This window comes from Streptomyces sp. NPDC053493, assembly GCF_044544825.1.
In the GTDB taxonomy this organism is placed as follows: Bacteria; Actinomycetota; Actinomycetes; order Streptomycetales; family Streptomycetaceae; genus Streptomyces.
Genome location: NZ_JBITXS010000007.1, coordinates 36,467 through 148,963 on the forward strand (window position 1 = coordinate 36,467; position 112,497 = coordinate 148,963).

The following is a 112,497-nucleotide window of genomic DNA, read 5'->3' on the forward strand; positions in this document are numbered from 1 at the left end:
GCCTTTCTTGCGGCGGGGCCCGCGTTTTGGGCGGGAGAAGGGGGGGGGGGTGGCCGCCCCGCCCGCCGGGCGGCGCGGACATCAGGAGCTCGGGTCAGCCCTTCATGACCTTCGCCAGCGCCGCGTTGAACGCGTCCACCGTCAGCGGCGGGTTGTCGCTGCCCTCGGCGGTCAGCGTCTTGCCGTCCATCTTCAGGGTCGGCGTGCCGCGCACACCGCTGTCGTCGAAGGCCTTCGACATCTTCATCGCCCAGGCGTCGAAGGTGCCGTTCTCGACGTTCTTGCGGAACTCCGCGTTGCCCTTCAGGGCCGGCACCGAGTCCGCCACCTCCAGGAGGTAGGAGTCCTTGGCGAACTTGTCGTCGCGCTCCTCCGGGTGGAACTTCGTGGAGTACAGCGCGGACTTGTACTTCAGGAAGGCCTCGGGGCTCACGTCGAGCGCCGCGCCCAGGGCCGAGAGGGCGTTCTTCGAGCCGGTGCCCTGGTCGGAGTTGTCGATGAAGGTGGCGCCCACGTACTTGATCTTGTACTTGCCGTCGGCCACGTCCTTCTCGACCGTGGCGCCCACGCTCTGCTCGAAGGTCGCGCACACCGGGCAGCGCGAGTCCTCGTACAGCTCCAGGGTCTTCTTCGCCTCCGGCTTGCCGACGACGACGGTGGTGCCGTTCTCGCCCTCGGTGTTCTTCGGGGCCGCGACGCTCTTCGCGTCCGCCGCGGCCTCCCACTCGGAGGGCTTGCTCGCCTGGACGACGGCGTAACCGACGCCGCCGGCGACCGCCAGGACGCCGACGACCGAGGCGGCGACGATCACCTGGCGGCGCGCCTTCTCCTTCTTGGCCTGCCGCTCCCGCTCGATCCGCAGCCGCTCGCGGGCGGCTGCCTTGTTGGCCTGGCTGTTGCGCTTGCTCATGGTCGTGATCTCCGTGACTGAAAAGACGAAAAACGGTGGGGACTGCGTTCGCTCAGGCGAGAGCGCACGGCGGTCCCCGCCGGCCCACGGAGTGCACGAGCAGCCGGGCGTGCGACCGGCGCGGCCCGGAAGCGCGCGGCCCGGAGCGCCGCGGAGCGCTCCCGGCGGCGCGGCGGAAGGCCGCCACGAGCAGCAGCGGCCGGAAGGCGACGGCGACGGCCGCCCGCAGCAGGCGGGCCAGCGCCCGCTCGCCACCGCGCAGCCAGGTGGCCGCCGACAGCCCGACCGCCACATGGGCGGCGAGCAGCAGCCAGGGCACGGCCGGGTCGGGCGAGCTCAGCAGGGCGGCGGCGGTGCCGCTCCCGGGAGCCGCGACGCCCGGCAGCGGGCCGCCGACGGCGCCGCCGCACAGCGCGTCCACGTCGAGCCCGACCGCCCGCAGCGAGCCGGCGACCGGGCCGCCGGCGGGGCCGTAACAGGCCGCCTGCCCGCTGGTGAACAGGGTGTCGGCGGCCAGCTCCAGCGGCACGAGCAGTCCGGCGATGGGGCCGAAGCCGCGCTCGCGGCCGGCCAGGGCGTACGCCACGGCGAAGACGGCCACCGCGACCGGGACGACCGTCCCGAGCGGCAGCGGAACGCCGGACAGCAGGACGTGCGAGGCCACCGACAGCGCCACGGCCACCGCCGTGAAGAACGCCGCCCGGAGGGCTCTCAGCTGGATTCCTGCCATGTTCATCGCCGTGGAAGTGTGCCATGCCCGGCTGTAAGGCGTCCCTAAGGCCCTCCTGTGAGCGGCCCCCGGCGCCCCGCCCGTCCCGCGGGCCCCGCTACAGACCCGGGATCCGGCCGTTGCGGAACAGGTCCACGAAGATCTGGTGGTCGGCACGCGCCCGTGCGCCGTACGCGTGGGCGAAGTCCACCAGGAGCTCGCCGAAGCCCTCCTCGTCGGCGGCGATCGCCGCGTCGATGGCCCGCTCCGTGGAGAACGGCACCAGCGAGTGGCCGCTGGAGTCGTCCGCCGCCGCGTGCATGGCCGCCGTCGCCCGCCCCAGGTCGGCGACCGTGGCCGCTATCTCCTCCGGGTCGTCGATGTCCGACCAGTCCAGGTCCACCGCGTACGGCGAGACCTCCGCCACCAGCTGGCCGGCGCCGTCCAGCTCGGTCCAGCCCAGCCACGGGTCGGCGTGCGCCTGCAGCGCCCGCTGCGAGATCACGGTGCGGTGGCCCTCGTGCCGGAAGTAGCCCCGTACCGCCGCGTCGGTCACATGGCGCGAGACCGCCGGGGTCTGCGCCTGCTTCATGTAGATCACGACGTCGTTCTCCAGGGCGTCGCTGTTGCCCTCCAGGAGGATGTTGTACGAGGGCAGGCCGGCCGAGCCGATGCCGATCCCGCGCCGGCCGACGACGTCCTTGACCCGGTACGAGTCGGGGCGCGCCAGGCTCGACTCCGGCAGCGTCTCCAGATAGCCGTCGAAGGCGGCGAGCACCTTGTAGCGGGTGGCCGCGTCCAGCTCGATCGAGCCGCCGCCCGCGGAGAAGCGGCGCTCGAACTCGCGGATCTCGGTCATCGAGTCGAGCAGCCCGAAGCGGGTCAGGGAGCGGGCCTCGCGCAGCGCGTCGAGCAGCGGGCCCTCGGCCGTGTCCAGCGTGAAGGGCGGGATCTCGTCGTTCTTGGCGCCGGTCGCGAGCGCGTGGATCCGCTCCCGGTAGGCGGCGGCGTAGATCCGCACCAGCTCGGTGATCTGCGCGTCGCTGAGCGCCTTCGCGTAGCCGATCAGGGCGAGCGAGGCGGCGAGCCGCTTCACGTCCCAGGTGAAGGGGCCCACATAGGCCTCGTCGAAGTCGTTGACGTTGAAGATCAGCCGGCCGTTGGCGTCCATGTAGGTGCCGAAGTTCTCGGCGTGCAGATCGCCGTGGATCCACACCCGGCCGGTCCGCTCGTCCAGGAACGGGCCGCCGTGCGCCTCCCGTTCCAGGTCCTTGTAGAACAGACACGCCGTGCCCCGGTAGAAGGCGAAGGCGGAGCCGGCCATCTTCCGGAACTTGACCTTGAAGGCGGCCGGATCGGCGGCGAGCAGCTCGCCGAAGGCGGTGTCGAAGACGGTGAGGATCTGCTCACCGCGCTCGGCGGCGGTGGGCTGCGGGACCGACATCGAAGGTGCCTCCTGGTGCGGGGTGCGCCGCGCGGGCGACGCTGGGTATGGCCGAGAATCGTGCATGACAAATGGGACGGGTGTTCCCTGTCACCCAACGCGCGACGGTACCGCCGAGTGCCCGTCGGGTGTCAGTGGAGCGACGTAGACTTCCACGCTGTCCCCCCAGGAATTCATTGGAGGCTCCCCACCGTGACCCGGCCGCCCTTCACGCACCTCCACGTCCACACCCAGTACTCCCTGCTGGACGGTGCCGCGCGGCTGAAGGACATGTTCAACGCGTGCAACGAGATGGGCATGACCCATATCGCCATGTCCGACCACGGCAACCTCCACGGGGCCTACGACTTCTTCCACTCGGCCAAGAAGGCCGGCGTCACGCCGATCATCGGCATCGAGGCCTACGTCGCTCCCGAGTCCCGCCGCAACAAGCGGAAGATCCTCTGGGGCCAGCCGCACCAGAAGCGGGACGACGTCTCCGGCTCCGGCGGCTACACCCACAAGACGATCTGGGCGGCGAACGCCACTGGACTGCACAACCTCTTCCGGCTGTCCTCCGACGCCTACGCCGAGGGCTGGCTGCAGAAGTGGCCCCGGATGGACAAGGAGACCATCTCCCAGTGGTCCGAGGGCCTGATCGCGTCCACCGGCTGCCCCTCCGGCGAGCTCCAGACCCGGCTGCGCCTCGGCCAGTTCGACGAGGCCCTGAAGTCCGCCTCCGAGTACCAGGACATCTTCGGCAAGGACCGCTACTTCCTGGAGCTGATGGACCACGGCATCGAGATCGAGCGCCGCGTCCGTGACGGGCTCCTGGAGATCGGCAAGAAGCTCGGCATCCCGCCGCTGGTCACCAACGACTCGCACTACACCTACGCGCACGAGGCCGCCGCCCACGACGCCCTGCTGTGCATCCAGACCGGCAAGAACCTCTCCGACCCGGACCGCTTCAAGTTCGACGGCACCGGCTACTACCTGAAGTCCACGGACGAGATGTACGCCATCGACTCCTCGGACGCCTGGCAGCAGGGCTGCGCCAACACGCTCCTGGTCGCCGAGCAGGTCGACACGGCCGGCATGTTCGAGGCCAAGAACCTCATGCCGAAGTTCGACATCCCGGAGGGCTACACCGAGGTCACCTGGTTCCGCGAGGAGACCATGCGGGGTATGCACCGCCGTTTCCCGAACGGCATCCCCGAGGACCGCATGAAGCAGGTCGAGTACGAGATGGACACCATCATCTCGATGGGGTTCCCGGGCTACTTCCTCGTCGTCGCCGACTTCATCATGTGGGCCAAGAAGCAGGGCATCGCGGTCGGCCCCGGCCGAGGCTCCGCGGCCGGCTCGATCGTCGCGTACGCCATGGGCATCACCGACCTCGACCCCATCCCGCACGGCCTGATCTTCGAGCGCTTCCTCAACCCCGAGCGCATCTCGATGCCCGATGTCGACATCGACTTCGACGAGCGCCGGCGCGTCGAGGTGATCCGGTACGTGACCGAGAAGTACGGCGCCGACAAGGTCGCCATGATCGGCACGTACGGCAAGATCAAGGCCAAGAACGCGATCAAGGACTCCGCCCGCGTCCTCGGCTACCCGTACGCGATGGGCGACCGGCTCACCAAGGCCATGCCCGCCGACGTCCTCGGCAAGGGCATCGACCTCGACGGCATCACCAACCCCTCCCACCCGCGCTACAGCGAGGCGGGCGAGATCCGGGCGATGTACGAGAACGAGCCGGACGTGAAGAAGGTGATCGACACCGCCAAGGGCGTCGAGGGCCTGGTCCGGCAGATGGGCGTGCACGCCGCCGGCGTCATCATGTCCAGCGAGCCCATCGTCGACCACGCCCCGATCTGGGTGCGGCACACCGACGGCGTGACCATCACGCAGTGGGACTATCCGCAGTGCGAGTCGCTCGGCCTGCTGAAGATGGACTTCCTGGGCCTGCGGAACCTGACCATCATGGACGACGCCGTCAAGATGGTGAAGGCCAACAAGGGCATCGACCTCGACCTCCTCGCCCTGCCGCTGGACGACCCGAAGACCTTCGAACTGCTCCAGCGCGGCGACACCCTCGGCGTCTTCCAGTTCGACGGCGGCCCCATGCGGTCCCTGCTGCGGCTGATGAAGCCCGACAACTTCGAAGACATCTCCGCCGTGTCCGCGCTCTACCGCCCGGGCCCGATGGGCATGAACTCGCACACGAACTACGCGCTCCGCAAGAACGGGCAGCAGGAGATCACCCCGATCCACCCGGAGCTCGAGGAGCCCCTCAAGGAGGTCCTCGACGTCACCTACGGCCTGATCGTCTACCAGGAGCAGGTGCAGAAGGCCGCCCAGATCATCGCCGGCTACTCGCTCGGCGAGGCCGACATCCTCCGCCGCGTCATGGGCAAGAAGAAGCCCGACGAGCTGGCGAAGAACTTCACCATCTTCCAGGCCGGCGCCAAGAAGAACGGCTACAGCGACGAAGCCATCCAGGCCCTGTGGGACGTCCTGGTCCCGTTCGCCGGCTACGCCTTCAACAAGGCCCACTCCGCCGCGTACGGCCTGGTGTCCTACTGGACCGCCTACCTCAAGGCGAACTACCCGGCCGAGTACATGGCGGGACTGCTCACCTCGGTCAAGGACGACAAGGACAAGTCGGCCGTCTATCTGAACGAGTGCCGCCGCATGGGCATCAAGGTGCTCCCGCCGAACGTCAACGAGTCGGAGTCGAACTTCGCCGCCCAGGGCGACGACGTGATCCTCTTCGGCCTCACCGCCGTCCGCAACGTCGGCTCCAACGTCGTCGAGTCGATCATCAAGACCCGCAAGAGCAAGGGGAAGTACAGCTCCTTCCCCGACTTCCTCGACAAGGTCGAGGCGGTCGTCTGCAACAAGCGGACCATCGAGTCGCTGATCAAGGCCGGCGCCTTCGACACCATGGGCCACACCCGCAAGGGTCTGGTCGCCCAGCACGAGCCCATGATCGACACCGTGGTGGCGGTCAAGCGCAAGGAGGCCGAGGGACAGTTCGACCTCTTCGGCGGCATGGGCGACGAGGACAGCAGCGAGCCGGGCTTCGGCCTCGACGTGGAGTTCTCCGACGTCGAGTGGGAGAAGTCCTACCTGCTCGCCCAGGAGCGCGAGATGCTCGGCCTCTACGTCTCCGACCACCCGCTCTTCGGCCTCGAGCACGTCCTGTCCGACAAGACCGACGCCGGCATCTCCCAGCTCACCGGCGGGGAGCACGCGGACGGCGCGGTCGTCACCATCGGCGGCATCATCTCCGGCCTCCAGCGGAAGATGACCAAGCAGGGCAACGCCTGGGCCATCGCCACCGTCGAGGACCTGGCCGGCTCCATCGAGTGCATGTTCTTCCCGGCCACCTACCAGCTGGTCTCCACCCAGCTCGTCGAGGACGCGGTCGTCTTCGTCAAGGGCCGGCTCGACAAGCGCGAGGACGTCCCGCGCCTGGTCGCCATGGAGCTGATGGTCCCCGACCTGTCCAACGCCGGCACCAACGCGCCCGTCGTCCTGACCATCCCCACGGTCAAGGTGACCCCGCCGATGATCAGCCGGCTCGGCGAGATCCTCCAGCACCACAAGGGCAACACCGAGGTCCGCATCAAGCTCCAGGGGCCCCGCTCGACGACCGTGCTGCGGCTCGACCGGCACCGGGTCCAGCCCGACCCGGCGCTCTTCGGCGACCTGAAGGTGCTGCTCGGCCCGTCCTGCCTGGCCGGCTGACGGTCGGCGGCCGGGCGGCGGCCGGGACCGGCCCGAGCCGGCCGGGACCGACCGAAGCTGGCCGGGACCGGCCCGAGCCGGCCGGGGCCCGGCGGGACCGGGCCGGAAGCCGGCCGCACACGCAAGGGGCGCGCCCGTCGTCACGGGCGCGCCCCTGAGCCGTCGCTCTGTCGCTCTGTCGCTTCGCTGGTCCTCGCGTCGGCGCGTCAGTTGTGGCCGAAACGCTTCTGCCGACCCTTGCGCGCCATGTCGCCCGGCGTGACCTGGGTGGCGCGCTGCTCGGCCTGGGACTCCATGGACGACTGGTGCGCCTGCTGCGCACCGCGCTCGGCCTGCGAGCCGCGCTGCTGACTACGGTCCTGCTTCCGGTTCTTGGCCATGGTGATGATGCCTCCTCAAGGGGGTCTGGGGGCCAGGGCCGCTGTCAGACTCACACACGCCAAGAAGCGTCGCATTTTGGATCATTACGGACAGTAAGCGCCGTCCTCGCGTGAGATCCGCCACGCCGATGATCCAGTTCCGGACGTCAACCCCAGCCGGGTCGGGCAGACTCGGAGCAACCCGGAGCACTTCCGATCCCGAGGTTCCCGAAGCGGTTCGGCGAAAGAGGGTGGAACACGTGGACCGATGCGTCGTCCTGGTGGACGCCGGCTACCTGCTGGGCGCCGCCGCCAGCCTCCTCGCCGGGGAACCGGCCCGGTCACGGATCACCGTCGACCATGCCGCGCTGATCCAGCAACTGCGCGAACGCGCCGAGGCCGACACCCAGCAGCCGCTGCTGCGGATCTACTGGTTCGACGGCGCTCCCGACCGGGTGCCCCAGCCCGAGCACCGCCGGCTGCGCGTGATGCCCCGGGTCACCGTGCGGCTCGGCGCCCTGACCCGTACCGACGGACGCTGGGCGCAGAAGGGCGTCGACGCGGCCATGCACGCCGAGCTCACCGAACTCGCCCGCAACCGCGCCTGCTCCGACATCGTCCTCGTCACCGGCGACGGCGACCTGCTGCCCGGCCTGATGTCCGCCAAGGAGCACGGCGTCGCCGTCCACCTGTGGGCCGTGCAGGCCGCCGACGGCGACTACAACCAGTCCGAGGACCTGGTCGCCGAGGCCGACGAGCGCCGCGTCCTCGACCGGGCCTGGATCACCCGGGCCGTCCGCGCCAAGGACCTCACCGGCCTGTGCGCGCCGCCGCCCGCGCCCCGCCCCGAGATCGCCGCCATCCTCTCCGCGCCGCTGCCCGAGTCCGCGCTCGCCGCCTCCGCCGAACGGGCCGCCGCGACGGCCGGCGCCCCGGCGCACAACGGCACGGCCGCTCCCGTACGCCCGGACGACGACGCGCCCGAGCGCCGGCGCCCCGACGGCGAGCCGGTGAACGGCGCCGGCGTCCCCGCACCCGCCACCGGCCGCAGCGTGCCCACGCCCAAGGACCTCGCCGGACTGCGCGGCCCCACGCCGGCCCCGGCCCACCACCACACCGGCGCCACCCTGCGCTGGTCCTCCGACAAGGGCTGGATCGACCGGCCCGCCGCCCCGCTCGGCGAACCCGCCGAGACCGCGTCCCTGCCCACCCTCGCCCAGCTGACCAGCGCCGAGCAGCGCTGGGCCGACCGCGAGGAGGACATCACCACCGTCGGCGGCGACCCCTACGAGGTCGGCCAGGTCTTCGCCCGCCGCTGGCTCGACCGGCTCCCCGAACCGGGCCACGTCACCAAGCTCGCCACCATGTACCCGCGCATCCCGCACCGCATCGACGGCGAACTCCTCCGCTACGCGGCCCGCTTCGGCCTGCTCGCCCACAAGGACGACCAGATCGACGAGCACGACCGCTATGCGATCCGGGCGGGATTCTGGCGCGAGATCGACGTCCACGCCGCCGCCCAACCCGCCCCCGCGCCCGAGGAGGGCCGACCGACCCCGTAGGCTCATCCCTCGTGAGTACGGTGTGCGTGGTGCGGGATCTGGTCAAGACGTACCCCGCCACACGCGGCAGACGCGGAGCGCCCGCGACGCCCGAGGTGCGGGCCACCGACGGCATCAGCCTCGATGTGCGCGGCGGCGAGATCTTCGGCCTGCTCGGCCCCAACGGCGCCGGCAAGTCCACCCTGGTCCGCCAGCTCACCGGCCTCATGCGCCCCGACTCCGGCTCCGTCCGGATGCTCGGCCACGACCTGGTGCGCCACCCCGAGCGCGCCGCCCGGCTCCTCGCTCACCTCGGCCAGGAGTCCACCGCCCTCGACGAGCTGACCGTCGCCCTCGCCGCCGAGACCACCGGCCGGCTGCGCGGGCTCGGCGCCCGCGAGGCCCGCGCCGCCCGCGACGCCGTCCTCGACGAGCTCGGCCTCGGCGAGATCGCCGGCCGGCCCCTGAAGAAGCTCTCCGGCGGCCAGCGCCGGCTCGCCTGCTTCGCCGCCGCCCTCGTCGGCGAGCGGCCCGTCCTCGTCCTCGACGAACCCACCACCGGCATGGACCCGGTCGCCCGCCGGGCCGTGTGGGCGGCCGTCGACCGGCGGCGCGCCGAACACGGCGCCACGGTGCTGCTCGTCACCCACAACGTCATCGAGGCCGAGACCGTCCTCGACCGGGTCGCCGTCCTCGACCGCGGCCGGGTCATCGCCTGCGACACTCCCGCCGGACTGAAGGAACGGGTCGCCGGAGAGGTCAGGGTCGAGCTGGTCTGGCGCGAGCGGGCCCCGCTGGAGGTGCCCGAGGTGGCCGCGCTGCGCGCCTCGGCCCAGGAGTCCGGCCGCCGCTGGGCGCTGCGGCTCGCCCCGGACGAGGCCCGGGCCGCGGTGGCCGCGGTCACCGGCGGGGCGGCCTTCGCCGCCCTGGACGACTTCACCCTGGCGACGCCGAGCCTGGAGGACGTCTATCTGGCGCTCGGCGGCGAGACCCGGGGACTGGTGAAGGCATGACGTACGGCGTGACCCACGGCATGGCGTACGAGTCGAACGTCTGGAGCTGGACGAGTTGAGCACCCTGCCCGCCGAGGCCCTGACGGCCGGCGCCCTCGGCGAACCGGTCGCCGGCGAGGAGCCGGACGCCGCGCCGCTGGCCCCGCGCGCCCGGCTGCTGCCCGCGCTCGGCGCGGTCTACAAGGCGCAGCTCAGCCGCGCCCGGGTCGCCCGGATCCCGCTGCTGTTCGTGGCGACCTTCCAGTCCGTCGGGATCATGGTCCTCATGCGGGGCGTCGTGGACGGCGGCTCGGAGGCCCGGGCCGTGGTGGCCGGCTCCACGGTGCTCGTCGTCGCGTTCGTCGCGCTCAACCTGCTCGCCCAGTACTTCGGGCAGCTGCGGGCGGGCGGCGGACTCGACCACTACGCGACGCTGCCGGTGCCGCCCGCGGCCGTGGTGCTCGGCGCGGCCGGCGCGTACGCCTCCTTCACCGCGCCCGGGACGGTGGTGACCGCGGTCGCCGGCTCCGTGCTCTTCGGACTGCCGCTCGGCCATCTGTGGATCCTGGCGGCGGTCGTACCGCTGTCGGGCGCGGCCCTCGCCGGGCTCGGCGCGGCGCTCGGCCTGCTGGCCCCGCGTCAGGAGCTCGCCACCCTCCTCGGCCAGCTCGGCATGTCGGCGGCGCTGCTGCTCGGCGTGCTGCCCGCCGACCGGCTGCCCGGCCCGATCGGCTGGGCGCGGGACCTGCTGCCGTCCACGTACGGAGTGGAGGCCCTGGCCCGTACCTTCGACCCGCGCCCCGACTGGGCGATGGTCTGCCTCGACCTCGCGGTGTGCGCGGCGGTGGGCGTGGTGTCGCTCGCGGTGGCGACGTGGGCCTACCGGAGGGCGGCGGTCCGCTGACCGGTCCGGCCGGGCCCGGTCCGCTGAGGCAGGCCACAGCCGCACCTGGCACGATGGCGTCGTGACCGCACCTCTGACTCCGCCGCACCAGCCGCCCCACGAGCCCGCCCGGCCCGCTCCCCGTCCCGAGCTGCCCGAGCCGGACGGCGTCCCCAGCACGGCCACCGAACTGCGGCAGGCCGCCGTGGTGACGGCCGTCTCCGGGGCGGCCGGAGCGCTGCTCGGGCTGCTGTGGCTGTGGCTGGCGCCGCGGGTCACCCTGGTGTCCGACGGCAAGGCGGTCTTCCTCAAGGACAGCGAGGGAGAGGCGGCGATCGGGATGGACGGAACGTTCGTCCTGCTCGCCCTCGGCTTCGGCGCCCTCGCCGCGGCCCTGGTCTTCCTCGTCCACCGGCACGGCGGCATCGCCCTGGTGCTCGGCCTCGCCCTCGGCGGAGTGCTCGGCTCGCTGCTCGCCTGGGGCGTGGGCGTCTGGCTCGGCCCGGAGCGCGACGTGGTCGCGCACGCCAAGCGGGTCGGCCCCGAGGTCTTCTTCGATGCACCACTCGAACTCGACATGGCCGCCGCGGCGATGCTGGCCTGGCCGATCGCCGCGATGATCGTGCACCTCGCCCTGACCGCCCTCTTCGGGCCCCGCGACCCGGAGCCGGAGGACGGCCCCTGGCCGCCGATGGCCGCGCCCCAGAAGCCCCACGAGCCTCAGGCACCTCAGACGCCCCAGACCCCGCAGACACCTCAGACGCCCCACACCCCCCAGGCCCCGCAGGGCTGACCGGCGCGCGGCGGCCGAGGCGACGCGAGGAGGACCGAGGCGGCGCCCGACGCGGCCTCGGCCCGCCGGCGGGCCGAGGCCGGCCCGCTCAGCCGCGCCCGATGGGCGCCAGGACCGCGTCCGTGAGGGCCGCCAGGTCCGCGGGAGCGAGCTCGACCTCCAGGCCGCGGCGGCCCGCCGAGATGCAGATGGTCTCGTGCGAGGCGGCCGAGGAGTCCAGGACCGTCCGCAGCCGCTTGCGCTGGCCCAGCGGCGAGATCCCGCCACGGACGTAGCCGGTGGTGCGCTCGGCCGCCGCCGGGTCGGCCATCGCCGCCCGCTTGCCGCCGACCGCCGAGGCCAGCGCCTTCAGGTCCAGCTGTCCGGCGACCGGGACCACCGCGACCGTCAGCTCGCCGTCCACGTCCGCGACCAGCGTCTTGAACACCCGGTCCGGCGTCACGCCGAGCGCCTCGGCCGCCTCCTCGCCGTACGACGGGGTGGCCGGGTCGTGCTCGTAGGCGTGCAGCGTGTACGCCGTGCCGGCCGCCGTCAGCGCCACCGTCGCCGGGGTGCCGCCGCCGCTGCCGCCGTTCTTCTTCTGCTTCTTCGCCACGCGGGGGCTCTCCTCGAAAGCGGGTCAGTTCGGGCTGGTGGGCGCGCGGGTCAGCTCCACCGCCGGCAGCGAGGGCAGATGACGGAGCACCGCCGTCTCCGAGCGCAGCAGCTTCAGCTCCTCCCGCAGCCGCGTCGCCGTGTCCGGCGCCTGCAGCAGCCGCTGCTTGGCCGGGATGTCCAGGACGGCCGCGGCGGCCACCAGATACGACACCACCGACGGGTCGTCCGGCAGCTCGCTCGTCGTCAGCGAGCGCTCCCGGGCGCCCGCGAGCCGCTTCTGGTACGAGCGGAAGGCCCGCAGCACGCCCTCGGCGAGGGTGTCCGCCTCGTCGCCCTGCTCCTCCGGGATCTCCTCGATCTCGGCGGTCAGGAACGGGCCGGAGGCGTCGACCGACAGCAGCTTCACCCGCACGGTGCCGGTCACCATCACCTCGAAGCCGCCGTCCGCCCGCTGCCGGATGGAGGCGGCGTCCGCCACGCAGCCCACCCGGTGGAAGGCCTGGATCGGGTCGGGGCCGAAACCGGCCGCCGGGCCCTTCTCCGGCAGGGCCGTCTGGTCCGGCAGGCCCGGAGCCGTCGGCGCGACCTCCCGGCCGTCGCGGATCGCCACGACGACGAAGCGCCGCGGCCCGGACTCGTCCGTCGCGAGCAACGCGCGCATCATGGCGCGATAACGCTCCTCGAAGACGTTCAGGGGCAGCACAAGGCCCGGGAACAGCACCGTGTTGAGCGGGAACAGAGGCAGACGGGCGGTGGTCACAGCGGCCAAGCCTAATGGCCGCCGCGCCCGCCTCTACCGGCCCGTCCCGCCACCGGCCCGCGCGCGCAGCGGAGTACGCCGCGCCGCCTCGCGTACGGCAAGGGCGCGTGCCTCCAGGAAGCCGCTCAGCGGATCCGCCGCGACCAGCGTCCACGGGAACGTGGTGGCCTGCCCGCCGATCCGCCCGAACTCCGCGAAGGCGTCGTGCCAGCGGCCCCGCTCCACCAGCAGGTGGACCAGGAGATTGCGCACATCGGCCGGCCACAGGTCGCCCACCGGATACTCCGCCGACAGCGCCAGCGCCCGGTCGGCCGCCGCGTCGATCCGGTCGCCGCGCACCGCGTGCCCGGGCGTCGCTCCGGCGAGCAGCTGCGCGAACGCCGCCCGGGCGGGCAGCGCCTGCACGAGCGAGCCGGGCGCCGCGTCCTCGGCGGCCTGCTCGGCGAAGTCGAAGCACTCGCGGTGCGAGCCGTACCACTGCGCCGACAGGTACTTGAGCGCGGCGACATGGCTGCCGTAGTGGTGCGGGGCCCGGCGCACCGCCTGCTCCCACAGCGCCTCGAAGGCGGTGTGCCCGGCATGCGTGCCGCGCGCGTGGTCCAGGGCGAGGCGCCACGGCACCGGGTCGCGCGGGGCGGCCTCGGCGGCGGCCTCGATCAGCGGCCCGAGCTCGCGCAGCCGCTCGGCCCGGGCCGGCGAACCCCACGCCCTGCGCACCGCCAGCTGCGCCTTGACGAGCAGGGCGTCCGGGTCGCGCGGCGCCACCGAGAGCCAGTGCTCCAGCCAGCCGTCCCGGCGGTAGGCGAAGGCGCTCAGCCGGGTGACATAGCGGTCCCGGTCCTCCCACTCGGCGGCGTCCCGGGTGGTGGCCAGCAGCTTGGCGGCCGGCTCCGGGTCGGTGAGGGCGGCGGCGACCAGGGCCGGCCCGAGCCGGTCGCCGGGCGCGTCGAGCAGCACGTCGTCGTCCGGCGGCAGCCCGGCGGCGAGCCGCGGGGCGTGCCGGACCAGGCGGACGGTGCCGGTCAGGGCACGGAGCAGTGACATCGTGCGAAACATTGAAAACCGCAGGTGAGGGCCGCGCCAGTGGGCGACTGTGAAGCTTTGGTGGCGGCAGGAAGGTTGTTCTGTCCGAGGTCAAGACAGCGTAAAGAAAGGGGCGGGCCGGTGCTCGTCCGGCCCTCCCGACACCTCCCTGCCCGCCCGTCACCCTCGTCTCAGGAGTCGCGAGGCACCGGCCGCGACCGAGGTCGCCAGCACCCACCCGAGCAGGATCAGCGCCGTCGAGGCCCACTGCCAGAAGCCCTCCAGGCGCCAGTACCCCACCTGGCCCAGATCGATCACCGGAAGCAGCAGGTCGAGCGCGTACAGCGTCGCGTTCCAGTGCGGCGCCTCGTCCGGCTTCAGCGGCACCGCGTCGTAGCGCGAGAACGCCACCGTGCCCGCCGCCCACAGCACCGCCATCCACAGCGCCGCCCGGCCCGGCCGGTAACCGTAGGCCACGGTCCAGTCCTGGACGTAGCCCCACAGCTTCCCGGCCAGCGGCAGCGTCTCCCGGCGCCGCCGCTGCTTGGCGAGCAGCACCTCCCGCGCGTCCGCGTCCTCGCCGCTGCTGCGCAGCACGGCCGCCAGGCGCTCGTACGGCTCCGGCGCGTACTCCGGCGTGGCCGCGGCGACCCACTCCAGGCGGCGGGCCAGCGGGAAGTGCCCGTACGGCACCAGCGTCTCGTAGACGAAACCGCCCATCGCCAGCCCGCCCGGGCCCGGCCAGCTGCTGGACAGGTCGATCAGCGTCACCACCTTCGCCCCGTTGAGCACCACCCGGCCCTCCTCCGGCCGCTCGCCGTTGAACCGCAGCTCCGGCGTCACGATCCGGCGCAGCGACACCTCCTCCCGGCGCGAGCCGTCGAGCAGGAACCGGGCGTAGTGCAGGTCCACCGAGTCGCCGAACCGGCCGTCGTCCAGGCGCACTCCGCCGTGACACTCGACCGGCTTGCGCCGGGCGCCCTGGGCCGGCGTCACCCCGTACGGCGGCGTGGCCGTCCCGCCGCCCGAACTCTCCGCGCTCTCGTACACCCAGGCAGCGTTGAGATAGAGCGTGCGCTCCACCGTCAGCTGCGGCGCGTTCAGCGCGCGGCGCTGCTGGGCGCCGCGCAGCACGCTGCCCCGCAGGCTGAGCGACACGCCGACCTTCGCCCCCCGCAGGCTCACCTCGCCGTACGTCTCGATCAGCTCGGCCTGCAGGTCCTGCGCCACCACCAGGCCGTCCGCGGTGATCGCCCGGCCGCGCCGGTCCGGCCACACCCGGATCTGGTTGATCAGCAGATCCGTGCCGATCTGCGCGTCCGTCAGCCGGATGCCCCGCTCCACCCGGCAGCGCGGCAGATGCAGATCGCCCTCCGTGTGCAGCCGCGCCGCCTCCAGGCGCGGTATCGCGCACTCCACCAGCCGCAGCGTCCCGAAATGCGCCTCCGGCAGCACCACCTCGCCGTCGAAACGGCAGCCGGTCAGCTCCACGTACGGCCCTATCGTGCCGCCCGCCAGATTGAGCACCCCCGAGATCCGCGCACCGCGCAGCTTGAGCGCCGCGACGCGCCCGGCCCGCGCCGGCGGCCCGTCGAGCAGCAGCAGCGCCACGACCTCCGCCCGCACACTGCGCTCGGCGCCCCACACCGTCCCCACCGCGAACGGATCGTCCCGCTCCGCGACCCCCTCCCGCAGATCACAGGCCCTGCCGATCCGAAAGGCCTTCCACATCTCCCGCTCGGGCCTGGTCAGGCCCTCCGGCATCCCGTCGTCCTCGCGCGGCTCGGTCAATGCCGCCCCCTCGCTTTCCACGATTCCGTTTCCCGGATTCGTACAGCCGTTCTTCCCGCTGTGTGACGGACTGAACGCTAACGGTCAGGAGTGGCGACAAGACGCCAGAGTGGCCCGTATCAGCCAGTGATACGGGCGTCCGACGCTCTGGGCCGTCTGAGAGAATTGACCCGTGATCTCTCGAATCGATCTGCGCGGCGAGGCCCTCCCCGAGGGTTCCGCCCTGCGTGACCTGCTGCCCCGTGCCGAGTTCGACGTGGAAGCCGCCCTGGAGAAGGTGCGGCCGATCTGCGAGGACGTACGGCATCATGGCGCCGCAGCGGTGATCGACTACGGGGAGAAATTCGACGGCGTCCGCGTCCCGGGCCTGCGCGTCCCCGCCGAGGCGATCAGCCGCGCCCTCGACGAGCTCGACCCGGCCGTCCGCGCCGCCCTCGAGGAGTCCATCCGGCGTGCCCGGCTCGTCCACCGCGAGCAGCGCCGCACCACCCACACCACCCAGGTCGTGCCCGGCGGCACGGTCACCGAGAAGTGGATCCCGGTCGAGCGCGTCGGCCTGTACGTGCCGGGCGGCCGCTCGGTCTACCCGTCCTCCGTCGTGATGAACGTCGTCCCGGCCCAGGAGGCCGGCGTCGAGGGCATCGCCGTGTCCTCCCCGCCGCAGCGGGAGTTCGGCGGCCTGCCGCACCCGACGATCCTGGCCGCCTGCGCCCTCCTCGGCGTCGACGAGGTCTACGCGGCCGGCGGCGCCCAGGCCGTCGCCATGTTCGCGTACGGCACCGAGGGCACCGCCGACGAGCCCGGCTGCGCCCCGGTCAACCTGGTCACCGGCCCCGGCAACATCTACGTGGCCGCCGCCAAGCGCCTCCTCAAGGGCCGCATCGGCATCGACGCCGAGGCCGGCCCCACCGAGATCGCGATCCTCGCGGACTCCACCGCCGACCCCGTGCACGTCGCCGCCGACCTCATCAGCCAGGCCGAGCACGACCCGATGGCCGCCTCCGTCCTCGTCACCGACTCCGAGGAGCTGGCCGAGGCCGTCGAGGCCGAGCTGAAGACCCAGGTCGCCGCCTCCAAGCACGTCGACGACCGGATCGTGCCCGCCCTGGCCGGCAAGCAGTCCGCGATCGTCCTCGTCAGCGGCCTGGACGACGGTCTGAAGGTCGTCGACGCCTACGGCGCCGAGCACCTGGAGATCCAGACCGCCGACGCCTCCGCCCTCGCCGACCGGGTCCGCAACGCGGGCGCGATCTTCGTCGGCCCCTGGGCGCCGGTCTCCCTCGGCGACTACTGCGCGGGCTCCAACCACGTGCTGCCCACCGGCGGCTGCGCCTGCCACTCCTCCGGCCTGTCCGTGCAGTCTTTCCTGCGCGGTGTCCACATCGTGGACTACACGCGCGACGCGCTCGCCGAGGTCGCCCACCACGTGGTGACGCTCGCCGAGGCGGAGGACCTGCCCGCGCACGGCGCTGCGATCAAGGCCCGGTTCGGGTGGAAGGTGCCCGAGAGCAAGTGACCGACACGAACGACCTCGGCAAGAACGACACGACCCGCCGGGACGGCCTCCGCGGTGACGGCATCCGCGGTGACGGCACCCGTCACGACGGGATCGGGATCGACGACCTGCCGATCCGCGACGAGCTGCGCGGCAAGTCCCCGTACGGCGCGCCGCAGCTCGACGTCCCCGTCCAGCTGAACACCAACGAGAACCCCTACCCGCTGCCCGAGCCGCTCGTGGCCCGGATCGCGGAGCGGGTCGCCGAAGCCGCCCGCGGCCTCAACCGCTATCCCGACCGGGACGCGGTCGAGCTGCGCACCGAGCTGGCCCGCTATCTGACCCGTACGGGCAAGCACCCGGTCGGCCGGGAGAACGTGTGGGCCGCCAACGGCTCCAACGAGGTCCTCCAGCAGCTGCTGCAGACCTTCGGCGGGCCCGGCCGCACCGCGATCGGCTTCGAGCCCTCGTACTCGATGCACGCCCTGATCGCCCGCGGCACCGGCACCGGCTGGATCTCCGGCCCGCGCCACGAGGACTTCACCATCGACCTCGCGGCGGCCGAGCAGGCCGTCGCCGAGAACGCGCCGGACGTCGTCTTCGTCACCTCGCCCAACAACCCCACCGGCACGGCCGTCGAGGCCGAGACCGTTCTGGCGCTCTACGAGGCCGCCCAGGCCGCCAAGCCCTCCCTGGTCGTCGTCGACGAGGCGTACGTGGAGTTCAGCCACCGCGACTCGCTGCTGCCGCTCATCGAGGGCCGCCCGAACCTGGTGGTCTCCCGGACCATGTCCAAGGCCTTCGGCGCCGCCGGACTGCGCCTGGGCTATCTCGCCGCGCACCCGGCCGTCGTCGACGCCGTCCAGCTCGTCCGCCTGCCGTACCACCTGTCCGCCGTCACCCAGGCCACCGCCCTGGCCGCCCTGGAGCACACCGACACCCTCCTCGGGTACGTCGAGCAGCTCAAGGCCGAGCGCGACCGCCTGGTCACCGAGCTGCGGGCGATCGGCTACGAGGTCACCGAGTCCGACGCCAACTTCGTCCAGTTCGGCCGCTTCGACGGAGCCGAGGGCTCCCACGCGGCCTGGCGGAAGATCCTCGACCGGGGCGTCCTGGTCCGGGACAACGGCGTACCGGGCTGGCTGCGGGTCACCGCCGGCACCCCTGAAGAGAACGACGCGTTCCTCGACGCGGTTCGTGAGCTGAAGAAGGAGCAGAACGCATGAGCCGCGTAGGCCGCGTTGAGCGCACCACCAAGGAGACGTCCGTCGTCGTCGAGATCGACCTCGACGGCACCGGAAAGGTCGACGTGTCGACCGGGGTCGGCTTCTACGACCACATGCTCGACCAGCTCGGTCGGCACGGTCTGTTCGACCTGACCGTGAAGACCGACGGCGACCTCCACATCGACTCGCACCACACCATCGAGGACACCGCCCTCGCCCTCGGCGCCGCCTTCAAGCAGGCCCTCGGCGACAAGGTCGGCATCTACCGCTTCGGCAACTGCACCGTCCCGCTGGACGAGTCGCTCGCCCAGGTGACCGTCGACCTCTCCGGCCGTCCCTACCTGGTGCACACCGAGCCCGAGAACATGGCGCCGATGATCGGCTCCTACGACACCACGATGACCCGGCACATCCTGGAGTCCTTCGTCGCCCAGGCGCAGATCGCGCTGCACGTCCACGTGCCGTACGGGCGCAACGCGCACCACATCGTCGAGTGCCAGTTCAAGGCCCTCGCCCGCGCCCTGCGCTACGCCTCCGAGCGCGACCCGCGCGCGGCCGGCATCCTCCCCTCGACGAAGGGCGCGCTGTAACCGTGAACGGCCTTTCCACCGTCCTGATCGTCGTCGGGCTCTTCCTCCTCGGCGGCATCTACTCCTTCGCCAAGCAGAAGATGCCCAAGAGCCTGATCGTGCTGCTCTCCATCGGTGCCGCGATGTGCCTGTCGGCCGGCGTCCTGCGACTGGACGTGTGGTCATGACGGCAGCCGCTCCCAAGAAGGTCGTCGTCTTCGACTACGGCTTCGGCAACGTCCGCTCCGCCGAGCGGGCCCTCGCCCGGGTCGGCGCGGACGTCGAGATCACCCGCGACTACGACCGGGCGATGAACGCCGACGGGCTCCTCGTCCCCGGCGTCGGCGCCTTCTCCGCCTGCATGGAGGGCCTCAAGGAGGCCCGCGGCGACTGGATCGTCGGACGCCGGCTGTCCGGCGGCCGGCCCGTCATGGGCATCTGCGTCGGCATGCAGGTCCTCTTCGCCCGCGGCATCGAGCACGGCGTGGAGAGCGAGGGCCTCGACGAGTGGCCCGGCACGGTCGAGCCGCTCCGGGCGCCCGTCGTGCCCCACATGGGCTGGAACACGGTCGACGCGCCCGCCGGCAGCGAGCTCTTCGCCGGCCTGGACGCCGACGCCCGCTTCTACTTCGTGCACTCCTACGCGGTGCGCGAGTGGGGCCTGGAGGTCGGCAACCCCAACATCCGCGCGCCGAAGGTCACCTGGGCCACCCACGGCGAGCCGTTCGTCGCCGCCGTCGAGAACGGCGCCCTGTGGGCGACCCAGTTCCACCCCGAGAAGTCCGGCGACGCCGGCGCCCAGCTCCTCACCAACTGGATCGGAACGCTGTGAGCACCCTCGAACTCCTCCCCGCCGTCGACGTCCGCGACGGCCAGGCGGTCCGCCTCGTGCACGGCGAGTCCGGCACCGAGACCTCCTACGGCTCGCCGCTGGAGGCCGCCCTCGCCTGGCAGCGGTCCGGCGCCGAGTGGCTGCACCTGGTCGACCTGGACGCCGCCTTCGGCACCGGCGACAACCGTGAGCTGGTCCGCCAGGTCACCGAGGCCATGGACATCAAGGTCGAGCTCTCCGGCGGCATCCGCGACGACGCCACGCTGGCCGCCGCGCTCGCCACCGGCTGCACCCGGGTCAACCTCGGCACCGCCGCCCTGGAGACCCCGGAGTGGGTCGCCAAGGTCATCGCCGAGCACGGCGACAAGATCGCCGTCGGCCTGGACGTGCGCGGCACGACGCTGCGCGGCCGCGGCTGGACCCGCGACGGCGGCGACCTGTACGAGACGCTGGCCCGCCTCGACTCCGAGGGCTGCGCCCGTTACGTCGTCACCGACATTGCCAAGGACGGCACGCTGCAGGGCCCCAACCTGGAGCTGCTGAAGAACGTGTGCGCGGCCACCGACAAGCCGGTCGTCGCCTCCGGCGGCGTCTCCTCCCTGGACGACCTGCGGGCCCTCGCCGGGCTCGTGCCGCTGGGCGTCGAGGGCGCGATCGTCGGCAAGGCGCTGTACGCGAAGGCGTTCACGCTGGAAGAGGCGCTGGCGGCGGTGGCTTCCGTATGACCGACTCGGTACGCAGGGTGGTGACGGGCGCTCCCTGGGAGGAGCAGTTCGGCTACTCCCGCGCGGTCGAGCTGCCGAACGGCACGGTCCTGGTGTCCGGCTGCACGTCGGTCATCGGCGGCGCGATCGCCGACGGCGGCCCCTACGAGCAGGCGATCAACTCCTTCAACGTCGCCTTCGACGCCCTGAAGCAGCTGGGCCTGGGGCCCGAGCACGTCGTGCGGACCCGGATGTACATCACCCACGCCCGTGACGTGGAGGAGGTCGGCCGGGCCCACAAGGAGCTGTTCGACGCCGTCCGCCCGGCCGCGTCCATGATCATCGTCTCCGGTTTCGTCGACCCGCGGCTGGTCGTCGAGGTCGAGGTGGAAGCTTTCCGAGGTGAGGGCGCATGAGTCTCGCCGTACGCGTGATCCCCTGCCTGGACGTGGACAACGGCCGGGTCGTCAAGGGCGTCAACTTCCAGAACCTGCGGGACGCGGGCGATCCCGTCGAGATGGCCAAGCTGTACGACGCCGAGGGCGCCGACGAGCTGACCTTCCTGGACATCACCGCCTCCTCGGGCAACCGCGAGACCACGTACGACGTGGTGCGCCGCACCGCCGAGCAGGTCTTCATCCCGCTGACCGTGGGCGGCGGCGTGCGTGCGGCGGACGACGTCGACCGGCTGCTGCGGGCCGGGGCCGACAAGGTGGGCGTGAACACGGCCGCCATCGCCCGCCCCGACCTCATCCGGGAGATCGCCGAGCGCTTCGGCCGCCAGGTCCTGGTGCTCTCGGTCGACGCCCGGCGGACGGCGACCGGTTCCTTCGAGGTGACGACGCACGGCGGCCGCAAGGGCACCGGCATCGACGCGGTCGAGTGGGCGCACCGGGCCGCCGAGCTGGGCGCGGGCGAGATCCTGCTCAACTCGATGGACGCGGACGGCACGAAGGACGGCTACGACACCGAGATGATCGCGGCCGTGCGCAAGCACGTCACCGTGCCGGTGATCGCGTCCGGCGGTGCCGGCAAGCTGGCCGACTTCCCGCCGGCCGTCGCGGCCGGCGCGGACGCGGTGCTCGCCGCCTCCGTCTTCCACTTCGGCGATCTGCGGATCGGCGAGGTCAAGCAGACGCTGCGGGAGGCGGGCCACGAGGTCCGCTGAGGCCGATTCCGCTTGATGAAGGGCCCCTTCGGGGGCCCTTCTTCTTTCCGCAGATGCGCAGGATTATTTGTGCAAAATCAATTGCGCAAGTTTTCTTTCGCATCTACGGTCATGCCCATGACCTCGCAGGAGAACCGTCGCATCGACGACCTCGGCACCCTGAAGGCCATCGCGCACCCGCTGCGCATGCGCCTCTACCGCGCCCTGTTCGTGGCCCGCACCGCCACCGCCTCCCAGCTCGCCGACCAGGTCGACGAGGCCGTCTCGCTCGTCAGCTACCACCTGCGCAAACTCGCCGAGCACGGCCTCATCGAGGAGGCCGAGACCCAGTCCACCGACGGCCGCGAGCGCTGGTGGCAGCCCAGCTCGTACGGGCTGAGCATCCGCGACGAGGACGTCCGCGGGAACCCGGAGACGGCCGCCGCGAGCGACGCCGTCGGCCGCACCCTCAACGAACAGCGCATCGAACTCCAGCGCCGCTTCATGGACGAGCGGCTCACCTGGTCCGACGAGTGGCGCTCGGCCGCCATCAGCTCCGAATGGCTGCCGCGCCTGACCGCCGCCGAACTCGCCGCGCTCGGCAAGGAGCTCGACGCGCTCCTGACGAAGTACGACCAGGCCGCCCGCGCCGCCGAGGCCGCCGGCGACACCGAGGGCCGCGAGAACGTCGCCGTCCACCTCAACGGCTTCCCCTACCGGAGCTGACGGCGATGACCACGACCACTGCCACCGCCACCGCCACCGCGCCTTCCGCAGTCGCGGCCGAAGCCCGCCGCCCCGCCCACCGCGATCCCCAGGTGCTGCGTTGGCTCGGCGCGTACACCGCCTCCACGCTCGGCGACAGCGTCTACTACCTCGCCCTCTCCTGGACCGCCGTCAGCAGCGGCACGCCCGCCCAGGCCGGCCTCGTCCTAGCCCTCGGCGCCGTGCCCCGCGCCCTGCTGATGCTCGGCGGGGGAGTGGTCGCCGACCGGCTGGGCCCGCGCCGGCTCGTCATCGGCTCCGACGCCGTCCGCTGCCTCGTCGTCCTCGGCCTCGCCGCGACCCTGTTCCTCGCCGCGCCCGGCCTGTGGGTGCTCGCCGCCGTCGCCCTCGCCTTCGGCGTCGTCGACGCCCTCTTCCTGCCCGCCGTCGGCGCCCTGCCGCCGCGCGTCGCCGACCGCGACCAGCTCAGCCGCGTCCAGGGCATGCGCGGCCTGTCCCACCGCCTCGGCTCCGTCCTCGGCGCCCCGCTCGGCGGCCTCGCCGTCGCCCTCGGCGGCCCGGCCACCGCCTTCGCGGTCGCCGGACTGCTCTTCGCCCTCTCGCTGCCCCTGCTCCGCGCCCTGCGCCTGCGACCGCTGCCCGCCGACGGCGAGAACCGCGACGGCACCGCCCTGCGCGACCTCGCGGACGGACTGCGCTATCTGCGCGGGCACCGCCTCCTCGGCCCGATGATGATCGTCGTGCTCCTCAGCGACCTCGGCTTCGCCGGCCCCTTCAACGTCGGCCTCACCGTCCTCGCCGAGCAGCGCGGCTGGGGCGCCTCCGGCATCGGCTGGATCCTCGCCGGCTTCGGTACGGGCGCGGGCGCCGCCTCCCTGCTCCTGACCGTGTGCCGACGCGTCCCGCACGCGGGAGCCGTCAGCGGCTGGACCATGACCGTCGGCGCCGCCTCCATCGGAGCCCTGGCCTTCACCGCGCACCTGCCGGTCGCGGCCGCGACCGCCCTGGCCGTCGGCCTGCTCGCCGGACTCTCCGGAGCGCTGTGCAACGCCCTCGTCCAGACCGAGTGCGACCCGGCCTACCTCGGCCGCGTCACCGCCGTCTCCAGCCTCTGCTCCCTCGGCCTCGCACCGCTCAGCTTCCCGCTCACCGGCGCGGCCATCGAGCTGTGGGGCGTGGGCCCGGTGTACGCCGTCAGCGCGTCCGTCTGCGCCCTCGCGGGCGTCTACAGCCTCGCCGTCCCCGCCATCAGGCGGGCCGAGCTGCCGCGATAGTCGGGGGGAAGGGGCGGCGCGGCCCGGGGCCCTTCACGCGGTGGCGGCGGCGCCTTCCGCGTACGGCGGCGGCGCCGTCCACGTACATCAGCGCCGTCCGCGTACATCGGCTCCGTCCGCCTACCGCGGCGGTGGTGCGAGCCGCGTCAGATCCCCAGCTGCTTCGTGGTGTGCAGCCGCTCCACCGCCTCCGGCTCGCCGTCCACCTCCACCTTCGCCGCGTCCTGCCGCCCGAAGAGGAACATCGTCAGCTCGCCCGGCTCGCCGGAGACCGTCACCACCGGAGTCCCGCGGCGTGCCACCGCCGTCTGCCCGTTCGGGCGGCGCAGCACCAGACCGACCGGCACCTTCCGGCCGAGCAGCCGCGCCGACTTCTCCAAGCGCGACCACAGTGCGTCGGCGAAGACCGGGTCGAGCTCGCGCGGCGACCAGTCCGACTGGGCCCGGCGCACGTCCTCGGCGTGGACGTAGAACTCCACGACGTTCGCGCCCTCGTCCACCTGCTTGATCGTGAACGGGGACAGCCGCGGCGGGCCCGTACGGATGAGCTGGATCAGCTCCGCGTACGGCTTGTCGGCGAACTCCGCCTGCACCCGCTCGAGCCGCGCCTTCAGCGCCGGCACGGGCACCACGGCGCCCGCCGCCGCGTCCGGACGGCGCTCCCGCACCACCACATGGGCCGCCAGGTCACGGGTGCTCCAGCCCTCGCAGAGCGTCGGCGCGTCCGGGCCGGCCGCCTCCAACAGATCGGCGAGCAGAAGCCGTTCACGCTTGGCATGGGTCGACATGCCCGCCAGCCTACGGCGGCCGCCACCGGTCCGCCCAGTGGACGCTCCGCCGGACAACACCGCCGGTCACGGCACAATGGCGCCATGAGCAGCACGCCCCGGACCCCCAGCGACCTCGACCCGGCCATCGCCGCCCGCCTCAAGCGCAGCCCCGACGGACTGGTCCCCGCCATCGCCCAGCAGTACGACACCGGTGAGGTGCTCATGCTCGGCTGGATGGACGACGAGGCGCTGCACCGCACGCTGACCACCGGCCGCTGCACCTACTGGTCCCGCAGCCGGAACGAGTACTGGGTCAAGGGCGACACCTCCGGCCACGTCCAGCACGTCAGGTCCGTCGCCCTCGACTGCGACGCCGACACCCTGCTCGTCAAGGTCGACCAGGTCGGCGCCGCCTGCCACACCGGGGCCCGCACCTGCTTCGACGCCGACGTGCTCCTCGCGGCCGAGTAGGGTCTGGCGCCATGGATCTCGAGACCTTCCGCAAGCTGGCGGCCGACCGCCGCGTCATCCCCGTCAGCCGCAGGCTCCTCGCGGACGGCGACACCCCGGTCGGGCTCTACCGCAAGCTCGCCGCCGAACGCCCCGGCACCTTCCTCCTCGAATCCGCGGAGAACGGCCGCAGCTGGTCGCGCTACTCCTTCATCGGCGTCCGCAGCGACGCCACCCTCACCGTCGAGGACGGGCAGGCGCACTGGCTCGGCACCCCGCCCGTCGGCGTCCCCGTCGACGGCGACCCGCTGGCCGCCCTGCGCGCCACCGTCGAGACCCTCCACACCCCGCGCGACCTGGCGGCCGGCATGCCGCCGTTCACCGGCGGCATGGTCGGCTACCTCGGCTACGACATCGTCCGCCGCCTGGAGCGCATCGGCGAGCACGGCCGCGACGACCTGCGGCTGCCCGAGCTCACCATGCTGCTCACCAGCGACCTCGCCGTCCTCGACCACTGGGACGGCTCGGTGCTGCTGATCGCCAACGCGATCAACCACAACGACCTGGAGACCGGCGTCGACGAGGCGTACGCGGACGCCGTCGCCCGCCTCGACGCGATGGCGGCCGACCTCGCCCGGCCGGTGGCGACCACGCCCGCCGCCCTGCCCGCCTCCGAGCTGCCCGAGTTCTCCGCGCTGTGGGGCGGCCCGGCCTACCAGGACGCCGTCGAGGACATCAAGGAGCGCATCCGGGCCGGCGAGGCCTTCCAGGTGGTGCCCTCGCAGCGGTTCGAGACGCCCTGCACCGCCTCCGCGCTCGACGTGTACCGGGTGCTGCGGGCCACCAACCCGTCCCCGTACATGTACCTCTTCCGCTTCGAGAACGGCTTCGACGTCGTCGGCTCCTCGCCCGAGGCCCTGGTCAAGGTCGAGGACGGCCACGCGATGCTGCACCCCATCGCCGGCACCCGGCACCGCGGTGCCACCCCGCAGGAGGACCACGACCTCGCCGAGGAGCTGCTCGCCGACCCCAAGGAGCGCGCCGAGCACCTCATGCTGGTCGACCTCGGCCGCAACGACCTCGGCCGGGTGTGCGAGCCGGGCTCGGTGGAGGTCGTCGACTTCATGTCGATCGAGCGCTACTCGCACGTCATGCACATCGTCTCCACCGTGACCGGCAAGGTCGCCGAGGGCAGGACCGCCTTCGACGTGCTCACCGCCTGCTTCCCGGCCGGCACCCTGTCCGGGGCGCCCAAGCCGCGCGCGATGCAGATCATCGAGGAGCTCGAACCCTCCCGGCGCGGTCTGTACGGCGGATGCGTCGGCTATCTCGACTTCGCCGGCGACTCCGACACCGCCATCGCCATCCGCACCGCCCTGCTGCGCGACGGCACCGCGTACGTGCAGGCCGGAGCCGGTGTCGTCGCCGATTCCGACCCGGTCGCCGAGGACAACGAGTGCCGCAACAAGGCCGCCGCCGTGCTCCGCGCCGTCCACACGGCCAACCGGATGCACACGACCGGATGAACGACGAAGGAGCCGGTAGGGGATAGTGGGGTACGTGAGTGCTGTACCCGTACCCCAGCCCCGAGCCGCCCGAACGGGCGGCGCCGCCTCCTCCGGAGCCCGCCGCAGCCTGGCCGCGGCCCTGCTGCTCGGCGCGCTCGGAGCCACCGTCGTACTGCTCTCCGCCGGCCAGATCTGGGCCGAGGGCACCGCGTCCGTCGGCGGCGGCACCGTCCCCGTCGAGGCCAACGGCGGCAGCGTCACCGGCGTGCCGACCGCGCTCGCGATCGTCGGTCTCGCCGCGCTCGTCGCCGTCTTCGCCGTCCGCCGCACCGGCCGCACCATGGTCTCCGTGCTGCTCGCCCTGAGCGGCGCCGGCGCCGCGCTCGCGGCCGTCCTCGGCGCCTCCGACAGCGCGGCCCTGGACGCCGAGGCCGCCAGGATCACCGGCAACACGGCCGCCGCCGTCGACGGCCTCAGCCACACCGCCTGGCCCTACGTGACCGCGGCCGGCGCCGTCCTCATCCTGGTCGCGGGCCTGTTCGCGCTCCGGTTCGGCAAGTCCTGGCCGGCGATGGGCGGGCGTTACGAGCGCACCGGCGCCCCGCGCGCCGCCCGCCGCCCCGCGGCCGTCGACCCCGACCGCCCCGAGGACCTGTGGAAGGCCCTCGACCGCGGCGAGGACCCGACGCACGGCGGCTGACCGAGCCCGCGACCCCGACGCGTGATCGTTCGGGCACCCCGATTCATCGCGGCGCGCCCATGTGCGGAAGAATGAGACGTCACCACCGAGCAACACCAACGAGGAGCAACTCATGGCGGGCAGCGCCCACGGACACACCCCGGCCGCCTGGACCGGTGTCATCATCTCCTTCATCGGCTTCTGCATCGCCGGAGTCTTCATGGTGGCCGCCAACGTGCCCGGTTTCTGGGCGGGTATCGGCGTCATCCTGCTCGGCGGTGTCGTCGGCGGAGCGATGAAGGTCGCGGGCATGGGCATGCCGAAGGAGTCGGCCGCCGTCGTGGCCGCCCGCGAGGCCGCCACCGCGAGCGCGGTCGAGAAGGCCCACGCCTGATCCACGCGCCCTCCGCGTCATCAGCGTCATCAGCGTCACCCCGAAGGCGCAGCCCGGTGAGACCGGGCTGCGCCTTCGCGCGTCACCGGCGACAATTCACGGCGTGGACGCGAAGCCGACGGCGGGAGCCGTGACCGAATCCGCAGCAGCGGGCAGCCAGCGGCCGTCGGACGAGCCGGGCGGCCCGGACAGGGCGGCCGGCCCGGGTGCGCCGGGCACGCCGGGCGGCCCGGGTGCGACGAGCACGGCGCCGGCGGCGGGATCGGCGCCGGGGCCGGGGCCGGGGTCCTGGGAGCCGGCGCCCTCCGCCCCGTACGCCAACGGCTGGGGTCCCGGAAGCCCGCAGCCCGGCACCTACGCCCCGTACGCCAACGGCTGGGGTCCCGGAAGCCCGCGGCCCGGCTCCTACGCCCCGTACGGCCCACCGGCCCCGCGGGCGCTCGCGCGGCGGCTCCTCGCGCCGCTGGGCACGCTCACCGCCGTCGCGGCCGCCTTCGCGTACGTCGGGACCGTCGACCCCAACGAACCCGGCCACTACCCGGTCTGCCCGCTCCTCCGCTTCACCGGTGTCTACTGCCCCGGATGCGGCGGCCTGCGCAGCGCCCACGCCTTCGTCCGCGGCGACCTCGGCGCCGCCCTCGGCTCCAACGCCCTCGCCGTCGTCGGCTACGGAGTCTTCGCCGTCGTCATGGTCCTCTGGCTGATCCGCGCCGTCCGGGGCCTGCCCATGCGCCTCGCGGTCTCCCCGGTCTGGTGGTGGGGAATCGGCGCCGTCCTGGCTCTTTTCACCCTCGTACGAAATCTTCCCTTCGGCGCCGCGCTGGCGCCCTGACCTGCCGAGAAGTCCCAGTACGTGGGACGCGGCTCCCACCGATGCGGGTCCGGGGCCCACCTGCGGATACCATCGACGTGGCTGAACCGTGTTCATCGAATCCCGGAAGGGGGCCTCTCGCGTGAGTGTGCTCGACGAGATCATCGAAGGCGTGCGCGCCGACCTCGCAGAGCGGCAGGCGCGGGTCTCCCTCGACGAGCTCAAGGAGCGCGCCGCCAAGGCTCCGCAGGCCAAGGACGGTGTCGCCGCACTGCGCGGGGACGGCGTCAAGGTGATCTGCGAGGTCAAGCGCTCCAGCCCGTCCAAGGGCGCGCTCGCCGCCATCGCCGACCCGGCCGGCCTCGCCGCCGACTACGAGGCGGGTGGCGCCGCAGTCATCTCCGTCCTCACCGAGCAGCGCCGCTTCGGCGGCTCGCTCGCCGACCTGGAGGCCGTCCGCGCCCGGGTCGACATCCCGGTCCTGCGCAAGGACTTCATCGTCACCGCCTACCAGCTCTGGGAGGCCCGGGCGTACGGCGCGGACCTCGCGCTGCTCATCGTCGCGGCCCTGGAGCAGGAGGCGCTGGTCTCCCTCATCGAGCGGGCCGAGTCCATCGGCCTCACCCCGCTGGTCGAGGTCCACGACGAGGACGAGGTCGAGCGGGCCGTCGACGCGGGCGCCCGCATCATCGGCGTCAACGCGCGCAATCTGAAGACCCTCAAGGTCGACCGTTCCACCTTCGAGCGCGTCGCCCCGGAGATCCCGGCCGGCATCGTCAAGGTCGCCGAGTCCGGCGTCCGCGGCCCGCACGACCTGATCGCCTACGCCAACGCCGGGGCCGACGCGGTCCTGGTCGGCGAGTCGCTGGTCACCGGCGGCAATCCGAAGGCCGCCGTCGCCGACCTGGTCGCCGCGGGCGCCCACCCGGCGCTCCGCCACGGCCGGAGCTGACCCGCGCATGAGTCTCCGCCACGCCACGCCGCCGCACGTCCCGGGCCTCGCCGCCCGGGGCGCGGCCGGTGTGCGCGCGGACGGAGGCGACCGCCGTCACGCGCCGCTCGCCCGCGGCTGCCGCCCGCGCGGCTGCCGGGCACCCGCCCGCCGTGTGCACGGCCGCCGGGTGCGGTACGTGATCGGTGACGAGCCGGGTCAGGTCAACGGCATGCGATGGCGCCCGCGCGACCCGCGCGACCTCACGTCCCCCTCCTGACCCCTGGCCCCTGGTGGGCCTGCGGCCCGGCCTTCGCCGCCACCGCGTTGTGGGCATTCGTTCCGCCGGGGCGGAACGGGTGGGCACAACGGACGGCGCCCCTTGCCGGGCCTAGGCTCCGGCGCCCTGCCCCGCACCACGACTGCGGCGCGCTCCGGATGCGGGTTCAGGCGCAGGTGCGGAACGCGCCCGCAAGGGCGCCGTCCCGTGTGCCCACCCGTCCCGCCCCAGCGGGACGAATGCCCACACGGCGGTGGCGAAGCGCGCCGCATGGGGCGGACGTGAGGAGGTCGCGCATACCGTGACCACCATCAGCACGCGTACCCGGGGCACCCGCCCCGCGAGGAGCAACCGCATGTCCAGCGAGTTCTTCATTCCGGACCCGGACGGCCGGACCCCCAGCCCCGAGGGCTACTTCGGCGCCTACGGCGGCAAGTTCATCCCCGAGGCCCTCGTCGCCGCCGTCGACGAGGTCGCCGTCGAGTACGAGAAGGCCAAGACCGACCCCGAGTTCGCCCGCGAACTGGGCGACCTGATGGTCCACTACACCGGCCGGCCCAGCGCCCTCACCGAGGTCCCGCGGTTCGCCGAGCACGCCGGCGGGGCGCGGGTCTTCCTCAAGCGGGAAGACCTCAACCACACCGGCTCGCACAAGATCAACAACGTGCTGGGCCAGGCGCTGCTCACCAAGCGCATGGGCAAGACCCGCGTCATCGCCGAGACCGGCGCCGGCCAGCACGGTGTCGCCACCGCCACCGCCTGCGCCCTCTTCGGCCTCGACTGCACCATCTACATGGGCGAGATCGACACCCAGCGGCAGGCCCTCAACGTCGCCCGCATGCGCATGCTCGGCGCCGAGGTCATCGCCGTGAAGTCCGGCAGCCGCACCCTCAAGGACGCCATCAACGAGGCGTTCCGCGACTGGGTCGCCAACGTCGACCGCACCCACTACCTCTTCGGCACCGTCGCGGGACCGCACCCCTTCCCCGCCATGGTCCGCGACTTCCACCGGGTCATCGGCGTCGAGGCGCGCCGCCAGATCCTGGAGCGCGCCGGCCGCCTCCCCGACGCGGCGATCGCCTGCGTCGGCGGCGGATCCAACGCCATCGGCCTCTTCCACGCCTTCATCCCGGACTCCTCCGTCCGGCTGATCGGCTGCGAACCGGCCGGCCACGGCGTCGAGACCGGCGAGCACGCCGCCACCCTCACCGCCGGCGAGCCCGGCATCCTGCACGGCTCCCGCTCCTACGTCCTGCAGGACGAGGAGGGCCAGATCACCGAGCCGTACTCGATCTCGGCCGGCCTGGACTACCCCGGCATCGGGCCCGAGCACGCCTTCCTCAAGGACAGCGGCCGCGGCGAGTACCGGGCCGTCACCGACGACGCCGCCATGCAGGCCCTGCGCCTGCTGTCCCGTACGGAGGGCATCATCCCGGCCATCGAGTCGGCGCACGCCCTCGCCGGGGCCCTGGAGGTCGGCAAGGAGCTCGGCAAGGACGGGCTGCTCGTCGTCAACCTCTCCGGGCGCGGCGACAAGGACATGGACACCGCCGCCCGCTACTTCGGCCTGTACGACACCGACGCAGCGGTGGCCGCCGACGCGGCCGACATCGCGGAGATCGAGGGGGACGCCAAGTGACCGGGAACATCCAGCTGCTCAGCGACACCCTCGCCGCGGCCAAGGCCGAGAACCGGGCCGCGCTCATCGCCTACCTCCCGGCCGGCTTCCCGACCGTGGACGGCGGCATCGCCGCGATCAAGGCCGTCTTCGACGGCGGCGCCGACGTCGTCGAGGTCGGCCTGCCGCACAGCGACCCGGTCCTCGACGGCCCGGTCATCCAGACCGCCGACGACATCGCCCTGCGCGGCGGCGTCAAGATCGCCGACGTGATGCGCACGGTGAAGGAGGCCCACGCGGCCACCGGCAAGCCGGTCCTGGTGATGACCTACTGGAACCCGATCGACCGCTACGGCGTCGAGCGCTTCACCGAGGAGCTCGCCGCGGCCGGCGGCGCGGGCTGCATCCTGCCCGACCTGCCCGTCCAGGAGTCCGCCGGCTGGCGCGAGCACGCCGACAAGCACGGTCTCGCCACCGTCTTCGTCGTCGCGCCCAGCAGCAAGGACGAGCGCCTCGCCACCATCACCGCGGCCGGCTCCGGCTTCGTCTACGCCGCCTCCCTGATGGGTGTCACCGGCACCCGCGAGTCGGTCGGCGAGCAGGCCGCCGACCTGGTCCGCCGCACCCGGGCCGCCGGCGAGCTGCCCGTCTGCGTCGGCCTCGGCGTCTCCAACGCCGCCCAGGCCGAGGAGGTCGCCGGCTTCGCCGACGGCGTCATCGTCGGATCCGCCTTCGTCAAGCGGATCCTCGACGCCGACGGCGACGAGCAGGCCGGGCTCGCCGCCGTAAGGGAACTGGCGGCCGAACTCGCCGAGGGCGTCCGCCGCACCCCGTAACCCATACGGGTGGATTCGTCACCGGGGAGGCACGCGCGTGCCTCCCCGGTTCGTTGCTGTGGGCGTGAGCGAGAACAACCGAGACGGTATGCAGAGCGCCCGGGAGCGCCTCAAGCAGCAGCGGGAGCGCGAGAAGGCCCGCGAGAAGCAGCGGCGCGTCCTCGTCGTGTCGGCCGCGGTCGTGGGCGTCCTGGCCCTGGCCGCGGTCGTCGGCGTGATCGCGGCCAACAGCGGGGGCAAGGACAGCTCCGACAAGGCCGGCCCCGTCGTCGAGCCCACCGGCTCCATCGGCGGCGACAAGCCCGCCATTCCCCAGGGCAGGCCGGACGCCCCGTCCACGCTCGCGATCTGGGAGGACTTCCGCTGCCCCGCGTGCGCCCAGTTCGAGGCCGGCTTCCGGGACACCATCCACCAGCTGGAGGCCGCCGGAGCCGTCAAGGCCGAGTATCACCTCGCCACCCTCATCGACGGCAATCTGGGCGGCAGCGGCTCGCTGCGCGCCGCCAACGCCGCGGCCTGCGCCCAGGACGCCGGGAAGTTCACGGCGTACCACGACGTGCTGTACGTCAACCAGCCGCAGGAGACCGACGACGCCTACGCGAAGAACGACAAGCTGATCGAGCTCGCCGCGAAGGTCCCCGGCCTCGACACGCCCGGCTTCCGCTCCTGCGTGGAGGACGGCACGCACGACGGCTGGGTGAAGAAGTCGCACGACGCCTTCCGGAGCAGCGACTTCAACGGCACGCCGTCCGTGCTGCTCAACGGAGAATCGATCTTCCCGCAGAAGGGCGGCGAGCAGATCTCGCCGGACAACCTGAAGAAGTGGGTCGCCGAGGCCAACAAGGGCAAGAAGGCCGGCACCGCCTCGCCGGCGGCGGGCTCCCCGGCCCGGTAGTTACGGAGAAGTTGCCGGGCTGGCTGCCGTCGGGCCCGCCCGGCAGGGTAGCGTCGGTCCTGCCATGGACCTTGCCTACATTCCCAGCCCGTCGACCGGCGTGATCCACCTCGGACCGATCCCGCTGCGCGGCTATGCCTTCTGCATCATCATCGGTGTCTTCGTCGCCGTCTGGCTCGGCAACAAGCGCTGGATCGCCCGGGGCGGCACCGCCGGCACCGTCGCCGACATCGCCGTCTGGGCGGTGCCCTTCGGCCTCGTCGGCGGCCGGCTCTACCACGTGATCACCGACTATCAGCTGTACTTCAGCGAGGGTGAGAACTGGGTCGACGCCTTCAAGATCTGGGAGGGCGGCCTCGGCATCTGGGGCGCCATCGCGCTCGGCGCCGTCGGCGCCTGGATCGGCTGCCGCCGCCGCGGCATCCCGCTCCCGGCGTACGCGGACGCCATCGCGCCCGGCATCGCCCTCGCCCAGGCCGTCGGCCGCTGGGGCAACTGGTTCAACCAGGAGCTGTACGGCAAGCCGACCGACCTGCCGTGGGCGCTGAAGATCTCCGCCGGAGCCAACCGCGAGGCCGGCCTCTACCACCCGACCTTCCTCTACGAGTCGCTGTGGTGCATCGGCGTCGCACTCCTGGTCATCTGGGCCGACCGCCGCTTCAAGCTCGGCCACGGCCGCGCCTTCGCGCTGTACGTCGCCGCCTACTGCGCCGGCCGCGGCTGGATCGAGTACATGCGCGTCGACGAGGCGCACCACATCCTCGGCCTGCGCCTGAACGTGTGGACCGCGATCGTCGTCTTCGCGCTCGCCGTCGTGTACATGGTGGTCTCGGCGAAGGTGCGTCCGGGCCGCGAGGAGATCGTGGAGCCGAAGAAGGACGCCGGTGAGCCCGCGGACACGGCCGGCACCGATGCCACCGACGCCGCCGATGCCTCCGGCGACAAGGCCGCCGAGGACGAGCCGGCGCGGGACGCCGCTCCGCAGGACGAGGTCCCGGCCGAGGACGCCGGGACCGAGGACAGGCACGGCGCCGGCAACGGAGCCGGTGCGGGCGGTCGCTGACCCCGCGCCCGTACGACACACGGCGGAGGGCCGCCGGGACCGACTGGTCCCGGCGGCCCTCCGCCGTTGTCGAGACCTCTAGGTCTCTAGGCCCTGCGTGCCGCGAGGGCGAGGACGCGGCGGGCGCCGTTGACGACCGCCGCGTCCACGAAGCGGCCGTTCGGCAGGGCGAAGGCGCCCTCCTGGGCCTCCGCCGCCTTGACGACCTCCTCGGCGGCGGCGATCTCCTCCGCGGTGGGCAGATAGGCCCGTTCGATCACCGGAAGCTGGCGCGGATGGATCGCGGTGCGGCCGAGGAAACCCATCGCCCGGCCCCGCGCGCAGCCCTCGGCCAGGGCGTCCAGGTCGCGCACGTCCGGGTGGACGGCCTGCACGGGCGGCGGCAGCCCGGCGGCCCGGGCGGCGACCACGACCCGGCTGCGCGCCCAGTCGAGGCCGCTGTCCTCGCGGACGCCCAGGTCGGCGCGGAGGTCGGCCTCGCCGAGTGCGATGCCGTGGACCGAGGGATGGGCGCCGGCGATGGCGTAGGCGTGCTCCACCGCCATGGCGTTCTCCAGGAGCGGGTAGAGCGGCAGGCCCCGGGAGAGCTCGACGATCCGGCCGATGTCAGTGGCGTGTGTCACCTTGGGAACACGGAGAGCGACGAGGCCGGGGAGGGAGGCCAGACGTGGGATGTCGCGGGGTGCGTGGATGCGGACGTGGACCGGCACGGGCTGGGGATCGGAGAGGAGCTCGGCGGTGGCCGCCAGGGCGTAGGCCCTGCGGTCCGGGGCCACCGCGTCCTCCAGATCCACGACGACGACGTCGGCTCCGGAGGCGAGGGCCTTCTGGACCACGGCGGGGCGGTCGCCCGGGGCGTAGAGCCAGGTGAGGGGGACGGGACGGGCGGTCGGCGCGGTCATACGGCTCCTTGGGCGCGCAGGGTGGCGATGTCGTCGGCGGTGAGACCGAGTTCGGTGAGGAGTTCGGCGGTGTCGGCGCCGTGCGGGCGGCCGGCCCAGCGGACGGCGCCGGGCGTCTCGGAGAGCCGGAAGAGCACGTTCTGCATCCGGATCGGGCCGAGTTCGGGGTCCGCGACCTCGGCGACCGTGCCGAGCGCGCGGAACTGCGGGTCCTCGAGGACGTCCCGGACGTCGTAGACGGGAGCGATCGCGGCCTCCGCCTTCTCGAACGCGGTCATGGCCTCGTCGCGGGTGCGGCGGGCGATCCAGGAGCCGACCGCCTCGTCGAGCACGTCCGCGTGCGCGGCCCGGCCGGTGCCGTCGGCGAACCAGGGCTCGTCGATCAGCTCCGGGCGGCCGACCAGCCGCAGCACGCGTTCGGCGATCGACTGGGCGGAGGTGGAGACGGCGACCCAGGAGCCGTCGGCGGTCCGGTAGGTGTTGCGCGGGGCGTTGTTGCGGGAGCGGTTGCCGGTGCGGGGCTGGACGTATCCGAGCTGGTCGTACCAGAGGAGGTGGGGTCCGATGACGGAGAGCATCGGTTCGATGATGGCCATGTCGACGACCTGGCCGCGGCCGGTGGTGTTCCTCGCGGTGAGCGCGGTCATCACGGCGTACGCGGTGGCGAGGGCCGCGACGGAGTCGGCGAGCCCGAAGGGCGGCAGGGTGGGCGGGCCGTTCGGTTCGCCGGTGATGGCGGCGAAACCGCTCATCGCCTCGGCGAGGGTGCCGAAGCCGGGGCGGTGGGCGTACGGGCCGGACTGGCCGAAGCCGGTGACGCGGGCCAGCACCAGGCGCGGGTTGACGCCCGAGAGCTCCGGCCAGCCGAGGCCCCAGCGTTCCAGCGTGCCGGGGCGGAAGTTCTCGACGATCACGTCGGCGTCGGCGGCGAGCCGGAGCAGGGTGTCGCGGCCGCCGGGCGTGGACAGATCGAGGGTCATCGTCCGCTTGTTGCGGCCGAGGACCTTCCACCACAGGCCGACGCCGTCCTTGGCGGGGCCGTGGCCGCGGGACGGGTCGGGCTTGCGGGGATGCTCGACCTTGACGACGTCGGCGCCGAAGTCGCCGAGCAGCGTGGCCGCGAGCGGCCCGGCGAAGAGCGTGGCGACGTCGAGGACACGCAGGCCGCGCAGGGGAGAGGAGGTCGGGGAGCCGGCGTGGGTGGTCATGCGCGGGCCGCCTCGATCTCGGTGCGGTACGGCATCGAGGTGGACGCGCCCTCGCGCTGGACGGACAGCGCGGCCGCGGCCGAGGCCCAGGCGAGGGCCTCCGGTACGGGCCGGCCCTCGGTGACCGCGACGGCCAGGGCGCCCACGAAGGTGTCGCCCGCGGCGGTGGTGTCGACGGCCCGGACCTGCGGGGCCGGCACCGTGACCGGCTCCCGGCCGCGCGCGACGTACAGGCAGCCGGCCGCGCCGAGGGTGACGACCACCTCGGGCACGGCGTCGAGCAGGGCGAGCGCGGCGGCGTGCGGGTCGGTGAGGCCGGTGAGGGCGGCGGCCTCGTGCTCGTTGGGCACCAACAGATCGGTGGTGGAGAGGAGTTCGGGCGGCAGCGGGCGCGCGGGAGCGGGAGTGAGGACGGTGCGGACGCCCCGCTCACGGGCGGCGCGGGAGCCCTCCACGACGACGGAGAGGGGCAGTTCGAGCTGGAGGAGCAGGGCGTCGGCGGTGGCGATCAGCGCCTCGTCGCCGTGGGTGAGGGAGGTGACGGTGCCGTTGGCGCCGGGGACGACGACGATCGCGTTGCCGCCCTGGTCGTCGACGACGATGTGCGCGGTGCCGGAGGGGCCCTCGACGGTGCGCAGCAGATCGGTGTCGACGCCGCTGTGCTCCAGCGCGGCGCGCAGCCGCAGGCCGAAGTCGTCGGCGCCGACCGCGCCGATCATCGACACCTCGGCGCCGGCCCGGGCGGCGGCCACGGCCTGGTTGGCGCCCTTGCCGCCGGGCACGGTGCGGAACTCGCGGCCGGTGACGGTCTCTCCGCGGGCGGGAGCCTCGGCCACATAGGCCACGAGGTCCATGTTCGTGCTGCCGAGCACGACGATGCTGGTCATGGGCGTAGTGCCTCCGAGTGGGTCAGTGCGGCCAGGGTGTCGAAGCCGATGCCGTCGAAGGACGGGACCGAGGTCGAGAGCCGGTTCTTGAGCGGAGAGGTCCAGCGTTCGGGGAGCCGGTCGGGGTGCCCGGCGAGCAGTCCGGCGACCGAGCCGGCGGTGGCGCCGTTGGAGTCGGTGTCCCAGCCGCCGGAGACGGCCGCGCAGATCGAGCGGGTGAAGTCGCCGTCGGCATGGGTGAGCGCGGCGGCGAGGAGGGCGGCGTTGGGGACGGCATGGACCCAGTGATACCCGCCGAGTTCGGCGTGGAGCCGGTCCACGACGGGTTCGAAGTCGTCGTCGCGGTGCGCGCGGGCGGCGGCGATGCCGGAGCGGACGGCCCGGGCGAGCCGGGAGCGGGGCGGTACGACGGACAGGCCCGCGGCCAGGGCCTGGTGGACGTCGGCGGTGCCGGTGGCGGCGGTGGCGAGGGTGGCGGCGACGAACATGGCGCCGTAGACGCCGTTGCCGGTGTGCGAGAGGACGGCGGCCCGGTGCGCCTGCCGGGCGGCGCCGGCCGGGTCTCCGGGCCGGGTCCAGCCGTGCACGTCGGCACGGATCTGGGCGCCGATCCACTCCCGGAACGGGTTGCGGCGGGTGGCGGTGTGCGGGGGTTCGACGCCGTCGAGGAGGTTGCGGTAGGCGACCCGCTCGGCGGTGAAGGTCCGCCCGGCGGGCAGTTCGTCGAGCCAGAGGCGGGCGACGTCGGCGGTGGTGAAGGCGCGGCCGTGGCGGCGCAGGAGGAGCAGGTCGAGGAGCGGGTAGTTGAGGTCGTCGTCCTCGGGCATCTCGTCGATGTTCTCGGCGAGCGAGGTGGCGGCGGAGCGCCGGTTCCACGGGTGTGCGGCGAGGATCTCGCGGGGCACGCCGCGGGCCGTGAACCAGTCGGCGAGCGGCCAGTTGCCGGCGGCGCGGGCGAGGGCGCGGATGCCGTGCAGGGGCAGCTTCTCGACGGGCTTGCCGAGCAGACACCCGGCGGCCCGCCCGACCCAGGCGGCGTGCAGCCGGTCGAGCAGGGCGGTGTCCTCCCTCGCGCCGTTCCTTCCCGAGGCCCTCGGGGCGGTCGGCCAGGCGGGGCAGAGGGCGACGACGGCGTCGAGGTCGGTGGGCTCGTGTGCGGCCAGAGGGGAGGGCAGGCCGGCCAGGGCGTCGAGGATCTCCTCGGCCAGAGGCCGCAGGTCGGGGCGAGGGCCGGGCGAGGCGCCCGCGGTGGGCGGGGCCGGGCGGCCGCCGGCGGCGTACCAGCGGGCGGCGAGCGCACGGGCGTCGCGGCCGTCCTCCGCCGCCTGCCGCAGTTCGTGACCCACCAGGTCCTCCGGCTGGACCCAGGTCAGGCGCAGGGCGCCGGCGAGCGTCATCGGGACGCGCCCGTCAGCGTCGCGTAGGCCGCCTCGTGGGCCCGGCGGCGGGCGGTGTCGCGGGCGAAGACCTCGTGGACGACCGCGGTCAGGGCCGCCGCCGGGGCGTGCAGGTCGAGGCGGCTGGCCTCGGCGACCTGTTTCGCCCAGGCGGGCGGGACGGCGGACTCGCCGTGGAGGGCGCCGACGAGCGCGCCGGCCATGGTGGCGATGGAGTCGCAGTCCCGGCCGTAGTTGACCGCGCCCAGGACCGTACGGCGGTAGTCGCCCTCGCCGACGAGCAGCATGCCGAGGGCGATCGGGAGTTCCTCGATCGCGTGCACCCGGGACGGGCGGCGGGCGTCGAGGGACGGCGCGCGGTAGTCGGGGCCCACCGAGTCGAACGGGGCGACGGCGCGGCGCAGCGGGGCCAGCGCCGACTCGAAGTCACGGTGCCGGGCGGCCACTTCGGCGACCGCCTCGATCGCCGCCCGCGTCCCGTCCTTGGCCAGTGACAGGGCGGTGTCCACGACCGAGCGGGGCGTCGCGTCCGGCGCGCAGGCCGCGGCCACCGCCGCCGCGAAGACGCCGGCGGCCTCGCGGCCGTACGAGGACTGGTGGGCGCCCGCGACGTCGAGGGCCTCGGCGTAGGCGCCGGCCGGGTGGGCCGCGTTGACCAGGCCGACCGGGGCCATGTACATCGCCGCGCCGCAGTTGACGATGTTTCCGGTGCCGGCCTCGCGCGGGTCCGCGTGGCCGTAGTGCAGCCGGGCCACGATCCACTTCTCGGCGAGGAAGACCCGCTGGAGCGGCAGGGCCTCCGCCTCCAGTTCCGGGATCCAGACCGTGCGGCCCATGAGTTCGGGGACCAGGTGGTCGGCCACCGCGTACGCGTCGAGGTGGTCGCGCACCTTCTCGTACACCCTGATCAGGGCGTGCGTCATCAAGGTGTCGTCGGTGACGTGCCCGTCGCCCTTGTGGTACGGCGCGACGGGCCGCGCGGTGCGCCAGGCGTCGCCGTTCCAGGGGCCGACGACGCCGGTGACCCGGCCGCCGTGGCGTTCCAGGATCTGCTCGGGTGTGTAGCCCTCCACGGGGCCGCCGAGGGCGTCGCCCACGGCGGCCCCGACGAGGCTGCCGGTGATCCGGTCATCCAGCGTGGGGAGACTCTGAGGGGTCATGTCGGAATTGTCCACCCGGGACGGCCGGTTCCGTGGCTGCCAGGCGACCGGCGAGTTCGACCAGGTCCGTGCCCGCGAGGCGGGGCAGCGCGCAGCCGGCGAGCGTGCGGCAGGCGTCGCGCCAGGTGGCGGGGATCGCACCGCCGCCGCCCAGCGCGCCGGTGAGCGCACCCACGAGCGCCGGCGCCGAGTCGGCCACCCGGGACAGGCAGGCCGCCGCCGGCACGGCCGCCGCCACCTCGCCGCCGGCGGCCAGCGCCAGGGCGAGGGCGACCGGGACGGTCTCGGCGGCGGCGATGCCGTAGCTGTAGACGTGGTCCACGATCTGGTGCTCGAGCAGCGGTACGAGCTCGAAGGCGGAGCCGGCGGAGCGGGCGAGCCGCACCGCGTACCGGCCGTTGCGGCCGATCTCCGTCGACGGCGGCAGCTGCTCGAGCGCCGCGTCGACGGCCTCGGCCGGCGAGGCGCCGCCGAGAGCTGCGGCGGTGGCCGCCGCGACGGCGCGGGCGCCGTGCACGCCGTCGCCGTCCTGCGTGTAGCGGGCGTCGAACTCGGCGAGTTCGGCCGCCGCGACGGGATCGCCCGGGTGGACGAGCGCGAGCACGGCGGCGCGCACACAGGCCGCGTCGTCGAAGTAGTGCGGGTTGTCGTGGCCGGTGGCGGGCGGGCGCAGGCCGGTGGCGAGGTTGCCGAGCCCGGCCCGTACCGAGATCCGGGCGCGCAGCGGCAGCACGGCCGACTCCACCTCGGGCGCGCGGTCGGCCGCGGCGGCGACCTGGCCGGCGAGGGAGTTCCAGGCGACGTCGACGGCAGCGCGCAGACGGCGCTCGGGCACGAGCGTACGGAAGAGGGGACCGGTGGCGGCGAGGACGGCCTCGGCGGTGAACACCGCCCACTCGGCGTCGTCGGAGGGGCCGAGGCGGAGCGGTTCGGGCGGCTGGTTGAGGGCGATGGGGACCGGGAGGGTGGTGGTGGCGTTGTCCTCGGCGAAGGTGTCGAGTTCGCGGGTGAGACGGCGGGTCCAGTCGGGCATCCGGGCGGCGCGGTGCCGGGCCGCGGGCCAGCCGGCGGCGTCACCCGCGGCGAGGCCGAGGAGGAGGCCCTCGATCCGGTCCCGCCTCGCCCTGCCCCGGCCCTCGGCCCCCCGGCCGGTCCCCGGCACCGCCGCCCGCCGCCCACGGGCCCCGTCCCCGGCACCCCGCACCGGATCCGGCCCCTCATGCGCGCCACCCAGCGACTCGCCACCGCCCGCCACGGGCCGCACCCAGGAGCCCGGCCGAGCGGGTGCGGTGCGGGCGCCGTCCACGGCGGGGGCGGCGGGGCCGCCGGTGGCTGTGGTCATGTCGGCGGGGGTGGCGAGGCCGCCCGTGGCAGTGGTCGGGCCGGCCGGGGCGGTGAGGCCGGCCGTGGCCGGCGTCGTGCCGGCTGTCGCAGGGGCGCCCGGGGTGGGGAGGGCGCCTGGGGTCGTCGTCGTCAGGTCCGCGCTCACGCGGTTTCCTCCTCCGGGGTCAGCAGGTCCGCGATGTCCAGGACGTGGTAGCCGCGCATCGAGGGGAGGCAGCTGCCGGCGACCGGTGGGACGGCGGCCGCCCATTCCTCCGGGATCGCCGGCACACCGCCGAGGGCGCCGGCGAGCGCGCCGGCCACCGCGGCGGTCGTGTCGGCGTCGCGGCCCATGTTGACGGCGGTCAGGACCGAGGTGCGGAAGTCGCCGCGGGCCGCGGCGAAGGCGCCGAAGGCGAGGGCGACGGCCTCGGGCGCGAGATCGGTCCAGGGATAGCCGCCGATGACGACGGCGGAGCGGACCGCCCGTTCGCGTTCCAGCGGGTCCGGCCGGAAGGGCCGGGCGGCGACGACCGCGCGGCGCATGGAGCGGGCGGTCCAGGAGTCCATCGGCACCACCGACAGGGCCGCCGCGATGACCGAGGTGACCGACGCGCCGCCCATCGCCGCCGCCACACCCGCCGCGACGGCCTGGCCGCCGTAGATGCCCTCGCCCTCGTGGCTGACGCTGCCGTCGATGGCGACCAGCCGGGCCGCCTCGGCGGGCCGGCCCGCCGCGAAGACGCCGAAGGGCGCCGCCCGCATGGCCAGGCCGTCGCTCCAGGCGTGCCGGTGCTGGGCCGAGATGGGCGCGGCCAGGCCCCGGCGCAGGTTCTCCAGGGTGCCGCGCTCGGAGAAGCCGGCTCCGCGGAACGGGCCCTCGTCGAGGTCGGCGATCCAGTGGTGCCAGGCCCGTTCGACCTGGGCGACGGTGAGGGCGGAGCCGTGCCGGGCGAGCAGCAGCCCGGAGAAGATGGCGTACTCGGTGTCGTCGGTGCCCGCCGGGCGGTCCGTCACGAAGCCCTCGATCCGGCCCCACCGGCGGCGGATCTCCGAAGGGCGCAGGTTCTCGGCGGGCGCGCCGAGCGCGTCGCCGACCGCGAGGCCGAGCAGCGCGCCCCTGGCGCGTTCCCGTGTCTCGCGTGCGGTGGCGCCCGTCCCGCCGGCCGTGGCGACGCTCGTCGCGCCGACTGCTCCGACGGCCGCACCGCCGAGCCCGTCGCCGGCTGTTCCGCCGGCCGCGGCGCCCGCCCTCTCGCCGGCTGCTCGGACGGCCGCGCGGTCCGTCATGCCATCGGCTGCTCGGACGGCCGCGCGGTCCGTCATGCCACCGACTGCTCCGACGGCCGCACCGCCGAGCCCGTCGCCGGCTGTTCCGCCGGCCGCTTCTCTCCCCATCTCTCCCCTTTCGCGCTCGCGAGATGCCTGCCACGCGAGGGCGCCGAACCCTCACGGAAACGTTTCTGTCACCCAGGTGACGCCACGTCAGACACAGGCCGGAACCACCTCAGGCAGGCCTGGCTTACCGAGGCGAGCCTTACTAAGTACGGCCTACCTTGCTGGCGCGCCCCTTACATCGGGCGTATTTTCGAGGGAGTCGAAGGGGGGCGGGCACGCCGAACCCGCAGGAGAGACAGGGGAGAAGCATGTCCATTATCGAAGCCGTCGCACCGCTCCACGAGGCGCACCGCGACAACCACACCCACCGCGACGTCAACGGCGGCTGGCTGCGCCCCGCGGTCTTCGGCGCGATGGACGGACTCGTCTCCAACCTCGCCCTCATGACCGGTGTCGCCGGTGGCGCGGTCTCCTCGCAGACGATCGTCATCACCGGGCTCGCCGGACTCGCGGCCGGCGCCTTCTCGATGGCCGCCGGCGAGTACACCTCGGTCGCCTCGCAGCGCGAGCTCGTCCAGGCGGAACTCGACGTCGAGCGGCGTCAGTTGTGCAAGCACCCGGTCGACGAGATGGAGGAGCTCGCCGCGCTCTACGTCTCCCGTGGCGTCGAGCCCGCGCTCGCCCGCGAGGTCGCGATGCAGCTGTCCCGCGACCCGGAGCAGGCCCTGGAGATCCACGCCCGCGAGGAGCTGGGCATCGACCCCGACGACCTGCCGTCGCCGACGGTCGCCGCGGTGTCCTCGTTCGCCTCGTTCGCGCTCGGCGCGCTGCTGCCGCTCCTGCCGTACCTGCTGGGTGCGACCGCGCTGTGGCCGGCCGTGCTCTTCGCGCTGGTCGGGCTCTTCGCCTGCGGCGCGCTGGTCGCCCGGGTGACCGCCCGCAGCTGGTGGTTCAGCGGTCTGCGCCAGCTCGTCCTCGGCGGTGCCGCCGCGGCCGTGACGTACGGGCTCGGCATGCTCTTCGGCGCCGCCTTGTAGCCCCGAGTCCAGAGCCCGCAGTCCAGAGCCCGCAGTCCAGAGCCCGCAGTCCGGAGCTCGGAGCCCGCAGTCCGTAGCCCGTACGGAGCAATCGGCCCGCCCCGCGCCGCCCGGCCCCCGCCCCGTCCTCCCCGCATCGAAAGCCCCTGGCCTCCCCAGGGGCTTTCGCACGTTCCGGCCGCCCCTCGGCCACCCTCCCGCCGCGCTGCCGCCCCGCCCCCGCTGTGACGTATATCCCTGGGCGGATCACCCGCCGCGGTGAGACACTATGCGCGTCGCCACATATCTAGCCGGTTACCCGGCGGTTTCGAAACATCGGCCACCGGGCATGAGGCACAAGCGCCGCGGGCAATGACGCCCGCTCTGCGACGGACCGCCACCGATCACCGATCGCCGATCGATCCCTCACCGATCGATCCACCGATCGACCCCCGATTCCTCCGGGCGTGCGCCGGTCCGTCCCCCACGGGAACGGCGTTGTTCCTGTGTCTCAGAGCTGAACCACCCACCACCGCCCGTACCGGCGGTGTCCGCATGCTGGAATGAGCTATCCGCTTCCCGAGAAGCCAGCCATCATGTAACCTGCACGAAATTTCGCGGAGGGCCAACGTCGTCCCTCGGCTGTTGCACATGCCACGACGACGACGGGAGAGCCGATGCGTTCCGACGCCTGGTCGCCCATGGACGGTCGCCCCGCTCCGCAGGGGATGTACGACCCCCGTAACGAACACGACGCCTGTGGTGTCGGGTTCGTGGCCACCCTCACCGGTGTTGCCAGCCACGCGCTGGTCGAGCAGGCGCTGACCGTACTGCGCAATCTCGAGCACCGCGGCGCCACCGGCTCCGAGCCCGACTCCGGTGACGGCGCCGGCATCCTGCTCCAGGTCCCGGACGCCTTCCTCCGCGAGGTCACCGACTTCGAGCTTCCCGCCGCCGGCTCCTACGCCGTGGGCATCGCCTTCCTCCCTGCCGACGGCTCCGCACAGGCCGTCTCGCAGATCGAGACGATCGCCCGCGAAGAGAGCCTGGACGTCCTCGGCTGGCGCGAGGTCCCCGTCGCCCCCGAGCTGCTCGGCGCCTCCGCCCGCGCCACGATGCCGGTCTTCCGCCAGCTCTTCGTCGCCGACGGCGAGAACAGCGGCATCGCGCTCGACCGCAAGGCCTTCGTCCTGCGCAAGCGCGCCGAGCGCGAGGCCGGGACCTACTTCCCGTCGCTCTCCGCCCGCACCATCGTCTACAAGGGCATGCTGACCACCGGCCAGCTCGAGCCCTTCTTCCCGGACCTGTCGGACCGCCGCTGCGCCACCGCCGTGGCCCTGGTCCACTCCCGGTTCTCCACGAACACCTTCCCGAGCTGGCCGCTCGCCCACCCGTACCGCTTCGTCGCCCACAACGGCGAGATCAACACGGTCAAGGGCAACCGCAACTGGATGACCGCCCGCGAGGCCCAGCTTGAGTCCACCGTCTTCGGCGAGGGCTCCCTGGAGCGGATCTTCCCGGTCTGTACGCCGGACGCCTCCGACTCCGCCTCCTTCGACGAGGTCCTGGAGCTGCTCCACCTCGGCGGCCGTTCGCTGCCGCACGCGGTCCTGATGATGGTCCCGGAGGCGTGGGAGAACCACGACTCCATGGACCCGGCCCGCCGCGCCTTCTACCAGTACCACTCCACGATGATGGAGCCCTGGGACGGCCCCGCCTGCGTCACCTTCACCGACGGCGTCCAGGTCGGCGCGGTGCTCGACCGCAACGGTCTGCGCCCCGGCCGCTACTGGGTCACCGACGAGGGCCTCGTCGTCCTCTCCTCCGAGGTCGGCGTCCTCGACATCGACCCCGCCAAGGTCGTCCGCAAGGGCCGCCTGCAGCCCGGCAAGATGTTCCTCGTCGACACCGCCGAGCACCGGATCATCGAGGACGACGAGATCAAGGCCGGCCTCGCCGCCGAGAAGCCGTACGCGGAGTGGCTGGAGACCGGCGAGATCGAGCTCTCCGACCTCCCCGAGCGCGAGCACATCGTGCACACCCACGCCTCGGTCACCCGCCGCCAGCAGACCTTCGGCTACACCGAGGAAGAGCTCCGCGTCATCCTCGCGCCGATGGCCCGCACCGGCGCCGAGCCGATCGGCTCCATGGGCACGGACTCGCCGATCGCGGCCCTCTCCGAGCGCCCGCGGCTGCTCTTCGACTACTTCACCCAGCTGTTCGCGCAGGTCACCAACCCGCCGCTGGACGCCATCCGCGAGGAGCTCGTCACCAGCCTGCGCTCCTCCCTCGGTCCCCAGGGCAACCTGCTCGACCCGACCTCCGCGTCGTGCCGCAGCGTCACCCTGCCCTTCCCGGTGATCGACAACGACGAGCTGGCCAAGCTCATCCACATCAACGCCGACGGCGACATGCCCGGCATGAAGGCCGTGACCCTGTCCGGTCTCTACCGGGTCTCCGGCGGCGGCGACGCGCTCGCCGCCCGGATCGAGGAGATCTGCGCCGAGGCCGACGCGGCGATCGAGGGCGGCGCCCGCCTGATCGTCCTGTCCGACCGGCACTCCGACGCCGAGCACGCTCCCATCCCGTCGCTGCTGCTCACCGCGGCCGTCCACCACCACCTCATCCGCACCAAGCAGCGCACCAAGGTGGGTCTGCTGGTCGAGGCCGGTGACGTCCGCGAGGTCCACCACGTGGCCCTGCTCATCGGCTACGGCGCCGCCGCGGTCAACCCGTACCTCGCCATGGAGACCGTCGAGGACCTGGTCCGCGCCGGCACCTTCACCGAGGGCCTGGAGCCCGAACAGGCCATCCGCAACCTGATCTACGCCCTCGGCAAGGGCGTCCTCAAGGTCATGTCCAAGATGGGCATCTCGACCGTCGCCTCCTACCGCGGCGCCCAGGTCTTCGAGGCCGTCGGCCTCGACACCGCCTTCGTCGAGAAGTACTTCAACGGCACCGCCACCAAGATCGGCGGCGCCGGCCTCGACGTCGTCGCCAAGGAGGTCGCCGCCCGCCACGCCAAGGCGTACCCGGCCACCGGCATCCCCTCGGCGCACCGCGCCCTGGACATCGGCGGCGAGTACCAGTGGCGCCGCGAGGGCGAGCCGCACCTGTTCGACCCGGAGACCGTCTTCCGCCTCCAGCACGCCACGCGCTCGAAGCGGTACGACATCTTCAAGAAGTACACCGAGCGGGTCAACGAGCAGTCCGAGCGCCTGATGACGCTGCGCGGCCTGTTCGGCTTCACCTCCGACCGCCCGTCGATCCCCGTCGACGAGGTCGAGCCGGTCTCCGAGATCGTCAAGCGCTTCTCCACCGGCGCCATGTCGTACGGCTCCATCTCCCGCGAGGCCCACGAGACCCTCGCCATCGCCATGAACCAGCTGGGCGGCAAGTCCAACACCGGTGAGGGCGGCGAGGACCCGGACCGTCTCTACGACCCGGCGCGCCGTTCCGCGATCAAGCAGGTCGCCTCCGGCCGCTTCGGCGTCACCTCCGAGTACCTGGTCAACGCGGACGACATCCAGATCAAGATGGCGCAGGGCGCCAAGCCCGGCGAGGGCGGCCAGCTGCCCGGCCACAAGGTCTACCCGTGGGTCGCCAAGACGCGTCACTCGACGCCGGGCGTGGGCCTGATCTCCCCGCCGCCGCACCACGACATCTACTCCATCGAGGACCTGGCGCAGCTGATCCACGACCTCAAGAACGCCAACCCGGCGGCCCGCATCCACGTGAAGCTGGTGTCCGAGGTCGGCGTCGGCACGGTCGCGGCCGGTGTGTCCAAGGCCCACGCGGACGTCGTGCTGATCTCCGGCCACGACGGCGGTACGGGCGCGAGCCCGCTCACCTCGCTGAAGCACGCGGGCGGCCCCTGGGAGCTCGGTCTCGCCGAGACCCAGCAGACGCTGCTGCTCAACGGCCTGCGCGACCGGATCGTCGTGCAGACCGACGGCCAGCTCAAGACCGGCCGTGACGTCGTCATCGCCGCGCTGCTCGGCGCCGAGGAGTTCGGTTTCGCGACCGCGCCGCTCGTCGTCTCCGGCTGCGTCATGATGCGCGTCTGCCACCTGGACACCTGCCCGGTCGGCATCGCCACCCAGAACCCGGTGCTGCGCGACCGCTTCTCCGGCAAGGCCGAGTACGTCGTCAACTTCTTCGAGTTCATCGCCCAGGAGGTCCGCGAGCTGCTCGCCGAGCTCGGCTTCCGCTCGATCGAGGAGGCCGTCGGCCACGCCGAGCTGCTCGACACCAGCCGCGCCGTCTCGCACTGGAAGGCGCAGGGCCTGGACCTGGAGCCGCTGTTCCACGTGCCGGCGCTGCCCGAGGGCGCGGTCCGCCACGCCCTGGTCGAGCAGGACCACGGCCTGGAGAAGGCCCTCGACAACGAGCTGATCGAGCTCGCCGCCGAGGCGCTGAACGCCGAGTCCGCCGAGGCCGCCCAGCCGGTCCGCGCCCAGGTCCCGATCCGCAACATCAACCGGACCGTCGGCACCATGCTCGGCCACCAGGTGACGAAGAGGTTCGGTGGCGCGGGCCTGCCCGCCGACACCATCGACATCACCTTCACCGGTTCGGCCGGCCAGTCCTTCGGCGCCTTCCTGCCGGCCGGTGTCACCCTCCGCCTGGAGGGCGACGCCAACGACTACGTCGGCAAGGGCCTGTCCGGCGGCCGTGTGATCGTCCGTCCCGACCGGGGCGCCGACCACCTGGCCGAGTACTCCACCATCGCGGGCAACACCATCGCGTACGGTGCGACCGGCGGCGAGCTGTTCCTGCGCGGCCGCACCGGCGAGCGCTTCTGCGTCCGCAACTCCGGCGCGCTGGTCGTCTCGGAGGGCGTGGGCGACCACGGCTGCGAGTACATGACCGGCGGCACGGCGGTCGTCCTCGGCGAGACGGGCCGCAACTTCGCGGCCGGCATGTCCGGCGGCGTCGCCTACGTGATCGACCTCGACCGGGACAACGTCAACTCCGGCAACCTGGAGGCGGTCGAGGCCCTGTCGGACGCCGACAAGGCGTGGCTGCACGACGTCGTGCGCCGCCACCAGGAGGAGACCGGCTCGACGGTCGCCGAGAAGCTGCTGGCCGACTGGGACGCCGCCGCGGCCCGGTTCAGCAAGATCATCCCCACCACGTACAAGGCAGTGCTCGCCGCCAAGGACGCCGCTGAGCTCGCCGGTCTCTCCGAGGCCGAGACCACCGAGAAGATGATGGAGGCGGCGACCCATGGCTGACCCCAAGGGCTTCCTGACCACCGGGCGCGAGGTCGCCAAGACCCGGCCGGTGAGCGAGCGCGTCAAGGACTGGAACGAGGTCTACGTCCCCGGCTCCCTGCTGCCGATCATCAGCAAGCAGGCCGGCCGCTGCATGGACTGCGGCATCCCGTTCTGCCACAACGGCTGTCCGCTGGGGAACCTCATCCCCGAGTGGAACGACTACGCCTACCGCGAGGACTGGTCGGCAGCGTCGGAGCGGCTGCACGCCACGAACAACTTCCCGGAGTTCACCGGCCGCCTGTGCCCGGCTCCGTGCGAGGCGGCGTGCGTGCTCGGCATCAACCAGCCGGCCGTCACCATCAAGAACGTCGAGGTCTCGATCATCGACAAGGCGTGGGACGCCAACGACGTCCGGCCGCAGGCGCCCGAGCGCCTGTCCGGCAAGACCGTCGCCGTGATCGGCTCGGGCCCGGCGGGTCTCGCCGCCGCCCAGCAGCTGACCCGGGCCGGCCACACCGTGGTCGTGTACGAGCGCGCCGACCGCATCGGCGGCCTGCTGCGCTACGGCATCCCCGAGTTCAAGATGGAGAAGCGGCACATCAACCGCCGCATCGAGCAGATGCGCGCGGAGGGCACCAAGTTCCGCACCGGCATCGAGATCGGCCGCGACCTCACCTCGACGGACCTGCGCAAGCGGTTCGACGCGGTGGTCGTCGCCGCCGGCGCCACCACCGCCCGCGACCTGCCCGTGCCGGGCCGCGAGCTCCAGGGCATCCACCAGGCGATGGAGTACCTGCCGCTCGCCAACAAGGTGGTCGAGGGCGACTTCGTGGCCTCGCCGATCTCCGCCGAGGGCAAGCACGTCGTCGTCATCGGCGGCGGCGACACCGGCGCCGACTGCGTCGGCACGGCGCACCGGCAGGGCGCGGCCTCGGTCACGCAGCTGGAGATCATGCCGCGGCCGGGCGAGGAGCGGAACCCGGGCCAGCCCTGGCCGACCTTCCCGATGCTGTACAAGGTCACCTCGGCGCACGAGGAGGGCGGCGAGCGGGTCTACTCCGTCTCCACCACCCACTTCGAGGGCGACGAGGACGGCAACGTCCAGTTCCTGCACCTGGTCGAGGTCGAGTTCGTCGACGGCAAGCTGACCCAGAAGCCGGGCACGGAGCGCAAGATCCCCGCCCAGCTGGTGACGCTCGCGATGGGCTTCACCGGTACGGACGTGGAGAACGGCCTGGTGGCCCAGTTTGGTCTGGACCTGGACGAGCGGGGTAACATCGCGCGTGACGCGGACTTCGCCACCAACGTCGATGGCGTCTTCGTCGCCGGTGACGCCGGCCGCGGTCAGTCGCTGATCGTCTGGGCCATCGCGGAGGGCCGCTCGGCCGCCCGCGGCGTGGACCGCTACCTCACGGGCGCCAGCTCCCTGCCGGCCCCGATCCGCCCGACGGACCGTGCCCTGACGGTCTGACCTCCGGCGGATCACCCCTCATCCGTCCCGTACAACGGCGTGCGGAACTGAGCGCGGCGCTCGCCCCACTGTCCCCGACCGGACGACTGGGCGAGCGCCGCGGCGCGTCCTGACGGCCCTCCTGGCTCACTGCATGCTCATCCGGTGCGGGTGCGCCGGGTCCGCCGGGCAGGCGAAGGCGCGGTACTCGCCGCTACGGCCGACCCTGACCCCGGTGGGCTGCTGCACAGGTTCCGGGTAGGGCCCCCAGCTGGCCTGCGTCTCGTACGAGTCGATCCTCAGCAGCACCCGCATCCCGGTCCCGCAGGCGGGGCAGTGCACCCGGTCCAGGTCCGTCTTGTGCCAGGAGTCCCAGCCGCCGATCTTCCAGCCGGGCGCCAGGGACAGGTCGTACTGGTACCACGGCGCCAAGTCCCCGATCCTCGCCTGGAGTTCGTCCTCCCACGCCTGGATGCGCAGATCGAGCTCCTCCGGCAGGTAGTCCCCGTACGGGTACTCGACCACCTGCTCGGGATGCAGCACGCAGGGCACCGGCACATAGCGTTCCTCGGCCACCGACGGCCGTCGCGGCCGCGCGAGCGGGCCCCGCACCCCGGCCGAGCGGCGCCAGACCAGTTCGGTCAGCGGGCCGTACTCGCTGCGCCGGGCGTCCCGGTGCGCGTACCGCGGGCACCACAGCACCTGCAGCAGATCCGTGCCCGGCGGCGCGAAGGGCGCCAGGTCCGGGACGTCGCGTACGTGGAACTGGGCCAGGGCCAGCAGCGGCTCCCCGTCGTGCTCCGGGCACACCGGCCACTCCTCGGCCGCCGGCCACAGCAGCGGCCCGCCCACCGAGCTGTCGGTGGGCGCCACGGCACCCGGCCGCGGGTGCAGCCGGGTCGCGGTGCGGGCCCAGGCGGTCAGCTCGGGGAAGGGCACGGTGATGTCGAGCGGACGACACGGCGTACGGATGGTCACCCGGGAAGCGTAGACAGCCAGGCCGCGGCCGCGTCCAGCGCTTTGTCGGCCTCCGGCAGCAGGCCCAGGCCTCCCAGGAAGCCGTGGAACACGCCCGTGTGCAGGTGGACCTGGGCCGGGACGCCGGCGGAGGAGAGGCGGCGGGCGTAGGCGAGGCCCTCGTCGCGCAGCGGGTCGCAGTCGGCGAGGACGAGGAGGGCCGGCGGGAGGCCGGAGACGTCGTCCGCGAGGCCGGGGGAGGCCGCGACCGGGTCGCCGTCCGGGCCCAGGTACTGCTCCCAGTACCAGCGCATATGGGCCGTGGTGTGGAAGAAGCCCTCCGCGTACGCCTGCGCCGACACGCCGTCGAGGCGGTGGTCGAGGACCGGGTAGACCAGGAGCTGTCCGGCGAGCGGCGGACCGCCGTGGTCGCGGGCCCCGAGGGCCGCCGCCGCGGCGAGGTTGCCGCCGCTGGAGTCGCCGGCCACGACGAGCGGCCGCCCGGGAAACGCCGCCGCCGCCCACTCCAGGGCCGCGTACACGTCGTCCTGGGCCGCCGGGAAACGGTGTTCGGGCGCCCGGCGGTAGTCCACCGAGACGACCGTGGCACCGGTGCGGCCGGCCAGCGCCCGGCACAGCCGGTCGTGGGTGTCCAGGTCGCACAGCACCCAGCCGCCGCCGTGCGCGAAGACCACGACCGGACCGGCCGCTCCTTCGTACACGCGGACCGGCACGCCGTGCGCCTCCGTGTCCACCGGACCCGGCGGGATCTCGCCCAGGTGCGCCCGCGCCGCCGCCCGCAGTGCCGCGGCGCCGTCCTCGGGGCGGGGGAAGCCGGCCGACATCGCGTCGCACAGGGCGCGCGCGGCCGGGGTCAGGGGATCGGCCGTCGTCATGCGGTGAGACCTCCGTCCACGGTGAACTCCGCGCCCGTCACGTACGAGGACGCGTCCGACAGCAGGAAGGCGACGACCTCGCCGACCTCGCGCGGCCGGCCCATCCGGCCCAGCGGCACGTGCGACCAGTCCCTGTCCGCGACCTCCGCCGTCATCGGCGTGTCGACGGCGCCCGGGTGGACGGTGTTGACGCGGACGCCGTACCGGGCGAGGTCGCGGGCCGCCGAGCGGCTGAGCCCGCGCAGCCCGAACTTGCCCGCACCGTAGGCGGCGTGGCCCGGGATGCCGACGAGGCCGGCGGTCGACGACACGTTCACGACCGATCCGCCGCCCGCCTCGCGCAGCGCCGGCAGCACCGCCCGCATCCCGAGGAAGGGACCCAGCAGATTGACCCTGAGCAGGAGTTCGAAGTTCTCGTACGTCTCCGACTCCACCGGCGCGGTCCGCCACAGCGCCGCGTTGTTGACCAGGCCGTCCAGCCTGCCGTACGCCTTCAGCGCCGTGTCCGCCACGGTGCTCCAGTCCTCGGCCGACGTCACGTCGTGGCGGACGAAGACCGCCGTGCCGGCGCCGAGTTCCGCCGCGACCGCCCGGCCCTCCTCCTCGCGCACGTCGGTGAGGACGACCCGCGCGCCGGCCGCCGCGAGGAGCCGGGCCTCGGCCGCGCCCTGACCGCGGGCCGCGCCCGTGACGACGACGGCCTTGCCCGCGAGGTCGGCGGCGCTCACGCGGCCGCCTCCAGGGCGCGGAAGTGCGGGATGACCTTCTCGCCCCACTGGCGGATGGTCTCCAGGCAGACCTCCTGCGGCACGGTGCCCATCTGGATCAGGCACATCACCTCGTCCACGCCGATCCGCCGCAGCCGCTCCACGTAGGCGACGGCCGTGTCCGCGTCGCCGTAGGCGTGGTCGGTGTTGTACGTGCCGGTGTCGACCGGCCGGGCCGGGATGTTCGCCTCGTGGAGGCGGGCGACCAGCTCGTCGCGCTCGCGGGCGAGGGCGGCGGTGTGGTCCTCGTCCTCGGCGTAGCCGGTGGGCGCGGGCGCGTTGCCGTACCAGTGGGCGATGGACTCGGCGAAGAAGCGCTGGCCGCGGGTGCCGAGCCTGAGGGCGCGGGCCGCGTCGTCCAGGACGATCGTCGGGCAGAGCGCCGAGAAGTGGTCGTTGACCTCGGTGGAGACGAGCCGGGAGCCGTCGCGTACGGCGATGGCCTCGTCGTACACCGTGCGCATGGCGCGCACGTCGTCGGCGCCGGCGAAGCCCATCACGAGGGCGCCGATGCCGAGTTCGGCGGCGAGCTTGAGGGTGTCGTGCTTGGAGCAGGCCATGAAGAGCGGCGGGTGCGGGTCCTGCACGGGGCGGGGCAGGACCGCGCCGGGGCCGATGTCGAGCGAGCCGTGCCACTCGAACTCCGGCTCGCGCCACGCGGAGGCGAAGATCCGCAGGGCCTCCTCCATCTGCGGATAGGTGTCGTCGGGCTGCACCCCGAACATCCGCATCTCCTGCTTGGTCGCTCCGCGTCCGGCGCCGACGTCGACCCGCCCGCCGGAAAGCACGTCGAGCATGGCGGCGCGTTCGGCGACCCGGACCGGGTGCTGGTAGCCGAAGGGCATGGTGACGACGCCGTGGCCGATGCGGATGGTCTTGGTCCGGGCGGCGACCCAGGTCAGGAAGATCTCGGAGGCGCTCATGTGGGCGTACTGGGTGAGGGAGTGGTGCTCGACCGCCCAGATCCGGTCGAAGCCCATCTCCTCGGCGAGGACGGCCTGTTCGACGCAGTCGTGGATGACCTGGCGTTCGCGGGCGGGGGTGGGGTCGACGAGTTGGGCCTCGAAGATCATCGAGAACTTCACGCTGAGCTCCTTCGCTCCGGGTTCTCTCGGTATTTCGAATAGGAATACTTCTAGCAGGCATACATGAGCCCGGGAAGAGGGTCGTAGACTGCGGTCCGTGGCGGACGACAAGCAGGGCAGGCGCGGCAAGGACGACCAGGACGGCACGGGCGGCGGGCACGGCAAGGGCGAGGAGACCCCGGAGCCGGCGGAGCTGCCCGGGCTGCCGGCGACCAGCTGGGCGGTGCTCGGACTGCTCTCCTTCGGACGGGAGTTGTCCGGGTACGACCTGAAGAAGTGGTCGGACTGGTCGCTGCGCTTCTTCTACTGGAGCCCGTCGTTCAGCCAGATCTACGGCGAGCTCAAGCGCCTGGAGAAGGCCGGGTTCGCCACCTCGCGGCTCGTCGCGCCCGAGGTCGGCACCCGCGACAAGCGGGTCTACCGCATCACCGACGAGGGCCTGGCCGCCGTGCGCGCCTGGGCCCGCACCGCCCCGCTGGACCCGCCCGTCCTCAAGCACGGGCCGATGCTGCGACTCTGGCTCGGCCATCTCCTCGAACCCGAGCAGATGCGCGAGATCCTGGCCGGACACCGCGCGTACGCCGAGACCATGCGGCAGCGCGCGGAGGAGGACGTCGAGGGCGCCAAGGCGGACGAGGCCTGGGCGTATCCCACGCTCACCCTCAAGTGGGCCGAGCGCTACTACGCCTCCGAGCGCGACCTCGCCGACGCCATGCTCGCCGACATCGAGGAGCTGGAGCGGCGGCGGGGCGGGCGCACGCGCCCGTAACCGCGCCGGAAGTAGAGCAGCGGGCCGGTCTCGGGCCGGTGCGCGGTCAGCGCGGTCACCCGGCCGAGGGTGATGGCGTGGTCGCCGCCGTCCAGGACGTCGGTCAGCGCGCACTCCACCGTCGCCAGCGCGCCCTCGATCAGCGGCGCGCCGTCGGCGCCGGGCCGCCAGGCCGTGCCCGCGAACTTGTCGCCGCCCGTCACCGCGAACCGGCGGCACAGCTCCTCCTGGTCGGCGGCGAGGACGTTGACCGCGAAGGCGCCGGCCGCGCGGATCCTCGGCCAGGTCGTCGAGGTGTGCGCGGGGCAGAAGCAGACCAGCGGCGGATCGAGCGAGACGGACGAGAAGGACTGCACCGCCATGCCCACGGGCCGGCCGTCCGCCGGGTCGAGCGCGGTGACGACGGCGACTCCCGTGCAGTAGCGGGCCAGGGCTTCCTTGATGCCGGCGGGGTCGACGGCGCCGGCGGCGGTGATGCCGGGGACGACGGTGCCGGGGCCGGTGGTGCCGGGGTCGGTGGTGCTGGGATCCATGGGACCTCCCGAGAATGTTCCTACTAGGTATATGCCTAACCGAAACACCTGTGATTGGATACCCGCCACGCTCGTACGTCAAGTAGGGAGGCTGCTTCCTTGCAAGGCCGTACATCCGATCAACCGCCCACGACCATCGCCGAGTTGGTGGACCGGGCCGCCGGCCTCCACGCCGCCCGCGAAGCCCTCGCCGACGGCGAGGTCCGCTGGACCTTCGCCCGGCTCCGCGACGAGATCCACACCGCCGCACGCGCCGCGATCGCCCACGGCGTCCGGCCCGGCGACCGCGTCGCCCTCTGGGCACCCAACAGCCGCAACTGGATCGCCGCCGCCCTCGGCGCGGTCGGCGTCGGCGCCGTCCTCGTGCCCGTCAACACCCGCTACAAGCCCGCCGAGACCGCCGACATCCTCCGCCGCAGCGGCGCCGGCGTCCTCTTCACCGAACACGACTTCCTCGGCACCGACTACGCCGCCGCCCTGCGCGCATCCGGCGAGGACCTCGGCGCGCTGCGCTCCGTCATCCCCCTGCACGGCCCCGGCTGGGACGCCCACCTCGCCGCCGGAGCCACCGTCCCCGACACCGAACGGGCCGCGCGCGCCGCCGCCGTACGCCCCGACGACCTCGCCGACATCCTCTACACCTCCGGCACCACCGGCCGCTCCAAGGGCGTCATGACCACCCACGCCCAGACCCTGCGCCTCTACGCCGAGTGGTCGGGCTCGTCGGCCTCCGCCCCGGCGACCGCTACCTCCTCGTCAACCCCTTCTTCCACACCTTCGGCTACAAGGCGGGCGTTCTCGCCTGCCTCCTCGGCGGCGTCACCATGCTCCCCGAGGCCGTCTACGACCCCGACCGCGTCCTCGCCCGCATGGCCGCCGAACACGTCACCTGCCTCATGGGCCCGCCCACCGTCTTCCACGGCCTGCTCCACCACCCGCGCCGCGCCGAGCACGACCTGTCCGCCCTCCGGCTCGCCGGGACCGGCGCCGCCGCCGTGCCCACCCGGCTCGTCGAGGAGATCCGCGAACAGCTCGGCGCCCCGCACGTCTTCACCGCCTACGGGCTCACCGAGTCCGGCGGCGTCGTCTCCGTCTGCCCGCCCGACGCCGACGCCGAGACCGTCGCCCACACCGTCGGACCCGCCCTGCCCGGGACGCGGATACGGATCGTCTCCCCGGACGGCCGGCTCCTCGGCCCCGGCGAGGCCGGCGAGATCCAGGTCCGCGGCCCGCACGTCATGCGCGGCTACCTCGACGATCCCGCCGCCACCGCCGAGGCCGTCGTCGACGGCGGCTGGCTGCGCACCGGCGACATCGGCAGCCTCGACGCCCGCGGCTACCTCACCGTCACCGACCGGCTCAAGGACATGTACGTGGTCGGCGGCTTCAACGCCTACCCGGCCGAGATCGAGAACGTGCTGCTGCGCCACGAGGACGTCCTCGACGCCGCCGTCGTCGGCGCGCCCGACGAGCGCCTCGGCGAGGTGGGCGTCGCCTTCCTCGTCACCCGCGGCCCGGTCGACCCGGCCGCGCTCACCGCCTGGACCCGGGAACGGCTGGCCAACTTCAAGGTGCCGCGCCGTTTCGTGACCGTGCCCGAGCTGCCGCGCAACGCCGGCGGGAAGCTCCTCAAGGGCGAACTGCGGCGCAGGGCGCGAGGAGCGGGCACATGACGCAGACCTGGAGCGAGACCGCGGAGCACGCCGAACTGCGCGACACCGTACGGGCGGTCCTCGGCCGCCACGAGGGCGCCGCGGCCTGGGCCCCGCTCACCGGCCGGATCGGCGCCGCCGCCCTCGCCGTACCCGAGGAGTACGGAGGGCTGGGGTGCGGACTGCCCGAAGTGGCCGTGGTGGCGGAGGAGCTGGGCCGCCACCTGAGCCCCGTGCCGTACCTCGGCTCCGCCGTCCTCGCCGTCACGGCCCTCGTCGCCTCCGGCGACACGGCGGCCCGCGCCCGGCTGCTGCCCGCCCTCGCCGACGGCACGGCCGTCGGCGCCCTCGCCTGGGCGGAGCAGCACGCCGGCCCCACCGACCCCTGGGACCCGACGGCGATCCGCACCCTGGCCGCGCCCACGGAAGCGGGGGTTGCCGGGCCCGCCGGGTCTCCCCGCCCCGCCGGCCTCGCCATGCTCAGCGGGTGCAAGGACTACGTCCTCGCCGGGGAGCGGCGGCCGGAGGTGCTGCTGGTGTTCGCTCGCCGGGCGGACGACGGCGGGCGGCTCGGGCTCTACGAAGTGCTCGGCGAAGGCGTCGAGCACACCGTGCTGCCCACGCTCGACCGCACCCGCCCGCTCGCCCGCGTCGTCCTGCGTCACGCGCCCGCCCGGCTGCTGTCGGCCGACGGTGAGGCCGTGCTCGCGCGGGTCCGGGACGCGGGTGCGGTGGCGCTCGCCGCCGAGCAGGCCGGCGGCGCGCGGCGGGCCCTCGCCGACACCGTCGCGTACACCCGTCAGCGCGTCCAGTTCGGCCGGCCCGTCGGCTCCTTCCAGGCGGTCAAGCACCGCCTCGCCGACCTGCACACGGCCGTCGCCTCCGCCCGCTCCCTCACGTTCGCCGCCGCCGAAGCCGACGCCTCCGAGCAGACGCTGCTCGCCGCCGCCGCGCGGTCCGCGGCCGCCGAGGCCTATCAGCAGGCCGCGGCCGAGACCGTCCAGCTCCACGGCGGTATCGGCATCACCTGGGAGCACCCGGCCCACGACCACCTCAAACGGGCCCACGCCACGGCCCGGCTGCTCGGCCCGCCCGCCGCCCACCGGGCCCGCATCGCCGCGGCCCTGTGGCCCGACTTCTAAACGGGTGGTCAGGAACCGCGGGTGGGGGCAATAGTGACGGCATGAGCTCTCTCGTACGCCATGTGACCATCGACTGCGCCGACGCCTACGCCCTCGCGTCCTTCTGGGCCGAAGTCCTCGACTCCAAGCTCTCCGACGACGACAACCCCGGCGACCCGGAGGCCCTGGTCGAGTCCCAGGGCGCGGGCCTGCTCTTCATCCAGGTGCCCGAGAAGAAGTCGGTGAAGAACCGGATCCACCTCGACCTCCAGCCGCAGGACCGCACCCGCGACGAGGAGGTCGAGCGGGTCGTCGGCCTCGGCGCCACGCTCGTCGACGACCGGCGCCGGCCCGACGGCACCGGCTGGGTGGTGCTCGCCGACCCGGAGGGCAACGAGTTCTGCGTCGAGCGCGGCAAGGCGGAGCGCGCCGGCGCGTAGCCGGAGTAATCCGGACAGAGGATGTCGGGTTTCCGGTGTCTCCTGGGACCATGGGAGACACCGGACACACCCCGACCGCCTGGGCCGCCTTCGAGGCCGCCGCACCCGAGCTCGCCGCCACCGTGCGGGAACGCTTCGGGAAGTACACCCACCACGCCCTCGCGACCCTGCGCGCGGACGGCTCGCCGCGACTGAGCGGCATCGAGGCCGACTTCCGGGGCGGCGAACTGTGGCTCGGCATGATGCCGAACTCGCGCAAGGCCCTCGACCTGCGGCGCGATCCCCGCTTCGCGCTGCTCGCCAACCCGGGCGAGGGCACCGGCATGGGCGGCGGTGACGTCCGCGTCTCCGGGCGGGCGGTCGAGGTCACCGACCCCGAGGCGCTGGACCGGTACGCGCAGGAGGCCGGCGCCCCGCAGCCCTTCCACCTCTTCCGGGCGGAGCTGACCGAGGTCGTGCGGACGACCGTCGAGGGCGAGGAGGTCGTCCTGCGCACCTGGCGGCCGGGCCGGCCGGTACGGACGCTCCGGCGCGGCAACGACGCGTCGCCGCCGCGCGAGGACGGCGTCCAGGCGATGTCCTAGGCCGCACCGGGCGTCGGGAGCCCGGCAAGGATCCGAGGGAGCCGGCCTAGCGGCGGTCCGCGAGCACCTGGGCCCGGCACCAGGACGGGGTGCCCCAGGCGTCGCGCAGGGGCCGGGCCTTGCGGAGCCAGAGGGAGAGGTCGAGCTCCTCGGTGTAGCCGACGGCGCCGTGGATCTGCAGGGCGGCGCCGGCCGCCGCGTACGCCGCCTCGCCGGCCGTCACCTTGGCCGCCGCGAGATCGGCGTCCTCGAACGTGAGCGCCGCTCCGAACAGCAGCGGCCGGGCGAACTCCAGGCCGGTCAGCACGTCCGCGAGCCGGTGCTTGACCGCCTGGAACGAGCCGATCGGCACACCGAACTGGCTGCGCTGCCCCGCGTACCGCACCGCCCGGTCGAGCAGCGCCAGGCCCACGCCCAGCGACTGCGCGGCCGTCGCGAGCAGCGCCCACCGCCGGGCCCGGCCGGCCGCGGCGCGCACGGCGGGACCGGCGGCGAGCAGCTCTCCGCCCGGCGCGGGCCGTGCCAGGCGGCGTGCGGGATCGGCGGAGACCCGCACCTCGCCGTGCCCGGGCGCGAGCCACAGCTCGTCCCCGGTGACGGCCAGGACCAGATCGGCGCCGTCGGCGTCGAGCGCGTAGGGCGAGACCGTGTCCATCGCCAGCGTCGCCGCCGTCCCGCCCGCGACCAGGCCCGGCAGGAGGCGCTTGGCCGGCTCCTCCTCGCCCCGCTCGGCCAGCTCCGCCAGCAGCGCCGTCGCCGCGACCGTCTCCACCAGCGGGCCGGGGACGGCGTGGCGCCCCGCCGCCAGGAAGGCGTGGGCGAGTTCGACGGGCAGCGGACCCACGCCCTCGTACGCCTCGGGCGCGGCGAGCGCGAACACGCCGGCCTCGCCGAGCCGGGCCCACACGGCCCGCCCGGGCGCCGGGTCGCCCGCCGCCCAGGCCCGTACCGCCGCGGGAGTGCCGGCGGCGGTCAGCATCGCGTCCAGGGAGCGCGCGAAGTCGCGCTGTTCGTCGGTGGCGAGGAAACGCATCAGCGGCGGCCCTTCGGGAGGCCGAGCAGCCGCTCGGCGATGATGTCGCGCTGGATCTCGTTGGTGCCCGCGTAGATCGGCCCGGCGAGCGAGAAGACATGGCCCTCCGCCCACTCCGTGCCGGCGAGTTCGCCGTCCGCGCCGAGCAGGTCGAGCGCGGTCTCGTGCAGCGCGATGTCGTACGTCGACCAGAACACCTTGTTGAGGCTCGACTCGGCGCCGATGGTCTCTCCCGCCGCGAACCGCGAGGCCCCGGCCGCGGTGAACAGCTGATAGGCCCGGGCCCCGATCACCGCGTCCGCGACCCGGTCGCGCAGCGCCGTGTCGCCCGGATTGCCGTGCTCCCGCCACAGCCGTACGAGACGGCCGGCGGCGGCCAGGAAGCGGCCGGGGGAGCGGAGGGTGAGCCCGCGCTCGTTGCCGGTGGTGGACATGGCGATCCGCCAGCCCTGTCCCGGCTCGCCGATGACGTCCGCGTCCGGCACGAACACCTCGTCAAGGAACAGTTCGGCGAAGGCCGGCTTGCCGTCGAGCCGCCCGACGGGCCGCACGGTCACGCCCGGCGCGCGCAGGTCGAACATCAGATAGGTCAGGCCCCGGTGCGGCCGGCCCTGCGCCGCCGGGCCCGGGTCGGTGCGGAAGATCCCGAAGGCCCGGTCGGCGAAGGCGGCCCGCGAGGACCAGGTCTTCTGCCCGGACAGCAGCCAGCCGCCCTCGGTGCGCACCGCGCGGGAGGTGAGCGAGGCGAGGTCGGAGCCGGCCTCCGGCTCGGACCAGGCCTGCGCCCAGATCGTCTCGCCGGTCGCCATCGGCGGCAGCACCCGGGCCCGCTGCTCCTCGGTGGCGTGGGCGAAGAGGGTGGGCGCGAGGAGGCTGATGCCGTTCTGGGAGACCCGGCCGGGCGCGCCCGCCGCCCAGTACTCCTCCTCGAAGGCCAGCCAGCGGAAGATGTCGGCGTCCCGGCCTCCGTACCGCTCGGGCCAGGAGACCGCCGACCAGCGGCCGGCGGCGAGTTCGGCCTCCCAGGCGCGGTGGGCGGCGAAGCCCTCCTCGGTCTCCAGCGACGGCAGCGGCTCGGCGGGAACGTGGGCGCGCAGCCATGCGCGGGCCTCGGCGCGGAACTCCTCCTCGGCGGCGGAGCGGGTCAGGTCCATCAGCGCACCGCCCGCTTCATCGAGGCGACGTCCATGCCGCCGAGCGAGTCGGCCGCCGTCTCCGCGTTGTGCGCGTGGGCCAGGTGGTGCAGGCCGAAGACCGAGTCGAGTCCGGAGTGCAGGCCCTGGAGGTCCTCGGCCTGGTTCACGGCCCGCTTGGCGAGCGCCAGGCCGAACTGCGGCATCTCGGCGATGCGCAGCGCCAGCTGCCCGGTCCGCGCGCCCAGTTCGTGCCGTGGCACGACCCGGTTGACCATGCCGAGCTCGTAGGCCCGGCGGGCCGTCATCCGGTCGCCGGTGAAGAGGAACTCCTTGGCGATCCGCGGCGGCATCGCCCACGGGTGCGCGAAGTACTCGACGCCCGGGATCCCCATCCGTACCACCGGGTCGGCGAAGAAGGCGTCGTCGCTCGCCACGATCAGGTCGCAGATCCAGGCGAGCATCAGCCCGCCCGCCACGCAGGCGCCCTGGACGGAGGCGACGACCGGCTTCGGCAGTTCGCGCCAGCGCCGGCACATGCCGAGGTAGACCTCGGACTCGCGGGCGAAGCGGGACTCGGCGCCGTGCCGCCGCGAGTGGTCCCACCACAGTCCGGCGCGCCGCTCGAAGGGCAGGTGGGCGTCGCGTCCGGGCGTGCCGATGTCGTGCCCGGCGGAGAAGTGGTCGCCCGCCCCGGCGAGCACCACGACCTTCACCTCCGGGTCCTCCGCGGCCCGGTAGAAGGCGGCGTCGAGGGCGTAGGTGAGGGCCGAGTTCTGGGCGTTGCGGTAGCGGGGCCGGTTCATCGTCACGTACGCGACCGGGCCGCGCCGCTCGTAGAGGACGGGGTCGTCGGACACAGTCTCATCCTTCCCTAACAAGTGTTTGGTAGGTTAACGTACGGCCCATGAGCAGCGCCATGAGCAGCGTCGAGGAGTTCCGCACCGAGATACGCGACTGGCTGAAGACCCGCCTCGACGGAGAGTTCGCCGCCCTCAAGGGCCTGGGCGGACCCGGCCGGGAACACGAGGCGTTCGCCGAACGGCTCGCCTGGGAACGGCACATGGCCGCCCACGGCTGGACCTGCGTCGGCTGGCCGAAGGAGTACGGCGGGCGCGGCGCGAGCGTCGAGGAGCAGATCGCCTTCCACGAGGAGTACGCCCTCGCCGACGCGCCCGCCCGCGTCAACCACATCGGCGAACAGCTCCTCGGCCCCACCCTTGTCGACCACGGCACCAAGGAGCAGAAGGACCGCTTCCTGCCCGCCATCCGCGAGGTCCGGGAACTGTGGTGCCAGGGCTACAGCGAACCCGACGCCGGATCCGACCTCGCCGCCGTCCGCACCCGCGCCGTCCGCGACGGCGACGAGTGGGTCGTGCACGGCCAGAAGATCTGGACCTCCCTCGCCCACGAGTCCCAGTGGTGCTTCGTGCTGGCCCGCACCGAGCCCCGCGCGCCCGGCGCCCGGCCGCACGCCGGCCTCTCCTACCTCCTCGTCCCGCTCGACCAGCCCGGCGTCGACATCCGGCCCATCACCCAGCTCACCGGCACCAGCGAGTTCAACGAGGTCTTCTTCGACGGCGCCCGCACACCCGCCACCCACGTCGTCGGCGCACCCGGCGACGGCTGGCGCATCGCCATGGCCACCCTCGGCTACGAACGCGGCGTCTCCACCCTCGGCCAGCAGGTCGGCTTCCGCCGCGAACTCGAAGCCCTCGTCGCCCTCGCCCGCGCCAACGGCGCCGCCGCCGACCCGCTGATCCGCGACCGGCTCGTCCGCGCCTGGATCGGCCTGCGCACCATGCGCGCCCACGCCCTGCGCGGCACCGACCCCTCCACGGCCAAGCTCTACTGGTCCCACTGGCACCGCGACCTCGGCGAACTCGCCATGGACGTGCGCGGCGCCGCCGCCACCCTCGCCGCCGCGCCGCCCTACGAACTCGACGACTGGCAGCGGCTGTTCCTCTTCTCCCGCGCCGACACCATCTACGCCGGATCCAGCGAGATCCAGCGGAACATCATCGCCGAGCGGGTGCTCGGCCTCCCGAAGGAGCCGCGCGCATGACCACCCGCACACCGCCGCCGTACGTCCCCGGACACGGGCTGCTCGCCGGCCGCACCGCCGTCGTCACCGCCGCCGCCGGCGCCGGCATCGGCGGCGCCACCGCCCGCCGCCTCCTGGAGGAAGGCGCCCGCGTCCTCGTCAGCGACACCCACGCCCGCCGCCTGAAGGAGACCGAGGCCGCCCTCGCCGCCGAGTTCGGCGCCGGCAACGTCGCCGCCCAGCTCTGCGACGTCACCGACGAGAGCCAGGTCCAGGCCCTGTACAAGGTGGCCGCTCACCTCCACGGCGGGCTCGACGTGGTCGTCAACAACGCCGGCCTCGGCGGCACCGCAGCCCTCGCCGACATGACCGACGAGCAGTGGCACCGCGTCATCGACGTCACCCTCACCGGCACCATGCGCTGCACCCGCGCCGCGCTGCGCCACTTCCGCGACACCGGCCGCGGCGGCGTGATCGTCAACAACGCCTCCGTCGTCGGCTGGCGTGCCCAGGCCGGCCAGGCCCACTACGCCGCCGCCAAGGCCGGCGTCATGGCCCTCACCCGCTGCGCCGCGACCGAGGGCGCCGCCGACGGCGTCCGCGTCAACGCCGTCGCGCCCTCCCTCGCCATGCATCCCCACCTCGTCAAGGTCACCTCCGCCGAGCTCCTGGACGAGCTGACCGCCCGCGAGGCCTTCGGCCGGTACGCCGAGCCCTGGGAGGTCGCCAACGTCATCGTCTTCCTGGCCAGCGGCTACTCCTCCTACATGACCGGCGAGACGGTCTCCGTCAGCAGCCAGCACGCGTAGGACCAGAATGGAAGCGTGCCAACGACCAAGAAGAAGACCCAGGTGACCGCCTCGCCCGAACGGCGCCGCGAGCTGCTCGACACCGCCGCCGAGGTGTTCGCCGCCCAGGGCTACAACGCCACCACCGTCCGCAAGATCGCGGACGAGGCGGGCATGCTCGCCGGCAGCCTCTACTACCACTTCGATTCCAAGGAATCGATGCTCGACGAGATCCTCTCCACCTTCCTCGACGAGCTGTGGGACGGCTACGACACCGTGCTCGCCGCCGGACTCGGACCGCGCGAGACCATCGAGGCCCTCGTCACCGAGTCCTTCCGGGAGATCGACCGGCACCGCGCCGCCGTCGCCATCTACCAGAAGGAAGCCCGCCACCTCGCCGACCAGCCCCGCTTCCACTACCTCGCCGACTCACAGGTCAAGTTCGAGAAGGCCTGGCTCGGCACCCTCGAGCGCGGCGTCGGCTCCGGCGCCTTCCGCGCCGACCTCGACATCCGCCTCACCTACCGCTTCGTCCGCGACACCGTCTGGGTCGCCGCGAGCTGGTACCGCCCGGGCGGACAGCACAGCCCGGAGGAGATCGCCCGCCAGTACCTGTCGATGGTGCTCGACGGGATCGCCGTACGAACAGACTGACCACACCAGGAGGAACAGCCATGGCCGAGGCCTACATCGTCGACGCGGTCCGCACCCCGGTGGGCCGCCGCAAGGGCGGGCTCGGCGCCGTCCACCCGGCGGACCTCGGCGCCCACGTCCTGAAGGCGCTCATGGCCCGCACCGGCGTCGACCCGGCCGCCGTCGAGGACGTCGTCTTCGGCTGCCTCGACACCGTCGGCCCGCAGGCCGGCGACATCGCCCGCACCTGCTGGCTCGCCGCCGGGCTGCCCGAGGAGGTCCCCGGCGTCACCGTCGACCGCCAGTGCGGTTCCTCCCAGCAGGCCGTCCACTTCGCCGCCCAGGGCGTGCTCTCCGGCACCCAGGACCTGGTCGTCGCCGGCGGCACCCAGAACATGACCATGATCCCGATCGCCTTCGCCTCCCGGCAGGCCGCCGAACCGCTGGGCCTCACCGAGGGCCCGTACGCCGGCTCCGAGGGCTGGCGCGCCCGGTACGGGAACGTGCCGGTCAACCAGTTCCACGGCGCCGAACTCATCGCCGCCAAGTGGGGCATCACCCGCCGCGACCAGGAGGAGTTCGCCCTCCGCTCGCACCGGCGGGCGATCCGCGCCATCGACGAGGGCCGCTTCGCGCGCGAGACCGTGCCCTACGGCGACGTCACCGTCGACGAGGGCCCGCGCCGCGACACCAGCCTGGAGAAGATGGCCGGCCTCCAGCCCGTCGTCGAGGGCGGCACCATCACCGCCGCCTGCTCCTCGCAGGTCTCCGACGGCGCCGCGGCCCTGCTGATCGCGAGCGAACGGGCCGTGCGCGAGCACGGACTCACGCCGCGGGCCCGCGTCCACCACCTGTCGGTGCGCGGCGAGGACCCGATCCGGATGCTGTCCGCGCCGATCCCCGCGACCGCCCACGCCCTGAAGAAGACCGGCCTGACCATCGACGACATCGACCTCGTCGAGATCAACGAGGCCTTCGCGCCGGTCGTCCTCGCCTGGCTCAAGGAGACCGGCGCCGACCCCGGGCGGGTCAACGTCAACGGCGGCGCCATCGCCCTCGGCCACCCGCTGGGCGCCACCGGCGTCAAGCTGATGACGACCCTCCTGCACGAACTGGAACGCACGGGCGGCCGCTACGGGCTGCAGACCATGTGCGAGGGCGGAGGTCAGGCGAACGTGACGATCATCGAGCGGCTGTAGCGGCTGTAGCGGCTGTCACGGCCGCAGGAGCTTCGTACGAGAAGGGGCGCGGCCCGCGCGGGCCGCGCCCCTCCTCGTACGCGCCGGTCAGCCGACCAGGCGGTCCCGCAGCCCGGCCAGCGTCCGCAGGTCCAGGCCCAGGCCCTCCGTCACATAGCGGTAGAGGCTGCCGTAGCCGGTGCGGACCTCGGCCAGGGCCGCGTCCAGATACTCCTGCCGGACCTCCTGGAGCGGGATGATCAGGTCCGGGTTCTGCATCAGACCGCCCTGCTTCAGGCCCTCGCGCACCCGGGCGTCGTAGGCGGCGCGGAAGGTGTTGGAGGCCAGGTAGTCCTCGGTCGCCGAGCGCTCCGGCACGCCGACGAGCGTCAGGAGCAGCCAGCTCGCCCAGCCCGTGCGGTCCTTGCCCGAGGTGCAGTGGCAGAGCACCCGGCCCGCGTCCGGCGCGGCGAGCTCGCGCAGGGTCGTGCCGAACCGCTCCCGGTTGGCGGCGCTGGTGACGAAGGTGCGGTAGACCTCGGTCATGAAGGCCGCGGCCCGCCCGCCGCCGAGCATCTGTTCCTGCCGGACCGGGTCGCGCGAGCCGATCGCCGCGAGGAGCTGCGCGTACAGGCCGTTGTCGGTGACCGGGCGGGAGACCGGGACGACGCCGGCCGGCAGCCGGTCCGCGCCGTCGGACTGGACCTCCAGCGGGATCCGGAAGTCGATCACCCGCGCGAGTCCGAGCCCGCCGAGCGTCGTCACGTCGGCGGCGGTCAGCTTGCCCAGGTGGTCGCCCCGGTAGACCAGACCGCCGCGGACCCGGCCGCCGTCGTAGGTGAGGTAGCCGCCCAGGTCGCGGACGTTGACCGCGCCCTGCAGCGGGATCTGCCGGACGGCGGTCGCCGTCCGGGTCCGTGGCCGGGCGAGGACGGGTGGAGCGGCGACCGCGAGAAGAGCGGTGGCGCCGACGGTGCTCAGCAGTGCGCGTCTCGGCAGAGACATGGCTGACTCCCTTACGAGGATGGAAGGGTACGGAGCACGTGCGCGGCCTCGGACATGATCCGGGTGACGAGTTCCTCGCAGCTGGGCAGGTCCTCGATCACCCCCGCGACCTGTCCGGAGGCCATGACGCCGAGGTCGGTGCGGCCCTCGACCATGGAAGCCTTGAGGAGCATCGGGGTGTTCGCGGCGAGCAGGACCTGGCTCCAGGACAGGTCCTTGCCGTGGCGCATCGCCAGGCCGTCCCGCACCATCGCCGGCCAGGACAGGCCGCTGAGCCGGCGGAAGCGGGCGGCGCGCCGCACCGCCTGGGCCAGCGCCCGCACCCGGCCGGCCCGTTCGAGCGCGGCGACCATCTCGGTGCGCAGCATCCGGTGCGGCAGCCCGTCGACGGCGGTCGTCACGGTGACGTCCTTGACCGTCGCCGCCAGGTACTTCGCCTTGACGGCGTCGGGGACGGTGGAGTCGGAGGTGAGCAGGAAGCGGGTGCCCATCGCGACGCCGGCGGCGCCGTAGGCGAGCGCGGCGACCAGGCCGCGCCCGTCGTGGAAGCCGCCGGCCGCGACGACCGGGATGCCGACGGCGTCGACGACCTGCGGCAGCAGCACGGTCGTGGCGACCTCGCCGGTGTGGCCGCCGCCCTCGCCGCCCTGGACGACGACCGCGTCCGCGCCCCAGGCGGCGACCTTCTCGGCGTGCCGGCGGGCGCCGACGGACGGGATGACGACGACGCCCGCGTCCTTCAGTTCGGCGATCAGCTCACGGGACGGCGCGAGCGCGAAGGAGGCGACCCGCACGCCCTCCTCGACGATGATCCTGACCCGTTCGCGGGCGTCGCCCGCGTCCGCCCGCAGGTTCACGCCGAAGGGCCGGCCGGTGCGGGACTTCACCTCGCGGACGGCGGAGCGCAGTTCGTCCAGGGTCATGGTGGCGGAGGCGAGGACGCCCAGCGCGCCGGCGTTCGCGGTGGCGGAGACGAGCCGGGGCCCGGCGACCCACCCCATGCCGGTCTGTACGAGTGGATGCTCGACGCCGACGAGCTCGGTGAACGCCGTCCTCATCGGGCCGGGACCTCCCGCTCGCGCAGGCCCTTCGGGTCGATCACCTCGCGGATCAGCCGCAGTTCCTCGGCGGTCGGCTCCCGGGTGAAGGGCACGTCGTCGCCGGTCACCAGCGTGAAGCCGGTGGCGGCCCGGACCTCGTCGACGGTGACGCCCGGGTGCACGGAGGCGAGCCGCATGGTGCGGTCGGGCGTCTCGAAGTCGAAGACGCCGAGGTCGCTCACCACCCGGGGAAGACGGTGGTAGGGCCCGACCGCGCGGTCGTGGCCGACGCCGCTCACCATGTCGACGCGCTCGACGAAGACCCGGGTGGAGTGGCGCGGGATCCAGTAACTGACCGGGTTGTTGAGGGTGTTGACGGGTGCGCCGCGGACGCCGAGGAGCTGGCGCGCCGGGCGTTCCCAGTCGCCGATGCAGGAGATGTTCTGGTTGCCGTACCGGTCGATCTGGCTGGCGCCCATCATCACGTGCCGCCGCCCGCCGGTGACCATCGTGAGGTGCCGTCGGTACGGCAGCCAGCCCTCGGGCTCGCCGTCGAGGCCGACGAGCAGGGCCTCGCCGTCGGTGAGCAGGAGGTCGGGCGAGAAGGTGCGCTTGGCGAGGCGGGCGCCGAAGGACGGGACGAGGCCCATGGGGCTGGCGAGGACCTCGCCGTTGTCGCGCCAGGCCTCGGCGCAGGCGATCACGCAGTACTCGGCTCGGGTGGTCACTTCCGCGCCTCCTCGGTCTCGGCCCGCTCCGCGTGCCAGGCGCGGACGGCCGCCTGGTAGTCGTCCTCGCTCTTGCCGGTCAGGAAGCGGGCGGCGAACTCGGGCCAGGGCGTGGTCGCGTACAGCTTCTGGAAGGGCTCGTCACGGTCGTGGTCCGGCACGCAGGACGTGAAGTGGGCGCCGTTCGGCGTCTCGACGACGCCGGTGACGCTGTGCCGGGAGACCAGCAGGGTCTGCGGCACGACGTCGGCGCCGAAGGACTCGACGATCTGCTCGCAGGAGACGTACGCGGTGTCGGCGGCCTCGCAGAACAGGTCGTCGAAGTACGGGTCGGGCCCGAGGTACTGGCCGTTGCCGAGCCGGTCGGCGCGGTTGAGGTGGACGAGGGCCGCGTCCATGCGCAGCGCGGGCACGGCGACGAACTCCTCGCCGTCCTCGTACGGGGAGGTGACGGTGCGCAGCTGCGGGTTGACCCGCATCACGTCGGAGCCGAGGCCGGCCCGTACGGGAAGGAACGGCAGCCGGTTGGCGGCGGCGTGCAGGCCCCACATGAACATGGCCTCGTCCAGCTCGGTGAGCGCGAAGGCGCCGCGCTCGCGGGCGGCCCGGAAGTGGGGTTCGAGCGGGATGGAGTCGAGGGTCGCGAAGGGTGCGACGAGGCGGCGGATGCGGCCGGCGGCGGCGAGCAGGCCGACGTCGGGGCCGCCGTACGAGATCACCGTGAGATCACTGATCTCGGACCGGAGCAGCGCTCTGACCAGGGCCATCGGCTTGCGCCGTGAGCCCCAGCCGCCGATCCCGACCGTCATGCCGGAGCGCAGCCGCCCCACCACGTCGTCCACGCTCATGGTCTTGTCGGTCACCGCTCGTCGCCGTCCCTTCCGAAGGAGGCGCGGACCCGGTCGGCGACGCCGCTGAGAGCGGCCTCGAAGGTGAAGCCCTGCTCGAAGCGGTAGCTGCGGCGCACGTCGACCGGGTCGATGCCGTTGATGGCCGCCTTGGCGAGCCGGATGAGGGTGCCGTCCTTGGCCGCGATCTCGCCCGCCAGCTCCAGCGCGGCCGCGCGCAGTCCGTCGCGCGGGACCACCTTCCAGACCGAGCCGTGCGCGTGCAGTTCGTGGGCGGTGGCGGTGCGCGAGGTGTAGTAGAGCGCGCGCATCAGGTGGGCGGGGACCAGTCGGGCGAGGTGGGTCGCGGCGCCGAGCGCGCCCCGGTCGAGCTCGGGCAGGCCGAAGACGGCGTCCTCGGCGGCGACGATCGCGTCCGCGTTGCCGACCAGCCCGATCCCGCCGCCCAGGCAGAAGCCGCCGACGGCGGCGACGACCGGCACCTCGCAGTCGTGGACGGCGGCGAAGGCCTCCGCGCAGCCGTGGTTGACGGCGAGGAGCGCGCCGTGGCCCGGGTCGCGCTGGAGCTCCTTGATGTCGACGCCGGCGTTGAAGCCGCGGCCCTCGGCGGCGAGCACGACGCAGCGGATCTCCGGGTCGCGCCCGGCGGCGCGGACGGCGTCGGCCAGCTCGTACCAGCCGCGTACGGGAAGGGCGTTGACGGGCGGGAAGTCGACGGTGACGAGGGCGACGCCCTTGTCGGGGCGTGCGGTGGAGACACCCATGAGCGGATCAGCTACCTTTCCACCAAACGTTTGTTAGGTGACGCTGGGAGGAAGGTAGCAGCCCATGGAGCTGGACGGGAGGGTCACCGTCGTCACCGGCGGAACCCGCGGAGTCGGCGCGGGCATCGCGCGCGCCTTCCTGCGGGCCGGATCCGAGGTCGTCGTCTGCGCCCGCAGACCTCCGGACCGACCGGTCGCCGAGGCCGGCCGCGAGGCCGTGTTCGAGGCGCTCGACCTGCGACGGACCGAGGAGGTGGCGGACTTCTTCACCCGGGTCGCCGAGCGGTACGGGCGGCTCGACACCCTCGTCAACAACGCCGGCGGCACGCCCTACCGGCTCCTCGGCGAAGGCGCCGCCGCCCAGCACGCGCGGGTCGTCGAACTGAACCTCACCGCCCCGCTGACCGCCTCCCTCGCCGCGTACGCACACCTGCGCGCCGCCCGCGGCTCGATCGTCATGATCGGCAGCGTCAGCGGCACCCGGCCCTCGCCCGGCACCGCCGCCTACGGCGCCGCCAAGGCCGGCCTGGAGAACCTGGCCCGCTCCATGGCCGTCGAATGGGCGCCCGAGGTCCGCGTCAACACCCTCGTCCTCGGCATGGTCAGGACCGAACTCTCCCACCTGCACTACGGCGACGCCGACGGCATCGCCGCCGTCGGCCGCACCGTGCCGCTCGGCCGGCTCGCCGAGCCCGCCGACATCGGCGAGGCCGCGGTCTTCCTCGCCTCGGCGCGCGCGGCCTACGTCTCCGGGGCCTCGCTGCTGGTGCACGGAGGCGGGGAACGCCCCGCCTTCCTCGATGCCGCAACCGTCAACAAGGAGGAAACCCATGGGTCTGTGTGACGAACGAGTGGCCGTCGTGACCGGCGCCGGCCGCGGCCTCGGCCGCGCGCACGCGCTGGCCTTCGCCGCCGAGGGCGCCAAGGTCGTCGTCAACGACCTCGGCGTGGGCCTCGACGGCAGCCAGGACGCCGACAGCCCGGCGGCCCGGGTCGTCGAGGAGATCCGCGCGGCCGGCGGCGAGGCCGTCGCCCACGGCGGCGACATCGCCACCGAGGACGGCGCCGCCTCCCTGATCCGCACCGCACTCGACACCTACGGGCGGCTCGACACCCTCGTCAACAACGCCGGCTTCCTGCGCGACCGGATGCTCGTCAACCTCGGCGAGGACGACTTCGACGCCGTGATGCGCGTCCACGTGAAAGGCCACTTCCTGCCGCTCCGGCACGCCGCCGCGCACTGGCGCGCCGAGGCCAAGGCGGGCCGGCCGGTGGCCGCGCGGGTCGTCAACACCACCTCGGGCGCCGGACTGCTGGGCAGCGTCGGACAGGGCAACTACGCCGCCGCCAAGGCCGCGATCGTCGGCCTCACCCTGGTCGCCGCGGCCGAGATGGGCCGCTACGGCGTGCAGGTCAACGCCATCGCCCCGGCCGCCAGGACCCGCATGACCGAGCAGACCTTCGCGGGCCTCGCCGCGCTGCCCGAGGACGTCTCACCGCTGGTCGTCTGGCTCGGCTCCGCCGCCTCGGCCGGCGTCACCGGCCGCGTCTTCGAGGCGGAGGGCGGCCGGCTCACCGTCATGGAGGGCTGGCGCCCCGGCCCCACCGCCGACAAGGGCACCCGCCGGACACCGGCCGAGGCGGGCGAGACGGCCCTGAAGCTCCTCGCCGAGGCGCAACCGCCCCAGCCGGTCTACGGGGCGTAGGCCCGGTCCCGAACACGACCCAGGCCCGGGTTCGGAAGGTCGCGCCGGGCCTGGTCCGTGAAGTCCCGCCGGGCCCGCGACGCCCGCCGGTCCGTGAAGTCCCGCCGGGCCCGCGACGCCCGCCGGTTCGGAAAGTCCCGCCGGGCCCGCGACGCCCGGCGCGCACGGGGGCATCCGGCGCGGGCACGCGGGCACGCGGGCGTCCGGCGTACGCACGCGGGCGTCCCGCGGATCAGGGTCGGAGCCGCCGGCGGCCCGGCGCGCCGGCGACCCGGGCGGTCACGAGGTTCCCGGACAGTTGAGGTTCCCGGACAGTGGGAAAACGGGCTCCGGCCGGGCCCGCGGGCGCGCCTAGCCTCGGCGCATGCTCACAGATGAGGACCTGCGCACCGTCGCCGCCCGGCTCGCGCGGGCCGAGCGGGAGCGGCTGCCCGTCGAGCCGTTGGGCGCCGCCTTCCCCGGGATCGACGCCGCCGACGCGTACCGCGTCCAGCTCGTCAACGTCCACGCCCGCCTCGCCGCCGGCGCCACCGTCGTCGGCCACAAGGTCGGCCTGTCGTCGCCCGTGATGCAGCGCATGATGGGCGTGGCCGAGCCCGACTACGGCCACCTGCTCGACGACATGCGCCTGGACCCGGCGACGCCCGTCGACACCACCGCCTACTGCGCGCCCCGGATCGAGGTCGAGATCGGCTTCGTCCTCGGCGCCGACCTGCCCGGCGCCGGTTGCACCACCGCCGACGTGCTCGCGGCCACCGACCACGTCGTCCCCGCCGTCGAGTTGATCGACAGCCGGATCGCCGACTGGCGCATCGGCATCGCCGACACCATCGCCGACAACGCCTCCTCCGCCGGCTTCGCCACCGGGCCCGGCGCCGATCCCCGCGGCCTCGACCTGACCGCGATCGACGCCCGCCTGCGTGAGGACGGCGCCGTCGTCGCCGAGGGCCGCGGCGACGCGGTGCTCGGCGACCCGGCCGCCGCCGTGGCCTGGCTGGCCAGGACCGTCGACCGGTTCGGCGTACGGCTGCGCCGCGGCCATCTGATCCTGCCGGGCTCCTGCACCCGCGCCGTGGACGTGGCGCCCGGCCGCACGTACACCGCCGAGTTCGACGGCCTCGGCTCCGTATCGCTCACATTCCGCTGACCCCGAGGTAACGATGCCCACGCTCACCGCCGCCATCGTCGGCTCCGGCAACATCGGCACCGACCTGCTCCACAAGCTCCTCCGCTCCCCGCACATCGAGCCCCGCTGGATGATCGGCGTCGACCCGGACAGCGAGGGGCTCGCCCGGGCCCGCCGCCTCGGCGTCGAGGCGAGCCACCACGGCGTCGACGCGCTGCTCGCCGGCCGCGAGCTGCCCGACCTCGTCTTCGAGGCCACCTCCGCGTACGTCCACCGCGCCCACGCGCCCCGCTACGCCGACTTCGGCATCCGCGCGATCGACCTCACGCCCGCCGCCGTCGGCCCCGCCGTCGTCCCGCCGGTCAACCTGACCGAGCACCGCGACGCGCCCAACGTCAACCTCATCACCTGCGGCGGCCAGGCCACCATCCCGATGGTGCACGCCGTCTCCCGCGTCACACCCGTCCCGTACGCCGAGATCGTCGCCTCCGTCGCCTCCCTGTCCGCCGGGCCCGGGACCCGCGCCAACATCGACGAGTTCACCCGCACCACCGCCCGCGGCATCGAGACCATCGGCGGCGCCGCCCGCGGCAAGGCGATCATCATCCTCAACCCGGCCGACCCGCCCGTCATCATGCGCGACACCGTGTTCTGCGCGATCCCCGAGGACGCCGACCGCGAGGCCGTCGCCGCCTCCGTGAAGCGGATGGCGGAGGAGGTCCGCGCCTACGTGCCCGGCTACCGGCTGCGCGCCGAGCCGCAGTTCGACGACCCGTCCGACGTCAACGGCGGCATGGCCCGCGTCGCGGTCTTCCTGGAGGTCGAGGGCGCCGGCGACCACCTCCCGCCCTACGCCGGAAACCTCGACATCATGACCGCCGCCGCCCTCAGGACCGGCGAGGAGTTCGCCAGGGAGCGTGCCCAGTGACGTACGACATCCGCATCACCGACTCGTCCCTGCGCGACGGCTCCCACGCCAGGCGCCACCAGTTCACGACCGAGGAGGTACGGGCCGTCGTCGCCGCCCTCGACGGCGCCGGCGTGCCGGTGATCGAGGTCGCCCACGGCGACGGTCTCGGCGGCTCCTCCTTCACCTACGGCTTCTCGCGGACGCCCGAACAGGAGCTGATCAAGGCCGCGGTCGAGACGGCCGAGCGGGCGAAGATCGCCTTCCTCATGCTGCCCGGCCTCGGCGTCAAGGACGACATCCGGGCCGCGCACGCGGGCGGCGCGACCGTCTGCCGCATCGCCACCCACTGCACCGAGGCCGACATCTCCGTCCAGCACTTCGGACTCGCCCGCGAGATGGGCCTGGAGACCGTCGGCTTCCTGATGATGGCCCACTCCACCACGCCCGAGAACCTGGCACGCCAGGGCCGGATCATGGCCGACGCCGGCTGCCAGTGCGTGTACGTCGTCGACTCCGCGGGCGCCCTCGTCATGGACGAGACCGCCGACCGGGTCGCCGCCCTCGTCGCCGAACTCGGCGACGACGCCCAGGTCGGCTTCCACGGCCACGAGAACCTCGCCCTCGGCACCGGAAACTCGATCGCGGCCGTCAAGGCCGGCGCCCGCCAGATCGACGGCTCGACGCGACGGCTCGGCGCGGGCGCCGGGAACACCCCCGTGGAGGCCCTGGTCGCCGTCTGCCACAAGATGGGCATCCGCACCGGCATCGACGTCCTGAAGATCATCGACGCGGCCGAGGACGTCGTCCGGCCGGTCATGGACGAGGAGTGCCGCCTCGACCGGCTCGCCCTGCTCATGGGGCACGCCGGCGTCTACTCCAGCTTCCTCAAGCACGCCTACCGGCAGGCCGGGCGGTACGGCGTGTCCGGCGCCGAGATCCTGCTGCGCGCCGGCCGCCGGCGCCTGGTCGGCGGCCAGGAGGACCAGCTCATCGACATCGCCGTGGAACTCTCCCAGGAGGCGTCATGACCACCACCCGCCCGACCGCCACCCCGTCCGGTCCTGCGGACGCCACCGCGTCCGCCGTGGCGTCCGGCACGACGTCGAGTGCGGCGTCCGGCGCCGCTCCCGCCGCGGCCCCCGACGCCGACCACGGGCCCCGCGTCATCGAGGCCGCCGCCCTTCCCACCCGCTTCGCCCGCGGCTGGCACTGCCTCGGCCTCGCCGACGAGTTCCGCGACGGCCGCCCGCACGAGATCTCCGCCTTCGGCACCAAACTCGTCGTCTTCCAGGGCGAGGACGACGGCCGGCTGCACGTCCTCAACGCCTACTGCCCGCACATGGGCGGCAATCTCGCCCACGGCACCGTCAAGGGCGACGCCGTCGCCTGCCCCTTCCACGACTGGCGCTGGTCCGGCGACGGCCGCTGCGCCGGCATTCCGTACGCCCGCCGCGTCCCGCCCCGGGCCCGCACCCGCGCCTGGCTCACCCTGGAGCGCAACCGCCAGCTCTTCGTCTGGCACGACCCGGAGGGCAACCCGCCGCCGCCCGGCGTCACCATCCCGGAGATCGAGGGCCTGGACAGCGGGGAATGGTCCGACTGGTCGTGGAAGTCCGCCCGCGTCGACGGCTCCCACTGCCGCGAGATCGTCGACAACATCGTGGACATGGCGCACTTCTACTACGTGCACTACGCCTTCCCCACCTCCTTCAAGAACGTCTTCGACGGGCACATCGCCACCCAGTACCTGGAATCGACCCCGCGCCAGGACATGGACCTCGGCAACCTCAGCGCCCCGCTCCGCTCCGACGCCTCCTACTACGGCCCGTCCTACATGATCGACCGCGTCTGGTCCGACATCGGCGGCGGCACGGAGATGGAGAGCGTCCTCATCAACTGCCACTACCCGGTCGACGCGAACAGCTTCGTCCTGCTCTACGGCACCACCGTGCGCAAGCTCCCCGGCATGACCGACCGGCAGGCCGACGAGGCGGCGCGGCTCTTCACCTCCGGCCTCGCCGTCGGCTTCGAGCAGGACATCGAGGTCTGGCGCAACAAGACCCGCATCGACAACCCGCTGCTGAGCGAGGAGGACGGGCCCGTCTACCAGCTGCGGCGCTGGTACCAGCAGTTCTACGTGGACGCGGGCGACGTCACCGACGAGATGACGCACCGCTTCGAGTTCGAGATCGACACCACCCGGGCCAACGAGGCCTGGCGCGCCGAGGTCGCCGGGAACATCGCCGCCCGGCAGGGCAGCGGGTCCTGATGCGGCCCGTGGAGTGCGCCGAGTGCGGCAACCGGGTGCTGTGCGAGAAGCTCAGCCCCGAGCACACCTCGGTCCAGTGGACGCGGGACGCCGCCGACGCCTGCCCGCGCATCGCCGCCCGCGTGGCGGCCGGTGTGCCCTCCGCCCGGGTCCGCTCGTGCGACGCGCTGCGCCGCACCATCGACGGCGAGGTGGAGGTGACCGGTGCCGGCACACCGTAAGGTGCGGGTCGCCGAGGTGGTGCGGGAGACCGCCGACGCCGTCTCCCTCGTCCTCGACGTGTCCTTCGACGTGTCCCTCGACGTACGGGGCGGGCCGGCGGGGCTCGCCTACCGGCCCGGCCAGTTCCTCACCGTCCGGATTCCCGGCGGCGGCGCCCGCTGCTACTCGCTGGCCAGCTCCCCGCACACGGGCGAGCCGCCGCGGATCACCGTGAAGCACGTGCCCGGCGGAGCCGGTTCGGGCTGGATCTGCGAGCGGGTGGCGGCCGGCGACGAACTGGAGGTCCTGCCGCCCGCCGGCACCTTCGGGCCCGCCGACCTCGACCGCGACCTGCTCCTCGTCGCCGGCGGCAGCGGCATCACCCCGGTCGTGTCCGTGGCCAAGTCCGCGCTCACGGCCGGCCGGGCCCGGGTCGCCCTGCTCTACGCGAACCGCGACCAGGACGCCGTCATCTTCCGCGACGAACTGCGCGAACTCGCCGAGGACTTCGCCGGCCGGTTCACCGTCACCCACTGGCTGGAGTCCCTCCAGGGCCTGCCCACGCCCGAGCTCCTGGCCCCGCTCCTGACGCCGCACGCCCACCGGGACACCTATCTGTGCGGGCCCGGGCCGCTGATGGACGCGGCGGAGGCGGCGGTACGGGTGGCGGGCGGCCGCGCGGTCCACCGCGAGCGCTACTTCTCGCTGGCCTCGGACGTCTTCGCGGAGCCGGAGCCGGAGCCGGAGCCGGCGTCGGCGCCCGTGCGGGGGCAGGCGCTGGAGTCCGGCCCGCCCGGCCGGGAGCCCGCGTGGACGGCCGAGATCCGTCTCGACGGCGCCTGCCACACCGTCACCGGCGGACCCGCCACACCGCTCCTCGACGCCCTCCTCGCGGCCGGCGTCGACGCCCCGTACTCCTGCCGCGAGGGCGCCTGCGCGGCCTGCGCCTGCCGGATCACCGCCGGCGAGGCGAAGATGGCCCGCAACGAGGTCCTGGACGCGACGGATCTGGCGGAGGGCTACGTCCTCGCCTGCCAGGCCGTGCCCCTCGGCGACCGCGTCGAGGCCACGTACGACTGAACGCCCCGGGCGGAGAGCCGCCCCGCGGGCTTCCGCCCCGGGCGGCCCGCGCCGGCCGGCCCGCGCCCGGTGACCTCGGGCGCCGCCGCGGGCGCTCCGTCCGGGCCGCGTCGGGCGCTCCGTCCGGCGCCGCGCCGGGCACGCCGTCGCCGGACTCCCCATCGCCGCGCACCCCGTCGTCGGATACGCCGTCGGCGGGCCCTACATCCAGTCGCTGAAGCGCAGCCAGCCCATCATCGACTCCATCTCCCGCTCCGAGACCCGTTCCCGGGCCGGCGCCGCCGTCCGCTCGTCCTTCGCCGCGGCGGCCCGCGCACGGGTCCTGGCCCGTCCCGGCCCGTACAGGTCCCGCCACACCGCCCGGGCGTGGGCGGCGACGGCCGGGGCGAGCCGGTCGAGTTCGCGGTGGAGGCCGCGCCCCGAGACGGAGAGCGCGGCGACCGCGCGGCCCGCGCCGCGCAGCGGGACGGCGACGCAGGACACGCCGCGGTAGGTCTCCTCGCGGTCGAAGGCGGCGCCGCGTTCGACGGCCGCGGCGAGTTCGGAGCGCAGCGCGACCGGGTGGACGAGGGTGCGCGGGGTCAGCGGGCGCAGCCGGCGGGCCAGCACCGGGCCGAGCGCGGCCGGCTCGCCGAAGGCGAGCAGGGCCTTGCCGGAGGCGGTCGAGTGGGCCGGCAGCCGGCCGCCGGCCCGGGAGGGCACGGTGGAGTCCTCGGAGCCGCCGATGCGTTCCAGGCAGAGGACGTCGGCGCCGTCGAGGACGGTCAGATGGACGAGGTGGCCGGTGGACTCGCGCAGGGCGTGCAGATGGGGGAGGGCGGCGCGGCGCAGCCGGTTGTGGTGGGCGGCCAGCGCGCCGAGTTCCAGCATGCGCACGCCCATGCGGTAGTCGCGGCCCTCACGGTCGAGCCAGCGCAGCCGGACCAGCTGGTCGAGGATGCGGTGGGCCGAGGAGCGGGGAATGCCGGAGCGGTGGACGACCTCGGTGAGGGAGAGCCGGGGCTCGGCGCCCTCGAAGGCGGCGAGCACCCGGGCCGCCTTGTCCAGGAGGGACGGCGCCGAAGCACCGACGAGCTCAGCGGTCATGGAGGCCTCCCCAGGTGGGACGGGTCCGTGTGGTTGGCGCCGACCCTGCCACGGGCCGGCGGCGCGGCGGAAGACGCCTGCGCCAACTATTTCGAATAGGTATAAGCGGAGGTCTCGCGGCGGCCGCCCGGCCTCCTTCCCGCTCAGCGGGAACCCCCGGTACCGGCCCACCGTCCGCGCCGCGTACGGTCCAGCCCACCCGAACCCACGGGAGTCCCAGGGAGGACACGTATGAGCGACGCCACCGCAGCCGTCGTCGAGGCGGTCCGCGCCCTCGCCCCGGCCCTGCGCGAGCGCGCGGCCGCCGCGGAGGCCGCGCGCCGGGTGCCCGACGAGACGATCGAGGAACTCGCCGCGACCGGCTTCTTCCGGCTCCTCCAGCCGCGCGCCCACGGCGGTTTCGCCGCCGATCCCGTCGTCTTCTACACCGCCGTCAAGGAGATCGCGAAGGCCTGCGGCTCCACCGGCTGGGTGGCCTCCGTCGTCGGCGTGCACCCCTGGCACGTCGCCCTCTACGACCCCAAGGCCCAGGACGAGGTGTGGGGCGCCGACCCCGACACCCGGATCTGCTCCTCGTACGCGCCCACCGGCAAGGTCACCCCGGCCGACGGCGGGTTCCGGATCAGCGGCCGCTGGCGCTTCTCCTCCGGCTGCGAGCACGCCGACTGGGCCCTGCTCGGCGGGCTCGTCACCGACGCCGACGGCCGCCCCGTCGACATGCGCACCTTCCTCGTCCCGCGCACCGCCTACACGATCGACCCCGTCTGGGACACCGTCGGACTGCGCGGCACCGGCTCCCACGACATCGTCTGCGACGACGTCTTCGTGCCCGAACACCGCGCCCTCGGCTTCGGACCCGTCACCGCCCTCGACACCCCGGGCCAGCGGGTCAATCCCGAGCCGCTCTACCGCCTCCCGTACGCCGCCGTCTTCACCACCACCATCTCCACCTCGATCGTCGGCATCGCCGAAGGCGCCTGGGAAGGCCACGTGGCCGCCACCCGCGAGCGCTTCCGGGTCAGTTACGGACAGCAGGTCGCCGAGGACCCGTTCGCGCAGGTGCGGATCGCCCGCGCCGCCTCCGACATCGACGCCGCCTGGCTCCAGCTCACCCGTAACATCGCCGAACTCTACGAACGCGCCCGCGCGGGCGCGGAGTTGACGACCGTGCTGCGCGCCCGGGCCCGCCGCGACCAGGTCGCCGCCACCGAACGGGCCGTCGCCGCCGTCGACCTGCTCGTGGAGAACGCCGGCGGCGGCGCCATGCGCACCGGCGACAACCCCGTCCAGCGGGCCTGGCGCGACGTCCACACCGGCCGCGGCCACGCCGCCAACGACCCCGAGCGCGCCCTCGTCCTCTTCGGCCAGGCCGCCCTCGGCCTCGACATCCAGGACACGATGCTGTGAGCACGCCCACCTACGACGCCACCTCCAGGACCGCCGAGGCCGGCGGCCTCACGCTCCACTACCACGAGGCCGGACCCGACCGCCCGGACGGAACCGTGATCATGCTGCACGGCGGCGGCCCCGGCGCCTCCGCCTGGTCCAACTTCGGCGGCAACCTGCCCTTCTTCGCCGCCCGCTTCCGCACCCTCCTCGTCGACCAGCCCTGCTTCGGCCGCTCCGACAAGACCGCCCCGGACCGCGACTACTTCTCCTACAGCGCGGCCGCCGTCGCCGCCCTCATGGACGAACTCGGCATCCCCGCCGCCCATTTCATCGGCAACTCGCTCGGCGGCGGCACCGCGGCCCGGCTCGCGATCGACCACCCGGACAAGGTCGACCGGCTGCTCCTCATGGGCCCAGGCGGCGTCTCCGTCAACCTCTTCTCGCCCGACCCCACCGAGGGCATCTCACGCCTCTTCGCCTTCAACGCCTCGCCCGAGCCGACCCGCGCCCAGATGCGCGACTTCCTCCTCACCATGGCCTACGACCCGGCGATCGTCACCGACGCCTTCGTCGAGGAGCGCTACGCCCAGGCCGTCGACCCCGAGGCCCGCCTCGGCGCCGCTCGGATGGGCGCCGCCTTCGCCCGCTGGCCCGAGGAGAGCCAGGTGTGGCGCGAGGCCCACCGCATCACCCGGCCCACCCTGCTCACCTGGGGCCGCGAGGACCGCACCAATCCGCTCGACGGCGCCCTGCTCGCGCTGCGCACCATCCCCGACGCCCGGCTGCACGTCTTCCCGCACTGCGGCCACTGGGCGCAGACCGAGGCCGCCGACGCGTTCCACCGCCTCGCCCTCGACTTCTTCCTGAACTGAGGACATCGTCATGGACATCCGCTCACTCGGCTACCTCCGCATCGGGACCACCGACCTCGCCGCCTGGCGCCGCTACACCCTCGACCTGCTCGGCATGGTCGAGGGCGTCGGCTCCACCGACACCACCCTCCACGTCCGCGTCGACGACCGGATCCGCCGCTTCTCCTTCGTCGCCACCGACGCCGACCGGCTCCTCGCGGCCGGCTTCGAGCTGCCGAACGCCCGCGCGCTCGCCGAGGCCGCCGAGGAACTCGAGGCCCACGGCTTCCCCGTCAAGCACGCCGACGACGCCACCCTCGCCGAACGCCGCGTCCAGGGCCTGATCCACGTCGACGACCCGGCCGGCAACCCGCTGGAGCTCTACTGGGGCCAGGCCCAGGACCACACCCCGCTCGGCACCCCGTACGGCAACCGCTTCGTCACCGGCGACCACCTGGGCCTCGGCCATGTGGTGCTGCCGGCCCCCGACATGGACTCCGCCGTCGCCTTCTACGAGCACCTGCTCGGCTTCCAGCTGCGCGACCGGATGAAGCTGCCGCCGGCCGCCGTGCCCACCGGCGAGCCCGGCCGCGACTTCTACTGGATGAACTTCCTCAGCCCCAACGCCCGCCACCACAGCCTCGGCCTCTATCCCGGCGCGCTGCCGCCCGGCATCGTCCACTTCATGGTCGAGACCGACTCGCTCGACGCCGTCGGCTACTGCCTGGACCGGATGAACGCCGCCGGCGTCCCGATCGCCTCCACGCTCGGCCGGCACTCCAACGACCACATGGTCTCCTTCTACGCCCAGGCGCCCGGCGGCTTCCAGGTCGAATACGGATGGGACGGCCTGCTCGTCGACCCGGCGTCCTGGACGACGAAGGAGATCACCGCCGACAGCCTGTGGGGCCACCAGTGGAACGGCTGACCGACGTCCTCGGGCACTTCGCCAGCGGCGTCGCGGTCGTCGCCGCGCGCGACCCCGGCGACGGGCGCGCGGCGGCGCTGGCCGTCCGGTCCTTCGCCTCGCTGTCCCTCGACCCGCCGCTCGTGCTGCTGTGCGTCGACCGCACCTCCGCCGCCTGGCCGGTGGCCGAGCGGGCGGGCCGCTTCGGCGTCTCGATCCTCGCCGAGGAACACCGGACCCTCGCCGACCGGGCCGACGGCGCCCACGGATCGGGCATGGCCCCCGGGTCCGACGCATCGGGCGGAGCAGACATGGCCGACCGGGCCGACGGCGCCCACGGCTCCCGCGGCTCGGACCCGGCCGACGGGACCGACTGGGCGGGCCTGCTCGCGGACGGCGCCGTCCACGTCGAGGGCGCCCTCGCCGTGCTCGACTGCGCCGTCCACACCGTCCACGAGGCCGGCGACCACCTCGTCGTCACCGCCCGGGTCCTCGCCCTCGACGCCCGCCCCGACGGCCGGCCCCTGCTCTCCTACCGCAGCGACTACACGACAGGAGTGTTCCCATGAACGACTACGACGTCGTGGTCGTCGGCTCCGGCGCGGCCGGCTTCGCCGCCGCCCTCACCGCGCGGCTGCGCGGACTGAGCGTGCTCGTCGTCGAGAAGACCGACCGTTACGGCGGCTCCACCGCCCTGTCCGGCGGGGCGATCTGGGTGCCCGGCAACCTCCACCTCGACGCCGCCGGCCTCGCCGACACCACCGAGAAGGCCCGCGCCTACCTCGACGCGACCGTCGGCGACCGCGTGCCGGCCGCCCGCAAGGAGGCGTATCTGCGCCACGGGCCGCGCATGGTGCGGGAGTTCCACGCACGCACCCGGGTCCGCTTCCGCTACACCCCGGGCTACTCCGACTACTTCCCCGAGGCGCTCGGCGGCATGGCACACGGCCGCTCCGTCGAGCCCGAGATCTTCGACCTGAAACGGCTCGGCCCGCTCGCCGCCGGCCTGCGCCGGGCCGGCCTCCCCACGTACGGGCTGACCATGACCTCGTACGACTTCCGCTTCCTCAACATGGCCGGCCGCACCTGGGCGGGCCGCCGCACCGCCGTACGGGTCGGGCTGCGCGCGGCCGGCGCGCGGCTGCGCGGGCGGGCCCTCGTCTCCCTCGGCGAGGCGCTGATCGCCCGCATGCGGCTCTCGCTGCACGAACTCGGCGGCGACCTGTGGCTCTCCGCGCCGCTCGCCGGACTGCTCACCGAGGACGACGGACGGGTCGCGGGCGTCCGGCTCGCCGACGGCCGCACCGTACGCGCCCGGCGCGGCGTCGTCCTCGCCTCCGGCGGCTTCTCGCACGACCAGGCCCTGCGCGAGAAGCACCTTCCGGCACCCACCTCGACCGCCTGGACGCACGCCGCCGAAGGCCAGACCGGTGACGCGCTGCGGCTCGGCGAGGAACTCGGCGCCGCGACCGACCTGCTGGACAAGGTGTGGGGCGCGCCGTCCGTCTGCCCGCCGGGCGAGAAACCGTTCTTCCTGGTCGCCGACCGCGGCATCCCCGGCATGATGATCGTGAACGCGGAGGGCGAGCGCTACGCCAACGAGGCGGCGCCCTACCACGCCTTCGTGGATCGGATGTACGCGTGCGACCGGCCCGGCGCGACGACCGTCCCGTCCTGGCTGGTCCTCGACGCCCGCTCCAAGGCCCGCTACATCTTCGCCGGGCTCTTCCCCGGACAGCCCTTCCCCAAGCGCTGGCACGGCTTCGTCCACTCCGCCCCGACCGTCGAGGAACTCGCCCGCACCATCGGCGCGCCCCGGCTGCCGGCCGCCGTCGCCCGCTTCAACGGCTTCGCCGAGCGGGGCGTCGACGAGGACTTCGGCCGCGGCGACTCCGTCTACGACCGATACTACGGCGATCCCACGCTGCGCAATCCCAACCTCGCACCGCTGACCAAGGGCCCCTTCCACGCCGTCCCCGTCCACCCGGGCGACATCGGCACCAAGGGCGGCCTGGTGACGGACGCCGACGCGCGGGTGCTGCGCGAGGACGGCACGGCGATCCGCGGCCTGTACGCGGCGGGCAACTGCTCCGCCGCCGTCATGGGCGACACGTACCCGGGCCCGGGCGCGACGATCGGTCCCGCGATGGCCTTCGCCTGGGCGGCGGTCGACGCGATGGCCGGTGAGGCGCGTTAGGGGAGTCTCGCCGGTGGTGAATCCTTTTCGGGTCCGCCCGCCTCTAGTCCGTGTACCGGCCGAAGGGGCCGGCGGAACAGGGAGGGAACACCCATGATGGTCACCGGGCTCGTCGTGATCGGAATCCTGCTCGTGGGCGCGTGCGTCTGGCATCTGACCCGGCGCTACCGGAGCCGAGGCTGACCGCGCTCCCGCACGGACGGATTTTCGGATACGAGTACCGCATGAAACGACGCTTCTCATGGCCGGACGAGCGGCTGATCAGGGCCGCGCAGGACGGCGACCTCACCTCGCTCACGACCGTGGTCATGGAATCGCAGCCGCATGTCCGCAGGTTCGCCCGCTCGCTGTGCGCCTCGCCGCAGGACGCGGAGGACGCGGCGCAGGAGGCGCTGATCATCCTCTACCGGAAGATCGGCACCTTGCGGGCCACCGGCGCGCTCGCCTCGTGGATGTTCCGGATCGTGCGCAACGAGTGCCTCCGGCACGTGCGGCTGCTCGTCGCGCGGAGCGAGGAGGCGGTGCCGGCGGACGCCGGAGCGCGGACGGCCACGGAACCCTCGGCAGAGGAGGAGGTGCTGCACCGCCTGGAGGCCCGCCGGATCGCGGCCGCGGTCGGCGCCCTGCCGCGCGACCAGCGGCAGGTCCTGGTCCTGCGCGACGTGCGGGGCCTGCCGGGCCGGACCGTCGCCCAGGCGCTCGGCCTGAGCGACGCCGCCATGAAGTCACGGCTGCACCGGGCGCGCGCGGCACTGCGGCACGCGCTCGCGTCGGCCGACCATCCGGAGGAGACCCATGAGCACGAACTACGCCAGTAAGTCCGTCCCGCGCCACCTGGCGCGCGGAGCCGTCGGCTTCGGGCTGATCATCGGCTCGATCGCACTGGTGCCCGTCGCGGGCCCGGCCACCCTCCTCGCGGCCCCGCTGGCCCTGATCGCCTTCCGCGGCTGCCCGACCTGCTGGATGGTCGGCCTGGCCCAGACCGTCTCGCGCGGCCGCCTGGAGCGCCGGTGCGAGGACGGCGTCTGCACCCTCACCAAGGCGTCTCCCGGCCGCGCGGAGCCGTCCGTCCCGGGCGGGCCCTGACGGCCGGCTCCGCCGGGCCTTGAGGGCGCCGGTCTCGTCGAGGCGTCTACCGGCCGCGCGGCGCCACCCGTCCCAGGCGGGGCCCTGACTGCCGGGTTCGCCAGGCCCGCAGGGTCTGCCAGGCGTTCCTGTCGGAGGGCGCCGGTCTCGTCGAGGCGTCTACCGGCCGCGGGGCGCCGTCCATTCCAGGCGGGTCCTGAGCCGCGGGTCCGCCAGGTGCTCCAGGGCGGCGAGGGCGGTCTCGCGGGCCGGCGAGTCCGGGGCGGCGGACGTCAGGACGCGGGTCAGGGCGTCGACGGCCCGCGGGTCCTGGCGGAGCGTCAGCCCGCGGGCCGCCTCGGCGGCCGTCTCCGGGTCCGGGTCCGCCAGCCGCGCCGCGAGGGCCTCGCGGACGACGGGCGTGTCGTCGGGAAGCTCGCCCAGCGCGAGCGTCGCCCAGTCGCGTACGCGCGGATCGTGGTCCCGGCTCAGCGCCACCAGCACACCGACGGCCTCCCCGTGGCCGGCCGGCACCAGGCCCGCGAGCGCCTCGGCCACCCGGCGCCGTACCTCGGCGTCCGGATGCCCGGCGAAGGCGAGCAGTTCGGGCACGGCGGATCCGTCCGCGCAGACGCCGAGCGCCGCGACGACGGACGCCGCCGGCTCAGCCGGGCCGCCGCCGGCGCCACTCGTCGTCTCCCGCTCGGCCGGCCCGCCGCCGGCGCCGCGCGTCGCTCCCCGCTCGGCCGTGCCTCCGTCCGCGCCGCTCCGTGCCTCCCGCTCGGCCGGCCCGCCGCCGGTGCCGCGCGTCGCTTCCCGACGTGCCAGCCGGCGCAGCACCGGCACCGCTCCGGTGCGGAAGCCGGGGGCGGCGGCCAGGAGTTGGGCGCCCAGGGCGCGGCGCAGCGGATCCGGGTGCTCGCACCAGGCGGTGGCCGCGGCGAGGACGGTCTCGTCGGCGCGGGCGGCGAGCGCGGCGACGGCCGTCGTCCAGTCGTCCTGTCCCGGGTCGCCGCAGCGCAGCGCCCGCCCGGCGAGTTCCTCGTGCGGCACGCGCAGCCCCAGGGCGCCCTCCAGGAGCGTGGCGACGGCGGCGTGCCCGGTCTGGCGTTCGTCGCCGCGGCCCGGCGCGCCGTCCTCGCGCAGCAGTTCGACGATCACCGTGGTGCCGCCGTCCTCGGGCACCCGCCGCACCACCGCCTCGTACGTCTCCCCGGCGCCGCCGCTCTCGACGAGCCCGCGCCGCAGCACCGCCGCCAGGTCGACGCCGATCCACCGCCGGGCCTCCGCGAGCGCCTGGCCGAGGATCACCTCGTCGCCGCCCGCGCCGTGGTCGAGCAAGCCCGTGACGCAGGAGGGCGAGCCGCGGCGGGCGGCGGCGACGAGCGGGGCGAGCCCGTCGGGGCCCGGCCGGTGCGGGTCCGCGCCCGCCTCGAGCAGCGCCCGCGCCGTGCTCGTGTGCCCGAGCCGCAGCGCCCAGGCGAGCGCGGTGAAACCGTATGCCTCCTCCTGGTCCGGGTCCGCGCCGGCCGCGAGCAGCGCCCTTACGACCTCGGTGTGGCCGCCGCAGGCGGCACCGCACAGCGGCAGGTCCCCGTCGTCCCCACCGCTCGCGCGGCCCGGGTCCGCGCCGGCGGCCAGCAGCAGGCGCACGGCGACCGGCTGGTTTCCGACGGCCGCCCGGTACAGCGCCGTCTCGCCGTCGTCCCTGCTCTCCGCGTCCGCTCCCTCGCGCAGGGCCCGGACCACCCCGTCGTCGTCCCCGGTCCACAGCGCTTCGAACAACGTGCTGGTGCTCATGCGCCGACCCTCGCCCGGGGCACCCGAACGGCGCAAATCCTTTGCCGGGTGGTTACGGTGCGCACTCCAGGACCGTGCGGCACACCCCGCACCGGGCGTCGACCCGGCCCCGCCGCTCCGGCGCGACCCGCAGCCGCTGCCCGCACACCGGGCACGGGAACACGCCGTCGCCGCCGGCCCGGGCCCGCCGCCGGGCCGCCCAGCCGGCGCCGGCGAGCGGCGGGCGCCGCCAGTCGCGGGCGGCCTCGGCCCGGCCCCGTACGAACGCCTCGTAGGCGACCGCGCTGGTGAACCAGGGTGACGGGTCCTCGGCGAACACCTCGGCCCGCTTGGCCAGCACGTAGCCGAACTCCTCCGGCGTCAGATAGCCCAGTTTCTGGCTGGACACGCCGTCCTGCCGGAAGGCGTCGAGGAGCAGCCAGCCCGCGCCGAGGTAGGTGGTGACGACATCGGTGAGGATCTCGTTCTCGGCAGTGGTGGGAAAGGCGAGGCCGAGGCGGTGGAGGAAGACGTGGGTGACCTCGTGGGCGAGGGCGGCGCCGATGTCGCGGCGGTGGGCCGGACGGGCGAAGCGCTCGTTGAGCTCGACGAAGTACTCCGGGCCCGCGGACAGTTCGACGCTCGCCGCGTGCTCCATCGCACGGAAGCTCACCACCAGGCGCGCGTCGGGCAGCCGCAGGTGGCGGACGAGGGCGCGGGCGGCGCGCTGGGCGCCGAGGTGGGGCTGCGCCGCCGGGTCCTCGACGGCGACGGCGACGGCGTGGGCCGGGACGCTGGGCTCGTAGCGCCGTACGCCGTCCGGGGAGAGGCGCTTGTAGAGCGCGGCGATCGAGGCGCGGACCGTGTCGAGGTGCGGGAAGCCGCGGACGACGGGGGAGACTTCATCGCTGTGCGGCACGTACGGCACGCCGGACCACCCCCCTGCCGTCCAGGGTACGGGCGCCGTCCCCGGTACGGGTGGGCGTCGGCATACCTCCGGGTGTCCTCCATCTGGCCGAAAAGGCCGCCTTGTGACGCCCGTTGCGCGCTGTTCATAATCCGGACCAGGTTTTGACGGGCTCATGCCATCAAGATCCGACCCCCCACGAGAGAAGGCAGTCACATGCAGAAGAACAGACTCGTCCGTGCCCTGCAGAAACTCGCCGCGGCCGGCGCCGTCGTCCTCGCCGCCGTCAGCCTCCAGCCCACCACCGCCTCGGCCGCGCCCGCCCCGGTCGTCGGCGGCACCCGCGCCGCCCAGGGCGAGTTCCCCTGGATGGTCAGGCTCTCCATGGGCTGCGGCGGCTCCCTGATCACACCTCAGGTCGTGCTCACCGCCGCCCACTGCGTCAGCGGCTCCGGCAACAACACCAGCATCACCGCCACCGCCGGCGTCGTCGACCTCCAGTCCAGCAGCGCCATCAAGGTCCGCTCCACCAAGGTCTACCAGGCCCCCGGCTACAACGGGCAGGGCAAGGACTGGGCCCTCATCAAGCTCGCCTCACCCATCAACAGCCTGCCGAACCTGAAGATCGCCGACACCACCGCCTACAACAGCGGCACCTTCACCGTCGCCGGCTGGGGCGCCACCACCGAAGGCGGCGGCCAGCAGCGCTACCTGCGCAAGGCGACCGTCCCCTTCGTCTCCGACGCCGCCTGCCAGGCCGCGTACGGCAGCTCCCTCGTCCCGAGCGAGGAGATCTGTGCCGGCTTCGACCAGGGCGGCGTCGACACCTGCCAGGGCGACTCCGGCGGCCCGATGTTCCGCAAGGACAACAACGGCGCCTGGATCCAGGTCGGCATCGTGAGCTGGGGCGAGGGCTGCGCCCGCGCCGGCTACCCCGGCGTCTACACCGAGGTCTCCACCTTCGCCTCCGCGATCAAGTCCGCGGCGGCGTCCCTGTAACACCGCCCCCCACCCGAGCCGTACGAGGTGCCCGGGGCCGGCCGGCCCCGGGCACCTCCGCGCTCAGGCGAGCTCCACCGCGCCGCCCGCCCCGCCCTCCAGCTCCAGGACCCACACCTCGTTCGCGCCCTCCCGCAGCACCGGCCCCGGCACGAACAAGGACTCCTGCGGGCCCGTGTTCCAGTAGCGCCCCAGGCAGAAGCCGTTCACCCACACGAAGCCCCGGGTCCAGCCCGGCAGCCGCAGCGCCGCGTCACCCGGAGCCGGAACCTCGACCGCGGCCCGGTAGAGCCCCGGCCCGGCACCGGCCGGCCCGGCACCGGCCGGCACCGGCCCGCACGGCACCTTCGCCACCGCCTCCGGCCCGAACGCGTCCAGCCGCAGCCCCCGCGCCCGCACCCCGTGCAGATACTGGCGCTCGTGCCGCATGCCGCCCGTCACACCCTTCGGCTCCGCCAGCCGCGGCCCGTAGTTGACCCGGCCCAGCGACTCCACCCACAGCTCCACCACCGCGGGACCCGCCACCGGCTCCGGCAGCTCCGCCTCCTCCGTGTCGAGCACACCCGCCAGAACGCCGTCCACGTACACCGTCGCCCGGTCCCGCAGCCCTGACACCGCCAGCGGATACGGCTGCCGCGGCCCCGGCACCTCCAGCCGGTAGCGCACCAGACCGCGGTCCACACCCAGCTCCTCGAAGGTCGGCGGGAGCGGCGTGTCCGACTCCTCGTCACCGAGGACCTCCAGGACCTCCGCCAGCGGCGCCCAGTCCGCCGGCACACCCGCCGCCGGCGCCCCGATCCGGACCGGCGGCGCCGGCACCTCGGGCAGCGGCCCCTCCGCGTACCGCGCGAGCACCTCCCGGAACCGCCAGAACTTCTCCGTCGGCAGCCCCGCCTCGTCGACCGGCGCGTCGTAGTCGTACGACGTCACCGTCGGCCGCAGCGCGCCCTCGTGCAGCCGCCCCGACCGGTTCGCGCCCGCCCACCCGGCGAAGCTCGTCCCGCCGTGCGCCATGTAGACGTTGACCGACGCCCCGGACTCCAGGATCTCCCGCAGCGTCTCCGCCGCGTCCGCCGCGTCCCGCCCCACATGGCCCGTGCCCCAGTGGTCGAACCAGCCGCACCAGAACTCCATGCACATCAGCGGACCATCGGGCCGGTGCCGCCGCAGCACCTCGAACGCCTCCCGCGCACCCGACCCGAAGTTCACCGTCGCCAGCACGCCCGGCACCGAACCGCCCGTCAGCATGTGGTCCTCCGGACCGTCCGACGTGAACAGCGGCACCTCCACCCCGCACGCCACCAGCAGGTCCGCCACGTGCCGCAGATAGCCCGCGTCCGTGCCGTAACTGCCGTACTCGTTCTCCACCTGCACCAGCACCACCGGCCCGCCCCGCCCGATCTGCCGCTCCACCACCTGCGGAAGCAGCCGCCGGAACCAGCGGTCCACATGCACCAGGAACTCCGCGTCGTCCGTCCGCACCCGCCGCCCGAGCCGGCCCGTCAGCCAGTGCGGAAGCCCGCCGTTCTCCCACTCGGCGCAGATGTACGGACCCGGGCGCACGATCGCCCACATCCCGGCCCGCGCCACCGCGTCCAGGAACCGGCCCAGCTCCGCCACGTCCCCGTACCGGCCCGGCTCCGGCTCGTACAGATTCCACGGCACATACGTCTCGACACAGTTGAGACCCATCGCCCGCAGCATCCCGAGCCGGTGGTCCCACTGCTCCTCGTGCACCCGGAAGTAGTGCAGCGCCCCCGACAGCAGCCGCACCGGCCGCCCGTCGAGAAGGAAGTCCTCGTCACCCACCACGAACTGGCTGAACTCGCTCATGCGCCTCACCTTCGCCCTCTGGCGGCGGACCGGTCCATGGACAAAGATCGTCGCAGTTTGGACGTTCAGCACGACGGCGGGAACGCCGGTGTCAGGGAGGCGGCGCCGCGATGTACCACACCTGGATGCGCTACTTCACGCCCAGCCCCGTCCACCACCGCCTCGGACTGGTCTGCCTCGGCGTCGGACTCCAGCACGGCGCCCTGCCCACCGTCGGCCCGCGCACCCTCGACCACCACGTCGCCGTCCTCGTCACCTCCGGCAGCGGCTGGTACCGCGGCCCCGACGGCCGCCGCACCACCGTCACCGCGCCCGCCCTCATCTGGCTCACACCCGGCACGCCCCACCACTACTCCGCCGACCCCGCCACCGGCTGGGACGAGTCCTTCGTCGACTTCACCGGACCCGCCACCGCCACCTACACCGAACTCGGCTACATCGAACCCGACCGCCCCGTCGTCCCGCTCTCCGACGCCGGCCCCGCCCGCGCCGCCATCGGCCGCATCGCCCGCGCCGCCCGCCCGGGCAACCCGCTCCTCGAGGTCGAGACCGGCGCCGCCGTCCACGAACTGCTCGTCGCCCTGCGCCGCGCCCGCGCCGACACCAACGCCGACGGCGACCCCGTCCTCGCCGCCCTCGCCCGCGACGCCTTCTCCCGGCTCTCCGTCGCCGAACACGCCGCCCGGCACGGCATGACACCCGCCGAGCTGCGCACCGCCGTCCGCCGCGCCGCCGGCTGCAGCCCCAAGGACTACCTGCTGACCGTGCGCCTCGGCCGCGCCAAGGAACTCCTCGCCGCCACCGACCTGCCCGTCGCCGCCGTCGCCCGCCGGGTCGGCTACGACGACCCCGCCTACTTCTCCCGGCTCTTCACCCGCCGCGTCGGCACCGCGCCCATCCGCTTCCGCGAGCAGCAGGGCAGGACCGTGCCCGGAGGCTGGAGCAACACCGTTCCGGATCCCGAACACCCGCCCACCATCCTCACCGGATCCGGATAGGCTCGCTGGTCATGAGCGAGATCGACGAGTCCGTACGGGCCGAGCTGACCCGGCTGCGCGAGAGCATCGACAACATCGACGCGGCGGTGGTCCACATGCTCGCCGAGCGCTTCAAGTGCACCCAGCAGGTCGGCGTCCTCAAGGCCCGGCACGACCTGCCGCCGGCCGACCCGGCCCGCGAGGCCCGCCAGATCGCCCGGCTGCGGGAACTCGCCGAGAGCGCGAAACTGGACCCGGCGTTCGCGGAGAAGCTCCTGAACTTCATCATCGCCGAGGTCATCCGCCACCACGAGACCATCGCGGACGGAACGACCAAGGACACGACGACGGACGCGACGAAGAGCGCGACGACGACGGACGCGACGAAGGACGTAACGGCGAAGGAAGCGACGACGACGGACGGAGCGGCAGGCTGATGGCGCGCGTCACCGTATTCACCCTGGGGGGCACGATCTCCGCGCGGGGCGGTGACGCGGCCCGCATGACCGGCACCGAGGTCCTCGCCGGCCTCGGCGTCACCCCCGCCGGACCGACCGGCGTCGACATCGAGCTCCGCGACTTCCGGCGGGTCCCCAGCTCCTCGCTCTCCCTCGAGGACCTGACCGCCCTCGCCGACGAGATCGGCACGACCGTCGCCGGCGGCTCCGGCGTCGTCGTCGTCCAGGGCACCGACACCCTGGAGGAGACCGCCTTCCTCCTCGACCTGCTGTGCACCACCGAGGAACCCGTCGTCGTCACCGGCGCCATGCGCCGCCCCGACCTGCCCGGCGCCGACGGCCCCGCCAACCTGGCCGCCGCCCTCGCCGTCGCCGCCGACCCCGGCTGCCGCGGGCTCGGCGTCCTCGTCGTCCTCGCCGACGAGATCCACGCCGCCCGCTTCGCCCACAAGACCCACACCACCTCGGTCGCCACCTTCGCCTCACCCGGCGCCGGGCCCCTCGGCGCCGTCGTCGAGGGCGAACCGCGCATCCTGCTCCGCCCGGCCGCACCCACCCGGCTCTGCCCGCTGCGCCTCGACCCCGCCCTCCGCGTCGCGCTGCTCACCCTCACCGTCGGCGACCGCGGCGAACTCCTCGACACCGTCGCCGAACGCTACGACGGCCTGGTCGTCGCCGCCTTCGGCGCCGGACACGTGCCCGCCTGGCTCGTCGAACCGCTCGCCGCGCTCACCGAGCGCATGCCCGTCGTCCTCGCCTCCCGCACCGGCGCCGGCGCCACCCTCTCCCGCACCTACCGCGGCCCCGGCTCCGAACACGACCTGCTCCACCGCGGCCTGATCCCGGCCGGCCCGCTCGCCCCCGAGAAGGCCCGCCTGCTGCTGCACGCCCTGCTCTCCAGCGGCACCAAGGGCCCCGCCGGCTACGACCGCCCGCGCATCTCCGCCGCCTTCGCCCACCTCGACGGCACCGGACTGGCCTGACACCCCGCCTGAGCTCTTGGTGAACCACCCTCCCCCGGAGGGTGGCCATCAGGCAGCATGGGGCCCATGTCCGTACTGACGCGCGACGAAGCGCAGACCCGTGCCCAGCTCCTCGACGTCCACCACTACACCGTGGACCTCGACCTCACCACCGGCGACGAGACCTTCGAGTCCACCAGTCTCATCCGGTTCACCGCCCGCGCCGCCGGCACCACCTTCGTCGAGCTCAAGCCGGAAACCCTCCACTCGGCCACCCTCGACGGCGAGCCGCTCGACACCGCCGCCCTCGACGGCAACCGGCTCCCGCTGCGCCTCACCGAGGGCGAGCACACCCTCGCCGTCACCGCCACCATGCGCTACTCGCGCACCGGCGAGGGCATGCACCGCTTCACCGACCCCACCGACGGCGAGGCGTACGTCTACACCCAGCTGTTCATGGAGGACGTCCAGCGCGTCTTCGCCGCCTTCGACCAGCCCGACCTCAAGGCCGTCTTCGAGCTCTCCGTCACCGCGCCCGAAGGCTGGACCGTCCTGTCCAACGGCATCACCGAGCAGCAGCCCGACGGCCGCTGGAAGGCCGCGCCCACCCCGCTGCTGTCCACCTACTTCGTCTGCGTCGCCGCCGGCCCCTGGCACTCCGTGCGCACCGAGCACGCCGGCCTGCCCTTCGGCATCCACTGCCGGCGCTCCCTCGCGCCCCACCTCGACGCCGACGCCGACGAGATCATCGACATCACCAAGGCCTGCTTCGACCGCTTCCACGAGAAGTTCGACGAGCCCTACCCGTTCGACTCCTACGACCAGGCCTTCGTCCCCGAGTTCAACGCCGGCGCCATGGAGAACCCCGGACTCGTCACCTTCCGCGACGAGTTCGTCTTCCGCTCCGCCGTCACCGACACCGAGCGGATGACCCGCGCCATGGTCATCGCCCACGAGATGGCCCACATGTGGTTCGGCGACCTCGTCACCCTGCGCTGGTGGGACGACATCTGGCTGAACGAGTCCTTCGCCGAGTACATGGGCTTCCAGACCGTCAACGAGGCCTGCGCCGACCGCTTCGCCGACACCTGGATCGACTTCGGCGTCACCCGCAAGGCCTGGGGCTACGAGGCCGACCAGCGGCCCTCCACCCACCCCGTCGCACCCGACCCGGACGCCGTCCCCGACACCGCCTCCGCCCTCCTCAACTTCGACGGCATCTCCTACGCCAAGGGCGCCTCCGCGCTGCGCCAGCTCGTCGCCTGGATGGGCGAGAAGGACTTCCTCGCCGGCATCAACATCCACTTCAAGCGGCACAAGTTCGGCAACGCCACCCTCGCCGACTTCATCGACAACCTCGCCGCCGCCACCGACCGCGACGTCCACGGCTGGGCCGAGCAGTGGCTGCGCACCACCGGCGTCGACGTCCTCACGCCGCGCCTGGAGGGCGAGGGCAAGCAGTGGCGGCTCACCGTGGACCGCGACGGCAGCCGCCCCCACCGCCTCTCGGTGGGCGTCTACGACCGCGACGCCGCCGGCGACCTCGTGCTCCGCGAACGCCGCTCGGCCGACGTCCCGCACGACGCCGCCCTCGACCTGGCCGGACCCCGCCCCGCGCTCGTCGTCCTCAACGACGGCGACCTCACCTACGCCAAGATGCGCTTCGACGAGGTCTCCGAGGAGACCGCCCTGCGCGGCCTCTCCCGCATCCCCGACGCCCTCACCCGCGCCGTCGTCTGGAACGCGCTGCGCGACATGGTCCGCGACGGACAGCTCGAGCCGGCCTCCTACCTTCAGGCCGCCGAGGCCCACCTCCCCGAGGAGACGGACCTCGCCGTCGTCCAGGGCGTCCTCGGCTTCGCCCGTACGCAGATCGCCGATCGCTACGTCTCCGAGGCCGACCGCCCCGCCGCCCTCGCCACGATCTGCGAGATCGCCCGCGCCCTGCTGCGCCGCACCGAGGACGGCGAGGCGCCGGGCCTGCGCCTGACCGCCGTGCGCACCTTCATCGACAGCGCCACCACGCCCGACAAGATCGCCTCCTGGCTCGCCGACGGCACCGTCCACGGCGGCCCCGAGCTCGACCCGGAGCTGCGCTGGCGCATCCTCGCCCGCCTCGCCGTCCTCGGCGCCACCGACGAGGACGCCATCGCCGCCGAACTCGCCCGCGACACCAGCGCCACCGGCCAGGAAGGCGCGGCCCGCTGCCGCGCCGCCCTGCCGACGCCGGAGGCGAAGGAGGCCGCCTGGTCGGCCATGTTCGCGTCGGACGACCTGTCGAACTACCTGTTCACGGCCACGGCGCAGGGCTTCTGGAAGCCCGAACAGGCCGATCTGGTAAGCGACTACGTCGGCCGCTTCTACCCCGACGCCGTCGCCATGGCCGGGCGCCGCAGCCCCGCGATGGCCGAGGCGGCCGGACGCTGGGCCTTCCCGTCGTACGCCGTCGACGCGGAGTCCCTGGCCCTCGGCGAGCGCCACCTGGCCGACGACGAGATGATCCCGGCCCTCCACCGCAAGCTGGTGGACCAGCTGGACGACCTGCGCCGGGCACTGCGGGTACGCGGCGAAAAGGCCTGACACGGGGGCCGGGCCTGGCCCGGCCTACACGGGGCCCGAGGCCCAGTCCCAGCCGGTGAGCGCCGCGTGCATCAGGCGCGCGGCGCCCGTCGGACGGCCGTCCGCGTACCGCAGCAGGGTGAGGGTGCGCCGGCAGTCCGCGCCGTCGACGGAGATCCAGGCGACCGGGGCACGCGTCGCGCTGCGCCGGGCCATGTCCGGAATCAGCCCGATGCCGAGCCCCGCCGCCACCAGGATCGCCGTGGCGCTGGGCTCGTCGCCCTCGCACACGATCCTCGGCGGCGCCAGGTCGTGCACGGCGAACAGCCGGTCGAGGAGCCGCCGCTGCCAGTGCCCCGTACGCGTGGTGACGAAGGGCTGGCCGGCGAGCTCGGGCACGCTCACCGAGCTGCGGCCGGCCAGCACGAGAGGATGGTCGAGCGGCGCGACCACCCACACCTCCTCGTCCAGCAGCCGCACCGCCTCCAGGCCCTCCGGCGGAACCGGCTGCGAGGCCACGCAGAGATCGACCTCCCGCGCCCGCAGCCGACGGCCCATCTCCTGGGCCTCCAGCTGATGGAGCTCGACCTCCACCGACGGATGCGCCCGCTTGAACGCCGCGAGCGGCCCGGTCAGCGTGAGGAAGGTCTCCGAGGCCAGCCGTACGGTCCCGAACTCCCCGCCCGCCAGCGCGGCCACCGCCCGGGTCCCCGCGTCCAGCTCCCCGAGCGCGCGCTCGGCATGCCGCAGGAACACCCGGCCGGCGTCGTTCAGCCGCAGCCGCCCGGCCCGGTCGAACAGCGGCGTGCCCAGTTCGCTCTCCAGACGGGCGACCGTGCGGCTCAACGACGGCTGGGCCACCCGGAGTTCCTCGGCCGCACGGCTCAGGTGCTCCAGCCGCGCCACCACGACGAACTGCCGGAGCGCGTGGAGATCCATCATGCCTCCCGAGGTATGCCCGCATAGCAGAATTGATCTTGGACACGATACTGCGCGGGCTCCTAGCGTCGGAGGCGTTCACGAACCGACAGCAGGGGAGTGCCTCATGGCCGTGAGACCCGTCGACGGCGCGCTACGCGCCGTCGTCACCGCGCACGTGGTGGCCGTCTTCGGACAGCCGGTGTTCGCCGGCGTCTATCTCAGCGGCGACTTCGACGGCCTGCGCTGGCACGGCGTGGGCGCCGACGTCGTCACCTCCCTGTGCCTCGTGCAACTGGTCGTCGCGATCGTCGTCTTCATACGGCTGCGCCGGGTCTGGCCGCTGCTCGTCACGCTGGCCCTGACGGTGGCCGAGACCGTGCAGTACTTCGCCGGCACCGCCGGCGCGCTGTGGCTGCACATACCGCTCGGCGTCTTCACCGTCGCCGCCGTCACCGTGCTGTTCGTCGGCGTGTGGCGCCGGCCGCTCGCCCGCCGCCCGCAGGCGCCGCGCTCGGAGGCCGTCGATGCCTGAGATGAGCCGACGACAGCTCCTCGCCCTCGGCGGGGCGCTCGGAGTGATGGCGGCCGGCGGGCTCGGCGTCGCGGCCGGCCTGGGCCGGCGCCCGGCGGTCACCGGCGCCGAACTGCGCAGCGCCGTACCGCTGCCGCCGCCGTTCCGCACACCGCTGCCGCTGCCCGCCGTCCTCGAGCCGGCCCGCCGGTCGGGCGGCGCCGACCACTACGAGATCGTCCAGCGCGAGGTGACCGCCGAGATCCTGCCCGGCGTCAGGACGCCGCTGTGGACCTACGGCGGCACCTTCCCCGGGCCCACGATCGAGTCCCGCCGCGGCCGGCCGGTCGTCGTGACCCACCGCAACGAGCTGCCCGTGCCGACCGTCGTCCACCTGCACGGCGGCCGGACACCGGCCGCGTCGGACGGCTACCCGACGGACCTCGTCCTGCCCCGCGGCTGGCCGGCGGCCGGCGGCGGCCACCCGGGCCACCACGGCACGTCCATGCACGACCCGCGGGCCGTGACGACGGAACTGACCCGCGACTACACCTTCCCGATGGACCAACGGCCCGCCCTGCTCTGGTACCACGACCACCGCATGGACTTCACCGCACCGGCGATCTGGCGGGGCCTGGCCGGACTGCACATCGTCCGCGACGACGCCGAGGACGCGCTCGGCCTGCCCGCCGGCCCGCGCGAACTGCCGCTCGTCATCACGGACCGTGCCTTCGCCGCCGACGGCAGCCTCGCCTACCCGTCCCTCGACCCCACCCTGCGCGGCCGCCCGGGCGTCGAGGAGCCCTACCTCGCCGGCGTCCTCGGCGACGTCGTCCTCGTCAACGGCGCCCCCTGGCCCGTCCACGAGGTCGACGCCGCCCGCCACCGGCTGCGCGTCCTGAACGCCTCCAACGCCCGGCACTACGACCTCGCCCTCACCGACGCCGACGGCCGCACCGCCGAACTCGTCCAGATCGGCTCCGACCAGGGCCTGCTCGCGGCCCCGGTGAAGCACCACCACCTGCCCGTCGCACCGGCCGAACGCTACGACGTCGTCGTCGACTTCTCCCGCTTCGCCGTCGGCAGCCTCGTGACCCTCGTCAACCGCCTGGGCTCCGGCCGTACGAAGGACGTGATGGCCTTCCGGATCGCCCGCACGGCCCGCGACGACAGCCGCGTCCCCGGCGTCCTGTCCACCGACCTGCCGGCCTGGAGCCGCGCCGACGCGGTCCGCGTCCGCGACTTCTCCTTCCGCGCCGGCCGCATGGGCGAGGACGACCGGCACGGCTGGCTCATCGGCGGCTGGCCCTTCGACCCGGCCCGCTCCGACGTCCGGGTCCGCCTCGGCGACGTCGAGGTCTGGCGCCTGGTCGCCGACGTCCACCACCCCGTCCACCTCCACCTCACCGGCTTCCGCATCCTCTCCCGCGGCGGCAAACCGCCCCTGCCCCACGACGCGGGCCTGAAGGACACGGTCTCCCTCCGCCCCGGCGAATCCGCCGAACTCCTCACCCGCTGGGACGGCTACCGCGGCCGCTACCTCTTCCACTGCCACAACGCGGAACACGAGGACATGGGCATGATGGCCAACCTGGAAGTGACCTGACCCCACCCCCCCCCGCGCCCCCGCCGCGTGGGCGCGTGCCGTCGGCCCGGGCACGACCAGTCGCCTGGTTGTGGGCAATCGTCCCGCAGGGCGGGACGGGTGGGCACAACCCGACCACCGGGCCGCACCCGAACGGCCACCCCGAGGCGCCGCACCTGCGCGGACGCGCACTCACCGCGCCGTTCGGGGCGCCCGACCGCGCCGCACCCGCGCGGCCGCGCAAGCCCGCCGGCCGAGGCAGCCCGGCCCACGGCCCGCGCGCCGCCCGCGCAAGGACGCCCCGCCCGCCGGCCCACGGCCGCGTCGCGCGCCGCCCGCGCGCCGGACCCGCCCCGTCCACCCCCATGTCCCCCGTTCGGGTCACAGTCCCGCCCTCTCCGGACACACCGCCAGAAACCCCGGCACCCTGTCGTCCATGCGTGCCGCACACCTCGCCGGAGGCGTCTCCGGGCCCGACGCTCTTCGTCCGCTGCTGGACACCGTCCTCGACGCCCTGCGCGACGGCGCCGTCGCACGGGGCGGGCCGTTGCCCGGCGGAGGGCCGAAGGGCGTGGCGGACCGCGTGCGGGAGTCGGTCGGCGCGGTGCTGCCGGAGCAGGGCGCCGGCGCCGACGAGGCGCTCCGCGTCGTCGTGCACGCGCTGGCCGCCGGCGCCGCCGACCCCGCCCACCCGCTCTGCGCCGCCCACCTGCACACCCCGCCGCTCGCCCTCGCCGCCGCCGCCGATCTCGCCGCGTCCGTCCTCAATCCGTCCCTCGACTCCTGGGACCAGGCCCCCGCCGCCTCCGCGCTCGAAGCGCTGGTCACGGCCGCCGTCGCCGCCGAGGTCCATCCCACCGCCCCCGCCCCCGACGCCCTCGTCACCACCGGCGGCACCGAGTCCAACCAGCTCGCCCTGCTCCTCGCCCGCGAGCGGCACCCCGCCGTCCGCACCGTCGTCGGCGCCAACGCCCACCACTCCTTCCACCGCGCCGCCTGGCTCCTCGGCCTGCCCGAACCCGTGGTCGTCCCGGCCCCGAGCGGCACCGTCGACCTCGTCGCCCTCGACGAGGCGCTCACCGACCTCACCGGCCCCACCCTCGTCGTCGCGACCGCCGGCACCACCGACGCCGGCCTGATCGACCCGCTCCCCGAGATCGCCGACCTGTGCGCCGCGCACGGCCACGCCGACCTGCACGTCGACGCGGCCTACGGCGGCCCGGTCCTCTTCAGCGACACCCACCGCCGCCTCCTCACCGGCCTCGAACGGGCCCGCACCGTCACCGTCGACCTGCACAAACTGGGCTGGCAGCCGGCCGCCGCCGGACTCCTCGCCGTACGCGACGCCGCCGACCTCGCCGTACTCGGGCACACCGCCGACTATCTGAACGCCGACGACGACACCGACGCCGGCCTGCCCGACCTCCTCGGCCGCTCCCTGCGCACCACCCGCCGCCCCGACGTCCTCAAGACCGCCGTCACCCTGCGCGCCCTCGGCCGCACCGGCCTCGGCGCGCTCGTCGACGCCTGCATGGCGCGCGCCCAGCACCTCGCCGACCTCGTGGAGAAGGCCCCCGGCCTGGAGCTGTACGCCCGCCCCGCCCTCACCACCGTCCTCTTCCGGCCCTACGACGCCACCGACACCACCGTCGCCGAGATCCGCCGCACCCTCCTCACCGAAGGCCGCGCCGTCCTCGGCCGGGCCGTCGCCGACGGCCGGCTGTGGCTCAAGGCCACCCTGCTCCACCCCCACGCCACCCCCGGCGACCTCGCAGAGATCCTCACCCTCGTGGAAGGCGGCACCCACCGATGACCGGCAGCACCGGCCCCACCGGCCCCACCGGCAGCACACCCCCGCACGACCACTCCCGCCCGTACGACCTGGTGGGCGTCGGCATCGGCCCGTTCAACCTCTCGCTCGCCGCGCTCGCCCACGGCGTCCCCGGCGGCCTCGCCACCGCCTTCTACGAGCAGCGCCCCGCCTTCCACTGGCATCCCGGCCTGCTCATCGACGGCTCCACCCTCCAGGTCCCGTTCCTGGCCGACCTCGTCACCCTCGCCGACCCGGCCAGCCCCTGGACCTTCCTCAACTACCTGCGCTCCCGCGACCGCCTCTTCCCGTTCTACTTCGCCGAGAAATTCCACATCCAGCGCGCCGAATACGACGCCTACTGCCGCTGGGCCAGCGAGAAGATCCCCGGCCTCCACTTCGGCCACCAGGTCGACTCCGTACGCTGGAACCCCGAACGGCGCCTGTTCGAAGTCGACTTCACCCAACTCGACGCCGACGGCGAGGCCGAGGCGCTGGGCCGCTCCTACACCCGCAACGTCGTCCTGGGCGTCGGCACCGAGCCCTACGTCCCCGAGCCGCTGCGCCCGCTCGCCGAGGCCCCCGGCGTGCCCGTGATCCACTCCGCCGACTACCTCACCCACCGCGAGACACTCCTCGCCGCCGGGCACGTCACCGTCATCGGCTCCGGCCAGTCCGGCGCCGAGATCTTCCTCGACCTGCTGCGGGCCCGCCCCGCCGGCGCGGAACGCCTGCACTGGCTGGCCCGCACCGAGGCCTTCGCCCCGATGGAGTACTCCAAGCTCGGCCTGGAACACTTCACACCCGACTACACCCGCTACTTCCACGCCCTGCCCGAACACATCCGCGGCGAACTCGTGCCCCGCCAATGGCAGTTGCACAAGGGCATCGACGCCGACACCATCGCCGCCATCCACGACGAGCTCTACCGCCGCACCCTGCACGGCGGCTGGCCGGACGCCGTCCTCACCCCCGGCGTCCGGGTCCGCACCGCCGGCCGGGTGGCCACCACCCAGGTCGAGCTCCACCTGGAACACGTCCAGCAGACCGCCCGCAGCCGCCTCACCACCGACGCCGTCGTCCTGGCTACCGGCTACCGCGAACGCCCCGTCGACCGCATGCTCGCCGGCCTCGACCCGTACCTGCGCCACGACTCCGCCGGCCGCGCCCGCATCGACGCCGCCTACCGCCTCGTCCTCGACGAATCCGTCGGCGGCTCGGTCTACGTCCAGAACGCCGAACGCCACACCCACGGCGTCGGCGCCCCCGACCTGGGCCTGGCCGCCTGGCGCAGCGCGGTCATCCTCAACTCGCTCACCGGCAAGGAGCCCTACCCGCTGCCACGCCGCACCGCCTTCACCACCTTCGGCCTGGACACGCGAGAGGCGCCGAGCATCCCGGCCCAGGACCGGAAGCTGACGCCTCTCGTACAGCAGTGACGAACGGACCTAGAAGACCGGCACGCCGTCCCGCGTCAGCTTCCAGTCCACCGACGCGAACGCGGCCGGGTCGACCGTGCCCTTCGCCTTCACCCACTGGATGATGGTGTTGCGGATCTCGTCGGAGTTGGCCCACAGCTGCTGCGCCTTGGCGACGTGCGGGAACGCGCCGCCGCCGCTCGCCCGGTAGTTGTTGACCGCGAGCACGAACCGCGCGGCCGGGTCCAGCGGCTTGCCCTCGAAGGAGAGCTTGCCGATCCGCTGCCCGGCCGGCTTGGCGATGTCGATCTCGTACGTCAGGCCGGACACGGCGTCGTAGTTGTAGTCCGGCGTGTTGTCCGCGTTGGTGAGCTTCGCGGTGTCGACGGGCGCGCCGGCCGGCGTCTGGACGTAATACCGCGCCGAGTACTCCAGGTAGTCCTTCAGCTGGGCGCCCGTCATCAGCCGGGCCTCCAGCGTGTTCTCGAACGGATAGAGCCCGGCGGCGTCCTTGATGGAGATCGCGCCGGCCGGGATGCGGGCCGTGCGCGAGAAGCACGACGCCTGCGACAGGACCGGCAGACCGGCGTACTCACCGCCCGCCAGAGCCGCCTTCACCGTCTCCGCCTGGACGACGTTGATCAGGTCGATGATCGGCTCGTCCTTCCACGGCGCCTCGGCCGTGGTCATCGCGGCGGTGGAGGTGCCGATGACCTGGTTGACGTACTCCACGACCTTCTTGTGCTCGTCCGCCAGCAGCCCCGTGATCTCCGGGTCCTCCGCCACCGTGTTGGAGTTCAGGACCTGGGCGCCGGCCTTCTCCACCACCCAGCGGCCCTTCTCCCACACCAGGTCGAAGGAGAAGAGCGTGAGCCGCTGGCCCCACTTCAGCGGCTCGGACAGGACGACGTCCTTGCCGGTCGCCTTGTTCCGCACCCGGTACTCCGGGATCTCGGTGTGGGCGTGACCGACCAGGATCGCGTCGATGCCCGGAACCTGCTCGGCCACGAGCGCCGCCGCGTTCTCGACGTACGGCAGCTGGTCACCGTACGAGGAGGTGCCGCTGGAACCGGAGTGCGCCGACACGATCACCACGTCCGCGCCCATGGAACGCAGCTTCGGCACCCACTTCGCCGCCTGCTCCTCCAGACCGGGGAAGACCATCTTCCCGGTGACGTTGGCCTTGTCCCAGATGGCGATGCCCGGGTTCGTCAAACCGAGCACGGCCACCTTGACGTCACGGCCGTGCGGCGTGCGCAGACAGTGGAAGCTGTACGGCGGGAAGGCCGGGCGCAGCGTCTTCGCGTCGAGCGCGTTGGCGCCCAGCAGCGGGAAGTCGCACTGCTCCTGGAACCTGCGCAGCACCGGGATGCCGTAGTTGAACTCGTGGTTGCCGAGCGCCGCGGCGTCGTAGCCGATGGCGTTCATGGCCTGGGCCATGGGGTGGACCGGGCCGCCGGCCTGGGTGATCGGATCGACCTTGGCGTAGTAGTAGGACAGCTGGGTGCCCTGAATGGTGTCGCCGGCGTCGATGAGCAGCGTGTTGCCCTCGCCCTTCTCGGCGCGCACCTGGTTGACCAGCGTGGAGATCTTGGCGAGGCCGACGTCGTTGTGGGCCTTGTCGTCGAACTCCTTGTCGGTGAAGTAGTCCCAGTTGAAGACGTTCCCGTGCAGGTCGGTCGTCCCCATCACGGTGAAGGAGTACCGCTTGGCCGGCCGGGGGCGGGCTTCGTGGGCCTCGGCCGGGGCGACGGCCCCGGCGGCGAGAGCGGCTCCCGCTCCGACGGCGGCGGAGCTCTCCAAGAAGGTCCGGCGGTTCAGCGGCATGTGTGTACTCCCCTTGATTCGGCGCCGGCCATGGCGCACAACGCGCGTAGATTCTGGCTCAGACCGCACTGTCGCAACAGACCTTTCGGGTTACGGAGTGGGAAAGTGTTCGGTATGACACAGCAGCAGCCCACCCCCGAGGCCCCCCAGGTGACGGTCCGTGGCGAAGGCCGCCTGGACGTCGAACCCGAGCTCGCCCGGATCTCGGTGGCGGTACGCGCCAGGGGCACCGACCGCGCCGCCGTCCTCGCCACCCTCACGAGCCGGAACGCCGACGCGATCGCCCTGGTCACGTCGTACGGAGAAGCCGTCACCGCCCTGGAGACCGGCGCCCTGTCCGTCACCCCCGAACCGGCCCGGCACGGCCGCGGCGAGCGCGTCCGCGGCTACCAGGGCTGGGTCCACCTCACGGCCGAACTCACCGACTTCACCGCCCTCGGCGAACTCACCACCCGACTGGCCGACCTGGAATGGACCCGCGTCGACGGACCCTGGTGGTCACTGCGCCCCGACTCGCCCGCACACGCCGAAGCACGCCGCCAGGCCGTCAAGGAGGCGGTGCGGCGCGCCCGCGAGTACGCCGAGGCGCTCGGCTCCACCCTCGTCGCCCTGCTCGAACTCTCCGACACCGGACTCGGCCCCGGAATGCCCGCCCCGGCCGGCGGCATGCGCATGGCCTTCGCCGCCGAGACGGCCGACGCGCCCGCCCCGCTCGACCTGGAACCGCAACGGCAGACCGTCACCGCCGAGGTCGCGGCGCGCTTCACGATGGCCCCGCCCGCACTCTGAGACAACCCGGCCCAGGACCCGCGAACCGCTCATCGGAGCAGTCGCCCGCACAGATTCAAGTCTTGTCAACAACCTTTCACGCAAAGGTTGTTGAGTCGTCATGCCGCACCACTTCGCTACCCGCCGGTAAGCCCTAGGCTCGCCTCATGCGCCGAGCAAAAATCGTTTGTACCCTTGGGCCCGCCACCGAAACATACGACCAGATCAAGGCGTTGATCGAAGCCGGAATGGACGTGGCCCGCCTCAACCTCAGCCACGGCGGCTACGCGGAGCACGAGGAGCGCTACCGGCACGTCCGCAAGGCCGCGGAAGAGACCGGCCGCAGCATCGGAGTCCTCGCCGACCTTCAAGGCCCGAAGATCCGCCTCGGCCGCTTCCGCGAAGGACCCGTACTCCTTGAACGCGGCGACGACTTCACCATCACCGTCGAACCCACCCAAGGCGACCGCCACCACTGCGGCACCACCTACGCCGGCCTCGCCGACGACGTCACCACCGGCGAACGCATCCTCGTCGACGACGGCCGCGTCACCCTCCAGGTCACCTCCGTCGACGGCCCCCGCGTCCACACCCAGGTCGTCGAAGGCGGCATCGTCTCCGACAACAAGGGCCTCAACCTCCCCGGCGTCGCCGTCTCCGTCCCCGCCCTCTCCGAGAAGGACGTCGAAGACCTCCGCTGGGCCCTGCGCACCGGCGCCGACGTCATCGCCCTCTCCTTCGTCCGCAGCGCCCGCGACGTCGAGGACGTCCACCGGATCATGGACGAGGAAGGCCGCCGGGTCCCCGTCATCGCCAAGATCGAGAAGCCGCAGGCCGTCGACAACATCGACGAGATCGTCGCCGCCTTCGACGGCATCATGGTCGCCCGCGGCGACCTCGGCGTGGAAATGCCCCTCGAACAGGTCCCGATCGTCCAGAAGCGCGCCGTCAAACTCGCCAAGCGCAACGCCAAGCCGGTCATCGTCGCCACCCAGATGCTCGACTCGATGATCGACAACTCCCGGCCCACCCGCGCCGAAGCCTCCGACGTCGCCAACGCCGTCATCGACGGCACCGACGCCGTCATGCTCTCCGGCGAGACCAGCGTCGGCAAACACCCCATCGAGACCGTGCGCACCATGAGCCGCATCGTCGAAGCCGCCGAGGAGGACATCCTCGCCAAGGGCCTCCCGCCCCTCACCGACCGCAACAAGCCCCGCACCCAAGGCGGCGCCGTCGCCCGAGCCGCCGCCGAGATCGGCGACTTCCTCGGCGCCAAATTCCTCGTCGCCTTCACCCAGTCCGGCGACACCGTCAAACGGCTCTCCCGCTACCGCTCACCCATCCCCCTCCTCGCCTTCACCCCCGACCCGGCCACCCGCTCCCAGCTCAACCTCACCTGGGGCGTCGAAACCTTCCTCGGCCCGCACGTCGACTCCACCGACGCGATGGTCGCCCAGGTCGACGAGGAACTGCTGCGGATCGGCCGCTGCCGGAAGGGCGACGTCGTGGTCATCACCGCCGGCTCCCCGCCCGGCGTCGCGGGCTCGACGAACCTGGTGCGGGTCCACCACATCGGCGACCCGGTCACGAACTGAGGCTCAGTATTTGGGCCCGACGTGGGCTTCCATGAGAGCGACGGAGGCCTTGCGGGCGACGGAAATGTTGTACGGCCTGCCCGCACGCGTGCAGTGCGTCCACTCGACGCCCAGCGTGTCGAGCGTGTCGGTGTAGAGACGCCGGATGTCGTCGGAGACGTTGGTGAAGAAGTATCGGACGTACTCGTACCTCTTCTTCTCGCCCCGCACGAGGCGCGTGGCCCAGTTGATCATCCGGCATCCGTCGGAATGGATCAGCCCGCGCACGAACTCCCACGGGTGGGCGTCGACGATCTCCTGCTGCCAGGGCTCGAGGACGATGCGCCGCTCGTGCTTCTTGCCGGGCCCGTGCTGCGGAAAGAGGCACGTGAGGTGCTTGGAGGACAGCTTGAGGTCGTGACATCCGACCTTCTGGACCCAGCCGACCGCGTTGTGCGGGAACACCACGCGTAAGGCCGCCGCGGCCTCCTGCTGCACGCCGGGCCAGGCGTCGTCGAGAGTGAGCCGGAGACTCGGGGTCCGGTGGCGCGGGGGCTGACTGATGCTGCCGTCGCCGAGGTAGAGCCCCAGCAGGTAGGCGTACGCCGCGGTGTCCTCCGGTGGCCCCGGCACCGGGCGGCATCGTGAGCAGGGCCGGAACCGCTCGCCGACGTGGGGAAGCGGTTCCAGCCGGGTTCGCCATCCTCGTATCGCAGCTCGGGAGATACCGGTCTGCTTGCTCACCGAGTTGAGACTGTGCCCTTGGGCGACGAGGGCGAGCGCCTGCTCGCGTGTGGGGACGTCGTACATGCAGGCGATCGTCGCGGTGATGTGCGCCCCACGGGGGCCGGATTGAGGAGGCTTCACGCGTGTGAGTGACCAGAGCCCAACGGTGCTCAACCATGAGATCGAAGGTAAAGTGCCCCGGGTGGGATTCGAACCCACGCTGAATGGTGTTTGAGACCATCGCCTCTTCCGCTGGGCTACCGGGGCCCCTTCGAAACGAAGGTCATTGGCAACCTGCTGTGTCTCAAACATACAGGACCTAGGTAGGCTCAGGTAGCAGTAGCTGCCCTGGAACGAGGAGCCCCCGTGACCGCCCCCGAGTCGCCCCAGCCCGCCGCCGACGACGACGCCGCGACCGCGTCGCACGTCCCGCCGCTGACGACCCGCGTCGTCATCGCCGAGGACGAGGCCCTCATCCGGCTCGACCTCAAAGAGATGCTGGAAGAGGAGGGCTACACCGTCGTCGGCGAGGCCGGCGACGGGCAGCGGGCCGTCGAGCTGGCCCGCGAGCACCGGCCCGACCTGGTGATCCTCGACGTGAAGATGCCCGTCCTGGACGGCATCTCGGCGGCCGAGAAGATCGCCGGCGAGTCCATCGCCCCGGTCCTCATGCTCACCGCCTTCTCCCAGCGCGAGCTCGTCGAGCGCGCCCGGGACGCCGGCGCGATGGCGTACCTCGTCAAGCCCTTCAGCAAGAGCGACGTGGTGCCGGCCATCGAGATGGCCGTCTCCCGCTTCGCCGAGCTGCGCGCCCTGGAGAAGGAGGTCGCCGACCTCTCGCAGCGACTGGAGACCCGCAAGCTCGTCGACCGGGCCAAGTCGATCCTGCAGACGCAGTACGGGCTGACCGAGCCCGCCGCGTTCCGCTGGATCCAGAAGACCTCCATGGACCGGCGCATGTCGATGCAGCAGGTCGCCGAGGCGGTCATCGAGGACGCCGAGGAGAAGAAGGCCGCGAAGGGCCAGTAGCCGGCGGCGTACGGAGAAAGGCCCGCCCCACGTCGTCGTGGGGCGGGCCTTTCGGTTCGTGCGGAGCGGTTCCTACTCCTCGCCGAGGTACGTCTTGCGCACCTCGTCGTCGTGGAGCAGGTCCTGGCCGGTGCCGGAGAGTTTGATCTTGCCGACCTCGAGCACGTAGCCCTGGTCCGCCAGGGAGAGGGCGGCCTGCGCGTTCTGCTCGATGAGCAGGATCGTCATGCCCTCCGCCTTCAGCGTGGCGATGGTCTCCATGATCTTCTGCATCATGATCGGGGAGAGGCCCATGGAGGGCTCGTCCAGCATGAGCAGCTTGGGCTGGGACATCAGGGCCCTGCCCATCGCCAGCATCTGCTGCTCACCGCCGGAGAGGGTGCCGGCGGCCTGCTTGCGGCGCTCGCCCAGGATCGGGAAGAGGTCGTAGGCGCGCTGGATGTCCCGCTCGATGCCGTCCTTGTCGCTGCGCAGGAAGGCGCCCAGCTGGAGGTTCTCGGCGATGGTGAGCCGCGGGAAGATGTGCCGGCCTTCGGGGGAGTGGGCCAGGCCCAGCGAGACCACCTTGTGGGCCGGGACGTCGTTGATCACCTGGCCGTCGAAGGTGATCTTGCCCGCGGTGGGCTTGATGAGTCCGGACAGGGTCCGCAGGGTGGTGGTCTTGCCGGCGCCGTTGGTGCCGATCAGGGCGACGACCTGGCCGGCCTCGACGGAGAAGGAGATGCCCTTGACGGCCTCGATCTTGCCGTAGGCGACCCTGAGGTCCTCGACCTCCAGGAGTGCGGTCACTTGGAGTCTCCTTCGGTGGTGCTGTCCGCGCTGTCGGCGCTGTCGGCGCTGTCCGCGTCGGCGGCCGGGGCCGCCTCGTCGGCGTCGTCGGCGGTGGCCGTGTCGTCGGCGGTGGCCGTGTCGTCGGCGTCGGTGTCCTCGTCGGCCTCGTCGGCGGACTCGGCCTCCTCGGCCGAAGCCTCCGCCGCCGCCTCCTCCGCCGCGTGCTCGGCGGCCGCGTGGGCCTCCGCCGCCTCGACCTCCGCCACCTCGGCCGCGCCGGGCGCGTCCTCGTACGGCGTACCGAGGTACGCGGCCACGACCCGCTCGTCGCCCTGGACGACCTCGGCCGTGCCCTCGACGAGCTTCTCGCCCTGGACGAGGACGGCGACGCGGTCGCACAGCTTGAAGATGAACTTCATGTCGTGCTCGATGACGAGGACCGCGATGCCGCGGTCGCGGATGGCGAAGACCAGCTCCTCGGTGGTGCGGGTCTCGGCCTGGTTCATGCCGGCGGTCGGCTCGTCGAGGAGCAGCAGGCCTGGGTCGCTGGCGAGGGCGCGGGCGATCTCGAGCTTGCGCTGCTCGCCGTAGGGGAGGTTGCGCGCGAGGTGCTCCGCCTTGTTCGCGAGGCCGACGAACTCCAGGAGTTCCATGGCGCGTTCGCGGGAGGCGGCCTCCGCCTTCTTGAAGCCGGGGCCGCGCAGCAGTGCGGACCACAGGCCTTCCTTGGTCCGGGTGTGGCGTCCGACGAGGACGTTCTCCAGGACCGTCATGTTGGAGAAGAGGCGGATGTTCTGGAAGGTGCGGGCGATGCCGGCCTGGGTGACCAGGTGCGGCTTCGGCGGCAGGACCGTGCCCTTGTAGCTGACCTGGCCCTCGGTGGGTACGTACAGGCCGGTCAGGCAGTTGAAGAAGGTGGTCTTGCCGGCGCCGTTGGGGCCGATCAGGCCGACGATCTCGCCCTCGCGGACGGTCAGGTCGACGTCGCGGACGGCGGTCAGGCCGCCGAAGCGCATGGTGACACCGCTCGCCTGGAGGACGGTGGCGCCCGTGGCGGTCGTGCCGCTCTCGGTCTCGGTGGTGGTGGTCGTCATGGCGTTCACGCCCCTGCCTTGGCCGTGCCGGCCGCCGACGCGTCCGTGCGGGTGTCCGCTTCCGCGGACTGCCGCTGCTCCGGTACGTCGGGCTGGTCGTCGTTCTCGTGGAATTCCAGCTGCGCCCGCTTGTTGGCGATGAGGCCTTCGGGGCGGAAGCGCATCAGCAGGATCAGCGCGATGCCGAAGCCGAGCAGCTGGTAGTCCTGGAGGAAGGACAGCTTGGCCGGGATCAGGAAGAGCAGTGCGGAGCCGACGATCGGGCCGCTGATCGTGCCCATGCCGCCGAGGATGACCGCCGCGAGGAGGAAGGCCGAGTTCGGCGGGACGGGGCCGGCGAAGACGTAGTTCTCCGGCACGACGGTGGTGTTGACGTGGGCCTGCACGGTGCCGGCGAGGCCGGCCAGGGCGGCGCCGAGGGCGAAGGCGACGAGCTTGACGCGGAAGCCGTTGATGCCCATGGCGGTGGCGGCGGTCTCGTCCTCGCGGATGGCGACCCAGGCGCGGCCGATGCGGCTGTTGCCGGCGCGGGAGAAGACGACCACGACCAGCGCCATGATGAGGATCATGAGCAGGTAGTAGTTGGCGTAGGCGCCGAGTTCGATGCCGAGGACGGTGTGCGACTCGCCGAAGTTGTAGCCGAAGAACTCCAGCTGCGGGATGTTCGGGATGCCGTTGGGGCCGTTGGTGATCTGCGGGCCGGAGGTGCCGTCGAGGTTGCCCATGGCGATGCGGAAGATCTCTCCGAAGCCGAGGGTGACGATGGCGAGGTAGTCGCCGCGCAGTCGGAGGGTCGGCGCGCCGATGACGACGCCGAAGACCAGCGAGGCGGCCATGCCGGTGAGGGCGGCGGCCCAGAACGGGAACTGGACGCCGAAGGCGGAGGAGGTGGCGCCGGAGACCAGGGCCGCCGTGTAGGCGCCGACGCCGAGGAAGGCGACGTAACCGAGGTCGAGCAGGCCGGCGAGGCCGACGACGATGTTCAGGCCGAGGGCGACGGTCGCGAAGATCAGGATGTTGACCGCGATGAGGGTGTACGTGTCGCCGCTCTGCTGGATGAACGGGAAGGCGATCGCGGCGAGCAGGCTCGCGGTGATGGTCACCTGGCGGTTGCGCGCGGTGATCTGCGCGAGCCGGGTGGTGAGGCCGGACTTGACCAGGGCCGTGGCGGTGAAGCCGACGAGGATCAGGTACGCGATGAAGAGCTGCGGCTCGGAGTCGTCGGTGTCGATGCCGAAGGTGACGGCGTAGAGGCCGACGGCGAAGGCCGCGACGATGATCAGGATCTCGGCCCAGGAGGGCAGGGTCTTGGCGGGGGCCGCCTTGCGGGTGTCGTCGGGCAGCTTGTACGCGGCGATCGCCGGTACGGCCGCGGCGAGGACGGCGACGCCGGCTCCGGGCTCGAGGTCCACCAGGAGGCCGAGCTCCACGACGATCGAGATCGCGGTGAAGAGGGTGGTGGCGAAGGTGCCGAGGCCGAGGATCCACAGGGCCTTGCGCGCGCCGGTCGGGGTGAGCCAGCCGAGGCCCTTGACGCCGAGTGCGGAGAGCGCGAAGAGGCCGGTGAGCAGGGCTCCGACGAGGGTGAGCAGCTGGAGCGGGGCGGGGTTGCCGTAGATCGTGAGGTTGCCGGGGAAGGCGGTGGTCCACGTCCAGGCGAGGAAGGTGGAGGCGATCGTGGCGACGGAGCCGCCGGTGATGGTCCACAGGAGCCCGGTGGGCTGGGCGGCCGTGGTGGCGGCCGTCTCGGTGGTGTCGGTGGTGGTGGTCGTCATGGTGATCACGCCCTGTCCGCGACGCGCTCGCCGAGCAGGCCCTGGGGCCGGACGAGGAGGACGACGATGAGGAGGACGAAGGCCCACACGTTGGACCAGGCGCCGCCGCCGAGCTGCTGCATGCCGGGGATGTCCTCGATGTAGGCGATCGAGAGGGATTCGGCGATGCCGAGGACCACGCCGCCGACCATGGCGCCGTAGATGTTGCCGATGCCGCCGAGGACGGCCGCGGTGAAGGCCTTGAGGCCGAGGATGAAGCCCATTTCGAAGTTGATCTGGCCCTTGTCGAGGCCGTAGGCGACGGCGGCGACGGCGGCGAACGCGGCACCGATGGCGAAGGCCATGACGATGATGCGGTCGGTGTTGATGCCCATCAGCTTCGCGGTGTCCGGGTCCTGTGCGGTGGCCTGCATGGCGCGGCCGCTGCGGCTCTTGGAGACGAAGAGGCCGAGGGCGAGCATGCACAGGGGGGCCAGGACGAGGACGAAGGCGTCGGCGCGCTGGATGGAGAGGCTTCCGGTGATCTGGAAGGCGTCGCCCTTGAACTCGGGGAAGCTGACGGCCTTCTTGGCGTCGGGGTAGAACTGCCACACCAGCTGCTGCAGCGCGATGGAGAGGCCGATCGCGGTGATCAGCGGGGCGAGCCGGGGCGCGTTGCGCAGCGGCCGGTAGGCGAACCGCTCGGCGGCGGTGGCGACGGCCACGGAGGCGATCGCGCCACCGACGATCATGAGCGGTATCGCCACCAGCAGGGACGTTCCGCTCGGCAGAGCGGTGTAGGTGGTGAGGGCGCCGAAGCCCCCGATCATGAAGATCTCGCCGTGGGCGAAGTTGATGAGCTGGACGATGCCGTAGACCATGGTGTACCCGATGGCGATGAGGCCATAGAGGGCACCGAGGGCCAGGCCGTTGGCCAGCTGTTGCGGCAGTTCGTTCACCGCAGGCCTCCGATGAGCTTGTCGGATAAGACTCCGCGCGAGGGCGCTGTTTGCGCCCTCGCGCGGCTGTGGTTCAGGTCTTGCGGGGCTCCCGGCGCGGGGCCGGGACGGTGCTTACTGGTTGAAGGTGTCGCTCTTGACGTCGATCCACTTGCCGCCCTCGACCTTGTAGACCGTGAGCTGCTTGTTGGTGGTGTCGCCGTACTCGTCGAAGGAGACCTTGCCGGTCACACCGTCGAAGGAGACCTTGCCCAGGGCCTCGGTGACCTTGGCGCGGGCGTCGGTCGGGACCTTGCCGCCGTTGGCGGCGACGACGGCCTTGACGGCCTGGATGATGGCCCAGCCGGCGTCGTAGGAGTAGCCGCCGTAGGCCGCGTACGGGTCCTTGTAGCCGGCCGCGTTGTAGTCCGCGATGAACTTCTTGGCGGTCGGGAGCTTCTCGACCGGGTAGCCGATCGAGGTGGCGAGGTCGCCGTCGTTGGCCTCGGCGGAGGCGCTGATGAAGGCGGGGTCGTAGATGCCGTCGCCGCCCATGACGGGGATCTTGGCGCCGGCCTTCTTGACCTGGTCGGAGAGCAGGCCGCCCTCGGGGTACTGGCCGCCGAAGTAGACGGAGTCGGCGCCGGAGGACTTGACCTTGTCGGCGGTGGAGGAGAAGTCGGTCTCCTTCACGGTGACGTGGTCGGTGGCGACGACGGTGCCGCCGAGGCGCTTGAACTCGTCGGAGAAGATCGTGGCGAGGCCGGCGCCGTAGGTCTGCTTGTCGTCGACGACGAAGACCTTCTTCTTGCCGGCGTCCTTGAAGAGGTACTGGGCGGCGAACTTGCCCTGGACCACGTCGGTGGC

105 protein-coding genes, 1 tRNA gene and 1 pseudogene (1 of these 107 running past the window's edge) are annotated in these 112,497 nt (G+C 73.3%); 65 read left to right on the forward strand and 42 right to left on the reverse strand.

Annotated elements, in window-relative coordinates:
• Positions 1-94 precede the first annotated feature (94 nt).
• The 3 genes from ACIGO8_RS20875 to ACIGO8_RS20885 form a co-directional block, all read right to left on the reverse strand.
• Positions 95-910: a thioredoxin domain-containing protein gene (locus ACIGO8_RS20875; protein ID WP_399732540.1), complete on the reverse strand. Its 816-nt coding sequence runs from the start codon at positions 908-910 to the stop codon at positions 95-97.
• A 52-nt stretch (positions 911-962) separates the two neighbouring features.
• Positions 963-1,646 carry a hypothetical protein gene (locus ACIGO8_RS20880; RefSeq protein ID WP_399732543.1) on the reverse strand — a complete coding sequence of 228 codons (684 nt, stop codon included), beginning with the start codon at positions 1,644-1,646 and terminating at the stop codon, positions 963-965.
• A 91-nt stretch (positions 1,647-1,737) separates the two neighbouring features.
• Complete coding sequence (locus ACIGO8_RS20885) at positions 1,738-3,063, reverse strand: DUF2252 domain-containing protein (protein ID WP_399732546.1); 1,326 nt, start codon at positions 3,061-3,063, stop codon at positions 1,738-1,740.
• 192 nt (positions 3,064-3,255) lie between these two features.
• Here ACIGO8_RS20885 and dnaE point away from each other — a divergent pair, with 192 nt between their 5' ends.
• Complete coding sequence (gene dnaE / locus ACIGO8_RS20890) at positions 3,256-6,795, forward strand: DNA polymerase III subunit alpha (RefSeq protein ID WP_399732548.1); 3,540 nt, start codon at positions 3,256-3,258, stop codon at positions 6,793-6,795.
• 206 nt (positions 6,796-7,001) lie between these two features.
• Here dnaE and ACIGO8_RS20895 read toward each other — a convergent pair whose 3' ends face one another.
• Positions 7,002-7,175 carry a hypothetical protein gene (locus ACIGO8_RS20895; RefSeq protein WP_399732551.1) on the reverse strand — a complete coding sequence of 58 codons (174 nt, stop codon included), beginning with the start codon at positions 7,173-7,175 and terminating at the stop codon, positions 7,002-7,004.
• A gap of 230 nt (positions 7,176-7,405) precedes the next feature.
• Here ACIGO8_RS20895 and ACIGO8_RS20900 point away from each other — a divergent pair, with 230 nt between their 5' ends.
• From ACIGO8_RS20900 to ACIGO8_RS20915, 4 genes are all read left to right on the forward strand, one after another.
• Complete coding sequence (locus ACIGO8_RS20900; protein ID WP_399732553.1) at positions 7,406-8,716, forward strand: NYN domain-containing protein; 1,311 nt, start codon at positions 7,406-7,408, stop codon at positions 8,714-8,716.
• Positions 8,717-8,736: 20 nt separating this feature from the next.
• A complete protein-coding gene (locus tag ACIGO8_RS20905) occupies positions 8,737-9,708 on the forward strand; it encodes an ABC transporter ATP-binding protein (protein WP_399733346.1) in 972 nt (323 codons plus the stop codon).
• 79 nt (positions 9,709-9,787) lie between these two features.
• Positions 9,788-10,591: an ABC transporter permease gene (locus ACIGO8_RS20910; RefSeq protein ID WP_399733349.1), complete on the forward strand. Its 804-nt coding sequence runs from the start codon at positions 9,788-9,790 to the stop codon at positions 10,589-10,591.
• 61 nt (positions 10,592-10,652) lie between these two features.
• The gene (locus tag ACIGO8_RS20915; protein WP_399732556.1) at positions 10,653-11,363 is read left to right on the forward strand and encodes a DUF2567 domain-containing protein; all 711 of its coding nucleotides are present in this window, start codon (positions 10,653-10,655) and stop codon (positions 11,361-11,363) included.
• An 88-nt stretch (positions 11,364-11,451) separates the two neighbouring features.
• Here the strand turns inward: ACIGO8_RS20915 and ybaK are convergent, their stop codons facing one another.
• The 4 genes from ybaK to ACIGO8_RS20935 form a co-directional block, all read right to left on the reverse strand.
• A complete protein-coding gene (gene ybaK, locus ACIGO8_RS20920) occupies positions 11,452-11,958 on the reverse strand; it encodes a Cys-tRNA(Pro) deacylase (protein WP_399732559.1) in 507 nt (168 codons plus the stop codon).
• 24 nt (positions 11,959-11,982) lie between these two features.
• Positions 11,983-12,720: an LON peptidase substrate-binding domain-containing protein gene (locus ACIGO8_RS20925; RefSeq protein ID WP_399732561.1), complete on the reverse strand. Its 738-nt coding sequence runs from the start codon at positions 12,718-12,720 to the stop codon at positions 11,983-11,985.
• Positions 12,721-12,753: 33 nt separating this feature from the next.
• The gene (locus tag ACIGO8_RS20930; RefSeq protein WP_399732564.1) at positions 12,754-13,776 is read right to left on the reverse strand and encodes a hypothetical protein; all 1,023 of its coding nucleotides are present in this window, start codon (positions 13,774-13,776) and stop codon (positions 12,754-12,756) included.
• 147 nt (positions 13,777-13,923) lie between these two features.
• Positions 13,924-15,534, reverse strand: a complete 1,611-nt coding sequence (locus ACIGO8_RS20935) for an oxidoreductase (protein WP_399732567.1) — start codon at positions 15,532-15,534, stop codon at positions 13,924-13,926.
• 172 nt (positions 15,535-15,706) lie between these two features.
• On the opposite strand from ACIGO8_RS20935, the gene hisD reads away from it, so the two are divergent.
• The 10 genes from hisD (at position 15,707) to ACIGO8_RS20985 (ending at position 23,507) form a co-directional block, all read left to right on the forward strand.
• Complete coding sequence (hisD, locus tag ACIGO8_RS20940; protein ID WP_399732570.1) at positions 15,707-17,050, forward strand: histidinol dehydrogenase; 1,344 nt, start codon at positions 15,707-15,709, stop codon at positions 17,048-17,050.
• A gap of 92 nt (positions 17,051-17,142) precedes the next feature.
• Positions 17,143-18,255, forward strand: a complete 1,113-nt coding sequence (locus ACIGO8_RS20945; RefSeq protein WP_399733351.1) for a histidinol-phosphate transaminase — start codon at positions 17,143-17,145, stop codon at positions 18,253-18,255.
• Positions 18,252-18,845, forward strand: a complete 594-nt coding sequence (gene hisB, locus ACIGO8_RS20950; protein WP_030492957.1) for an imidazoleglycerol-phosphate dehydratase HisB — start codon at positions 18,252-18,254, stop codon at positions 18,843-18,845. The genes ACIGO8_RS20945 and hisB overlap by 4 nt, the downstream gene beginning before the upstream one ends.
• A 2-nt stretch (positions 18,846-18,847) precedes the next feature.
• Positions 18,848-19,012: a hypothetical protein gene (locus ACIGO8_RS20955; RefSeq protein WP_399732572.1), complete on the forward strand. Its 165-nt coding sequence runs from the start codon at positions 18,848-18,850 to the stop codon at positions 19,010-19,012.
• A complete protein-coding gene (gene hisH / locus ACIGO8_RS20960; protein WP_399732574.1) occupies positions 19,009-19,656 on the forward strand; it encodes an imidazole glycerol phosphate synthase subunit HisH in 648 nt (215 codons plus the stop codon). Before ACIGO8_RS20955 ends, hisH begins: the two co-directional genes overlap by 4 nt.
• Positions 19,653-20,381 (forward strand): bifunctional 1-(5-phosphoribosyl)-5-((5-phosphoribosylamino)methylideneamino)imidazole-4-carboxamide isomerase/phosphoribosylanthranilate isomerase PriA, encoded by a 729-nt coding sequence (gene priA / locus ACIGO8_RS20965; RefSeq protein WP_399732577.1) that lies wholly within the window; start codon positions 19,653-19,655, stop codon positions 20,379-20,381. Before hisH ends, priA begins: the two co-directional genes overlap by 4 nt.
• Entirely contained in the window at positions 20,378-20,776 is a 399-nt protein-coding gene (locus ACIGO8_RS20970; RefSeq protein WP_399732579.1) for a RidA family protein, read from the forward strand. The genes priA and ACIGO8_RS20970 overlap by 4 nt, the downstream gene beginning before the upstream one ends.
• Positions 20,773-21,528: an imidazole glycerol phosphate synthase subunit HisF gene (gene hisF, locus ACIGO8_RS20975; RefSeq protein WP_399732582.1), complete on the forward strand. Its 756-nt coding sequence runs from the start codon at positions 20,773-20,775 to the stop codon at positions 21,526-21,528. The genes ACIGO8_RS20970 and hisF overlap by 4 nt, the downstream gene beginning before the upstream one ends.
• Positions 21,529-21,645: 117 nt before the next feature.
• Complete coding sequence (locus tag ACIGO8_RS20980) at positions 21,646-22,233, forward strand: ArsR/SmtB family transcription factor (protein ID WP_399732584.1); 588 nt, start codon at positions 21,646-21,648, stop codon at positions 22,231-22,233.
• A gap of 5 nt (positions 22,234-22,238) precedes the next feature.
• Positions 22,239-23,507, forward strand: coding sequence for an MFS transporter (locus ACIGO8_RS20985; protein WP_399732587.1), 1,269 nt, complete (start codon positions 22,239-22,241; stop codon positions 23,505-23,507).
• Between the two features lie 146 nt (positions 23,508-23,653).
• Here ACIGO8_RS20985 and ACIGO8_RS20990 read toward each other — a convergent pair whose 3' ends face one another.
• Complete coding sequence (locus ACIGO8_RS20990; protein WP_399732590.1) at positions 23,654-24,295, reverse strand: TIGR03085 family metal-binding protein; 642 nt, start codon at positions 24,293-24,295, stop codon at positions 23,654-23,656.
• 84 nt (positions 24,296-24,379) lie between these two features.
• Here ACIGO8_RS20990 and hisI point away from each other — a divergent pair, with 84 nt between their 5' ends.
• The 11 genes from hisI (at position 24,380) to lgt (ending at position 33,742) form a co-directional block, all read left to right on the forward strand.
• A complete protein-coding gene (gene hisI / locus ACIGO8_RS20995) occupies positions 24,380-24,748 on the forward strand; it encodes a phosphoribosyl-AMP cyclohydrolase (RefSeq protein ID WP_399732592.1) in 369 nt (122 codons plus the stop codon).
• An 11-nt stretch (positions 24,749-24,759) separates the two neighbouring features.
• Positions 24,760-26,253, forward strand: coding sequence for an anthranilate synthase component I (locus ACIGO8_RS21000; RefSeq protein WP_399732594.1), 1,494 nt, complete (start codon positions 24,760-24,762; stop codon positions 26,251-26,253).
• 25 nt (positions 26,254-26,278) lie between these two features.
• Positions 26,279-26,935, forward strand: coding sequence for a TIGR02234 family membrane protein (locus ACIGO8_RS21005; RefSeq protein WP_399732596.1), 657 nt, complete (start codon positions 26,279-26,281; stop codon positions 26,933-26,935).
• A gap of 112 nt (positions 26,936-27,047) precedes the next feature.
• On the forward strand, positions 27,048-27,308 hold the full coding sequence (locus ACIGO8_RS21010; protein WP_399732598.1) for an HGxxPAAW family protein: 261 nt from the start codon (positions 27,048-27,050) through the stop codon (positions 27,306-27,308).
• 103 nt (positions 27,309-27,411) lie between these two features.
• Entirely contained in the window at positions 27,412-28,140 is a 729-nt protein-coding gene (locus ACIGO8_RS21015) for a DUF2752 domain-containing protein (RefSeq protein WP_399732600.1), read from the forward strand.
• 121 nt (positions 28,141-28,261) lie between these two features.
• A complete protein-coding gene (gene trpC, locus ACIGO8_RS21020) occupies positions 28,262-29,071 on the forward strand; it encodes an indole-3-glycerol phosphate synthase TrpC (protein ID WP_399732604.1) in 810 nt (269 codons plus the stop codon).
• A gap of 7 nt (positions 29,072-29,078) precedes the next feature.
• Positions 29,079-29,330, forward strand: a complete 252-nt coding sequence (gene trpM / locus ACIGO8_RS21025) for a tryptophan biosynthesis modulator TrpM (protein ID WP_399732607.1) — start codon at positions 29,079-29,081, stop codon at positions 29,328-29,330.
• A gap of 355 nt (positions 29,331-29,685) precedes the next feature.
• The gene (trpB, locus tag ACIGO8_RS21030) at positions 29,686-30,969 is read left to right on the forward strand and encodes a tryptophan synthase subunit beta (protein ID WP_399732610.1); all 1,284 of its coding nucleotides are present in this window, start codon (positions 29,686-29,688) and stop codon (positions 30,967-30,969) included.
• A complete protein-coding gene (gene trpA, locus ACIGO8_RS21035; protein WP_399732612.1) occupies positions 30,966-31,784 on the forward strand; it encodes a tryptophan synthase subunit alpha in 819 nt (272 codons plus the stop codon). Before trpB ends, trpA begins: the two co-directional genes overlap by 4 nt.
• A 64-nt stretch (positions 31,785-31,848) precedes the next feature.
• Positions 31,849-32,679: a DsbA family protein gene (locus ACIGO8_RS21040; RefSeq protein ID WP_399732615.1), complete on the forward strand. Its 831-nt coding sequence runs from the start codon at positions 31,849-31,851 to the stop codon at positions 32,677-32,679.
• A 64-nt stretch (positions 32,680-32,743) separates the two neighbouring features.
• Positions 32,744-33,742 carry a prolipoprotein diacylglyceryl transferase gene (lgt, locus tag ACIGO8_RS21045; protein ID WP_399732617.1) on the forward strand — a complete coding sequence of 333 codons (999 nt, stop codon included), beginning with the start codon at positions 32,744-32,746 and terminating at the stop codon, positions 33,740-33,742.
• An 86-nt stretch (positions 33,743-33,828) separates the two neighbouring features.
• On the opposite strand, the gene ACIGO8_RS21050 is transcribed toward lgt, so the two are convergent.
• From ACIGO8_RS21050 to ACIGO8_RS21080, 7 genes are all read right to left on the reverse strand, one after another.
• Positions 33,829-34,644, reverse strand: coding sequence for an HpcH/HpaI aldolase/citrate lyase family protein (locus tag ACIGO8_RS21050; protein ID WP_399732621.1), 816 nt, complete (start codon positions 34,642-34,644; stop codon positions 33,829-33,831).
• Positions 34,641-35,852, reverse strand: coding sequence for a CaiB/BaiF CoA transferase family protein (locus ACIGO8_RS21055; protein WP_399732624.1), 1,212 nt, complete (start codon positions 35,850-35,852; stop codon positions 34,641-34,643). The genes ACIGO8_RS21050 and ACIGO8_RS21055 overlap by 4 nt, the downstream gene beginning before the upstream one ends.
• On the reverse strand, positions 35,849-36,739 hold the full coding sequence (gene rbsK, locus ACIGO8_RS21060) for a ribokinase (protein WP_399732625.1): 891 nt from the start codon (positions 36,737-36,739) through the stop codon (positions 35,849-35,851). Before rbsK ends, ACIGO8_RS21055 begins: the two co-directional genes overlap by 4 nt.
• Complete coding sequence (locus ACIGO8_RS21065) at positions 36,736-38,136, reverse strand: ADP-ribosylglycohydrolase family protein (protein ID WP_399732628.1); 1,401 nt, start codon at positions 38,134-38,136, stop codon at positions 36,736-36,738. The genes rbsK and ACIGO8_RS21065 overlap by 4 nt, the downstream gene beginning before the upstream one ends.
• Positions 38,133-39,296 (reverse strand): ADP-ribosylglycohydrolase family protein, encoded by a 1,164-nt coding sequence (locus ACIGO8_RS21070; RefSeq protein WP_399732631.1) that lies wholly within the window; start codon positions 39,294-39,296, stop codon positions 38,133-38,135. The genes ACIGO8_RS21065 and ACIGO8_RS21070 overlap by 4 nt, the downstream gene beginning before the upstream one ends.
• Complete coding sequence (locus ACIGO8_RS21075) at positions 39,265-40,638, reverse strand: ADP-ribosylglycohydrolase family protein (RefSeq protein WP_399733354.1); 1,374 nt, start codon at positions 40,636-40,638, stop codon at positions 39,265-39,267. The genes ACIGO8_RS21070 and ACIGO8_RS21075 overlap by 32 nt, the downstream gene beginning before the upstream one ends.
• A 143-nt stretch (positions 40,639-40,781) precedes the next feature.
• On the reverse strand, positions 40,782-41,909 hold the full coding sequence (locus ACIGO8_RS21080; RefSeq protein WP_399732633.1) for an ADP-ribosylglycohydrolase family protein: 1,128 nt from the start codon (positions 41,907-41,909) through the stop codon (positions 40,782-40,784).
• A 356-nt stretch (positions 41,910-42,265) separates the two neighbouring features.
• Here ACIGO8_RS21080 and ACIGO8_RS21085 point away from each other — a divergent pair, with 356 nt between their 5' ends.
• From ACIGO8_RS21085 to ACIGO8_RS21095, 3 genes are all read left to right on the forward strand, one after another.
• Entirely contained in the window at positions 42,266-42,994 is a 729-nt protein-coding gene (locus tag ACIGO8_RS21085) for a VIT1/CCC1 transporter family protein (protein ID WP_399732636.1), read from the forward strand.
• Positions 42,995-43,650: 656 nt separating this feature from the next.
• The gene (gene gltB, locus ACIGO8_RS21090; RefSeq protein WP_399732638.1) at positions 43,651-48,210 is read left to right on the forward strand and encodes a glutamate synthase large subunit; all 4,560 of its coding nucleotides are present in this window, start codon (positions 43,651-43,653) and stop codon (positions 48,208-48,210) included.
• Positions 48,203-49,663, forward strand: a complete 1,461-nt coding sequence (locus tag ACIGO8_RS21095) for a glutamate synthase subunit beta (protein ID WP_399732641.1) — start codon at positions 48,203-48,205, stop codon at positions 49,661-49,663. Before gltB ends, ACIGO8_RS21095 begins: the two co-directional genes overlap by 8 nt.
• A gap of 126 nt (positions 49,664-49,789) precedes the next feature.
• On the opposite strand, the gene ACIGO8_RS21100 is transcribed toward ACIGO8_RS21095, so the two are convergent.
• Genes ACIGO8_RS21100 through ACIGO8_RS21115 form a run of 4 tightly spaced genes read right to left on the reverse strand, consistent with a single transcriptional unit; the run spans position 49,790 to position 53,347 of the window.
• Positions 49,790-50,620: a hypothetical protein gene (locus tag ACIGO8_RS21100; RefSeq protein ID WP_399732643.1), complete on the reverse strand. Its 831-nt coding sequence runs from the start codon at positions 50,618-50,620 to the stop codon at positions 49,790-49,792.
• Complete coding sequence (locus ACIGO8_RS21105; protein WP_399732646.1) at positions 50,617-51,495, reverse strand: alpha/beta hydrolase; 879 nt, start codon at positions 51,493-51,495, stop codon at positions 50,617-50,619. Before ACIGO8_RS21105 ends, ACIGO8_RS21100 begins: the two co-directional genes overlap by 4 nt.
• Positions 51,492-52,223, reverse strand: a complete 732-nt coding sequence (locus ACIGO8_RS21110) for a glucose 1-dehydrogenase (protein ID WP_399732648.1) — start codon at positions 52,221-52,223, stop codon at positions 51,492-51,494. The genes ACIGO8_RS21105 and ACIGO8_RS21110 overlap by 4 nt, the downstream gene beginning before the upstream one ends.
• Positions 52,220-53,347, reverse strand: a complete 1,128-nt coding sequence (locus ACIGO8_RS21115; protein WP_399732651.1) for an LLM class flavin-dependent oxidoreductase — start codon at positions 53,345-53,347, stop codon at positions 52,220-52,222. The genes ACIGO8_RS21110 and ACIGO8_RS21115 overlap by 4 nt, the downstream gene beginning before the upstream one ends.
• Before the next feature lie 193 nt (positions 53,348-53,540).
• Here ACIGO8_RS21115 and ACIGO8_RS21120 point away from each other — a divergent pair, with 193 nt between their 5' ends.
• Entirely contained in the window at positions 53,541-54,116 is a 576-nt protein-coding gene (locus tag ACIGO8_RS21120) for a helix-turn-helix transcriptional regulator (RefSeq protein ID WP_399733357.1), read from the forward strand.
• Here ACIGO8_RS21120 and ACIGO8_RS21125 read toward each other — a convergent pair.
• Positions 54,029-54,649, reverse strand: a complete 621-nt coding sequence (locus ACIGO8_RS21125; RefSeq protein ID WP_399732653.1) for a flavin reductase family protein — start codon at positions 54,647-54,649, stop codon at positions 54,029-54,031. The genes ACIGO8_RS21120 and ACIGO8_RS21125 overlap by 88 nt on opposite strands.
• 99 nt (positions 54,650-54,748) lie before the next feature.
• Between ACIGO8_RS21125 and ACIGO8_RS21130 the strand changes: the two are divergent.
• The 4 genes and pseudogenes from ACIGO8_RS21130 to ACIGO8_RS21145 all read left to right on the forward strand — a co-directional run bounded on the left by ACIGO8_RS21130 (position 54,749) and on the right by ACIGO8_RS21145 (position 58,446).
• Positions 54,749-56,322 (forward strand): annotated as a pseudogene (locus ACIGO8_RS21130) (FadD3 family acyl-CoA ligase).
• A complete protein-coding gene (locus ACIGO8_RS21135; protein ID WP_399732656.1) occupies positions 56,319-57,443 on the forward strand; it encodes an acyl-CoA dehydrogenase family protein in 1,125 nt (374 codons plus the stop codon). The pseudogene ACIGO8_RS21130 and the gene ACIGO8_RS21135 overlap by 4 nt, the downstream one beginning before the upstream one ends.
• 41 nt (positions 57,444-57,484) lie before the next feature.
• Entirely contained in the window at positions 57,485-57,862 is a 378-nt protein-coding gene (locus ACIGO8_RS21140; protein WP_399732659.1) for a VOC family protein, read from the forward strand.
• Positions 57,863-57,912: 50 nt separating this feature from the next.
• Complete coding sequence (locus ACIGO8_RS21145) at positions 57,913-58,446, forward strand: pyridoxamine 5'-phosphate oxidase family protein (protein ID WP_399732661.1); 534 nt, start codon at positions 57,913-57,915, stop codon at positions 58,444-58,446.
• A 46-nt stretch (positions 58,447-58,492) separates the two neighbouring features.
• On the opposite strand, the gene ACIGO8_RS21150 is transcribed toward ACIGO8_RS21145, so the two are convergent.
• From ACIGO8_RS21150 to ACIGO8_RS21160, 3 genes are read right to left on the reverse strand one after another with little or no spacing between them, the layout of a single operon-like run.
• Positions 58,493-59,479 (reverse strand): acyl-CoA dehydrogenase family protein, encoded by a 987-nt coding sequence (locus ACIGO8_RS21150; protein ID WP_399732664.1) that lies wholly within the window; start codon positions 59,477-59,479, stop codon positions 58,493-58,495.
• Complete coding sequence (locus ACIGO8_RS21155; RefSeq protein ID WP_399732666.1) at positions 59,479-60,633, reverse strand: acyl-CoA dehydrogenase family protein; 1,155 nt, start codon at positions 60,631-60,633, stop codon at positions 59,479-59,481. The genes ACIGO8_RS21150 and ACIGO8_RS21155 overlap by 1 nt, the downstream gene beginning before the upstream one ends.
• Positions 60,633-61,472 carry an enoyl-CoA hydratase gene (locus ACIGO8_RS21160; RefSeq protein ID WP_399732669.1) on the reverse strand — a complete coding sequence of 280 codons (840 nt, stop codon included), beginning with the start codon at positions 61,470-61,472 and terminating at the stop codon, positions 60,633-60,635. The genes ACIGO8_RS21155 and ACIGO8_RS21160 overlap by 1 nt, the downstream gene beginning before the upstream one ends.
• A 47-nt stretch (positions 61,473-61,519) precedes the next feature.
• Between ACIGO8_RS21160 and ACIGO8_RS21165 the strand changes: the two genes are divergently transcribed.
• The 4 genes from ACIGO8_RS21165 to ACIGO8_RS21180 are packed head-to-tail and all read left to right on the forward strand — an operon-like array spanning position 61,520 to position 65,276.
• Positions 61,520-62,677: an acyl-CoA dehydrogenase family protein gene (locus ACIGO8_RS21165; protein WP_399732672.1), complete on the forward strand. Its 1,158-nt coding sequence runs from the start codon at positions 61,520-61,522 to the stop codon at positions 62,675-62,677.
• Entirely contained in the window at positions 62,674-63,465 is a 792-nt protein-coding gene (locus ACIGO8_RS21170; protein ID WP_399732675.1) for an SDR family oxidoreductase, read from the forward strand. Before ACIGO8_RS21165 ends, ACIGO8_RS21170 begins: the two co-directional genes overlap by 4 nt.
• Before the next feature lie 15 nt (positions 63,466-63,480).
• Complete coding sequence (locus ACIGO8_RS21175) at positions 63,481-64,098, forward strand: TetR/AcrR family transcriptional regulator (RefSeq protein ID WP_399732678.1); 618 nt, start codon at positions 63,481-63,483, stop codon at positions 64,096-64,098.
• Between the two features lie 20 nt (positions 64,099-64,118).
• Positions 64,119-65,276 (forward strand): acetyl-CoA C-acetyltransferase, encoded by a 1,158-nt coding sequence (locus ACIGO8_RS21180; protein WP_399732682.1) that lies wholly within the window; start codon positions 64,119-64,121, stop codon positions 65,274-65,276.
• Between the two features lie 87 nt (positions 65,277-65,363).
• Here the strand turns inward: ACIGO8_RS21180 and ACIGO8_RS21185 are convergent, their stop codons facing one another.
• Genes ACIGO8_RS21185 through ACIGO8_RS21205 form a run of 5 tightly spaced genes read right to left on the reverse strand, consistent with a single transcriptional unit; the run spans position 65,364 to position 69,640 of the window.
• Complete coding sequence (locus ACIGO8_RS21185; RefSeq protein ID WP_399732685.1) at positions 65,364-66,260, reverse strand: tyrosine-protein phosphatase; 897 nt, start codon at positions 66,258-66,260, stop codon at positions 65,364-65,366.
• A gap of 11 nt (positions 66,261-66,271) precedes the next feature.
• Positions 66,272-67,318 carry an NAD(P)H-dependent flavin oxidoreductase gene (locus ACIGO8_RS21190; protein WP_399732688.1) on the reverse strand — a complete coding sequence of 349 codons (1,047 nt, stop codon included), beginning with the start codon at positions 67,316-67,318 and terminating at the stop codon, positions 66,272-66,274.
• Positions 67,315-68,028 carry a CoA-transferase subunit beta gene (locus tag ACIGO8_RS21195; protein ID WP_399732691.1) on the reverse strand — a complete coding sequence of 238 codons (714 nt, stop codon included), beginning with the start codon at positions 68,026-68,028 and terminating at the stop codon, positions 67,315-67,317. Before ACIGO8_RS21195 ends, ACIGO8_RS21190 begins: the two co-directional genes overlap by 4 nt.
• Entirely contained in the window at positions 68,025-68,891 is an 867-nt protein-coding gene (locus ACIGO8_RS21200) for a CoA transferase subunit A (protein ID WP_399732693.1), read from the reverse strand. The genes ACIGO8_RS21195 and ACIGO8_RS21200 overlap by 4 nt, the downstream gene beginning before the upstream one ends.
• The gene (locus ACIGO8_RS21205; RefSeq protein ID WP_399732696.1) at positions 68,888-69,640 is read right to left on the reverse strand and encodes an enoyl-CoA hydratase family protein; all 753 of its coding nucleotides are present in this window, start codon (positions 69,638-69,640) and stop codon (positions 68,888-68,890) included. The genes ACIGO8_RS21200 and ACIGO8_RS21205 overlap by 4 nt, the downstream gene beginning before the upstream one ends.
• A gap of 64 nt (positions 69,641-69,704) precedes the next feature.
• On the opposite strand from ACIGO8_RS21205, the gene ACIGO8_RS21210 reads away from it, so the two are divergent.
• The 8 genes from ACIGO8_RS21210 (at position 69,705) to ACIGO8_RS21245 (ending at position 76,932) form a co-directional block, all read left to right on the forward strand.
• Positions 69,705-70,484 carry an SDR family oxidoreductase gene (locus ACIGO8_RS21210; protein WP_399732699.1) on the forward strand — a complete coding sequence of 260 codons (780 nt, stop codon included), beginning with the start codon at positions 69,705-69,707 and terminating at the stop codon, positions 70,482-70,484.
• A complete protein-coding gene (locus ACIGO8_RS21215) occupies positions 70,471-71,346 on the forward strand; it encodes an SDR family oxidoreductase (protein WP_399732702.1) in 876 nt (291 codons plus the stop codon). Before ACIGO8_RS21210 ends, ACIGO8_RS21215 begins: the two co-directional genes overlap by 14 nt.
• A 364-nt stretch (positions 71,347-71,710) precedes the next feature.
• Positions 71,711-72,493: a 2-keto-4-pentenoate hydratase gene (locus ACIGO8_RS21220; RefSeq protein WP_399732704.1), complete on the forward strand. Its 783-nt coding sequence runs from the start codon at positions 71,711-71,713 to the stop codon at positions 72,491-72,493.
• Positions 72,494-72,506: 13 nt separating this feature from the next.
• Positions 72,507-73,400, forward strand: a complete 894-nt coding sequence (locus ACIGO8_RS21225; RefSeq protein ID WP_399732707.1) for an acetaldehyde dehydrogenase (acetylating) — start codon at positions 72,507-72,509, stop codon at positions 73,398-73,400.
• Positions 73,397-74,410: a 4-hydroxy-2-oxovalerate aldolase gene (gene dmpG / locus ACIGO8_RS21230; protein WP_399732710.1), complete on the forward strand. Its 1,014-nt coding sequence runs from the start codon at positions 73,397-73,399 to the stop codon at positions 74,408-74,410. The genes ACIGO8_RS21225 and dmpG overlap by 4 nt, the downstream gene beginning before the upstream one ends.
• A complete protein-coding gene (locus ACIGO8_RS21235; protein ID WP_399732713.1) occupies positions 74,407-75,651 on the forward strand; it encodes a Rieske 2Fe-2S domain-containing protein in 1,245 nt (414 codons plus the stop codon). Before dmpG ends, ACIGO8_RS21235 begins: the two co-directional genes overlap by 4 nt.
• Positions 75,651-75,872 carry a hypothetical protein gene (locus ACIGO8_RS21240; RefSeq protein ID WP_399732714.1) on the forward strand — a complete coding sequence of 74 codons (222 nt, stop codon included), beginning with the start codon at positions 75,651-75,653 and terminating at the stop codon, positions 75,870-75,872. Before ACIGO8_RS21235 ends, ACIGO8_RS21240 begins: the two co-directional genes overlap by 1 nt.
• Positions 75,856-76,932: a 2Fe-2S iron-sulfur cluster-binding protein gene (locus ACIGO8_RS21245; RefSeq protein ID WP_399732717.1), complete on the forward strand. Its 1,077-nt coding sequence runs from the start codon at positions 75,856-75,858 to the stop codon at positions 76,930-76,932. Before ACIGO8_RS21240 ends, ACIGO8_RS21245 begins: the two co-directional genes overlap by 17 nt.
• 201 nt (positions 76,933-77,133) lie before the next feature.
• Here ACIGO8_RS21245 and ACIGO8_RS21250 read toward each other — a convergent pair whose 3' ends face one another.
• Positions 77,134-78,018: an IclR family transcriptional regulator gene (locus ACIGO8_RS21250; RefSeq protein WP_399732720.1), complete on the reverse strand. Its 885-nt coding sequence runs from the start codon at positions 78,016-78,018 to the stop codon at positions 77,134-77,136.
• Positions 78,019-78,249: 231 nt separating this feature from the next.
• Between ACIGO8_RS21250 and hsaA the strand changes: the two genes are divergently transcribed.
• From hsaA to ACIGO8_RS21285, 7 genes are all read left to right on the forward strand, one after another.
• Positions 78,250-79,425, forward strand: a complete 1,176-nt coding sequence (gene hsaA / locus ACIGO8_RS21255) for a 3-hydroxy-9,10-secoandrosta-1,3,5(10)-triene-9,17-dione monooxygenase oxygenase subunit (RefSeq protein ID WP_399732723.1) — start codon at positions 78,250-78,252, stop codon at positions 79,423-79,425.
• The gene (gene hsaD, locus ACIGO8_RS21260; RefSeq protein ID WP_399732726.1) at positions 79,422-80,279 is read left to right on the forward strand and encodes a 4,5:9,10-diseco-3-hydroxy-5,9,17-trioxoandrosta-1(10),2-diene-4-oate hydrolase; all 858 of its coding nucleotides are present in this window, start codon (positions 79,422-79,424) and stop codon (positions 80,277-80,279) included. Before hsaA ends, hsaD begins: the two co-directional genes overlap by 4 nt.
• Positions 80,280-80,289: 10 nt before the next feature.
• Positions 80,290-81,186, forward strand: a complete 897-nt coding sequence (locus tag ACIGO8_RS21265) for a VOC family protein (protein WP_399732729.1) — start codon at positions 80,290-80,292, stop codon at positions 81,184-81,186.
• Entirely contained in the window at positions 81,174-81,734 is a 561-nt protein-coding gene (locus ACIGO8_RS21270; protein ID WP_399732732.1) for a flavin reductase family protein, read from the forward strand. The genes ACIGO8_RS21265 and ACIGO8_RS21270 overlap by 13 nt, the downstream gene beginning before the upstream one ends.
• Complete coding sequence (locus tag ACIGO8_RS21275) at positions 81,731-83,362, forward strand: FAD-dependent oxidoreductase (protein WP_399732735.1); 1,632 nt, start codon at positions 81,731-81,733, stop codon at positions 83,360-83,362. The genes ACIGO8_RS21270 and ACIGO8_RS21275 overlap by 4 nt, the downstream gene beginning before the upstream one ends.
• Before the next feature lie 224 nt (positions 83,363-83,586).
• Complete coding sequence (locus ACIGO8_RS21280; RefSeq protein ID WP_399732738.1) at positions 83,587-84,180, forward strand: RNA polymerase sigma factor; 594 nt, start codon at positions 83,587-83,589, stop codon at positions 84,178-84,180.
• Entirely contained in the window at positions 84,158-84,448 is a 291-nt protein-coding gene (locus ACIGO8_RS21285) for a hypothetical protein (RefSeq protein WP_399732741.1), read from the forward strand. Before ACIGO8_RS21280 ends, ACIGO8_RS21285 begins: the two co-directional genes overlap by 23 nt.
• A gap of 159 nt (positions 84,449-84,607) precedes the next feature.
• Here the strand turns inward: ACIGO8_RS21285 and ACIGO8_RS21290 are convergent, their stop codons facing one another.
• On the reverse strand, positions 84,608-86,227 hold the full coding sequence (locus ACIGO8_RS21290) for an ankyrin repeat domain-containing protein (RefSeq protein ID WP_399732744.1): 1,620 nt from the start codon (positions 86,225-86,227) through the stop codon (positions 84,608-84,610).
• Between the two features lie 52 nt (positions 86,228-86,279).
• Positions 86,280-87,125 carry a hypothetical protein gene (locus tag ACIGO8_RS21295; RefSeq protein ID WP_399733360.1) on the reverse strand — a complete coding sequence of 282 codons (846 nt, stop codon included), beginning with the start codon at positions 87,123-87,125 and terminating at the stop codon, positions 86,280-86,282.
• 204 nt (positions 87,126-87,329) lie between these two features.
• Here ACIGO8_RS21295 and ACIGO8_RS21300 point away from each other — a divergent pair, with 204 nt between their 5' ends.
• Positions 87,330-88,112, forward strand: coding sequence for a S1 family peptidase (locus tag ACIGO8_RS21300; protein WP_399732746.1), 783 nt, complete (start codon positions 87,330-87,332; stop codon positions 88,110-88,112).
• Between the two features lie 63 nt (positions 88,113-88,175).
• On the opposite strand, the gene ACIGO8_RS21305 is transcribed toward ACIGO8_RS21300, so the two are convergent.
• The gene (locus ACIGO8_RS21305) at positions 88,176-89,945 is read right to left on the reverse strand and encodes a beta-galactosidase family protein (RefSeq protein ID WP_399732749.1); all 1,770 of its coding nucleotides are present in this window, start codon (positions 89,943-89,945) and stop codon (positions 88,176-88,178) included.
• A 110-nt stretch (positions 89,946-90,055) separates the two neighbouring features.
• Between ACIGO8_RS21305 and ACIGO8_RS21310 the strand changes: the two genes are divergently transcribed.
• The 4 genes from ACIGO8_RS21310 (at position 90,056) to pepN (ending at position 94,922) form a co-directional block, all read left to right on the forward strand.
• On the forward strand, positions 90,056-90,943 hold the full coding sequence (locus ACIGO8_RS21310; protein WP_399732752.1) for a helix-turn-helix domain-containing protein: 888 nt from the start codon (positions 90,056-90,058) through the stop codon (positions 90,941-90,943).
• Positions 90,944-90,948: 5 nt separating this feature from the next.
• A complete protein-coding gene (locus ACIGO8_RS21315) occupies positions 90,949-91,359 on the forward strand; it encodes a chorismate mutase (protein WP_399733363.1) in 411 nt (136 codons plus the stop codon).
• Positions 91,359-92,363 (forward strand): asparaginase, encoded by a 1,005-nt coding sequence (locus tag ACIGO8_RS21320; protein WP_399732755.1) that lies wholly within the window; start codon positions 91,359-91,361, stop codon positions 92,361-92,363. Before ACIGO8_RS21315 ends, ACIGO8_RS21320 begins: the two co-directional genes overlap by 1 nt.
• Before the next feature lie 66 nt (positions 92,364-92,429).
• Positions 92,430-94,922, forward strand: a complete 2,493-nt coding sequence (gene pepN / locus ACIGO8_RS21325; RefSeq protein WP_399732758.1) for an aminopeptidase N — start codon at positions 92,430-92,432, stop codon at positions 94,920-94,922.
• A gap of 24 nt (positions 94,923-94,946) precedes the next feature.
• On the opposite strand, the gene ACIGO8_RS21330 is transcribed toward pepN, so the two are convergent.
• Positions 94,947-95,843: a LysR family transcriptional regulator gene (locus ACIGO8_RS21330; RefSeq protein WP_399732761.1), complete on the reverse strand. Its 897-nt coding sequence runs from the start codon at positions 95,841-95,843 to the stop codon at positions 94,947-94,949.
• 103 nt (positions 95,844-95,946) lie between these two features.
• Between ACIGO8_RS21330 and ACIGO8_RS21335 the strand changes: the two genes are divergently transcribed.
• The 4 genes from ACIGO8_RS21335 (at position 95,947) to ACIGO8_RS21350 (ending at position 101,167) form a co-directional block, all read left to right on the forward strand.
• Positions 95,947-96,354 carry a hypothetical protein gene (locus tag ACIGO8_RS21335; RefSeq protein ID WP_399732764.1) on the forward strand — a complete coding sequence of 136 codons (408 nt, stop codon included), beginning with the start codon at positions 95,947-95,949 and terminating at the stop codon, positions 96,352-96,354.
• Position 96,355: 1 nt separating this feature from the next.
• On the forward strand, positions 96,356-97,939 hold the full coding sequence (locus ACIGO8_RS21340) for a multicopper oxidase family protein (RefSeq protein ID WP_399732766.1): 1,584 nt from the start codon (positions 96,356-96,358) through the stop codon (positions 97,937-97,939).
• Positions 97,940-98,354: 415 nt separating this feature from the next.
• Positions 98,355-99,731, forward strand: coding sequence for a pyridoxal phosphate-dependent decarboxylase family protein (locus ACIGO8_RS21345; RefSeq protein WP_399732768.1), 1,377 nt, complete (start codon positions 98,355-98,357; stop codon positions 99,729-99,731).
• Entirely contained in the window at positions 99,728-101,167 is a 1,440-nt protein-coding gene (locus ACIGO8_RS21350; RefSeq protein ID WP_399732771.1) for a lysine N(6)-hydroxylase/L-ornithine N(5)-oxygenase family protein, read from the forward strand. The genes ACIGO8_RS21345 and ACIGO8_RS21350 overlap by 4 nt, the downstream gene beginning before the upstream one ends.
• A 9-nt stretch (positions 101,168-101,176) precedes the next feature.
• Here ACIGO8_RS21350 and ACIGO8_RS21355 read toward each other — a convergent pair whose 3' ends face one another.
• The gene (locus ACIGO8_RS21355) at positions 101,177-102,973 is read right to left on the reverse strand and encodes a bifunctional metallophosphatase/5'-nucleotidase (protein WP_399732773.1); all 1,797 of its coding nucleotides are present in this window, start codon (positions 102,971-102,973) and stop codon (positions 101,177-101,179) included.
• A gap of 114 nt (positions 102,974-103,087) precedes the next feature.
• On the opposite strand from ACIGO8_RS21355, the gene ACIGO8_RS21360 reads away from it, so the two are divergent.
• Both ACIGO8_RS21360 and pyk read left to right on the forward strand, forming a co-directional pair.
• Positions 103,088-103,762 carry an SIMPL domain-containing protein gene (locus tag ACIGO8_RS21360; RefSeq protein WP_399732775.1) on the forward strand — a complete coding sequence of 225 codons (675 nt, stop codon included), beginning with the start codon at positions 103,088-103,090 and terminating at the stop codon, positions 103,760-103,762.
• 146 nt (positions 103,763-103,908) lie between these two features.
• Positions 103,909-105,339 carry a pyruvate kinase gene (gene pyk / locus ACIGO8_RS21365; RefSeq protein WP_399732778.1) on the forward strand — a complete coding sequence of 477 codons (1,431 nt, stop codon included), beginning with the start codon at positions 103,909-103,911 and terminating at the stop codon, positions 105,337-105,339.
• A 3-nt stretch (positions 105,340-105,342) separates the two neighbouring features.
• Here pyk and ACIGO8_RS21370 read toward each other — a convergent pair whose 3' ends face one another.
• Positions 105,343-106,128 carry a transcriptional regulator gene (locus ACIGO8_RS21370; protein WP_399732781.1) on the reverse strand — a complete coding sequence of 262 codons (786 nt, stop codon included), beginning with the start codon at positions 106,126-106,128 and terminating at the stop codon, positions 105,343-105,345.
• Between the two features lie 110 nt (positions 106,129-106,238).
• Positions 106,239-106,311: transfer RNA gene (locus ACIGO8_RS21375), tRNA-Leu, on the reverse strand.
• A gap of 99 nt (positions 106,312-106,410) precedes the next feature.
• Between ACIGO8_RS21375 and ACIGO8_RS21380 the strand changes: the two genes are divergently transcribed.
• The gene (locus tag ACIGO8_RS21380) at positions 106,411-107,073 is read left to right on the forward strand and encodes an ANTAR domain-containing response regulator (protein WP_399732784.1); all 663 of its coding nucleotides are present in this window, start codon (positions 106,411-106,413) and stop codon (positions 107,071-107,073) included.
• A gap of 72 nt (positions 107,074-107,145) precedes the next feature.
• On the opposite strand, the gene ACIGO8_RS21385 is transcribed toward ACIGO8_RS21380, so the two are convergent.
• From ACIGO8_RS21385 to ACIGO8_RS21405, 5 genes are all read right to left on the reverse strand, one after another.
• Positions 107,146-107,862, reverse strand: coding sequence for an ABC transporter ATP-binding protein (locus ACIGO8_RS21385; protein ID WP_399732786.1), 717 nt, complete (start codon positions 107,860-107,862; stop codon positions 107,146-107,148).
• Complete coding sequence (locus ACIGO8_RS21390) at positions 107,859-108,938, reverse strand: ABC transporter ATP-binding protein (protein ID WP_399732789.1); 1,080 nt, start codon at positions 108,936-108,938, stop codon at positions 107,859-107,861. Before ACIGO8_RS21390 ends, ACIGO8_RS21385 begins: the two co-directional genes overlap by 4 nt.
• Positions 108,939-108,943: 5 nt before the next feature.
• Entirely contained in the window at positions 108,944-110,713 is a 1,770-nt protein-coding gene (locus tag ACIGO8_RS21395) for a branched-chain amino acid ABC transporter permease (protein WP_399732793.1), read from the reverse strand.
• Between the two features lie 5 nt (positions 110,714-110,718).
• On the reverse strand, positions 110,719-111,651 hold the full coding sequence (locus ACIGO8_RS21400; protein WP_399732796.1) for a branched-chain amino acid ABC transporter permease: 933 nt from the start codon (positions 111,649-111,651) through the stop codon (positions 110,719-110,721).
• A gap of 114 nt (positions 111,652-111,765) precedes the next feature.
• Positions 111,766-112,497 carry the 3' portion of a branched-chain amino acid ABC transporter substrate-binding protein gene (locus ACIGO8_RS21405; protein ID WP_399732798.1) on the reverse strand. It continues 507 nt past the right edge of the window, so only the last 732 of its 1,239 coding nucleotides appear in the window; the start codon falls outside the window, past its right edge; its stop codon occupies positions 111,766-111,768.

What these genes read in the sequence shown, in the direction of transcription:
- ACIGO8_RS20875 (WP_399732540.1), bottom strand. Translation starts at nt 910, where the DNA reads ATGAGCAAGCGCAACAGCCAGGCCAACAAGGCAGCCGCCCGCGAGCGG.
- ACIGO8_RS20880 (WP_399732543.1), bottom strand. Translation starts at nt 1,646, where the DNA reads ATGAACATGGCAGGAATCCAGCTGAGAGCCCTCCGGGCGGCGTTCTTC.
- ACIGO8_RS20885 (WP_399732546.1), bottom strand. Translation starts at nt 3,063, where the DNA reads ATGTCGGTCCCGCAGCCCACCGCCGCCGAGCGCGGTGAGCAGATCCTC.
- ACIGO8_RS20895 (WP_399732551.1), bottom strand. Translation starts at nt 7,175, where the DNA reads ATGGCCAAGAACCGGAAGCAGGACCGTAGTCAGCAGCGCGGCTCGCAG.
- ACIGO8_RS20930 (WP_399732564.1), bottom strand. Translation starts at nt 13,776, where the DNA reads ATGTTTCGCACGATGTCACTGCTCCGTGCCCTGACCGGCACCGTCCGC.
- hisB (WP_030492957.1), top strand. Translation starts at nt 18,252, where the DNA reads ATGAGCCGCGTAGGCCGCGTTGAGCGCACCACCAAGGAGACGTCCGTC.
- hisH (WP_399732574.1), top strand. Translation starts at nt 19,009, where the DNA reads ATGACGGCAGCCGCTCCCAAGAAGGTCGTCGTCTTCGACTACGGCTTC.
- ACIGO8_RS20970 (WP_399732579.1), top strand. Translation starts at nt 20,378, where the DNA reads ATGACCGACTCGGTACGCAGGGTGGTGACGGGCGCTCCCTGGGAGGAG.
- hisF (WP_399732582.1), top strand. Translation starts at nt 20,773, where the DNA reads ATGAGTCTCGCCGTACGCGTGATCCCCTGCCTGGACGTGGACAACGGC.
- ACIGO8_RS20980 (WP_399732584.1), top strand. Translation starts at nt 21,646, where the DNA reads ATGACCTCGCAGGAGAACCGTCGCATCGACGACCTCGGCACCCTGAAG.
- ACIGO8_RS20985 (WP_399732587.1), top strand. Translation starts at nt 22,239, where the DNA reads ATGACCACGACCACTGCCACCGCCACCGCCACCGCGCCTTCCGCAGTC.
- ACIGO8_RS20990 (WP_399732590.1), bottom strand. Translation starts at nt 24,295, where the DNA reads ATGTCGACCCATGCCAAGCGTGAACGGCTTCTGCTCGCCGATCTGTTG.
- hisI (WP_399732592.1), top strand. Translation starts at nt 24,380, where the DNA reads ATGAGCAGCACGCCCCGGACCCCCAGCGACCTCGACCCGGCCATCGCC.
- ACIGO8_RS21000 (WP_399732594.1), top strand. Translation starts at nt 24,760, where the DNA reads ATGGATCTCGAGACCTTCCGCAAGCTGGCGGCCGACCGCCGCGTCATC.
- ACIGO8_RS21010 (WP_399732598.1), top strand. Translation starts at nt 27,048, where the DNA reads ATGGCGGGCAGCGCCCACGGACACACCCCGGCCGCCTGGACCGGTGTC.
- trpM (WP_399732607.1), top strand. Translation starts at nt 29,079, where the DNA reads ATGAGTCTCCGCCACGCCACGCCGCCGCACGTCCCGGGCCTCGCCGCC.
- trpB (WP_399732610.1), top strand. Translation starts at nt 29,686, where the DNA reads ATGTCCAGCGAGTTCTTCATTCCGGACCCGGACGGCCGGACCCCCAGC.
- lgt (WP_399732617.1), top strand. Translation starts at nt 32,744, where the DNA reads ATGGACCTTGCCTACATTCCCAGCCCGTCGACCGGCGTGATCCACCTC.
- ACIGO8_RS21050 (WP_399732621.1), bottom strand. Translation starts at nt 34,644, where the DNA reads ATGACCGCGCCGACCGCCCGTCCCGTCCCCCTCACCTGGCTCTACGCC.
- ACIGO8_RS21055 (WP_399732624.1), bottom strand. Translation starts at nt 35,852, where the DNA reads ATGACCACCCACGCCGGCTCCCCGACCTCCTCTCCCCTGCGCGGCCTG.
- rbsK (WP_399732625.1), bottom strand. Translation starts at nt 36,739, where the DNA reads ATGACCAGCATCGTCGTGCTCGGCAGCACGAACATGGACCTCGTGGCC.
- ACIGO8_RS21065 (WP_399732628.1), bottom strand. Translation starts at nt 38,136, where the DNA reads ATGACGCTCGCCGGCGCCCTGCGCCTGACCTGGGTCCAGCCGGAGGAC.
- ACIGO8_RS21070 (WP_399732631.1), bottom strand. Translation starts at nt 39,296, where the DNA reads ATGACCCCTCAGAGTCTCCCCACGCTGGATGACCGGATCACCGGCAGC.
- ACIGO8_RS21075 (WP_399733354.1), bottom strand. Translation starts at nt 40,638, where the DNA reads ATGACCACAGCCACCGGCGGCCCCGCCGCCCCCGCCGTGGACGGCGCC.
- ACIGO8_RS21080 (WP_399732633.1), bottom strand. Translation starts at nt 41,909, where the DNA reads ATGACGGACCGCGCGGCCGTCCGAGCAGCCGGCGAGAGGGCGGGCGCC.
- ACIGO8_RS21085 (WP_399732636.1), top strand. Translation starts at nt 42,266, where the DNA reads ATGTCCATTATCGAAGCCGTCGCACCGCTCCACGAGGCGCACCGCGAC.
- gltB (WP_399732638.1), top strand. Translation starts at nt 43,651, where the DNA reads ATGCGTTCCGACGCCTGGTCGCCCATGGACGGTCGCCCCGCTCCGCAG.
- ACIGO8_RS21095 (WP_399732641.1), top strand. Translation starts at nt 48,203, where the DNA reads ATGGCTGACCCCAAGGGCTTCCTGACCACCGGGCGCGAGGTCGCCAAG.
- ACIGO8_RS21105 (WP_399732646.1), bottom strand. Translation starts at nt 51,495, where the DNA reads ATGACGACGGCCGATCCCCTGACCCCGGCCGCGCGCGCCCTGTGCGAC.
- ACIGO8_RS21125 (WP_399732653.1), bottom strand. Translation starts at nt 54,649, where the DNA reads ATGGATCCCAGCACCACCGACCCCGGCACCACCGGCCCCGGCACCGTC.
- ACIGO8_RS21135 (WP_399732656.1), top strand. Translation starts at nt 56,319, where the DNA reads ATGACGCAGACCTGGAGCGAGACCGCGGAGCACGCCGAACTGCGCGAC.
- ACIGO8_RS21140 (WP_399732659.1), top strand. Translation starts at nt 57,485, where the DNA reads ATGAGCTCTCTCGTACGCCATGTGACCATCGACTGCGCCGACGCCTAC.
- ACIGO8_RS21145 (WP_399732661.1), top strand. Translation starts at nt 57,913, where the DNA reads ATGGGAGACACCGGACACACCCCGACCGCCTGGGCCGCCTTCGAGGCC.
- ACIGO8_RS21150 (WP_399732664.1), bottom strand. Translation starts at nt 59,479, where the DNA reads ATGCGTTTCCTCGCCACCGACGAACAGCGCGACTTCGCGCGCTCCCTG.
- ACIGO8_RS21155 (WP_399732666.1), bottom strand. Translation starts at nt 60,633, where the DNA reads ATGGACCTGACCCGCTCCGCCGCCGAGGAGGAGTTCCGCGCCGAGGCC.
- ACIGO8_RS21165 (WP_399732672.1), top strand. Translation starts at nt 61,520, where the DNA reads ATGAGCAGCGCCATGAGCAGCGTCGAGGAGTTCCGCACCGAGATACGC.
- ACIGO8_RS21170 (WP_399732675.1), top strand. Translation starts at nt 62,674, where the DNA reads ATGACCACCCGCACACCGCCGCCGTACGTCCCCGGACACGGGCTGCTC.
- ACIGO8_RS21180 (WP_399732682.1), top strand. Translation starts at nt 64,119, where the DNA reads ATGGCCGAGGCCTACATCGTCGACGCGGTCCGCACCCCGGTGGGCCGC.
- ACIGO8_RS21185 (WP_399732685.1), bottom strand. Translation starts at nt 66,260, where the DNA reads ATGTCTCTGCCGAGACGCGCACTGCTGAGCACCGTCGGCGCCACCGCT.
- ACIGO8_RS21190 (WP_399732688.1), bottom strand. Translation starts at nt 67,318, where the DNA reads ATGAGGACGGCGTTCACCGAGCTCGTCGGCGTCGAGCATCCACTCGTA.
- ACIGO8_RS21205 (WP_399732696.1), bottom strand. Translation starts at nt 69,640, where the DNA reads ATGGGTGTCTCCACCGCACGCCCCGACAAGGGCGTCGCCCTCGTCACC.
- ACIGO8_RS21210 (WP_399732699.1), top strand. Translation starts at nt 69,705, where the DNA reads ATGGAGCTGGACGGGAGGGTCACCGTCGTCACCGGCGGAACCCGCGGA.
- ACIGO8_RS21215 (WP_399732702.1), top strand. Translation starts at nt 70,471, where the DNA reads ATGGGTCTGTGTGACGAACGAGTGGCCGTCGTGACCGGCGCCGGCCGC.
- ACIGO8_RS21220 (WP_399732704.1), top strand. Translation starts at nt 71,711, where the DNA reads ATGCTCACAGATGAGGACCTGCGCACCGTCGCCGCCCGGCTCGCGCGG.
- ACIGO8_RS21225 (WP_399732707.1), top strand. Translation starts at nt 72,507, where the DNA reads ATGCCCACGCTCACCGCCGCCATCGTCGGCTCCGGCAACATCGGCACC.
- ACIGO8_RS21235 (WP_399732713.1), top strand. Translation starts at nt 74,407, where the DNA reads ATGACCACCACCCGCCCGACCGCCACCCCGTCCGGTCCTGCGGACGCC.
- ACIGO8_RS21240 (WP_399732714.1), top strand. Translation starts at nt 75,651, where the DNA reads ATGCGGCCCGTGGAGTGCGCCGAGTGCGGCAACCGGGTGCTGTGCGAG.
- ACIGO8_RS21250 (WP_399732720.1), bottom strand. Translation starts at nt 78,018, where the DNA reads ATGACCGCTGAGCTCGTCGGTGCTTCGGCGCCGTCCCTCCTGGACAAG.
- hsaA (WP_399732723.1), top strand. Translation starts at nt 78,250, where the DNA reads ATGAGCGACGCCACCGCAGCCGTCGTCGAGGCGGTCCGCGCCCTCGCC.
- ACIGO8_RS21265 (WP_399732729.1), top strand. Translation starts at nt 80,290, where the DNA reads ATGGACATCCGCTCACTCGGCTACCTCCGCATCGGGACCACCGACCTC.
- ACIGO8_RS21275 (WP_399732735.1), top strand. Translation starts at nt 81,731, where the DNA reads ATGAACGACTACGACGTCGTGGTCGTCGGCTCCGGCGCGGCCGGCTTC.
- ACIGO8_RS21280 (WP_399732738.1), top strand. Translation starts at nt 83,587, where the DNA reads ATGAAACGACGCTTCTCATGGCCGGACGAGCGGCTGATCAGGGCCGCG.
- ACIGO8_RS21285 (WP_399732741.1), top strand. Translation starts at nt 84,158, where the DNA reads ATGAGCACGAACTACGCCAGTAAGTCCGTCCCGCGCCACCTGGCGCGC.
- ACIGO8_RS21290 (WP_399732744.1), bottom strand. Translation starts at nt 86,227, where the DNA reads ATGAGCACCAGCACGTTGTTCGAAGCGCTGTGGACCGGGGACGACGAC.
- ACIGO8_RS21300 (WP_399732746.1), top strand. Translation starts at nt 87,330, where the DNA reads ATGCAGAAGAACAGACTCGTCCGTGCCCTGCAGAAACTCGCCGCGGCC.
- ACIGO8_RS21305 (WP_399732749.1), bottom strand. Translation starts at nt 89,945, where the DNA reads ATGAGCGAGTTCAGCCAGTTCGTGGTGGGTGACGAGGACTTCCTTCTC.
- ACIGO8_RS21310 (WP_399732752.1), top strand. Translation starts at nt 90,056, where the DNA reads ATGTACCACACCTGGATGCGCTACTTCACGCCCAGCCCCGTCCACCAC.
- ACIGO8_RS21320 (WP_399732755.1), top strand. Translation starts at nt 91,359, where the DNA reads ATGGCGCGCGTCACCGTATTCACCCTGGGGGGCACGATCTCCGCGCGG.
- pepN (WP_399732758.1), top strand. Translation starts at nt 92,430, where the DNA reads ATGTCCGTACTGACGCGCGACGAAGCGCAGACCCGTGCCCAGCTCCTC.
- ACIGO8_RS21330 (WP_399732761.1), bottom strand. Translation starts at nt 95,843, where the DNA reads ATGATGGATCTCCACGCGCTCCGGCAGTTCGTCGTGGTGGCGCGGCTG.
- ACIGO8_RS21335 (WP_399732764.1), top strand. Translation starts at nt 95,947, where the DNA reads ATGGCCGTGAGACCCGTCGACGGCGCGCTACGCGCCGTCGTCACCGCG.
- ACIGO8_RS21340 (WP_399732766.1), top strand. Translation starts at nt 96,356, where the DNA reads ATGAGCCGACGACAGCTCCTCGCCCTCGGCGGGGCGCTCGGAGTGATG.
- ACIGO8_RS21345 (WP_399732768.1), top strand. Translation starts at nt 98,355, where the DNA reads ATGCGTGCCGCACACCTCGCCGGAGGCGTCTCCGGGCCCGACGCTCTT.
- ACIGO8_RS21350 (WP_399732771.1), top strand. Translation starts at nt 99,728, where the DNA reads ATGACCGGCAGCACCGGCCCCACCGGCCCCACCGGCAGCACACCCCCG.
- ACIGO8_RS21355 (WP_399732773.1), bottom strand. Translation starts at nt 102,973, where the DNA reads ATGCCGCTGAACCGCCGGACCTTCTTGGAGAGCTCCGCCGCCGTCGGA.
- ACIGO8_RS21360 (WP_399732775.1), top strand. Translation starts at nt 103,088, where the DNA reads ATGACACAGCAGCAGCCCACCCCCGAGGCCCCCCAGGTGACGGTCCGT.
- pyk (WP_399732778.1), top strand. Translation starts at nt 103,909, where the DNA reads ATGCGCCGAGCAAAAATCGTTTGTACCCTTGGGCCCGCCACCGAAACA.
- ACIGO8_RS21370 (WP_399732781.1), bottom strand. Translation starts at nt 106,128, where the DNA reads ATGTACGACGTCCCCACACGCGAGCAGGCGCTCGCCCTCGTCGCCCAA.
- ACIGO8_RS21390 (WP_399732789.1), bottom strand. Translation starts at nt 108,938, where the DNA reads ATGACGACCACCACCACCGAGACCGAGAGCGGCACGACCGCCACGGGC.
- ACIGO8_RS21395 (WP_399732793.1), bottom strand. Translation starts at nt 110,713, where the DNA reads ATGACGACCACCACCACCGACACCACCGAGACGGCCGCCACCACGGCC.